Source organism: Gordonia sp. L191 (assembly GCF_030077625.1).
Taxonomy (GTDB): Bacteria; Actinomycetota; Actinomycetes; order Mycobacteriales; family Mycobacteriaceae; genus Gordonia; species Gordonia polyisoprenivorans_A.
Genome location: NZ_CP125996.1, coordinates 2184806 through 2298886 on the forward strand (window position 1 = coordinate 2184806; position 114081 = coordinate 2298886).

Consider the following 114081-nt stretch of genomic DNA (forward strand, 5'->3'; position numbering starts at 1 on the left):
TCTGATGGGTCGGGGTCGGCGCGAAACGGTAGGTTGGATTCGGGCGCCGACAAGGTGCGACGAACCGACTGCCCGCGCGTCGGGTACCCGGTTCCCCGACCCGCTTCGGACGCGGCCGAGCGCCTCGACGGCGCCGCGATCGACAACAGCGCACTTCGGACGACGAAGGAGAGATAGTGAGCGATAACGACAAGGACTTCGAGGCGCCAGTGGAGACCACGTCGGTCTTCCGCGAGGAGTTCATCAACGAACTCGACTCGGCCGGCACCTCGAGTGAGCCCGCCGATACCGGGGTCGAGCGACTCTCACCCGGCACGGCGCTGCTTGTCGTCAAGCGCGGTCCGAACGCCGGGTCCCGGTTCCTGCTCGACCAGGCGACCACCTCCGCGGGCCGCCACCCCGACAGCGACATCTTCCTCGACGACGTCACCGTGAGCCGTCGGCACGCCGAGTTCCGGTTATCCGACGCCGAGTTCCAGGTGGTCGATGTGGGCAGCCTCAACGGCACCTACGTGAACCGTGAACCGGTCGACACCGCGACACTGAGCAACGGCGACGAGGTGCAGATCGGTAAGTTCCGGCTCGTGTTCCTGAGCGGCCCGCGCGACGGTTCCGCTTCCTAGGCACGTGCCGGCCTCCCCAGCAGGGCAGCGCGGCGACGGACCGATGTCCATCGGGTCGGTCCTCGCACTGCTGCGTGAGGACTTTCCCGACGTCACGATCTCCAAGATCCGATTCCTCGAGTCCGAGGGACTGATCAGTCCGGAGCGGGCGCCGTCGGGCTATCGACGATTCAGTCAGGCGGACTGCGATCGCTTGCGCTTCGTGCTGACCGCGCAACGCGATCGGTATCTGCCGCTGAAGGTCATCAAGGAACAACTCGATACGATTGATCACGGCAACGACGGGTCCTCCGGCAACGGCACGCGATTGCTGTCGTCGGCTCGCTCGGCGGTGGCGCCGGCCACCGACTTCGGCTCCCGCGCAGACCGGGTGTCACGGGAGTCGTTGATCGAACGCACGGGCGTGGACTCCGCTTTCGTGACCGAACTCCAACGCAGTGGCCTACTGACGCCCGGTCCCGCCGGGTTCTTCGACGAGGACGCGGTGCGATTGGTGGAAGCCGCTGCGGCACTTGCGAGCTACGGCGTCGAGACACGACACCTGAGGGCGTTCAAGGTCTCCGCCGACCGTGAGGCAGGGCTGGTCGCGCAGATCGCCAGTCCGATCGCCAAGGGCAAGGGCACCGGCGCCCGCGATCGCGCAGAGGAGTTGGTGCGCGAGATCGCGGCGCTCTCGGTCACCCTGCACACCCAGCTGGTCAAGGCAGCCGTCCGGGACGTCCTGGACTGACGTCCCACTCCGACTCCCGTCCCCGTTCATCGGCCGGACCGATGGTCCGGTCGGACCGACTCGACCGTCGTGTGGCGGCGGTGCGGTGTAGCGTCGAGAAGGACCCATCGGGTCAACGAGAATCGGTTCCGTCGTCATCGGGTGGAGGTGCATGACATGAGCGAAATGCGCGTGGTCGGTATCCGCGTCGAGCCGCCACAGAGTCAACCCGTGTTGTTGCTGCGTGAGGTCGACGGGGCACGATATCTGCCGATCTGGATCGGGCAGAGTGAGGCCGCATCGATCGCGCTGCGGCAGAAGGGGATCGAGCCGCCGAGGCCGTTGACCCACGATCTGATCGTCAACCTCATCGAGGAGTTCGGGCAGACCCTCGTCGAGGTACGCATCGTCGACATGCAAGAGGGCACGTTCTACGCCGAGATGGTCTTCGCCAATGACCTGCGGGTGTCGGCGCGGCCCTCGGATTCGATCGCGGTCGCCATGCGCGCCGAGGTCCCGATCATCGCCGACGAGGAGGTCCTCGCCGAGGCGGGTCTGCTCATCCCGGACGAGGACACCGACGAAGCACCGAACGAGAAGGACGACGAGGTCGAGAAGTTCAAGGAGTTTCTCGACAACGTCTCACCCGACGACTTCAAGGCGAGCGGCGGCGCCTGATCCGCGCGAGGTGAGCCGGTCCGCCGTCGGCGGTAGCGACACATCACGGATCGGCAACCGTCTGGTCTCCGTCTGCCTCCATCTCAAGTAGAGGTTGAGCCTCGTGGCGCGTCGCGTTGATTCGGGGTCGCCGGCAGGCATACCGTCAGTCCCGGATCGCCGCAGGACATCCGTGGCGAGCAGGACATCGATCGGCGCGCGGGCGCGTACAGTGGACCACCAAGGGTGGCCGACTAATGTGCATGCCCGTCCGACCGGTTCTCAAGGTGTGGCGAGGAGTCTGCAGTGGGCGATCAGCCGAAGGACAACGGTGCGAGCGGGGATCGTGGCGCGCCGCGAACGGCGACGCAGGGAAGCCTGGAGGACATCGCTCCCGGCCTGTTCCCCAACGACACGGTGCCCGACGAGCTGATCGGTTACCGCGGGCCGAGCGCCTGCCAGATCGCCGGCATCACCTACCGTCAGCTCGACTACTGGGCACGCACCTCGCTGGTCGTCCCGTCGATTCGCGGTGCCGCCGGGTCCGGCAGTCAACGGCTCTACTCGTTCAAGGACGTCCTCGTCCTCAAGATCGTCAAACGTCTGCTCGACACCGGGATCTCCCTGCAGAACATCCGCGTCGCGGTCGACCATCTGCGTCAGCGGGGGGTCGAGGACCTCGCGCGCATCACCCTGTTCTCGGACGGGACGACGGTGTACGAGTGCACCTCTGCCGAAGAAGTCGTCGACCTGCTCCAGGGCGGTCAGGGCGTCTTCGGGATCGCGGTGAGCGGAGCGATGCGCGAACTCACCGGCACCATCTCCGAGTTCCCCGGTGAACGGGCCGACGGTGGCGTCACCGAAACCGCGCCCGAGGACGAGCTCGCCGCACGCCGCAAGAGCCGCACGCGCCGTACCGGATAGCCATCTCGTGGCGCGCTGCACCCGCCGGGTTACCCGACGGTAGACTGGGCGGGCGCCGCTGCATCACGGGAGAGCGTCGCCGCCCACGCCTCGGAGCCGAGGCCACGCGGTGACCGCCGAAGGAGCAATACCTCTCCGTCAAACTCTCAGGCACCCGGACCGTGATGGACGCCGGCGTCTCTGGAAAGTGACGAGCAACTCGTCCGCCCACGGTGAAAGGCCACACGTGTCGGTGACGCCGCGTACGGCCGAATCTCTCAGGCGCCGGCCGGATCTGCGATCCGCGGCATGACAGAGGGGGAGGACCGAACGATCCGGTGCCCGGATCCCGTGAGAGGTCCCGTCATGACCCGTCTGTCCGAATCCCAGTCACCCGTGGAATCCCGGTCGCCCGTCGAATCCCGGTCGCCCGTCCCGTCGGCCTTCGTCGACCGTCATGTGGGCCCCGACGACGCGGAGACCGCGCACATCCTGGGCACCATCGGCGTGTCGGGTCTCGACGAACTCGCCGCGCGCGTGGTGCCCGCGGTGATCGCCGATTCGCCCGACGACAACGGCCTCGACGCGCTTCCGCCGCCGGTCACCGAACACCAGGTGCTTGCCACCCTCGCCGAACTCGCCGCGCGCAACACGGTCTCCCGCTCGATGATCGGGCTGGGCTACCACGACACGCTCACCCCGCCGGTGATCCGTCGCAACGTGCTGGAGAATCCGGCCTGGTACACCGCCTACACCCCCTATCAGCCCGAGATCAGCCAGGGGCGCCTCGAGGCACTGCTCAACTTCCAGACCATGGTCTCCGACCTCACCGGCCTCGAGGTCGCGAATGCGTCGATGCTCGACGAGGCGACCGCGGCCGCGGAGGCGATGACGCTCATGCGTCGGGCGGGCAAGTCGAAGTCGGCGCGGCTGGTCGTCGACGCCGACCTGTACCCGCAGACCAGGGCGGTCATCGAGACCCGTGCCGAGCCGTTGGGTATCGAGATCGTCGAGGCGGCATTGCATCCCGGGCTTCCCGGGTACGGTCTGCCCGCCGACGACTTTTTCGGCGTGGTGCTGCAGGTGCCGGGTGCGTCCGGTCGCATCATCGACGCCGCGCCGATCATCGAGGCCACCCACGAGGCCGGGGCGCTCGTCGCGGTGGGCGCCGACCTGTTGGCACTGACCCTGATCACCCCGCCCGGTGAGCTGGGCGCCGACGTCGCCTTCGGTACCACCCAGCGGTTCGGTGTGCCCATGGGCTTCGGTGGCCCACATGCCGGATACCTCGCGGTGCGTACCGCCCACACCCGACAGATGCCCGGACGACTCGTCGGGGTGTCCAAAGATGCCGATGACAACCTCGCCTATCGGCTGTCGCTGCAGACGCGTGAACAGCACATCCGCCGCGAGAAGGCGACCAGCAACATCTGCACCGCACAGGTCCTGCTGGCCGTCATCGCGGCGATGTACGCCGGATATCACGGACCGGAAGGATTGCGCGCCATCGCGATTCGGGTCCATGAGCGAGCTGCGCGGATCGCCGACGCGCTCACTGCCGCCGGCTTCGCCGTCGAGCACTCGGCCTTCTTCGACACGGTGGCCGTCCGAATCCCCGGCGGTGCCGACCGGATCGTTGCCACCGCCCGGCAAGCCGGGATCGCACTGTGGCGCGCGGACGCCGACACCGTGCGCATCGCCTGCGACGAGACCACCACCGAGGACGACGTGCGCACCGTGCTCGCGGTCTTCGATTCGGCCGGTGTGCGGCCCCGGCAGTTCGCCCAGCCGATCGCGACGCGCACGAGCGACTACCTCACGCACCCGGCGTTCAACCGCCACCGCACCGAGACGTCGATGCTGCGATACCTACGCGCCCTGTCCGACAAGGACATCGCGCTCGACCGCAGCATGATCCCGCTCGGGTCGTGCACGATGAAGCTCAACGCCACCGCCGAGATGGAACCCATCACCTGGCCGGGCTTCGCCGGACTCCACCCGTTCGCCCCGGCCGAGGACAGTGCGGGCATCCGCGAGCTGATCGCGACCCTGGAATCGTGGCTGGTGGCCATCACCGGCTACGACCGGGTGAGCCTGCAACCCAACGCGGGTTCACAGGGTGAGTATGCGGGTCTGCTGGCGATCCGTGGCTATCACCACAGCCGCGGCGACACCGACCGCGACGTGTGTCTGATCCCGTCGAGTGCGCACGGCACCAACGCGGCCTCGGCGGTGATGGCCGGGATGCGGGTGGTCGTGGTGGCCTGCCGCACCAACGGGGACGTCGACGTCGAGGATCTGCGGGCCAAGATCGCCGAGCACGGCCCGCGCCTGGCCGCGATCATGATCACCTATCCGTCCACCCACGGCGTGTTCGAACACGACATCGCCGACATCTGTGCGGCCGTCCACGACGCCGGCGGTCAGGTCTACGTCGACGGAGCCAACCTCAATGCGCTCGTCGGCGTCGCCCGTCCGGGGCGTTTCGGCGGCGACGTGAGTCATCTGAACCTGCACAAGACGTTCTGCATCCCGCACGGCGGCGGCGGGCCGGGGGTGGGTCCGGTCGCGGTGCGCAGTCATCTCGCGGCGTTCCTCCCGGGCCACCCGCTTGCCCCGGAGTTGCCCGACGGCCCGACGATCGCCGCCGCACCCTACGGGTCGGCGTCGATCCTGCCGATCACCTACGCCTACATCGCGATGATGGGCGCGGCCGGTCTGCGTCGGGCGACGCTGACCGCCATCGCGTCGGCCAACTACATCGCGCGTCGTCTCGCCGATCATTATCCGGTGCTCTACACCGGCCACGAGGCCGGCGCCGGGGACACCGGTGAGGTCGGCGGCTGGGTGGCGCACGAGGCGATCCTGGATCTGCGTCCGCTGACCAAGGAGACCGGGGTGACCGTCGACGATGTGGCAAAACGATTGGCCGACTACGGCTTCCACGCGCCGACGATGAGTTTCCCGGTGGCCGGCACGCTGATGGTCGAGCCGACCGAGAGTGAGAACCTCGACGAACTCGACGCGTTCTGCGACGCGATGATCGCGATCCGCGCCGAGATCGACGCCGTGGCCGCGGGCACCTGGCCCGCGGAGGACAACCCGCTGCGGGGAGCACCGCATACCGCGGAGTGCCTGGTCGGCGAGTGGGATCATCCGTACTCCCGGGAGCTGGCCGTGTACCCGCAGGGCCTGCCGTCCGCGGGCGGGCGAGCCAAGGTGTGGCCCGCGGTGCGCCGCATCGACGGCGCCTTCGGCGACCGCAACCTCGTGTGCAGTTGCCCGCCGGTGGCGGCATTCGCCGAGTGACACAGGTGCCCGGGTGACACACGTGGGGTGGTGACGCCCGGGCGGCCGGTCAGCCCTCGCTGGTGCCGTACATGAGCTTGTTGATCGTGACGATGGCCTGATCCTCCGGGTTGGGCATCGGATCGTCGGTCATCGGGAAGGCGACCGTCGCGGTCTTCGGCGGTAGCGGGGCATCGCCGCGGAAACCGAGGCCGGTCAACGCCCGCAGGTGCTCGGGTTTCTCGGCGTAGCCGAGGAATTCGGAGATCGCGGCGCTGGCGAACTGCGGGACCTGATCGCCCTTGAGATGCAGGACGGGGAAGTCGGCGATCGGGGTCGGGCCGTCGGGGATCACCTCGGCGAGCCGGGCCTTGGCGTCGTCCTTGGTCAGCTGGTACAGCCGTTGCTCGGTGATGGGCACGGCATGGATGGGTGCGCTCGCCGGGTCGGCCGCGGTGGCGATCGCGGTCGCCGCTCCCGCCGGTGAACCGTCGGGGGAGCGCGGAGCGGTTCGGGTGAGTGCGTCGATGCTGGAGGACACCCGCGTCGAGGCGGCATCGGCAGCGGTCAGGGTGCCGACACTGTGGGTCACCCGCATCGCCACCGCCTGCGCGGCGAGGACACTCGGATCCGATTGGCCCTCACGCGGCATCGACATACGCAACGACCCCCACCCGCGCAGCCCGAGGTCGTCGAGACTGTCGTCGCGGCTCTGCAGTGTCGGGAGCTGTCCCCAGTCGACTTGGCCGGTGAGCTTCGCGCCGAGTTCCGGAGCGGTCGCGAGCACCACCGGCGAGGTCACCAGCGAATCGGGATCGCCATCCACCAGATCGGGTTTGGCGGTCGTGAGCTGGGCGGCCCACACCGATGACTGGGGCACCCATGCGGCCGGATACGGACCCATCGACGCGGTGTCCCAGCTGCCGGTCAGACCGTCGAGGGTGATCTTGGCGTCGCGCGCGGCGACCGCGATGCGGACACAGTGATCACGCACCACCGGAGTGGTCGCCGAATATGCCTGCGCGATGGCCTCGAGTCCCGGCGCGATGTCGGGGTCGGCGAGGACGGTGACCGTGGCCGGACCGTCGACGCATTGTGCGGCCGCGGCATCGGCCTCACGGTCGACGTGATCACCTATGCGGAACCACACCACCACACACGCGGCGATCAGGACTGCCGACAACAGAACCATGACGAGGCCGCGGCTCACCCCGCGATGCCGCAGCCTGTTCTTGTCATCGTCGACGCGATGGTGTGCCACCCGTTGGTCCTCCGTTGTCCGACCGGCCCGGGCACACCCTATGGCATGTCAGGGCCGGTCGGAAACCTCACGCAGTGCCGAATCAGCGCTGAGTAGCCGCTTTGAACTCGCGTCGGCGACGATGCAGGATCGGCTCGGTGTAACCGCTGGGCTGGGTGGTGCCCTCGAGGATCAGCTCCTTGGCCGCCTGCCAGGCGATGTTGGTGTCGAAGTCCGGGGCCATCGGCCGATAATCGGGGTCGCCCTCGTTCTGCCGGTCGACCACCGGGGCCATCCGCTTGAGCGCGTCGACCACGTCGTCGGCGGTCACGATGCCGTGCCGAATCCAGTTGGCCAGCAGCTGACTCGAGATGCGCAGCGTCGCACGGTCTTCCATCAGTGCGATGTCGTGGATGTCGGGGACCTTGGAGCAGCCGACACCGTGGTCGATCCAACGCACCACGTAGCCGAGGATGGACTGACAGTTGTTGTCGAGCTCCTCGCGCTTCTCCTCGTCGGACCAATCGGTCCTCGGGGCAAGCGGGATGGTGAGGATGTCATCGACCGACGCCGGATCCCGCTTGGCGATCTCGTCCTGGCGCTCGAAGACGTCGACGAGGTGGTAGTGCATGGCGTGCAGGGTCGCCGCCGTCGGTGAGGGCACCCACGCGGTGGTCGCGCCGGCCTTGGGCTGGCCGATCTTCTGCTCGACCATGTCGGCCATCAGATCGGTCATCGCCCACATGCCCTTGCCGATCTGCGCCTTGTGCTGCAGGCCGGCGGCCAAACCGGTGTCGACGTTGAAATCTTCGTAGGCGAGAATCCACTTCTGCTTCTTCATCTCGCCCTTGCGGATCATGGCGCCGGCCTCCATCGAGGTGTGGATCTCGTCGCCGGTGCGGTCGAGGAAGCCGGTGTTGATGAACACCACCCGCTTCTCGGCGGCCTTGATCGCGGCCTTGAGGTTCACCGTGGTGCGGCGCTCCTCGTCCATGATGCCGACCTTGAGGGTGTTCTCCGGCAGACCGAGGACCTTCTCGACGCGGCCGAACAGCTCGACGGTGAAGGCGACCTCGTCGGGGCCGTGCATCTTCGGCTTGACGATGTAGATGGACCCGGTCCGGGAGTTCTGCACACCCGACTGGGTGGACAGTCCGTGGATGCCGGCCAGCGAGGTGACCAGGGCGTCGAGGATTCCCTCGGGGACCTCGTTGCCGTCGGCGTCGAGGACCGCCGGGTTGGTCATCAGGTGACCGACGTTGCGGACGAACAGCAGCGAGCGGCCGTGCAGGTCGAAGCCGGTCCCGTCGGGTGCGGTGTACTCGCGGTTGCCGTTGAGGCGGCGGGTGAAGCTCTTGCCGCCCTTGGTCACCTCTTCGGCCAGGTCGCCCTTGTTCAGGCCGAGCCAGTTGCGGTAGCCGAGCACCTTGTCGTCGGCGTCGACCGCGGCGACGGAATCCTCGAAGTCCATGATCGTGGTGATCGCCGACTCCATGACCACGTCCTTGATGCCCGCCGGATCGGTGGAGCCGATGGGGGAGTCCGGATCGATCTCGATGTCGAGGTGGAGGCCGTTGTGGCGCAACAGGATCGACGACGGTGAGGACGCCTCCCCGCGATAACCGGCAAACGCCGACGGGTCGGCGAGGGTGGCCGTCGATCCGTCGGCCAGCGTCACCGACAGCGCGCCGTCGACGACGGCGAACGCGGTCACGTCGGTGTAGCTGCATTGTTCGAGCGGAACCGCCTTGTCCAGGAAGTCCTTTGCGTAGGCGATGACCTTGTCGCCGCGAACCTTGTTGTAGGACTTGCCCTTCTCCGCACCGTCGGTCTCCGCGATGACGTCGGTGCCGTAGAGGGCGTCGTACAACGATCCCCAGCGCGCGTTGGAGGCATTGAGCGCGAAGCGGGCGTTGAGGACGGGCACCACCAGCTGTGGGCCCGCGGTCTCGCTGATCTCGCGATCGACGCCGGCGGTGCTGATCTGGAAGTCGTCGGGTATCGGCACGAGGTAGCCGATCCCGGTCAGGAAGTCCTTGTATTCATCGAAGGTGGCGGCATCGGAGAAATCGGCACCCTGATGGTCGCGGTGCCAGGTGTCGATCTTGGCCTGTAGATCATCGCGGACGGCGAGCAACGACTTGTTCTTCGGGGCGAGGTCGGCGACGACCTCGGCGGCCCCGGACCAGAAGGTGTCGGCGTCTACACCGGTGCCCGGCAACGCCTCATCGTTGACGAAGTCGTAGAGGACTCGAGAGACCTGCAAGCCGTTGACGGTGATCCGGTCAGACATGTGCGCCTTCCTTCGTGTGGTCCCCACAGCGCTCACCCCCGGTGGCACCTGGGTGCCCGGACGGGGTGTGAACTCGTGGTTCTGCGGTGTGCGGCCCCCTATGTTACTCGTCGGGAAACATCGCCGAGGGCCCCGGTCGGCTGCGCGCTGCGTGGTTCGCCGACGCCGGGCAGGGCGTCGATCGCCGCGAGGATTCGCGTGCGGACCGCAGCGGCGCGGCGGGTGAGCGCGGTTTGCTCGCGGACGTAGTGCGCACGCCCGGCCGCGGTCTCCACCGCGATCGGCTCGTATCCCAGCGACTGCAGATCGTAGGGGCTCGCGCGCATGTCGATCTCCCGCGCGTCGCGGGCGAGTTCGAAGGCGTCGAGGGTCAGCGTCGCATCGAGAAGCGGGGCCAGGGTGAAGCAGGTGCGGTAGAGGTCCATCGACACATGCAGGCACCCCTGTTGATCGGTGGCGAGGCGATCGTCGGGGCTCAGGGGACGTTCGTTGCGGGGGCGGGCGGGTTCGGTGAAGAACCGGAACGCGTCGAAGTGGGTGCAGCGCAACGGCATGGCCTCGACCACCGCGTCGGTGCCCGCGGCACCGAGTCGCAGCGGGTGATCGTGGCGGATGTCGTTGGTGCGGTACACCATTGCCCACTCGTGGAGCCCGAAGCATCCGAGGCGTGCGGGTCGGGCGGCGGTCGCGGTGAGCACTTCGCGTGCCGAGCGTACGGCGTCGAGGCGGCGATGCAGGTAGGCCGGATCGACGGTGACGCCCGTCGGCGTGCGGTGGTAGCCGCGAAGCGTGCAGACCTCTCGCGCCCAGGCCTGGTCGCGGGCGGTGTCGTCGATGCGCAGGACGATCCCGTATCCGGGATGCCACCGCCGCACGTGGGAGGGACGTGACGAGTAGTAGGTGAACAGGAAGTCGAGGACCGGATGGCGGTGACCTCGGCGGCGCTCGCGCAGGTACGGACCGATCAGTTCCTCGACGCGCCAGCCGTGGGCGTCGAGGAGTGCGTGCCACCGTGCGGGAGCGAGGATCTCGCCGATCACGTCAGATCCGGTGGGTCTCGTCGCGGACCGTACCCACGAACTCCTCGACGAGGTCTGCCAACGCAACGATCCCGACCGTGCGGCCGGTGTCGTCGACGACCGCACCCAGATGCGAGCTGGTCCGGCGCAGGACGCCGGTGGCCTCGTCGAGCGGGGTGTCGGCGGCGATCACCGGCAGCGGGCGGACCTTGTCGACACCGATGACGGTGTCCGGGCCGATCCGTTCGTCGAGGATGTCGTCGAGGATGTCCTTCAGGTGCAGATAACCGGTGTAGGTGCCGTCCGGGCCACGGACCGGGAACCGCGAGAACCCGGTGGCGCTGACCGCACGCTCGACCGCGCCGAGCGTGGGGCCGCTGCCGCCGGTCTGCGGGTCGCGCTCGACGTCGACGCTGCGCATCCGGTCCAGGGGGATCATCACCTCGGCGACGGTCCGGCTCACCGAGCGCAGCGCGCGGTCGAGGCGGTCGTGCTCCTCGGCGTCGATGAGACCCTCCTCGCGGGACTCGCCGAGCATCTGGGCGAGCTCGACGGGCGACACCGACGAATCGAGCTCGTCCTTGGGTTCCACGCGCATCGCGCGCAACGTGATGTTCGCCAGCCAGTTGTAGACGCCGATGAACGGCCGCGCGATCTTGATGAACGCCAGATGCACCGGTACCAGCAGCATCGCCGAGGTCTCCGGTCCGGCGAGCGCGATGTTCTTGGGCACCATCTCGCCGAGCAGGATGTGTAGGACCACCACCAGTGCGAGGGCGATCGCGAAGGCGATCGGATGCACCACCTGCTCGGGGATGTGCACCAGGTCCAAGGGCCCCTCGATGAGATGGGCCACCGCGGGTTCGGCGACACGTCCGAGCAGGATCGAGCAGACGGTGATGCCCAACTGTGCTCCGGCCAGCATCAACGACAGGTGCTCGCCCGCCCGGATCACGGTGCGGGCCCGGGCCTTGCCGTCCTCGGCGAGCGCCTCGAGCCGGTCGCGTCGCGCGGAGATGAGCGAGAACTCCGCGCCGACGAAGAAGGCGTTGCCGGCCAGCAACACCACCGCCAGGACGATGGCGCCGATGTCGTTCATCGCTCACCTGCCGTGTCGGAGTTCCAGTGGAAACGCGCGGCCAGTGACTCCGAGGCGGGTTCGTCGGAGATCGGCTGCAGCGACACCACGTCGACCCGCCTGCCGTCCATCTCGGTCACCGTCGCACGCCAACGTTGATCGCTGAGTTCGTCGGCGTCGTCGGACTCGTCGTCGTCATCGGGGTCGATCACCGGTGTCCGCAGCGGCAGTTCGACAGTGTCGCCGGCCTGCGGGATGCGGCCGAGAACGAACATGACCAGACCGCCGAGGGTGTCGTAGGAGCCGTCCGGCGCCCGATAACCCGTGGCCTCGTACAGCTCGTCGACCCGCAAGAGACCCGCGCAGAGATAACCCTCCCCGTCGGCCTGGACGTCGGGGTGTTCGTCGTCGTGCTCGTCGGTGACATCGCCGAGGATCTCCTCGATGAGATCCTCGGTCGTCACGATGCCCGCGGTCCCGCCGTACTCGTCGATGACCACGCACATCTCCATGCCGTCGGCGCGGATGCGTTCCATGAGCGCGTCGCCGTCCAGCGTCACCGGTACCCGGCCGACGGGACGGGCCAGGGCGGCGACGGTGGTCCTCGACTGCTCGTCGGGGGCGACGGTGAAGGCCTGCTTGATGTGCACGACGCCGATGAGCTCGTCGAGGTCGCCGTCGTCGACGACGGGAAACCGGGAATGCCCGGTCGCCGAGCAGGCGATGACGAGGTCACGCACGCTGGCATCGCGGTCGAGGCATTCCACCGTGACGCGCGGGGTCATCAGATCCTCGGCGGTGAGTTCGCCGAAGCGCAGCGAGCGGTTCACCAGGGTCGCGGTGTCCTCGTCGATGGAGCCCTGTCGCGCCGAGTTGCGCACCAGCGACGCCAATTCCTGCGGCGAACGTCCGGAGCGGAGCTCTTCGGCCGGCTCGATACCGAGGCGGCGGACCACCCAGTTGGCCGAGCCGTTGAGGCCGTTGATGACGTAGCGGAACATCGCCGAGAAGATCGTCATCGGTCCGGCCGTCGCGCGGGCCACCGACAACGGATGGGCGATGGCGAGATTCTTCGGCACCAACTCGCCGAGCACCATCGACAACGAGGTCGCGATGAGCAGCGACAGCGCCAGGGAAATACCCCCGGCAGCGCCGGAGCCGAGACCCAATGCCTGCAGTCCTGGTGTGATCAGTTGCGCCAGAACGGGTTCGGCGATGTAGCCGGTGACCAGCGTGGTGATGGTGATGCCGAGTTGAGCTCCGGAGAGCTGGAACGACAATGTGCGATGGGCGCGCTGCACCATCCGCGCGCGGCGGTCGCCACGAGTGGTGACGTCGGAGTCGACGGCCGATCGTTCGAGCGCGGTGAGTGAGAACTCCGCGGCGACGAACAGCGCGGTGCCCAGGGTGAGCGCGACGAAGCCGACCAGGCCGGCGACGTAGAGGACGATCTGCACCAGGCGATCACCACCCGCCCGGCAACGGGCGTCCCTCGGCGAATCCGGCCGCCGACTGGACGCCGAGGATCACCCGGTCGTGCAGCTCGGTGAGGGTCCGGGCGCCGGTGTAGGTGGCGGTACTGCGCACCCCGGAACAGATGTGATCGAGGAGGTCCTCGACGCTGGGCCGGTCGGGGTCGACGGGAATCCGCGACGAGGAGATGCCCTCCTCGAACAGGCTCTTGCGGGCCCGGTCGTAGGCGTTGTCGTCGGCGGAGCGGGCCACCACCGCACGCTTGGAGGCCATACCGAAACTCACCTTGTACGCGCCGCGCGCATCCTGATGCAGATCGCCCGGCGACTCGTAGGTCCCGGCGAACCAGGAGCCGATCATCACATTCGATGCCCCGGCGGCCACCGCGAGGGCGACGTCGCGCGGATGCCGCACCCCGCCGTCGGCCCACACGTGCCCACCGTGCTCCCGGGCGGCGGCCGCGCAGTCGGCGACCGCCGAGAACTGCGGACGCCCGACACCGGTCATCATCCGCGTCGTGCACATCGCACCCGGCCCGACGCCCACCTTGACGATGTCGGCGCCTGCGGAGATCAGATCGATGGTGCCCTCGGCGGAGACCACGTTGCCGGCCACGATCGGTACCTCCAGGCCGACCGCTGCGACCGCCGACACCGCGGCGATCATGCGTTCCTGATGGCCGTGCGCGGTGTCGATGACCAACAGGTCGGCGCCTGCCCTGACCAGATCGGTGGCCTTCGCCGCGACATCACCGTTGATGCCGACCGCGGCCGCGATCCGCAACCGGCCGTCGGCATCGACGTTCGGGTGATACACGCCGTGACGCAGCGCCCCGACCCGGGTCAGCACGCCGGCCAGCGTGCCGTCGGGATGGGTCAGCACCGCGAGTCCCTGCCGGAGATCGGTCAACGCGTCGAACACCTCGCGGGGCGGGGTGTGCACGGGCAGGGTGACGATCACCGGCGCCGCGACGTCGGAGACCCGGGTGAATCGATCGACATCGGCACATGCGGCCTCGGTCACCAGACCCACCGGTACGTCGTTCTCGACGACCACCGCGGCCCCGTGCGCTCGCTTGTGCAACAGCGCCAGCGCGTCGGATACCGAATCCCCGCGGGTCAACGTGACCGGGGTGTCGGCCACCAGGTCGCGCGATTTCACGAAGGCGATCGACCGTGCCGCCGCCGCCAGCGGCAAATCCTGGGGCAACACCGCGAGCCCACCTCGACGCGCCAGCGTCTCGGCCATCCGCTTACCCGAGACCGCGGTCATGTTGGCGGCCACCACCGGGATGGTCGTTCCCGACCCGTCGTGGGTGCCCAGATCCACGTCGAACCGCGAGGTCACATCCGAGCGGTTCGGTACGACGAACACGTCGTCATAGGTCAGGTCATGGGTGAGGTGGTGTCCGGACAGGAATTGCATCGCTGCGCTCGACGTCCCTTTCAGTGCTCGGGGTGTGATGGGTGGTCGGGCTACTGCTCGACTTCGCTGCGGTCGCCGCCCCACAAGGTGTGGAAGGTGCCGGGCTTGTCGGTGCGCTGGTAGGTGTGCGCACCGAAGTAGTCGCGCAAGCCCTGGGTCAGCGCGGCGGGTAGGCGTTCGCTGCGCAACGCGTCGTAGTAGGACAGCGACGAGGCGAAGGCCGGGACCGGGACCCCGACGGTCGCCGAAGTGGCCACCACGCGGCGCCAGGCGTCGACACCGGATTCGACGGCCTCGCGGAAGTACGGGGCGAGCAGCAGGCTCGGCAGGTCCGGATTCTCGGCGTAGGCCTCGCGGATGCGGTTGAGGAACTGGGCGCGGATGATGCATCCGCCGCGCCAGATGGTGGCCAGTGCGCCCGGATCGACGTTCCAACCGTATTCCTTGCTGCCGGCCGCGATCTGGTCGAAGCCCTGCGCGTAGGCGACCACCTTGGACGCGTAGAGCGCGGCACGGATGTCGTCGATGAAGGCCGCGGTGCCGGTGGGGGCCGCACCCGGGGTGCCGCCGGCGAGTCCTTGTGCGGCGGCACGCTGATCGGTGGCGCTGGAGAGCGCGCGGGCGAACACGGCTTCGGCGATACCGGTGGTCGGGATTCCGAGATCGAGTGCCGACTTGACCGTCCAGCGACCGGTGCCCTTCTGTCCGGCGGCGTCGACGATCACGTCGACGAGTGGCGAGCCGGTGGCGGCGTCGACCTGGGCGAGTACCTGCGCGGTGATCTCGACCAGATAGCTCTCGAGGTCGCCGGAGTTCCACCCCTCGAAGACCTTGGCGATGTCGGCGACAGGCATGTCGAGGACGCGACGCATCAGGTCGTAGGCCTCGCCGATGAGCTGCATGTCGGCGTACTCGATGCCGTTGTGCACCATCTTGACGAAATGGCCGCTGCCATCGGGGCCGATGTGGGTGCAGCACGGTTCGCCGTCGACGTGCGCGGAGATCGACTCCAGCAGCGGGCCGAGTGACTTGTAGGACTCGGCCGGGCCTCCGGGCATGATCGACGGACCGTTGAGCGCACCCTCCTCGCCGCCGGAGATGCCGGCGCCGACGAAGTGCAGTCCGCGTTCGGCCATCGCCTTCTCGCGGCGGATGGTGTCGGTGTAGAGCGAGTTACCGCCGTCGATGATGATGTCGCCGGTGTCCATGGCGTCGGCGAGTTCGTCGATGACCGCGTCGGTGGCATCGCCGGCCTTGACCATGATCAGCACGCGTCGCGGCTTCTCGAGTGCGTCGATGAACTCGGCGATGCTCTCGGTGCGGATGAATGCGCCCTCGCTGCCGTGGTCGCGGATCAGCGCGTCGGTCTTGGCGATGCTGCGGTTGTGCAGGGCGACGGTGTACCCGTGGTGGGCGAAGTTGCGGGCGATGTTCGAGCCCATCACGGCCAGGCCGGTGACACCGATCTGAGCCTTGGTGGCAGGAGTAGACGAGGCGGAGTTGGTCATGACCCCAGCCTATGGGTTATCGGGTCCGGTGCGCGTTGTCGGGTGACCCGCACCGGCCGATGCCGGTGTCGTCGGTCAGTGGTGGGCCGTGAGAAGCCGGCTGATCTCGGTCAGCCAGGGGATGGCGACGGCGAGTGTGGGGATCACGAGGATGGCCACGGCGGCGGCATAGGCGGCGAGCGCCAGCAGGGGGGTGGGCCGGTCGTGACAGAGGCGGTTGACCCGGGCGAGGGTGGTCGGCCCGCCGACGGCCATCGCCCCGCGCGGGGCGACCGCGTCGGCGCAGGCGACGAGCGCACGACCGAGGGTGGTCGGCGCGGTGGCGCGGACCGCTTGATCGTCGGCGAGGGCCTCGACGAGCAACTTCACCGCGTCGAGGGCCGAGCTGCTGCGGACGAATCGCGGGAACGCCTCGTGGAGCGCGATGAATGCCTCGAGGACCAGATCGTGCCGGGCCCGCAGGTGAGCGCGTTCGTGGGCGATGACCGCGATCAGTTCGTCGCGGGTCAGTCGTGACACCACACCTTCGGAGAGCACGACGCGTTGACGCAGGCCGGGGAGGCAATATGCGAGTGGTTCACTGACGTCGAGCATGCGGATGTCGCGAGCGAACAGCGGATGGGTGTGGTCGGAGCGATCGCAGGCGTCGAGGATGTCGATCAGTTGACGGTGGTTGGCGCGGCGGGCGCGGGTTCGCATCCCGACCCGGATCACCGTGAACAACAACCGCGCACCGATCAGCAGGGTGAGGGCGAAGACCGAGACGTAGATCGACCACAGCGGGATACCGAGGCGTTCGATCTCGTGCAGCGGGTGGGTGGTGGGGGTGCCGTCGGCACCGGGGGCGAGGAGATTCGCCGCGATCGCGAGTCCGCAACTGAATGCCGAGAGCACCGCGGCCAGGGCGATGGCCTGCCACAGGGTCATCGCCGCGCGCGGCGCGCGGATCGGCCACGCGGCGCGGGAGAGTGCCTCCGGTACGGGACCGACCAACAGCAACGTCAGGATGCCGAAGAGAAGGGCGGTCATCGTTGGCTGTCCTCGCGGTTGGGCTGTGCAGGCTGTGTCAGGTGAATCTAGCCGGTTTCGTGCGTCGCACGGGCGGCTTCGAGCTCATCGAGCGCATGGCGCAGGGCGGCGGCCTCGTCGGCGCCCACCCGACCGACGAACGACACCAGCGCCGCGTGCCGGGAACCGGGGGCGTCGGCTTCGCTCAGGGCGTCGACCATCAGCGATGCGACCAGGTCTTCGCGTGGATGTGTCGGCACGTACTTGTGGGCGCGGTCCTCGCGGATCTGCGTGACCAGATTCTTCTTGGCCAGGCGCTGCAGGACCGTCATCACCGTCGTGTAGGCCAGTGACCTGTTCTCCGAGAGCGACTCGTGGACCTGTCGGACCGTCTGTGGGGTGGGAGTGGCCCACAGCGTGTCCATGACTGCCCGCTCGAGGTCTCCCAATCCGTTCATCTTTCGCATTTTACTGCCGATTCTCCTCGATGCCGCATCCGACTCGTTGAGCGCGACCGTGGTGGTTGCGCCGTATGTGGTTATGGCGTGTGACCTGCACCTGTACCCGTTTCTGCCGGCCGTGCTTGACAGCCGGGTAAGGCTAGCCTACATTAAGTAACCGTTGGACCGCGCGAGAGTCCTGAGGGCTGCAGAGACCCCCGGTCCACGCCACGGTAGGCCCCACATCTCCAACGAGATGTGGGGCCTACCGGTTCCTCGGGGGTGTTTTCGACTCACCCCTATTGCATCCGACATGACACTCTTGTCCTCATGACGAGCAACGAGGAGTACGTGAAGTCGACCGAGTGGCGCGGGCTCGACAGCGAGTTGGGCACGGTGATCGAGTCGGTGACGATCGACGGGTTGGTCGCGACTCTCGAACTCGGCCCCAAACATCATCAGCCGTTCGGGATCGTGCACGGCGGCGTCTATTGCGCCGTGGCCGAGAGCGCGGCCAGTATGAGCGGTTTCTTCTGGCTGCAGGAGACCGGTATCGGTGGTACCGCGGTCGGCGTGAACAACAACACCGATTTCCTCCGTTCGATCAGCACGGGCACCATCACCGCACGCACCAGTCCCATTCACCGGGGGCGGCGTCAGCAGTTGTGGGCGGTCGAGATCTTCGATGACCAGGATCGGATGGTCAGCCGCAGCCAGGTTCGGCTGCAGAACATCGAGGTCCCCGAAGGCTCGTTGCCACGATGACCGACGGCATGGCCCACGAGCGCGGCATCACCGACGCCGCCCGAGCGCGGATCGAGGAGCTGCTGTCACCGGTCGACGCCGATCTCGGTCGGTGGTTCCCCGGGGATCGCGCAGAACCACAGCCCGTGCACACGGTCTACGTCAGTGCCGCCGACGTCGACGCCGACACCCCCCGACGGTGGGGAACCGCCGCGCTCGAGCTGGAGTCGAACGCGTCGGCGGTGGCCGAACTCGCCGGTGAGGAGGTGCGCGAGATCGTGCGTACCCGGTTGGCCGCCAACCCGATCGAGGACCTGCGCATCGACCTCGAGGACGGCTACGGCTGGCGTGGTGACGAGCGCGAGGACGCCGACGCCCGACGCACCGGGCAGACCCTGGCCCGCTGGGTCGCCGATCGTCCGCACGCCCCTCGGTCGGCGGGTGTGCGGGCCAAGGGACTCGGTGCGTACGAGCGGGCCCGCGGCATCCGGACCCTCGAACTCGTCCTCGATGGGGCGGGGGGAGTGCCCTCGGGCTTCGTCGTCACCGTGCCCAAACTGCGCGACGTCCGGCAGGTCGACGCGATCACGGTCCTCTGCGAGGAGTTCGAGCGCGCGCACGGACTGACCGAGGCCACCGTGCGGGTGGAACTGCAGATCGAGATCCCGCAGGCCGTGCTCGGCCCCGACGGGCGCGCCACCTTGGCGCAGGCCATCCATCGTGGCGGCCCGCGCATCTGGGGGCTGCACTACGGCACCTACGACTACAGCGCGGCCTGCGGGATCGTCTCGGCGCAGCAGTCACTCGAGCATCCCGTCGCCGACCACGCCAAGGCCGTCATGCAGGTGGCCGCCGCGCAGACCGGGGTGTGGATCAGTGACGGATCCACCCAGGTGATGCCCACCGGGGATGCCGAGCAGATCGACGCGGCACTGCGTCGCCATCACCGGCTGGTCACGCGGTCGCTGGAACGCGGCTTCTACCAGGGCTGGGACATGCATCCGGGCCATCTCGTCACCCGATGGCTGGCGGTTGTCGGCTTCTACCGGTCGGCGATGCCGACCGCGGCGAGCCGACTGCAGGCCTATTTCGAGCGACGCTCCGGTGATGTGGTCGACGAGCCGGCGACCGCGATGTCACTGGCACTGGTGATCCGCCGTGGTCTGGCCGCCGCGGCCTTCACCGTCGACGAGGTGTGCGCAGTGGCGCCCTTGTGCACACCGGCGCGGCTCGACGAATTGTCCGCCGGCGGCGGTGCCCTGACCTCCGGCTGACGCCTCGGTGCGCTCGCCGCGCCGAGCACACCGAGAAGTGGCAGGATGACGGAGCCGGAGTGCACCGCAGGTGCCCCGGAGATGAATTCGGACCCGAGGGCGTCGAATTCCAACAGGTACCGACACGGGGAAGGACGGAATCGGTGCGACTGTCGCCGCATGAGCAGGAGCGTCTGCTCATCTCCTACGCCGCCGAGCTGGCCCGCCGCAGGCAGGGCCGCGGACTCAGGCTCAATTATCCGGAGGCGGTCGCCGTCATCACCGATCACGTCCTCGAAGGCGCGCGAGACGGTCGCACCGTCGCCGAACTCATGGCGAGCGGCCGTGAGGTGCTCACCCGCGACGACGTGATGGACGGGATCCCGGAGATGCTGCACGACGTGCAGGTCGAGGCGACCTTCCCGGACGGCACCAAGTTGGTCACCGTGCATCACCCGATCGGCTGAGGTAGGGGAGTTATCCAGTGGCGCAACAGAAATCGACGATCGTGCCCGGTGAGGTGATCACTGCCGACGGCGTCATCGAGCTCAACGAGGGGGCCGCGGCGATCACGCTGACCGTCACCAACACGGGCGATCGGCCGGTCCAGGTCGGCAGTCACGTCCACTTCCCGCAGGCCAATCCGGCACTGGACGTCGACCGGGATCAGGCTCGTGGGCGGCGTCTGGACATCCCCGCAGGCACCGCGGTGCGCTTCGAGCCGGGAATCGAGATGACGGTGACACTGGTACCGCTCGGCGGAACCCGTGAGGTGCACGGGATCTCGCTGGATGCGCCCGGAAAGGTGGGTTGAGATGGCGATCCTCGGACGCGACCGCTACGCGCAACTGTTCGGCCCCACCACCGGTGATCTGATCCGTCTGGCCGATACCGACCTGCTCATCGAGGTCACCGAGGACCGTTGCGGCGGACCGGGTCTGGCCGGCGACGAAGCGGTGTTCGGTGGCGGCAAGGTCATTCGGGAATCGATGGGGCAGAGTCGTGCCACCCGTGCCGACGGCGCGCCCGACACCGTCATCACCGGCGTCGTCGTGCTCGACCACTGGGGAATCATCAAGGCCGACATCGGAATCCGCGACGGCCGCATCATCGCCATGGGCAAGGCCGGAAACCCCGACACGATGGACGGGGTACATCCCGACCTGGTGATCGGGGCGTCGACGGAGATCATCGCGGGCAACGGCAAGATCCTGACGGCCGGCGGTATCGACTGCCACGTGCACTTCATCTGCCCGCAGATCATGGACGAGGCGCTCGGCAACGGCATCACCACACTGATCGGCGGCGGCACCGGACCCGCGGAGGGCTCCAAGGCCACCACCGTCACGCCCGGCGCGTGGCATCTGGCATCGATGCTCGCCGCCACCGATCACTGGCCCATGAACATCGCTCTGCTGGGCAAGGGCAACACCGTCAGCGCCGAGGCCATGCGCGAGCAGATCCGCGCCGGCGCATCGGGATTCAAGCTCCACGAGGACTGGGGGAGTACGCCGGCCGCGATCGACGCCTGCCTTCGCGTGGCCGACGAGACCGGGGTGCAGGTGGCGCTGCACTCCGACACCCTCAACGAGGCCGGCTTCGTCGAATCGACCCTGGGCGCCATCGCCGGACGCAGCATCCACGCCTATCACACCGAGGGCGCAGGCGGCGGGCACGCACCCGACATCATCACCGTCGCCGCGGCGGCCAACGTGCTGCCGAGTTCGACGAACCCGACCCGCCCGCACACCGTCAACACCCTCGACGAACACCTCGACATGCTGATGGTCTGCCATCACCTCAATCCCACCGTGCCCGAGGATCTCGCGTTCGCCGAGAGCCGCATCCGGCCGTCGACCATCGCTGCCGAGGATCTGCTGCACGACCTGGGCGCGATCTCGATGATCGGGTCGGACGCGCAAGCGATGGGTCGTATCGGCGAGGTGGTGTTGCGGACGTGGCAGACCGCGCACGTGATGAAGCGCAAGCGTGGCGCGCTCGAGGGTGACAGCCGCGCCGACAACAACCGCGCACAGCGCTACATCGCCAAGTACACGATCTGTCCGGCGGTCGCCCACGGTTTCGACGACGAGATCGGTTCGGTCGAGATCGGCAAGCTCGCCGACCTCGTGCTGTGGGATCCGGCGTTCTTCGGTGTGAAGCCGGACCTGGTGATCAAGGGTGGCGCGATCGCCTGGGCGCAGATGGGAGATGCCAACGCCTCCATCCCGACTCCGCAGCCGGTCCTGCCCCGACCCATGTTCGGTGCCGCGGCGCCGACCGCCGCCGACACCTCGCTGAGTTTCGTCGCGCCGGGCTGCGACAAGGATCTGGCCGATCGCATCGGCATCCGTCGCCGGCTGGTACCGGTGAAGAACACCCGCGCCCTCGGTAAGGCCGACATGCCGCGCAATGCCGCGACGCCGACCATCGAGGTCGACCCCGACACCTTCACCGTGCGCATCGACGGGGCGGTGTGGGATGCCGAGCCGGTGCCCGAACTGCCGATGGCCCAACGGTATTTCCTGTTCTGAGCCGCCGTGACCGATCCCGCTGCACCCGCCACGTCGTCGTTGGCGATGATGCTGACCCTGGCCGATTCGCGCCTGCCGGTGGGCGGCCACGTCCACTCCGGTGGTGTCGAGCAGGCGATCACCGACGGCTTCGTGCGCGGCGTCGCCGACCTCGCCGCCTTCCTGCACCGACGACTCACCACCAGCGGCCTCGTCGCGGCGTCGATCGCCGCCGCGGTGGCCGAGGGCACCCTCGACATTCCGGCCGCCCAGATCGAAACCGATGCCCGCACCCCGTCGTCCGCCGCGCGCAAAGCGTCTCTCGCACAGGGGCGTGGCATGGTTCGACTGGCCCGCCGCATGTTCCCGGCGACCGATTTCTCGGCGCACCTGCCGAGCACGCATCTGCCGGTCATCAGCGGCTCGGTCGGCGCGGCATCGGGCCTGTCGGGCATGCAGACCGCGCTCGTGTGCGTCTACACGACGGTGAGCGGCACGGCGACGGCCGGGCAGCGGCTCCTGGCCCTCGACCCGGCCGATGTCGCGGTGATGATCGCCGACCTCGGTGCCGAGTGCGAAGCGGTGGCCGCGCAGGCCGCGACCGGACTCGCGGATCTTTCCGATCCGATTCTCGACGTCCTCGCCGAGCGTCACGAGACCCGGCCCATGCCCCTGTTCATGAGTTGACGGCACGGCTCACGAGCCGACCCGACCGCGACCAAGCCCGACCACGATCAAGCCCGACCACGATCCGACCCCCGAGAGGAACCCATGCCCCCGCACCTGATCGACGGCGAACCTCACGATCACGGCCACGACCGGCCCCGTCGCCATCGCGAGCCCGGAGAACCGCTGCGCGTCGGCATCGGCGGCCCGGTCGGCTCCGGCAAGACCGCGCTCGTCGCGGCCCTGTGCCGCCAACTGCGCGACGAACTGTCGGTCGCCGTGTTGACCAACGACATCTACACCACCGAGGACGCCGACTTCCTGCGCCGCAACGCCGTCCTGCCCGACGAACGGATCACCGCCGTGCAGACCGGTGGCTGCCCGCACACCGCGATTCGCGACGACATCACCGCCAACCTCGACGCGATCGACGACCTGATCGCGGCCAATCCGCCGCTGGATCTGATCCTCGTCGAGTCCGGCGGTGACAACCTCACCGCCACCTTCTCCACCGGACTGATCGACGTGCAGATCTTCGTCATCGACGTCGCCGGCGGCGACAAGGTTCCCCGCAAGGGCGGGCCCGGGGTGACCTGGTCGGACCTGCTCGTCATCAACAAGACCGACCTCGCGCCGCAGGTCGGTGCCGATCTGGAGGTGATGCGTCGCGACGCCGCCAAGGTCCGGGAAGGCCGCCCGACCGCGATGATCTCACTCACCGACGATCCGGCTGCCACCGATGTGCTGGCCTGGGTGCGTGGTCATCTCGCGGCCGACGCGCCGGTGGGTGGCGGGGCGGCCGGACGGTAGATGCGCACCGAGGTCGAGATCGTCGTCGAGGCCGGTCGCTCGCCGCGTGTGCGTGCCACCGGCGGGCTGGCCGTTCGCCGGACCGGGACGTCGCGGGCACACCTGATCGGGACTGCGGCGACCCCGCTGGGCGGCGACCACATCGAGGTTCTCGTGCATCTCGAGGAGGCGACGTCGCTCGACCTCGGTTCGGTGGCCGCGATGATCGCCCTGCCCGCCGCGGATCGGGTGGAGTCGACCTCGCGATGGCGTATCGAGGTCGGCGCGGGCGCCCGTCTGCGGCTCGACCCGCAGCCCACCGTGGTGGCCGGGGGAGCCCACCACGATTCGGTGATCGAGGTGCACGCCGACGCCGACGCGACGATCGATCTGCACGAGCACATCCAGATCGGCCGGTCGGCCGTCGACCACCCCGGCGACGACGCCGGACGATGGCGCGGACGACTCCACGTCGACGTCGACCGGCGTCCCATCCTGCGTCATGGACTCGAGTTGGGGGCCGGATCGGCTTGTGCTGCAGCGGGTTTCAACGCACTCACCAGCGTGTTCCGGTATCCGGACGCGAGCCCCGCCCACGTCGACGCCGACCATTTCGCGGCCCGGCTCGCCCTCGTCGGCGATGCATCGCTCACCACCGCGCTGGGGCGGGGGGTGGCGCAGGCGCGCAGCCACTGCGACGCCCTCGACGTGGCAGCTCTCGCGCAGATCTAGGGCTCAGCCCTCTAGGGCATGTCTCCCAATTCCCTTTGCGTGTCTTTGCGGCTCGATGGCACCCTGGCGGCGTTGTCGTCGGTCACGATAGCTCCGCTGTCGCTCCCCTTCGAGGCTCGTGCCTCGCACCTCAGGACGGCGCCTCCTCCGCCTTGCCAGGAAACCATCGACCTCGCAAATCCATCGCAGAGGAATTGGGAGACACGCCCTAGCTGGCCCTAGCTGGCCTCGGCCGCGGAGGCCTTGTCGGCCTCGGTCGTGGTGGCGTCGGCGTCGCTGGTGGGCTTGTTCGCGGATTCGGTCGCCGCCGCGCTGTCGTCGGCACCGGCCGCCTCGGCCTCCACCTCGGGCACCGACTTGTTCTCCAGCGCCGACAGCGCGCCGATGGCCGTGCGCGCGTACACCTGCTGTTCGGTCACCGCGAGCTGCGAGCGACCGCGCGTGCTGAACGCGAAGAACCAGTTGATCAGCGTGTTCAATCGGTTGCGGAAACCGACGAGGTACACCAGGTGCAGCGCGAGCCAGCCGAGCCAGGCGAAGTATCCCTCGGTCTCGAACTTCTTCTTGGTACCCGGGATCGGCACCTGCATCACCGCGCTGAAACGCGAGATGGTGGCCATCGACCCCTTGTCGTAGTAGCTGAACGGCTTGCGCTGATCCGGCGTCTGACCCTTCTGCTCGGCCTTGATCGCATCGGCGGCGTAGCGCCCGCCCTGGATCGCGCCCTGCGCCACGCCCGGCACGCCGTCGACGGCCATCATGTCGCCGACGACGAAGACCTCGGGGTGATCGGGGATGGTCAGATCGGGCAGCACCTTCACGCGCCCCGCCCGGTCGAGTTCGACACCCGACTGCTCGGCGAGCTGCTTGCCGAGCGGACTGGCCTGCACACCCGCCGACCACACCTTGCACTGCGATTCGATCCGTCGGGTGCTGCCGTCCTTCTCCTTGACCACGAGGCCGTCGTAGTCGAGGTCGACGACCATCGCACCGAGCTGGATCTCCACACCCATCTTCTCCAGGCGCGCGGCCGCCTTGCGACCGAGCTTCTCGCCGAACGGCGGCAACACCGCGGGAGCCGCGTCGAGCAGGATCACCCGGGCCTCGGTGGGATCGATGTTGCGGAAGGCCCCCTTGAGGGTCTTGTCACTCATCTCCGCGATCTGACCGGCCAACTCGACCCCGGTGGGGCCGGCCCCGACGACGACGAAGGTCAACAGCTTCGCGCGCTCGGCCGGGTCGTCGGACAGCTCAGCCTGCTCGAAGGCGCCGAGGATGCGCCCGCGCAACTCGAGGGCGTGGTCGATGGTCTTCATACCCGGCGCGTACTCGGCGAAATGGTCGTTACCGAAGTACGACTGGTCGGCGCCCGCGGCGATGATGAGCTTGTCGTAGGGCGTCACCGTGATGCGCTCGAGCAACCGGGAGGTCACCGTCTTGGCGGTCAGGTCGATCTGGAACACATCGCCCATCAGCACGGTGACGTTGCGCTGCTTGCGCAGTACCACGCGGGTGGCCGGGGCGATCTCGCCCTCGGCGACGATGCCGGTGGCCACCTGGTAGAGCATCGGCTGGAACAGGTGGTGGGTGGTCTTGCCGATGAGCGTGACGTCCACATCGGCCTTGGCGAGCCGTTGGGCGGCGAAGAGACCACCGAAGCCGGAGCCGATGATGACGACGTGAGGGCGTGCCGAAGTCGGGGTGGGGCTGCTCATCGGAAGAACGTCTCCTCATCGATCGTGGTCGACATACCCGCTGGTGGGCATGCATGCTCGATTGTGTCGGGCCGTGGATACGGTCTGGGTGCGGACGCGGTCACGCCGCACGCCTCTTCACCGTAGTCCTCGCCGCCCGATCGTTCGCGGTGAGGCATCCATGTCAGGACATTATGGTCCTCGTCGCGGTGAACGCCGAATCAGGCGGTCAGATCGGTCGAGGCGCCCCAACCCGCGTGACGTCGTTGCCAGTCCTCACGGAGCAGGTCGTATTCGACCTCGCCGAATCCGCCCGGCGCGTTCTCGTCGCCGACGTGAATGCCGCAGATCCGCATGCCCAGTTTCTCCATGACACGACGCGAGGCCGCGTGCGTGGAGGTGGCGCTGGCGAACACCCGCTGCGCGTCGAGGTCGGTGAACGCGAGGTCGGTGACGATCCGCGCGGCCTCGGTGGCCAAGCCCCGGCCCCAGTACTCGCGCCGCAACCGATAGGTCAGTTCCAGCTCCGGGCGGCTGGAGTGCCTTGGCGTCCGTAACGACACCCAGCCCAGGAATACCCCGTAACGACGATCGATCACCGTCCACAGGCCGCCGCGGCCGGTGCGCAATTCGGTCTGCGCGCGGGGCACGACCCACTCCTCGACGAGACTGCGGGGTGTGGCGACGCCGCCACTGACGAAGTGCATCACGTGCGGGTCGCTGTCGAGGCGCACGAGATCGTCGACGTCGCAGCGCTCGACCGGCCGCAACAACATCCGCGACGTCTGCACGATCACCCGGCCCCCAATGCCCCTCATGTCCGCATGCGCCGGGATACTCCTGCAACGTCCGGCTCGGCCCACTCGGGAGATGAGTGTACGGACAACGCCGGACACATGCCGCCATTTGTGGGCGTGTCCCGGCGCGGGTCGCCGAGCGTGACCGTCGGTGCGTGGCGCTAGGCTCCCCCTCGTGGACTCCGACACCCAGCCGACGACACCGACACCCGACGCCGAGGTGCCGCCGCCGCACGCGCCCGCGGAGGTCGAGCTCCAATTGCGTTGGGGCGACATGGATATCAACGCCCACATCAACAACGTGCAATTCGCGCGGCTGTTCGAGGAAGGCCGGGTGCGCGCGTTCTCCCGATGGTTCCCGGGCGGGTCCGAACGACTACCGATCCTGGTGGTGCGTCAGGACGTGGAGTTCCGGGCGACCCTGGACTACACCCTCGATCCGGTCGTCATGCGGTTGGCGATCACGCGTCTGGGCACGAGTTCCTACACGATCGGCGCCACGCTGTCGGCCGCCGACGGCACCCTGTGTGCCCTCGCCCGTACCACCATGGTCGTCATCGACCCGGCGACCGGTCGGCCGACCCCGATCCCGCCGTCGGCCCGGGAGATCCTCGAGTCCCACCGGGCGCAACTCCCGGAGCTGCGGCCGAGAGACTGACCGGAGCGAGGCGACATGCTGCGATTACACCGCGCCGAGCGCACCGACGTCCTGGCCGACGCGCTCGCCGACGTCCTGGCCACCGGTCTGCCCGACCCGATGGCGAGCGAGGTCGTGGCCGTGCCCGCGCGAGGAATCGAACGGTGGTTGTCGCAGCGGCTGGCGGTCCGGTTGGGATCGTCGACCGAGCTCGGTGACGGAATCGCCGCCAACATCGGCTTCTGCTCACCGGGCGAGCTGACCGACGCCGTGATCGACGCCTTCGACACCGACGCGCAGACCGCGACGGCCTGGCGCGCCGATGCGCTGGTCTGGCCGGTGCTCGCGGTTCTCGACGACCTCGTCGACGACCCGCAGATGGCGATGCTGGCCCGGCACATCGGGTCCGTATCCACTGCAGCGGCCGCCGGCGCCGGCACGAACACCACCGAAGGGGACGGCCCGGACGGTGCCCGACTGGGTCGCCGGTACGCCACTGCGCGCCACATCGCCGACCTCTTCGAGCGCTACGCCCGCCAGCGGCCGGGCATGCTCGCCGACTGGGCCGCCGGTGGGCAGCGCAACGGCGCCGGTGCGGCTCTGCCCGACGACATGGCGTGGCAGCCCCGGTTCTGGCGCGCCGTCCGCGAACGCATCGGGGCCGCACACCCGGTGGAGCGGCTCGATGCACTGTGCGAGGCCGTGCGCGCCGACCCCGGCGCCGTGGACCTCCCGCCGCGGGTGTCGGTGTTCGGGCCGACCCGCATCACCGAGACGTTCCGGCAGGTGGCCTCGGCGCTCGGTGACCACCGCGATGTGCACCTGTTCGTGCCGCACCCCGGTCCCGCGCTGTGGCGTGCGGTGGCCACGACGGCGGCACCCGCCGATGCCCGACGTGCGTCGTGGCGTTCACCGTCCTTGCGAAATCCGTTGCTGGCCGGGCTGTCCCACGATGTGCAGGAATTACAGCTGTCCATCGCCGGGCACCTCGACACCGAGGTGCATCATCGGGCGGGCGACCACCCCCCGGCGACGGTGCTGCAGACCGTGCAGGCCGGTATCCGCGACGATTCCGATCCCCGCGCGGACCGTGGCACATGTACGGCGGACGACTCGATCGAGATCCACGCCTGCCATGGTCCCGATCGGCAGGTCGAGGCCTTGCGGGACCGGCTGCTGCATCTGTTCGACGCCGACCCGACCCTGCAACCGCGCGACGTGATCGTGATGTGCCCGGACGTCGAGACGTTCGCGCCGTTGATCCGCGGAGCCTTTGGCCAGAGCGGACTCGACCACCCGGCCGCCGCGTTGCGGGTCCGCCTCGCCGATCGCGGTCTGCGTCACCTCAATCCGGTCCTCGACGTGGTCGCCACCGTCGTCGAACTGGCAGTCGGCCGGATCACCGCGGGGCAGGTCATCGACCTGTTGACGCGCGAACCGGTGAGCCGTCGCTTCGCGATGTCCGACGACGACCTGGACTGGGTGCGGGAATGGCTCTCGCGCAGCGGAATCCGGTGGGGAATCGATGAGACGCAACGAAAGCGGTTCGGCCTCTCGGGTTTCGGTCAGGGGACCTTCTCCGCCGGGCTCGACCGCGTGGCGCTCGGCGTCGTCGCCGAGGAGGACGACGGTGAATGGCTCGGTGCCGCACTGCCGCTGGAGGGAGTGGAGAGCACCCAGATCGACCTGGTGGGGCGGCTGATCGAATTCGTCGACCGCCTGGGCGCGCTCGTGGTGCGCCTGTCGGGGTCCGCGTCGGCGGCGGACTGGGCCGAGAGTCTGATCGCGGTCGTCGACGAGTTGACCGAGACCGCGCCCGGTGACGAATGGCAGACGGCGCAGGCGCACCGATCCATCACCGAGGCACTCGCATGTGATACCGAGGCACTCGCATGTGATACCGAGGACCCGCCGAAGGGTGAGCGTCTGCTGCGGCTCTCCGATGTGCGCGATCTGGTCGCGATGATGATCGCCGGGCGCCCGACGCGGGCCAACTTCCGCACGGGTGAATTGACGGTGTGCACGCTGGTGCCGATGCGATCGGTACCGCACCGGGTCATCGTGCTGCTCGGCGTCGACGCCGAGGCCTTCCCGAGGGCGTTGCGCGTCGACGGCGACGACATCCTGGGTCGGGTTCCGCTGGTCGGTGAACGCAACCCCCGCGCCGAGGATCGCCAGTTGTTCCTCGACGCGCTGACCGCCGCGCAGGAACACTTCCTGGTCTTCTACACCGGCGCCGACCCCGTCTCGGGCAGTCGGGTGCCGCCTGCGGTGGTCGTCAGCGAACTCGCCGACACGGTTGCCACCCTCTGCGGTATCCGGGCCGCCGAGGTGATCCGCCGGCACACCCTGCACGGCTTCGATGCCCGCAACTTCGAGCCGGGTGGCGTCGGTGGTGTGCAGGGTCCGTTCAGTTTCGATCGGGGACTGCTCGCCGGTGCCCGTGCCCTGCGGGGCACGAAACAGCCGGTGCGGCCCATCGCCGGCGCCCACCTCGGGACCCCTGCCCCCGACACCGATTCCGACGTCGAATTGACCTCGCTCGTCTCATTTTTCGCCAATCCCATCGAGGGTTTCGTGCGACAGCGTCTCGGTGCCCGGATGCCTGATGAGGAGCACGACGATTCCGACCGCCTCGAGGTCAGGGTCGCCGGTCTCGAGGAGTGGGCGATCGGTGACCGGCTGCTGGCCCGTATGCTCGCCGGCGCCGATCTCCGGGACTGCCAGATGGCCGAGGTGCGTCGTGGCACCCTGCCGCCCGCCGAATTCGGGCGACGCGAACTGATCCGCATCTCCCGTCAGGTGGGTGCGGTGTACGACGCGGCCGTCGGTCTGCGCCACGGGGATGCCGCGACCCGCGACTTCGTGCTCGATCTCCCGGACGGTACCCGGGTCCACGGCAGTGTCGGCGACGTGTTCGGCACCGGCATCGTTGCCGCGACCTACTCGAAAGTTCGTGCCAAACACCGGCTTTCGGCCTGGATTCGGCTCGTCGCGCTCGCCGCTGCGCAACGCTGCGGCGTGGTCGGCGGTCCCCTGATCGACTCGACGACGATGATCGGTCGGGCCGATCGCAAGGCACCCGGGATCTCGGTGGTCCGCCTGGCCGGCCCCGACGATCCGCTCGCGCTGCTCGCCGAGCTCGTCGGGATCCGTCGGCTCGGTCTGCGGACCGTGTTGCCGTTGCCGCTGGATCCCGGTGCCGCCTATGGCATCAAACGCGCGAGCGGGAGCTCGGAGATAATCGCGTTGAATGCGGCGGCCACCACGTTCGCCGGCAAGTTCGGTGCACATACCGACCCCTATCTGCGTTTCGTCTACGGAGGCGATGTCACCGCGTCCGTCGACTTCGACACGTTGACCTCGGTGTGCGCCGCCGACACCGCATCGTGGGCGCAGATCGGGCTGACGCCGGGTGAGCCGGTCTTCACCACGCTCTCCCGCCGGCTGTGGGGACCCGTCGTCAAGCACGAGGTGATCAGATGACCTTCCCCGCAGCAGGTGTCGCCCACGGACGACTCGACGCCCCGCGTTCCTTCCGCCTCGACGAGCCCCTGGCCGAGCACACCACCGTGCTCGAGGCCAGCGCGGGAACCGGTAAGACCTATGCGATCGTCGGCATCGCGGCCCGCCACATCGCCGAGGGCCTGCCGATCGACAAGCTGTTGCTCGTCACCTTCAGCCGATCGGCGACCGCCGAACTCCGCGAGCGGATGCGCGACCGCCTCGCCGGTCTGCTCAGCGCGATCGACGCCCGAGACGACGCGCCCGACCCCGATTCCTCGCCGACGCCCGGCGGCGAACCGGACGAACTGCTGACGCTGGTCCTCGCCGGCGACGCCGAGACGATCGCGTTACGACGTGATCGGCTCGCCCGTGCCCTGTCGGACTTCGACGCGTCGACCATCGCCACCACCCACACCTTCTGCAACCGCATGCTCGAGGCGCTCGGGTTCCTCGGTGAGCGCGAATTTGTCTACGAGATCGTGGAGGACGTCGATGATCTCGTCGAGGAGACCGCCCTGGATCTGTATCTGCGCGGTTTCGGTCGCGACCCCGACGATCCCGTGTTCACCTTCGACGACGCGGTGACCATCGCCAAGGAGGCCGTGCGCAATCCGGCCGTCGACCTCGTCCCGGCCGGTGTCGCCGACGCCGAGGGCGCACCGCGGGCCGACCGTGCCGCGACCCGACGCGTCAACTTCTGTCATCGCGTACGCGAGATCGTCGAGCGCCGCAAACGAGAGTCCCGGCTGCGGACCTACGACGATCTGCAGATGATCTTGTACCGCATCGTGATCGACGAGAAGATCGGCGCCGACGCGTGCGCGCGTATCCGCGACACCTTCGAGCTGATCCTCGTCGACGAGTTCCAGGACACCGACCCGCTCCAATGGGAGATCCTGCGCCGGTGCTTTCACGGTCAGCGGCGTCTGGTGCTCGTCGGCGACCCCAAACAGTCGATCTATGCCTTCCGTGGCGCGGAGATCCTCAGTTATCTCGACGCGGTGCGGGTGGCGGGGCAGCGCCTGGCCCTGGACACCAACTGGCGTTCGGACGAGAACCTCGTCGAGGCGCTGTTCCGGATCTATGGCGGCGCCAATCTCGGCAACGACCAGATCACTGTGCACCAGGTGAACGCCCGTCGGCCGGGCAGCCGGCTCATCTCGGCGGCGACCGGCCCAGACGCCCAAACCCCAGACACCCAGACCCCAGACACCCAGACCCCAGACGCCCAGAAGCCGGTGCCGTCGTTGCGCGTGCGCTGGTTTCGCCACGACGATTTCCCGGTTCTCATGCGCAACAGCGCATTCGCCTCGGTCAACGATGTCCGCGCGGCCGTCATCGCCGATGTCGCAGCCGATGTCGCATCGCTGCTCGCGTCGGGCACCCACCTGAGCACCGACTCCGGAATCCGTGCGGTGCACCCGGGTGACATCGCCATACTGGTGTCGGCCAACCGCACCATCGAGCCGCTGCAGAACGCGCTGGGCGCCCACGGTATCGGGTCGGTGGTGGGGACCGGCACGAGCGTGTTCGCCACCATGAGTGCGCGGCACTGGTTGTGGGTGCTCCGGGCTATCGAGTCACCCTCGCGTAACGACCGGGTGGCGCTGGCTGCACTGACCCCGCTCATCGGCTGGGACCCCGACCGGTTGGCCGGCGCCGACGACGCCGCACTGACCGAGCTGGCGGCCGGGTTGGCGGATCTGGCACGGACTTTCGACGACGGGGGGTTCGCTGCGATGGCGCAGCGGATACTCGCCGACCACGGCGTGGCCGGTCGTGTACTCGCCGGCGCCGACGGTGAGCGGATGCTCACCGATCTGTTGCAGGTGTCGACGGTGTGCAATCGCCATGTGGTGGAGGAGGATTGCGGACTGTCGAGTCTCTCGGAGTGGCTGGCCGACCGCATCGCCGACGAATCGCTGTGGCGGCGTTCGGATGAGCAGACCCGGCGACTCGACCGCGATACCCAGGTCGTACAGATCATGACGGTGCATGCCAGCAAGGGCCTGCAATTCCCGATCGTGTACGTCCCCTTCGGCTGGGACGGCGCCCGCAACTCCTCGCCGAAGACGTTCCGGTACCACGACGACAACGGCGAGCGGCACCTCGACGTCGGCGGTCAGGACACCACGGGGCGTCCCGAACGTCTGCGCCGCAGTGTCGCCGAGGACGCGGGGGAGGACCTGCGCAAGCTGTATGTGGCGCTGACCCGTGCCGGCTCGCAGGTGGTCGCCTGGTGGGCACCCTCGCGCGGCACGAGCGATTCGGCGCTGCATCGTCTGATCTTCGGCCACCCACCCGGCTACATGGAGCCGGGTACCACCGTCGCCGAGTCGGTGCGGGTGCCCGATCCCGACGAGTGCGAGGCCCGGCTCGTCCAGCTCGGTGCGGGTACCGACACCATCAGCGTCGAATCCGCCGGCGGCCTCGATCCCGGGCGATGGGTGTCCGACACGTCCGAGCGGTCACCGGAGGAACTCTCCGCGGCGGTGTTCGGCGGCCGGATCGACAGCGGGTGGCGGCGCACGTCGTATTCGGCGATCATCGCCGCCGCCGGACACGCCTCCCTCGGTCCGGGTGACCGGGGCAGTGAACCAGAACCCGAGGCGCAGGCCGTGGACGACGAGCCCGTCGGGGTCGTCGAGGAGGCACTGCCGATCGCCGTCGCCGACGATCGGGCCGGAACACCCTCACCGATGAACGGGATGCCGTTCGGTGCGGCCTTCGGCATCCTCGTGCACGAAACCCTCGAATACGTCGACACCTCGGCACCCGACCGGCGCGCACATGTGCGGGAACTGTGCGAGCGGTCGGCATCTCGCTACGGCTTGCCGGTGGACGCCGACGCGCTGACCTCGGCCCTCGACAAGGTTCTCACCACGCCGCTGGGTTTCGGTGACCTCTGGAGTGTCGGACCACGAGACCGGTTGGCCGAGCTGGATTTCGAGATGCCGCTCGGGCCGCCCGAGGTGGCCGGCGATGACACCCTCGGCGCGGGCGCACCACTGGCCGCCATCGCCGATCTGATGGACGACCTGCTGCCGGAGGACGATCTCCTGCGACCGTATGTGCCGATCCTGGCGTCGCTGCCCACTCAACGTCTGCGTGGGTTCCTCACCGGCAGCATCGATTCGGTGCTGCGAATCCCCGACGGACGCTTCGTCGTGGTGGACTACAAGACCAATCGCCTGCACCCAGGGGCGTTGATGGTCGAGGACTTCTCGGCCGAGGCGATGGCCGCGGAGATGACCCGCTCCCACTATCCGTTGCAGGCGTTGCTGTATTCGGTTGCGCTGCATCGCTATCTGCGGTGGAGGTTGCCCGGGTACGCGGCCGCGTCGCATCTCGGGCCGGTGCAGTACCACTTCGTGCGGGGGATGGCCGGGCCGTCGACGCCTCCGGGTTGCGGGGTGTTCGAGTGGTCGGTACCGCCGGAGCTGATCACGGCGCTCTCGGACCTGCTGGCGGGAGTGCCGCGATGACCCATCCCACGCCACCGGGCACGGCGGTCCCGGCCGACGATCCCGCCGGCCCCGGTGACCGCGTCGATGACGGCAGGCGGGTGCGCGGCGCCCGCGGGCTACTCGGCGATGCCAACGCCGCCGGTATCCTCGACGCCGCCGACGTGCACGTCGCGAACCGACTGGTGCGTATGTGCGGTGAGCCGGTATCGGAGATCGCCGAGTTCGCCGCAGCGCTGGCCGTGCGCGCGGTGCGACTGGGCTCGACCTGTCTGGCCGTGCGCGACCTGTCCGCCATCGCCGCGGGGGTAGGGCACGACTCCGCGCCCGCAGTGGGTGGTGCCGTCGGGTCGGACGGCCCGGCGGCGATGCCGGCGCTGCCGTCGGCCGACGAACTCGTCGGCGGGTTGCGCTCGAGTCCGCTGGTCGTCGGCGCCTCGGGCGGCCCCCTGCGTCCGTTGGTCGTCGCCGACACCGCCGACGGGCCATTGATATACTTGCGCAAGTACTTTCAGCAGGAGCAGGTGATCCGCACCGTCCTCGCCGAACGGGCCGCGTCGGTTCTCGACGTCTCGGCCGAGCGGGTCGCCCGTGCTCTCGACGAGGTCTTCGGCGAGGGCGCAGGCCTCGCACCACGTCAGCGGCTGGCCGCTGCGCTCGCCGCCTCGCGGTGGACCTCGGTGCTCACCGGCGGTCCGGGTACCGGCAAGACCTACACGGTTGCGCGCATCCTCGCCGTCCTCGATCGGCTCGCCCCGTCACGCCTGCACATCGCGGTGTGTGCTCCCACGGGCCGCGCGGTCGCCCAGCTGCAGGCCTCGCTCGACGGGATGAGCCGCGGGCTCGGTTCGGCCGCGGTGGGTGAACCGGCAGGCGGCCCACCGGTACACGCGGTGACCGTCCACGGACTGCTGGGCTGGCGGCCCGGTTCGCGTCCGCGCTATGGGCGTGGCAATCGCTTGCCGCACGACGTGGTGGTCGTGGACGAGACCTCGATGCTGTCGGTGACCGCGATGAGTCACCTCCTCGAGGCGGTACGCCCCGATGCGCGCCTGATCCTGGTGGGCGATCCCCATCAGCTCGCGTCGGTGGAGGCCGGGGCGGTGCTCGCCGACCTCGTCGAGCGGCCACCCAGCGGCGCAATACCTCCCAGCGGCGCAACACCTTCCAGCGACGCAGACCACGACAGCGCACTCGATGCCGAGATCATGGCACTGGCCGATCAGTCGCGGATCACCGCATCCGAACGTCCGCGGTTGGCCGATGGGATCGTCGAACTGACCCGCAATTTCCGCAACCGCGACGGCATCGCCACGGTCGCCGCGGCGGTCAACGACGGTGACGGCGATCGCGTGCTCGAGCTCATCGGCTCCGGCGAGCTGGCCGACATCTCACTCGTCGAGCCCGACGATCCCGCGATCCACCGCGACGTCGTCGCCTGGGTCACCGATCTGTGGTCGGCGGCCCGTGCCGGCGATGCGCCGACCGCGTTGCAGGTGCTCGATTCACACCGCGTGCTGTGTGCACACCGTGTGGGTCGGTGGGGCGTGCAGGGGTGGACGCGTCAGATCGTCGAGTGGTGCGCGGAGATCCCCGGCCATCCGCCCGTGACGACCGATCTCGCGGTGCCACAACCCGGGATGCCGATCCTGGTCACCGCCAACGATCGGCAGAACCGGGTGTTCAACGGCGACTGCGGTGTGGTGATCGCCGAGGCCGGCGATCCGTCGCTGACCGTTGCCTTCCGGCGTAGCGAGTTCAGTGATCCGATGTTCGTCCCGCCGGCGCGGCTGGCCGAGACGATGTGGGCCTACGCGATGACCATCCACCGCAGCCAGGGCAGCCAGTTCGATGCGGTCACCGTCGTTCTGCCACCACCCGATTCGCCGCTGCTCACCCGCGAACTCCTCTACACCGCCATCACCCGCGCCAAGTCGCGGGTGCGGATCGTCGGAACCCCGGAGACGTTACGGGCGGCGGTCGGTCGTCGCGTGCACCGCGCGAGCGGACTGCGCTCCTCCCCGGCGGGTCAGTGACTGCGCGGACGACGGGGTGGCAGAACACTCCTCACAGGTCGACGCCGCCGCGCACGAGGTCTCGGCGGATGTAGCACTCGGTGCCGAACAGGCGGTCACGCCGTTCGCGCGGCAGATTCATCAGGCTCGAGATCATCTGGCTGCGTTCCACCTCCGAGCGATGGGAGGCGACCGCCGCGGCCTTCTGCTTGACCCACGCCGACACGTCGAGTTCGAGGTCGATGCCCGACGGCGGCGTGCCCGGCAGGGCGTACCGCGAGATCGTCGGGAAGAAGTCGTCGACGACGTCCTCGATCATCCAGTCGGCGATGGTGGCCATGTAGACCGAACGGATGCGCCAGGCGGGCCCGGTGCTCCGATGCAGCATGGACGCGCCTGCGGCATCGGCGGCGGCGAGGGCCAGTCGGTGCGCGTGAACGTGATCGCGATGTCCGTAGATGCCGACCGGATCGTAGGTGAGCAGGATCTCCGGGCGCAGCCGGCGGATGTGGCCGACGAGCATCCGCACCTGCTTGTCGAAGCTGACGTCGCAGAATCTCTTTGCGCCGGGTGCCGACACGGGTACCCCGTCGTCGGCGAATCCCAGCATGATCGGCTCGCGTGTCACCCCGAGCTCGGTCAGTGCGTTGCGGAGTTCACCGTGCCGGGAGGTACCGGTGGCCCAGGTCGCGGTCACCACCGAGACGTCGCCGCCCAATTCGACGTGACGGGCGATCGTTCCGCCGGTCCACAGGGATTCGTCGTCGGGGTGGGCGTGCACGAGCATCATCCGGGGAACCGTCATCTACCGTCGTCACCTCCTCGGTGCCGGGCGACCAGGCGCCCCTCGATCGTGCGAGACCCTGTTCAGCGTACTGCGTTCGCGGCTCGCTAAAATCCGACGTTGTCCCCCGACCGGGCGGCTTGCGTCCGTCGCGGCGCGATACCGGGTCGGGGATAGGTGATCCGTCAGCATGTGGAGGTCGTCGATGAGTACCGCATCAGAAGTCAGAGAATTCCAGGCCGAGACCCGGCAGCTGTTGGACCTGATGGTCCACTCGATCTACTCCAACAAGGACAGCTTCCTGCGGGAGTTGATCTCGAACGCCTCGGATGCGCTCGACAAGCTGCGTCTGGAGTCGTTGCTGAACAAGGATCTCGACGTCGACACGTCGGATCTGCACATCACGCTCGAGACCGAGACGCCGGCCGAGGGCGAGTCGGGTCCGCGGACGCTGACCGTGCGCGACAACGGCATCGGCATGTCGCGTGAGGAGGTGGTCGATCTGATCGGCACCCTCGCCAAGTCGGGTACCGCGGAGTTGCGCAAGCAGCTCGCCGAGGCACAGAAGTCCGGATCGGATTCCGCCACGACCGACGAGCTGATCGGCCAGTTCGGTATCGGGTTCTATTCGACGTTCATGGTCGCCGACACGGTCACCCTGCTCACCAGGAAGGCGGGCGAGGCAACCGGTACCCGATGGGAGTCGACCGGGGACGGCACCTACACCCTCGACGAGGTCGCCGACGCGCCGCAGGGCACCGCCGTCACCTTGACGCTCAAGCCCGTCGACACCGAGAACCACCTGCACGACTACACCGACGCGGCCACCTTGCGCTCGTTGGTCAAGAAGTACTCCGACTTCATCGGTTGGCCGATCCGGATGGATGTCGAGAAGACCACCACGACGCCCGCCGAGGAAGAGGGCGGTGAGCCGACCACCGTCACCACCGTCGAGCCCGAGACCATCAACTCGATGAAGGCGCTGTGGGCGCGCTCGCGCGATGAGGTGTCCGACGAGGAGTACGAGGAGTTCTACCGGCACGTCGCGCATGCGTGGGACAAGCCGCTGGAGATCATCACGCTCAAGGCCGAGGGCACCTTCGAGTACCAGGCGTTGCTGTTCATCCCCACCCAGGCGCCGTTCGATCTGTTCATGCGCGAGCGCAACGTCGGTATCTCGCTCTACGTCAAGCGTGTGTTCATCATGGATGACTGCGAAGAGCTGATGCCCGAGTATCTGAGGTTCGTCAAGGGTGTCGTCGACGCCGCGGATCTGTCGCTCAACGTGTCCCGGGAAATCCTGCAGCAGGACCGGCAGATCCGTGCGATCCGGCGCCGCCTCACCAAGAAGGTCATCTCGACGGTCAGCGAGATGCGCGGCTCCCGGCCGGAGGACTACCAGACCTTCTGGTCGAGCTTCGGCAGGGTGTTCAAGGAAGGTCTGGTCAACGACGTCGACAACCGCGACGCCGTCCTCAAGGCGTCGGTGTTCGCCTCCACCCACAGCGACGAGGATCTGACCTCGCTGGCCGATTACGTGGGGCGGATGCCGGAGAAGCAGGACTCGATCTACTACATGACCGGTGAGTCGCGCCAGCAGATCGAGAGCTCCCCGCATCTGGAAGCGTTCCGCGCCAAGGGAATCGAGGTGCTGATCCTCGCCGACCCGGTGGACGAGATGTGGGTCGGTGCCGGCCTGGAGTTCGAGGGTAAGCAGTTCCGGTCGGTGGCGAAGGGCGCCGTCGACCTCGACGGCATCGACGGGGACTCCGACACCGAAAATGCCGACGACGAGAAGGCCAAGGATTTCGAGGGTCTGCTGACGTGGTTGGGCGAGGCGCTCTCCGACGACATCACCGAGGCCCGACTGTCCAAACGACTCACCGAATCGGCGGCGTGCCTCGTCGGCGACGACTTCTCCATGTCGCCACAGCTGGAGAAGCTGTATCGGGCGTCGGGCCAGGAGGTGCCCAAGACCAAGCGGGCTCTCGAACTCAACGCCGGGCACCCGTTGGTTGCCGGCCTGAACAAGGCGTTCGGCGCCACCGCCGATCACGAGTCGCTCGTCGACACCGCCCGACTCGTCTACGGCATGGCGCTGATCGCCGAAGGCGGCGAACTCGACGACCCGGCCGCGTTCGCCCGGCTGTTGGCGGCGACGCTCACCGATTCGCTCGGCGCGCAGGACGGAAACACCGCGGGAGCGGACACCGCGGGGGAGTCGCCGAAGGGTGACGAAGAAGGGGTGGACGCAGAAGGGGTGGATGCAGAAGGGGTGGATGCAGAGGGGTGAGTGAACCCACCGCCACGTGGCGTCGCCGGCCGGGACGAGCATGGCTCGCCGGCGCCGCCACGCTGGTGGTGATCGTCGTTGCCGTGGCGACGACGCTGGTGTTCACCTTTGGGCGTGAGGATTCCTCGCCGTCCACCCCGGCCGAGGCGGTCTCTGCCTTTCTGCGCGCGGTCGCCGACGCCGACGGTGCTGCCGCGCTCGCGCTGATGACCGAGCCCCCGTCGCGCGAATTCCTGACGTCCGACGCGTTGGCGCGGGCGCGCGCTGCCGCCGCGATCACCGACGTCTCCGTACACGAGCTCGGTTCTCGTGAAAGCAGCGGCGACTCAACGACTCCTCTCGCGCCGACCCGGACCCCCGTTTCCCGGACCGTCGGCGAGTCCGCCGATGTCGGTGCCGAGTTCCGCATCGGTGGCCACTCGGTCCGCACGACGTATCGTACGGTGCGCGACGGCCGGCGATGGCTGGTCGACGACGGTCTCGCCGCGGTGGACCTGGCGTCGTCGACGATTCCCGGTCTGTCGCTGCAGGGTCGGCCGGTGGCCGGGATCGGTACCGCGTATGTCTTTCCGGGTCGCCTGGTCTGGACGAGCAGCAATCGCTACCTCGCCGTCACCGACTCGACCGATGTCACCGGTGGTGCTGCGGCGCCGACGAGGGGCGATCCCGGTGTCACCCTCGGCGACGCCGGCAACGCTGCGGTGGACTCGGCGCTGCACACCTACCTGGATCGGTGCGCGAGTTCGACGCAGGCCGACGCCTCGACGGATCGGCCGGGATGCACACAACGCCTGTACCGTTCGGCAGAGGTGTCCTCGGTTCGCTGGCGCGCGCCAACGGGTCTGCACGACCTGGTCCGGGAACTCGATCCGGCAACCCCCACCTCGGTATCGGTGTTCGGTGGGGTCACCTGGCAGGCGCACTACACCGCGACCTACGGCGGTGAGACGACGGTGGAGGTGGATCAACCGATGAACGGTGCGGTCGACCTCGACGCACAACCCGTCCCGACGTATTCACCTGCCGGCTGAGGCGCCGTCCCGCCGACACACGGTGGAGGTCACGACGCCGCGTCGAGCGCACCGGTCTCGGCGTCTCCGGGCAACGCGACGACGGCGATGTCGTTGGCGCGGAACAGCGGCTGCAGTGGGACTCGATGGCGCGCAGCACATTCGGTGATCATCGACGCCCACCCGCGGTCTCGGGCTGTCACCCCGTCCGCCCCCGGACGCGCCAGCAGAGCGGCCAGGGACAATCCGCCGCTGGCGGCGATCACCTGGCCGAGGTGCTCCATCATCGTGTCGAGGAGGTGGCGATTGGGGGTGTGCGGCAGCGGTAGCTGGTTGATCACGGGAATCATCTGCGTGCCGCGTTCGACGAAGACCAGCCACAGGGTCGGCTCGTCGAATCCGAGCGGCCCCAACAGGGCGCGCCACCGTTCGCGGAGTTCGGCGGCGTCGTAGAAGGGCAGCTGGGCGACCTCGGTCGGCGGGATCGGATCGGTGTCGGGAACGGCCCTGTCGGGAACGGTGCTGTCGGGTACGGGGTCGGCCGCCCCGGGGACGGGCTGAGGGGATGTGGGATTGCGGTGATCGGATGTCATGGGCAGATCCTGCGCCGACGTGGACCTGTGGTGCGCAATGGCATCCACACCTGTGAGTCCCGCCCTTGACGTATCGGGGTCCGCTGCGCAACCATGCCGGTCTCGTGCGCCGGGCCCATGTCAGACTGGGCGCATGGGCTTACTTACCCCGCTGGCCGTGCGCATCGGCTCGATTCCCTGGATGCCGCGCTATCTTCCACAGATTGTCAAGTGTGACAACGTGATACGTACGGTGACCGGCGAGCGGTACGGACTGCTCGACATCGCCGGATTGCCGAACACGACCGTGGTGGTGGCGGGCAGGCGTAGTGGTGTGGAGCGACAGACGCGACTGCTCGCGGTCCCGCGTTCCGGCGGGCGCTGGTTGATCGCCGGATCGTATTTCGGCGGCGAGAAGACTCCGCAGTGGGTCTACAACCTGCGCGCCACCGACTCCGCCGAGATCATCGACCGTGGCCGGCGCCGGGCGGTGCGCGTCGCCGAACTCCATGACGAGCACCGAGCCGCCGCATGGCAGGAGTTGCGGTCGGTGTGGCCCAACTTCGACCTCTACGAGAAGCGCACCGACCGGCTGATCCCGGTCTTCGAACTCACACCGACCGACTGACGGCGTCTCCGGCGGTGAGCGATGGTTTTCAGGAGCCGGAGAACCTGGGCTTGCGCTTCTCGAAGACGGCGGTCACCGCCTCGGTGAGGTCGTTGCTCGGCAGGAACGCCGCGTTCCAGGCCGCCACATAGCGCAGACTGTCGGCCTGGGCCGCCGAACGGCTGTGATCGAGCACGGCCTTGACACCCTGAACCACCAGCGGCGGATTGTCGGCGATCTCACGGGCGGTCGCGCGAGCCGCCTCGAGTGCCTCCTCCGGGGTGGCGAACACATTGTTGACGAGCCCGATCTTCTCCGCGCGGGCAGCGTCGATGTCCTTGCCGGTCAACGCGAGCTCGCGCAGGTGCCCCTCGCCGATGATCCCGGGCAGGCGGGCCAGGGTGCCCACGTCGGCGACCATCGCCACACGCACCTCCCGCACACTGAACTTCGCGTCGGAGCTCGCATAGCGCACGTCGGCAGCCGTGATGAGGTCCACGCCGCCGCCGATGCACCAGCCCGAGATCGCCGCGATCACCGGTGTGCGACAGTCCGCGACAGCAGTGATCGATGCCTGCATGCGGCGGATCGTGTCGTGGAACTCGGTGCGTTCCTTGGCTTTCGCCCCGTCGGCGAGAACCGCCCCGAGGTCACCGGCCATCGCCGCGAGATCGAGTCCGTAGGAGAAGTGCGCACCCGAACCGCGGAGCACGATCGCCCGCACCGCATCGTCGGCGTCGAGTTCGGCGACGAGAACCGGTAGCTCCGCCCAGAAATCCGGGCCCATCGCATTGCCCTTGCCGGGGCCGATCAGACTCACCTCGGCGATGTCGTCGGCGACCGCGACGTCGAAGGCCTTCCACTGTGTGTCACTCATGTCTAGGAGGCTACCGAGGAGCCGATTTCGCGACTCACCCGCACGTGTCCACCGGGCACCGTCGCGGCAGTCGCGTGCGGTCGGTACGGCAGTCGAGCGAGCGCTCCGCGGGAGAGGACCGCAAGAACGGTCAAGCGGCGCAGGGCACAGGCGGCCGATACTGGACACCATGACGACGACCGCTGTTCTCCGGTCATGACCGACCCCGGTCGTGACCGCGTGCGCGAGTTGCTCGACGCAGTCCTCGCCGACGACAACGTCTCGCTGTCGGGAATGGCGGCGAGTGCGCACAGCTCCGAATTCCACTTCAGCAGGCAGGTGAGCCGATTCTCGGGTGAATCGCCGGTGGCGATGCGTCGACGGGTGATGCTCGAACGGGCGTGCTGGTATCTGCGCCAGGGGAGTTCGGTCACCGAGGTGGCCTTCGATTCCGGCTACGACTCCGTCGAGGGATTCAGCCGGGCCTACTCCCGTGCCTTCGGCCACCCACCGGGTTCCACCGGCACCGAGTCCTCCCGCGGACACTGGCTCCCCGCGCCCAACGGAATCCACTTCCATTCGCCCACCGGTCTCTATGTCGAGGACTCTGACGGTGCGGGCACCTCCGCAGCACACGGCGAGACCGCGGGCAATCCGGTGGCGTTGATGGTCCGACACGACCTCGACGATGTTGCCGTGCTGCTCGATGCCGCCACCGGACTCGAGGCGGCCGAATACGAGCGCATCAGGCTGCCGGAGCACCGGATCACCGACTGGCAGGGGCCCGACGACTCGATCGCCCACGTGCTGGCACACCTGGTCGCCGACAAGGTGCCGTGGCTCGCCGCGATCGAGGGCGCAGATGCGCCGGCCGACATCCCGACCGGCCTCGACGCCTTGATCGCATTACACCAGGAGGTCTCGGGTCGTTGGCTCGCGCTGGTTCGGGAGATCGATCGCCGCCATGCCTGGGCAGACCGCGTCATCGACGCCATTTGTGAACCGCCGGAATCGTTTCTGCTGTCCGAGATCGTCGCGCATGTGTTGACCTTTGCCGCCCACCGGCGAGTCCTCGCGCGAATGATGATGCGCGACGCCGGCATCGAGCTCCCAGTCGACCGCCGGGACCCCGACCCGATCATCTGGCACCGCAACCGAATCGGAGAATTCTCATGACCGCTCGATTCCGCTACTACACCGCGACGACCCTCGACGGGTTTCTCGCCGACGACCACGACGACCTCGGATGGCTGCTGCGCCAACCCATCGACGAGACCGGTCCGATGAACTACACCGACTTCATCGGCGACATCGGAGTGGTGGTGATGGGGGCCACGACCTACCGGTGGGTGGTCGATCACGAGGTCGGCGACGGCAAACCGTGGCCGTATACGACACCGACATTCGTGTTCACCCACCGTGACCTCGATGCCGTGGCACCGTCGATCCGCTTCGTCTCCGGCGCGCCCGCCGATCTCCGGGAGCCCCTCCTCGACGCCGCCGGCGGAAAAGACATCTGGGTCGTCGGGGGAGGGGATCTGGCGGCGCAGTTCGCCGAAGCCGCCATGCTCGACGAGGTCATCGTCAACATCGCCCCGGTCATGCTCGGTAGTGGGCGTCCACTGTTCACCCGCCCCACCGATCTCCGGTTGATCGAGCACGGTCGCAACGAGGCATTCGTCTGCGCCCGTTACGAAGTCGTCGGGCCGGCTGTGGCCGACGGTATCGGAGCAACCACGTGACCGGCGTCCGGCGGCACGATTCGGACGATTAATTCAACAACTGTTGACTTTTTGACCTGGGCGGACCTACCGTCGCAGGTATGCGAGCCATGATCATCAAGGAATTCCGCGAATTGGTGCGCGACAAGCGCACGCTCGGCCTACTGGTTGCGATGCCATTGCTGTTACTGGTGATCTTCGGATACGCCGCTAACTTCTACGTCTCCTCCGTGGAGACGGCGGTGGTCGGACCGCAGGCGGACACCGTCGCCGCCGGCCTGCCGTCCTACTTCGAGGTGACCGACAAATCGCCCGGCGCCACGGCCGCCGATGCCCGGGACATGTTGCGCGACAACAAGGTCGACGTCGCAATGGTGACCGGAGACTCGCCGACGGCGCCCATCGAGGCACTTGTCGACGGGTCCAATCTGTTTGCCGCGCAATCGGCGGTCGGTGCCCTCAACAAGTTCGGTGCCAAGGTGCACATCGAGGTGCTCTTCAATCCCTCACTCAAGACGTCGTGGGTGATGGTGCCCGCGATCATCGGCCTCATCCTGACCTTCATCGGCACGATCATCACCAGTATCGGATTGGTGCGGGAACGCGAGACGGGGACGCTGGAACAGCTTGCGGTGATGCCGATCTCGCCCGCCCAGGTCATCCTCGGCAAGATCGTGCCCTACTTCTTGGTCGCGGCCGTCGACATGATCATCGTGACGGTGCTCGGCATGCTCCTGTTCGACGTGCCGTTCAACGGCAACGTGCTCACCTTCGCGATCGGCGCGGCGTTGTTCTTGTTCGTGGTGCTGGGTCTGGGGGTGTTCATATCCACGATCTCCCAGACCACCGGGCAGGCCATCCAAACCGCCTTCTTCTTCCTTCTTCCACAGATCCTGTTGTCCGGCATGATCTTTCCGCTCGACGCGATGGCCGCCGGCGTGCGCTGGATCGGCTATCTGCTGCCCTTGACCTACTTCACGATGATCTCGCAGGGGGTGATGCTGCGTGGGGCGCCCATCTCGACGCTGTGGCTGCCGCTGCTGATACTCGCCGTGATGGCGGTCATCGTGTTCACCGCGGCAACCATTCGGTTCCGTCGTGACCTTGCGCCGGGCACCGGTCATCGACGCGCGGCCCAGGAGAAGGCCGCATGATGATCGGGGCCGACGACGTCACCGTGACGTTCGGGAAGACCACGGCTCTGGATTCGGTGAGCGTGCGCGCTCACGAGGGTGAGATCGTGGCCATCGTGGGTGGTGACGGAGCCGGGAAGTCGACACTGCTGCGGCTCTTCGCCGGCGAGGTGCAGCCGAATTCCGGGCAGGTGCACCGTCCACCCAAGAAGCAGGTGGGCTTTCTCGCGGCCGGTCCGGGCAGTTGGGGCGCGCTGACCGTCCGGCAGAATCTCGACTTCGTCGGCGGCATCTACGGCCTCGGCGGAGAGCAACTCCGTTCGCGCCGTGATGAATTGATCGAGCGTTCCGGTCTGTCGGTTGCGGCCGACCGCCTGGCGCGGGATCTGTCCGGCGGCATGCGACGCAAGCTGGGTACCGCGATGGCCATGATCCACCGCCCACCGCTGTTGATCCTCGACGAACCGAGTACGGGTGTCGACCCGGTGAGTCGGATCGACCTGTGGGGCATGATCGCCGAGACGGCAGCGGCGGGGACCGCCGTCCTGATGTCGACGACCTACCTCGACGAGGCCGAGCGCGCGGGTGATCTCGTCGTGCTCGACGACGGTCACGTACTCGTCGACGGATCCTACGATTCGGTGCGAGAAGGCTTTTCCGGCACCATCACCGAGGGTGCCACGCCGGTGCGACGAGACTGGTCGTGGCGGCGTGGCCACCAGCGTCACGAATACTGGACGACCGAAGAAGAGACGACCCCGGATTCCCGGGTCGACCCCGATCTGGAGGACATCGTGATCGCACTCTCCCTGGCACGGCGGAACCGTCAGGGGGGCGCCGGCATGAGCGCGGAGCACCGGGGGACCATGCCCGAGGCCACTGGATCGCTACTCGGCAGCCATTCGGTGACCCGACGATTCGGTGATTTCGTCGCCGTGTCCGAGGTCACGATGTCGGTGGATTCCGGTGAGGTCGTCGGACTCCTCGGTGCCAACGGTGCCGGTAAGACGACCCTCATCCGGATGCTGTTGGGATTGCTCGCCCCTACCGACGGGCAGACCTCGCTGTTCGACGGCCCACCAGACCAGCGCCGGCGGGCGCGGCTCGGCTACGTGCCCCAGAATCTGGGCCTGTACCGCGATCTGACCGTGCGCGAGAACATGACGTTCAGCGCGGATGCCTATCACGGTGATGCGACGGTCCCCGCCGATCTCGCGGGCTACGCCGACACCCTCGTCGGGAATCTGCCGCTCGGCACCCAGCGCAAGGTCGCCTTCGCGGTCGCGCTCGCCCATCATCCCGACGTCCTCGTCCTCGACGAGCCGACCTCGGGGGTGGATGCGTTGTCCCGGGCGGAGCTCTGGGACACGATTCGCGCGCAGGCGGATTCCGGGGTTGGCGTGCTCGTGACCACGCACTACATGGAGGAGGCGCAGGCGTGTGACCGGCTGCTACTGATGTCGGCGGGTCGGCTGGTCGCGCAGGGCAGCGAGGACGACGTCGTCGGTGACACGCGTGCTGCGCTCGTCGACACGCCGGACTGGCGCAGCGCCTTCGCGGCGCTGCAGGGCGCGGGTGTTCCGGTCATCCTCGCCGGCCGGACCATTCGGGTGGCCGACACCGATCCGGCGCGGGTGCGCGGCATTCTCGAGCATGCCGACATCTCCGGCGAGGTCACCACGGTCCCGGCGACCATCGAGGAGCGGATGCTGGTTCTCGCGCGAACCCCGGATTTGCGATGACCGGGCGGACGCGGGGGAGACCGCCGGCGGGACAGTCGCGCGACACTCGCGAGAAGATCCTGGTGGCTACCCGTGAACTATTGGCGGACAACGGTTTCGACCGGACCACGGTGCGTGCCGTGGCCGGTCGTGCCGGTGTCGACCCGGCGTTGGTCCATCACTACTTCGGGCCGAAGAAGAATCTGGTGGCCGAGGCACTACGCCCGCCCGTCGACCTCACGGTCGTGTTCGCCGACATGCCGACCGACGAGCGCGCCGGCCCGGAGTTCGTGCGACGAGCCATCGGAGCGTGGGAAACACCGGAGTTGCAATCGCACATCCCCGGCGTACTGCGGCTCATCGCAGCGACCAACCATGCCACCGGTCCGGCGCAGGACGTTCCCGGAGCAATCGTGGAGGTCGCGCTCGGCGGTGCGGTGCGCGCCGACCGCCGAGAGCGGCGACTGGCGCTGATCGCCACCCAGATGTTCGGACTTCTCATGATGCGCTTCGTGATCCGGCAACCGGAGATCGTGGCAGCCGATCGCGACCAGCTCGTGGCGCAGGTCGGCCCGGTCATCACCCACTATCTCACCGGCGACCTGACCTGAGCGCTACGGCGCAGGTTCGTCGGTCTCGGCGACGCCGGGAGTGTCGCGTTCATCCCAGATGAACAGGGCGAGGGTGATGCCCAGGAATGCCGCAGGTATCCAGGCCGCGTGGACGCCGATGAGGTGTGTGGTCAGTGCGCCGATCAGGGCACCTGCGGCAAAGATCCCCACCACCCCGAGATAGATCGCCAGTGGCCGCCGCGACTCGGGGTCGCGATCCACTGCCACGCCGTGTGCCGCCTCGACCAGACGCATCAGGTTCCCGGTGGTGGCGATGGCGACGTAGTTGTGCCCGGCGACGTTCCGGAACATCTCGATCTGCATCGCGGCGACGAAGGCTATCGGGATCGTCACCGTATAGTGCGGGGCGCTCGAGGGGATGAAGCCGACGATGGTGAGGATCGTCGCTTGCAGGGCGACGGTCAACCGGATCGGGTGAGGCAGTACGCGATCGAGCCTGCCCTTGCGGATGTGCACCGCCGCACCGATCCCGACGAGGAATGCCAGGATCGGCCACACATGCGCCAGCGCCTGCATCGGGTGTCGCTGGGCGATCTCGACGGCGAAGAACACCACGTTCCCGGTTTGGGCCGTGGCGAAGGCGCCACCTCGCGCGAGGTAGGTGTAGCTGTCGAGGAATCCGCCCGCGCAGGTGACGAGGAAGGCGAATCGTAACGAGGAACTGGTCTGTACCGTCGGCATTGATCGGCTCTCTGACTTTCGTTCGGCTCAGGCGGTGCCGTAGATCCGGTCGCCGGCGTCACCGAGACCGGGCAGGATGTAACCGTTGGCATCGAGTTCGCGATCCACCGATGCGGTGAACACCGGCACATCCGGGTGGGCGCCGTGGAGCATGGCCAGACCTTCGGGGCAGGTCAGTAGACAGACGAACCGGATCGAACGGGGCCGATACTCCTTGATCCGGTCCACCGCGGCCACCGCCGAGTGACCGGTGGCCAGAAGCGGGTCGACGATCACGACGTCACGTTCCTCGAGTTCGCGAGGCATCTTGAAGTAATACTCGACGGCAACATGGGTTTTCGGGTCGCGGTAGAGCCCGATGTGACCGATCCGCGCACCGGGCACCACCGTGAGCATGCCGTCGGCGATCGAGGTGCCCCCACGCAGGATCGACGCGAACACCAGCTTCTTGCCGTCGATCACCCGGCCGGTGGTGACCTCCATCGGCGTCTTGACGGTGATCTCCTGCATCGGGATGTCGGCGAGCACGTCGTAGGCCATCAGGGTGGCGATCTCGTTGAGCAGGCGGCGGAAATCGTTGGTGGAGGTGTCGGCCTGTCGCATCAGCGTCAGCTTGTGTTGCACGAGTGGATGATCGATGACGTGCACGGCGTTCATCAGTGGCCCCTTCTTCGATGGTCGGTGGACGTCCGGGTGCCCGCTCAGAACACCGTGCCATCGCTGTCGATGGTCAACGGTGGCAGACCGCCCCGCAGTTGCGCCGCATATCGGCGCCCGGCGGCCCAGGTCCCGCCTTCGAGAACGCACGCCAGGGGCAGCCCCGGGACACCGAGTTCGGTGGCCACCAGTGGTGCGAGTTCGTCGAGCAGGGCGACGGTCAGTGCGCGCCACTCGACGACGAACTCGTCGCCGACCGCCCACACCGCTTGTGCGGCATCAGGATTCACCGTGGCCAGGACGCCGGAGTCGAGCAGCAGGCCACCGTTGCGATACTCGGGCAACGCCGTCAGATCCTCCAGGCCGCCGACCTCGACCCCGGCCGACGCGAACGGTTCGAGCAGCGAATAGGTCAGCCACTGCGACAGCTTGTGGAACGGCATCCACCCGTCGGTCGCGCCGGCGCCCCGGACCCCGCGATGGCGCCAGCAGTCGCCCAGGGCGATACCGTCGATCCGGTTGTCCGCGGGCCAGATCGGGGCGAGGGTGTCGAGCAGTGCGGTGAGGATCTCGTGTGCCCGGATCTCTCGTGTGCCGCCTCCGAGGTGGTCGAACAGATCGCCCGGACGTCCGGTGCCGAACACGTCGGGACGTGCCGCCATGGCGTCGGCGAGCCGGTTCAGTACCTGCAGGCGGCCCTCGAGACCGACGAGAGGTCGGTTCTCGGAGACCCCGAAAGCCGTTGCCAGGCGCGATGAATCCAGCGCACGCAGACCGTCGGCATCGACCCGTAGGGGCTCGTCGAGGCGGCCGGAGAAGACGCCGTCGAAGAAGGCGTGAACACTTGCCACCGCGAGACCTTCGGAGCGGGTGAACCGCACTCCGGCGCCCGGCTCGTCGAAGTACCAGTCGGCGCCGGCCCCGGCGTCGAGCAGGACACTCACCACGGCGAGATCGATGTGGGTGCGGGCGCGCTCGGCGGCACCGACGTCGCCGAGTCGCGCGTCGAGCTCCGCGCGTCGATCGATTCCGCCGGCCTCGACGTGGCGCCACCGGCTGTGGAAGGGGATGTCGAGATCGGGGTAGCGCTCGCGCGTCAGCGCCGACACGAACTCGACCACCGTGCTGATGCGGGAGTCGTCGACCGTGAAATGAGCAGAACGGCCAGCGCGGGCGGAGGTGAGCAGATCACCTGCGCGGCGCCGGATCTCGGCCGTCGACCGAAGAGCTGCCACGGGCCCGTCGAGGGTGCCCACCGGCGATGTCGAGGACCGACCACCCGGTGCGGTCATCGGCGCAGCCCCCGGCCCTTCACCTGACGCAGGTCATCGGTGGTCGGCACCGCGCCGCTGGTGAAATAGCCTGCGGCCGTTTTGGCGTCGATCTCCACGCGCGCATCCTCCGGGATGAGTTCGGGTGGGATGTCGACGCGCTCGCCGACCTCGATGCCCGAGCCGGTGATCGCGTCGTATTTCATGTTGCTCATCGAGACCAGCCTGTCGATGCGGGTGATACCGAGCCAGTGCAGGACGTCGGGCATGAGTTCCTGGAAGCGCATGTCCTGAACGCCGGCAACGCATTCGGTGCGCGCGAAGTACTGATCGGCGGTGTCGCCGCCGACCTGTCGTTTGCGGGCGTTGTAGACAAGGAACTTGGTGACCTCGCCGAGGGCGCGCCCCTCCTTGCGGGAGTAGGCGACCAGACCGACCCCGCCGCGCTGGACTCCCTGAATGCATTCCTCGATCGCGTGGGTGAGATAGGGGCGGCAGGTGCAGATGTCCGAGCCGAACACGTCCGAGCCGTTGCACTCGTCGTGCACCCGCGCGGTCAGTTCGACAGCAGGATCGGACAAGCCCTGCGGATCACCGAAGATGTAGACGGTCTGACCACCGATCGGCGGCAGGAAGACCTCCAGATCCGGCCGCGTCACCAGCTCCGGGTACATGCCACCGGTCTCCTCGAAGAGCACCCGGCGCAATTCGGTGTCGCTGCAGCCGAATCGGTCGGCAATGCCGGGTAACCACCACACGGGCTCGACGGCCGCCTTGGTGACCACTGCGGCGCCGGTGGGCAGCAGCACCTCACCATCGGGCTGCAGGCGGCCCTGCGCGATGGCATCGATGATCTCGGGCAGGATCACATGGGCCTTGGTGATCGCGATCGTCGGACGGATGTCGTATCCCGCGGCGAGCGGCTCGGGGAACGACTCGGCGACGAGTGCGCCCCAGGGATCGATGCTGACGATGGCGTTGCGGTCGGTCCACTGCGGGTGTGGCCCGACGACGTCGGTGGGGGAGGTGTTGGTGAGGTCGGCCCGATGCTCCCGTGACAACGCACCCGAGGCGACGGCCAGCGCGCGGTACACGCTGTAGGAGCCCGAGTGCGTCCCGATCACGTTGCGGTGGGCGCGGTCGGTGGTGGTCGCGATCACCGGCCCTCGTTCCCGGGCGGTCGGCGCACCCCAGGCGATGTCCGGGGCACCGGCTCCGCCGCTGTGCGAGGTGAGGCGGATGTGCCCGGGTGTGCGGACCGCGGACGGCCGGGAACCGGCGGGCACGGAACTGTCGGATGCGGCAGGCATCGGCGACTCCTTTCACCTACCCCGGTGATTCGGTGGTACCGGTGTCCCGGATCCCTCCCTCGGGGAAACCGCCAGCATAGTCACTGACGAGGGCCGCCGCCGGGCGAGTGAGCCGGGCCCCGGCGCCGATCTCAGGCGTCGGCCGGGCGCGAGTGCACCGACACCGCGTACTCCCCGCCGTCGAACGGACAGCGGTCCCAGGTGGCGAATCTCGCGACCGGTTCGAGGCCCGCGGCGTGGGCGTGGATGTCGTAGTCGGACAGTGCAAGACGGTCGGGGCGGAGCTGGAATCCGGCGACCAGCAGCCCGCCGGGCCGCAGCCTCGATGCGCACTGGCGCAGCACCCCGGCCTCGGTGCCGGGCGTGAGGAAGATCATCACGTTCCCGGCGAGGACGACGAGATCGAAGAGCTCGTCGAGGTGGGCGTCGAGTGAACTCAGATCGGCTCGGAGCCAACGGATGTCGCCGGCCTTGCGCTGGGCGGTCGCCAGCATCGAGGGGTCCGCGTCGACGCCGACGACCTCGAAACCGCGGCGGGCCAGCTCGATGGCGACCCGCCCCGTGCCGCACCCGGCGTCGAGTATGCGGCGACCACCGATCCCGCGTGCGAGATCGGCGACCAGATCGGCTTCGCCGTGGACGTTCTCGCCCGCGGCGGCCAGCGACGACCAGCGATCGTCGTAATCCTCGCCACGCGGCGCCGCCGTGCCATCCCATCGGGTCATGAGCCGAGTGTGTCACGTGAAGCGCCCACGTCACGGCGGTGGGACATGAACCAACACGCCCGTCGGTGAGAAACGTGTTGACTCCGGGCGTCCCGGACGATGACACTGGCGCAGGTGAATCGACGGGAGGTCGCCGGCGCCCGCGCCGGCCGCAGATGACCACAGGCCTGCGCCGCGAACGCCCGATGGTGGCGTTCGCGCGATGAGTCATATCCGCGGACACCCGCTCCGCGTCCCCTTCACCACCGTGCGAGGTCACCACCCGTGCGGCCGGCCGTCGACGCCGCGCCTGCACGGCGGATCACCCTCGCGCGGTGCGCAACTCCCAGGAGTCCTCCATGCGACCCATGACCGAATCAGAGATCCGCGCATCGTTCGTCAACACCTCGGTGCGCGAACGCAAGGCGATCCCGATGCCCGACGCATTCGACACGATCCGGTGGGACCGGCTCGATTACCTCGGTTGGCGCGATCCCAAGTCACCCGCCATCGGGTACCTCGTTCTCGCCCCCGCGCCCGACGCAGCTGACGACCCCGGGGCGGGCGGCGGTGCCGAGCCGATCGGGATCATGTTGCGTGCCGGCTCCGTCCCGGCCCGCACCCGACCGCAATGCGCACTGTGCGAGGACATTTCGCTCCCCAATGAGGTGATCCTCTTCGCCGCCCGGCGCGCGGGTGGCGCGGGTCGCAAGGGTGACACCGTCGGAACCCTCATCTGTGCGAACTTCGAATGCTCGGAGAATGTGCGACGCAAGCCGTCGTCGGCGATGGCCGGCGACGATCCCGAGCGGGTCCGGCAGCTGAGAATCGGTGCGCTACGCGAGCGGGTCGCACGGTTCGTCGCCCGAGTCGGAAGCCGGTGATCCGGTGACACACGGCAATCGGTGAGTCACGACGATCGGTGAGTCACGCGATCGGGGGCACCGACGCGACATGCGCGACGATGCCCCCGATCGGGTGCGATGACCGCTGGGGTCAGTGCAGGTCGTACCGGTCGAGTTCCATCACCTTGGTCCACGCGGCGACGAAGTCGGCCACGAACTTCTCCGACGAGGTGTCCTCGGCATAGACCTCGGCCAATGCCCGCAGATCCGAGTTCGACCCGAAGGCCAGATCCACACGCGTGCCGGTCCACTTCTGCGCGCCGGTCGCCCGATCGGTCGCGACGTAGGTGCCGTCGTCTGCCGGCGACGGCGCCCACTCGACGTCCATATCACAGATGTTGACGAAGAAATCGTTGGTCAGCGTGCCGGGCGTCTCGGTGAGCACACCGAGAGACGAACCCTGGTGGTTGGCGCCGAGCACACGCAAACCACCGACGAGCACCGTCATCTCCGGTGCCGAGAGGGTCAGCAGGTTGGCCTTGTCGACCAGGTTGTACTCGGCGGGCAGTTCGTTGCCCTTGCCCTCGTAGTTACGGAAGCCGTCGTAGCGCGGCTCCAGGTACGCGAACGACTCGACATCGGTCTCGTCCTGCGAGGCGTCGGTACGACCGGGAGTGAACGGCACCGACACCGACAACCCGGCAGCCTTGGCGGCCTTCTCGATACCGACGACACCGCCGAGCACCACGAGATCGGCGAAGGACACCTTCGGGCCGGACTCCTTGTTGAAGGCGTCGGCGATCCCCTCCAGGGTGCTGATGACCTGTGCCAGCTCGTCCGGTTCACTGGATTCCCAACCCAATTGGGGCTGCAACCGGATCCGGCCGCCGTTCGCGCCGCCGCGGAAGTCACTGCCGCGGAACGTCGCAGCGGCCTTCCACGCGGTCGAGACCAGTTGTGCCACCGACAGACCGGACTCGAGGATCGACGACTTCAACGAATCGACGTCGGCGTCGGAGATCGTCGGACCCTGCTGTGCGGGAACGTTGTCCTGCCACAGGTAGGTCTCGGCGGGAGCCAGCGGACCGCGGTAGCGGATGGCCGGGCCCATGTCGCGGTGCAGCAGCTTGAACCAGGCCTTGGCGAACTCGTCGGCCAGCTCTTCGGGATGATCGAGCCAGCGGCGGGTGATCTCGCCATAGATCGGATCGAACCGCATCGTGAGGTCGGTGGTCAGCATCGACGGGTGGGTCTTGCCGTCGCCCTGGGCCATCGGCACCGAATTGGCCCAGCCGTTGTCCTTGGGCTTCCACTGGTTGGCGCCGGCCGGGCTCTTGGTCAGTTCCCATTCGTTGCCGTAGAGGATCTCCAGGAACGAGTTGTCCCACTTGGTGGGGGTGTGGGTCCAGGTGACCTCGAGACCGCTGGTGATGGTGTCGTTGCCGACGCCGGTGCCCTGCGGGTTCTTCCAGCCCAACCCCATCTGTTCCAGCGGTGCGGCCTCGGGCTCGGGGCCGAGTTTCTCGGCGTCACCGTTGCCGTGGGTCTTGCCGAAGGTGTGTCCGCCGACGATGAGCGCGGCGGTCTCCACGTCGTTCATCGCCATCCGGCCGAAGGTCTCCCGGATGTCCTGGGCGGCAGCGAGATAGTCGGGATTGCCCTCGGGCCCTTCGGGATTGACGTAGATCAGACCCATCGTGGTGGCACCCAGCGGCTTCTCCAGGCTGCGCTCACCGGAGTAGCGCAGATTGGTGCCCAGCCACGTCGACTCCGCACCCCAGTACACCTCCTCGGCTTCCCACTCGTCGGGGCGGCCGAACGCGAATCCCTTGGTGTGGAAACCCATGTCCTCGAGTGCGACATTGCCGGCGAGGACCAGCAGGTCCGACCACGACAGCGCCTTGCCGTACTTCTTCTTCACCGGCCACAACAGTCGGCGTGCCTTGTCGAGGCTGACGTTGTCCGGCCAGCTGTCCAGCGGCGCGAAACGCTGCATGCCGGTGCCGGCACCTCCGCGGCCGTCCTCGACGCGGTAGGTACCCGCGGCGTGCCACGACATTCGGATGAAGAACGGTCCGTAGTGGCCGAAGTCGGCGGGCCACCACGACTTCGAGTCGGTCATGACCGCCTTGACGTCGGCGACGAGTGCGTCGACGTCGAGATCGGCGAGCGCGGCGTCGTAGTCGAAGTCGCCGCCGCGCGGGCGGATGACATCGGGATTATGGGCCAGGACACGCAGATTCAGCTTCTCCGGCCACCACTGGTTGTTGCCACCGCCCTCCACGGGTGGGCGGATGTGCATGGGGCATCCTGAGCCCGACGGCTCTCCGGCTGGGGTCTGGGCCTCCCCGATGGGGGGTGCGGCTTGCTCGTCAGACACGACATTCCTTTCGGTGATGGGTGATCCGGGCTGTGATCACGGTCGTGACCCGGGGTGTGAGGAGGCTGCGCACTCTGCGCACAGACCCCAGTAGATGACCTCGGCCTCGTCGAGGAGAAAACCGTTGTCGTCGGCGGCGGTCAGACACGGGCGTTCGCCGACCGCGCAGTCCACGTCGGCGATGGCCCCGCAGGCGCGGCACACCGTGTGGTGGTGGTTGTCGCCCACACGCGCCTCGTACCGGGCCAGGTGGCCCGACGGCTGCAGACGGCGGACGAGTCCGACGTCGGTGAGTGCCGCGAGGATGTCGTACACCGCCTGTCGAGAGACGTCCGGCAGGTCCGCGCGGGCGGCCTGGAAGATCGACTCCGTGTCGGCGTGGGGGTGCGCATGGACGGCCTCGAGCACCGCCACCCGCGGACGGGTGACGCGGAGTTCCACGGAGCGCAACATGCCCGCGAAGTCCGACGATGAGGTCACGACGCACAGTATGCACGCTTTTCTGGAATGATTCAGAACTTTCGCAAAATGAGACGCGCGCAAGGCCGTTGGCGCTGGTCACGCGCTCGAAATTGGGTGCGGTGGCGACGCCGGGTCGCACTGTCCCGACCCCAAGGTGCATGACAAAGTGGAGTGGTGAACGTCGAGGAGAGAGGAGTGGGCGTGGTGACCAACGCACCCCTTGACCCGATGGCCTCCGCGATGCTCGCGGAGTCGGTGGCGTGGCGTTCGTCGTGGCATCCCGAAGGTTCGCGCCACCTCGTCGACGGGGACTTCGAGTTCTACCTGCACGGTGCCGACGCCACCCTGTTGCGGTTCCACGGTCCCGACGGCGATCCGCGGCGGATACTCGACGACGCGCTGCGGACGGTGTCCGCCCACGGCGCGTCCGGTTTGCGAATCACGGTGGGATTGGGCACTTTTGCCGATCTCGACGACGACGAGGTAGCGCGCCGCGGCGGAACCCTCGTCGCAGTGGTCGACGTCGTCGCACGCGCGGTGGACGCGTCGGTGGCGAATTCCGTACCGGTGCCGACCGAGATCGCGGTGCGCCGTGTGCAGACCGCCGACGACCTCGCGCTGTTCGCCTCGATCTCCGAACGGGCCTGGGGGTTCGCACCACCGGTGCTCGCCGACCCCGGCTTCGACGTCGGCGATCCCACGACGCGTCTGTTCATTGCCGAAAGAGTCTCCAGTGCAGCGTGTTCTGCATCGGCGGAACCTGCCGGCGATCATGTCGGCGCCGGTGGATTCGAACTGGCGGGCCCGACCGCACGGTTCTGGGGTGCGGCAATCCTGCCGGCATATCGCGGACGTGGCGCCTACCGGGCACTAGTGGCCGCACGCCTGCGTGACGCGCTGGGGTGTGGTGCACGACTGGCACTCGTGCATGCCGAGCAGACATCGTCGCCCATCCTCCAACGAATCGGTTTCGCGCGGTATGCGCAGCGTCGGCTGACCTGGTTTCCGGTGCCCGGCCAGGTGGATCGGGCGCAGGTGGATCGGGCGCAGGGGAGTCGGGCGCAGGGGAGTCGGGCGCAGGGGAGTCGGGCGCAGGGGAGTCGGGCGCAGGGGAGTCGGGCGCAGGGGAGTCGGGCACTGGGGGAGCAGAGATGACACCGTCCGAGTCCGGGTTGGACTTCGACGAGGTCGCCGACGAACTGTACGGACTACCTCCCGGTGACTTCACCGGTCGGCGCAATGCGCTCGCTCGCCAGGCGCGCGGCGCGGGAGACCGCGATCTCGCCACGGCGATCGCGGCGCTGCGTCGTCCCACCCAATCGGCGTGGTTGCTCAACCAGTGGATCCGGCGCCACCCCGACGGTGCCGACGAGATCACCGAACTCGCTGCCGCACTTCGGGATGCCCAGCGTCGTGCCGACGCCGCCCGGATGCGTGATCTGTCGGCCCGCAGGCAGCAGGTGATCGCCGAGGTGGCGGGCCGGGTGACACACCTCGCCGCCGATCTGGGCGTGACCGTGTCCGGCGCCGCCGACCGCGAGATCGTCGCCACGCTGCGAGCGGCCGTCGCCGACGAGTCCACCGCAACCCTCCTGTGTCGTGGCCGCATGGTGGCCGCCGCCGAATACACCGGATTCGGGCCCGCCGGGATCGTGGCGGTTCCGGCGCCCACGACCGCCGAAGAGGCGCAAGGCGATACCGGCGATGGCCGGGCCGGACATGGTGAGGCCGAACGTTCCGCGGCTCGCGAGCACACCCGCGCAGAGCTACGACGAGCGCGCGAAACCGCGACGAGTGCGCAGCAGGGTGCCACCGACGCGCAGGCGACGGCGACGGCCGCTCGCGATGCTGCCGAGGTACTCGCCGCAGACGCCGATCGGTTGCGCGCAGAACTCGCCCGGGTGGAGCAGGAACTGGGTTTCGCGCGCCGACGCGCTACGGCAGCCGAGCATGAATATGCCTCCGTGGCAAAGGAATCGGCTGCGGCATCCGCACGTGTGGCGGCACTCGAGCAGGAATTGGGCGAGCTCGACGATCACTCGTGATGCGAGGTCGGCTCGATGGGAGTCAGACCGCGGGTCCCATGGCCTCATCCAGCACTTCGCACTGACGCTCGAAGAAGCTCTCCGACACCGCGACCCGTGGCGCGAACATGTCGAACGCGTGAAAACCGCCGGGGACGGTGTCCACGGTGACCGGCACTCCCGCGTCCTTCAGGCGTTCGGCGTAGGCCAGGTCTTCCGCGAAGAACAGGTCACGGGTACCCACCCCGATCCACGCCGGTGGCAATCCGGTCAGATCGGTCCGGCGCGCGGGCACGGCGATCGATGGGTCGGCGCCGCCGAGATAGGACGCCCAGCCGAGCCGATTCGACGACGGGCTCCACACGCGATAGTGCTTCGGATCGTCGGCCCCCGCCGTCGTGCGGTCGTCGAGCATCGGATAGACCAGCAACTGGAACACCGGAGTGATGCTGCCTGTGTCTCGACCGGCCATGTCCCGGCATCGCAAGGCCAGTGCGGCGGTCAGTCCACCACCGGCGCTGGCGCCGCCGATGAGGATCTTCTCCGGGTCCACATCATCTTGTGCGGCAAGCCAATCGAGGCCGCGATGGCAGTCTTGGACCGGCACCGGGTAGGGGTGCGCCGGCGCCAGGCGATAGTCGACGGCAGCGACGGGGATTCCGAGCCGGTCGGCGAACTTCCGGCACAGTGCGTCATCCTCGGCCGCGGTACCGATGACATAGCCGCCGCCGTGAATCCACAGCAGCGCGTGACCGGTTCCGCGTGGGTTGCGCGGGCGATGAAGCCGCACGCTCACCCGATCGCCGAGGTCGACCACCTCGACGTCGCCGGGGATGTGACGCGAGAGCGCACCCGAGAGCACCTGCAGCGGGCGCAGTGTCAGTGAGGTGACCACCGTGCGGGGCAGCAGCCGCGCCGCCAGCGTGAGATCGGGATGGAAGCCGTTCGTGTGGCTGTCGCCCGGATGACTGGCGTCGGGGTGGGTGCTGTGGGGAACCGGTGTGGGCATCGTGCCAGTATCACCCGACCCGCCCGCGGACGGCAGGTGTTCCGGTGGCAACGGTCCGCTCAGCGCGGCACGTACCGAGCATCGACGATGCTGTGGCGGACCGCCTCGCGCAGCCACTCGGGAAACTCGGTGAGCAACTGCTCGTACAGGTCGGCGTCACTCATCGCGTCGACGTCGTCGATCGCGAAGAATCCGGCGTTGTCGATCACTCGACCCGCCAGGGTGTCCAGTTCGGTGAGAATCCCGAATCGATTGCGCCCCAATCCGATGAACTGCCAGAACACCGGCCGCGACGACGCGGTGTGGATCAGCGAGCGGATCGCGGGCACCTTGGAGTGGAATCCGCCGTCGGTGAAGAACAGCACCAGCACCGGTTCGCCACCACCAGCATCGTCGAGGATCGCGTTCATGATCGGGAGTTCCTCGTTGACCCCGCCGATCTGCCGGTCGTAGTCGATCTCCGGGCCCAGTGGTGCGCCGTGGCGGCCCGTGAGATGGATGTAGGTGTCCATCCAGATCTCGGAATCGGCGACGGTGACGTCGGGTAACTTCGCGTATCCCGAGCCGTACAGGTATGCCTCGAGGTTGCCGTCGGAATCGAGTTGGGTCGCAACCGGGATCATCCGTTCGACGACGCGGTGCACGGTCTGTTTCTTGTACAGCTTGCGCATCGACATGGTCTTGTCGATGACCAGCACGACCCGCGCGGTGGCACCGGCGGCGCCCTTGGTGAGCAGTACCCGATGGACCTGCTCCTTGCGGAGGTTGAGTTTCTGGCGCTTTTCCAGCGAGAGTTTCTCCTCGCCCTTGACCATCCGGATACCGGGTGTGGAACCCGGAGCAGTCGGTGTCGCAGAGACCGGGGTCTGGGATCTCGGGGCGTCGGGTGTCGGGGTCTGAGATGTCGGGGTGTCGTCGACGGTCACCCCGTGCTCGCGCACCAGAGACGCGAAACCGGCGTCCCACCCGGCAGATTCGCTGCGGACCTTCCACTGGGCGTTGCGCCGGTAGATCTCGATCAGCACCGCTGCACGTTCGGAACGCAGCCCCTGCGCCGGCGCGACGATGGTGTCGGCTCCGGCGGTGAGCGTGGTCTCGATGGTCGACTCGTCCAGGGTGGCGGGCGCGTCGACGGAGACGCCGATCGCGATGCGCTCGATCCCGTCGGCGACTCGTGTCAGGTCGATGTCGAGCGTGGCCGGGCCGGTCAGGGTCACTTCGGCGCCGGGACTGCGAGGATTGTTGTAGAAGACGAAGTCGGCGTCGTTGCGGACGCGGCGGTCGGGGCCGAGGACGAACGCCACCACGTCGAGCGCGGGTCCACCACCGGTGGCTGTACCGATCGCCACCGTGAGCCGGTCGGTCGACAGCGGGGTGTTCTCGCCGCGTCCGAGGATGCGTGGGGTCATGCCAGGTCCTCCCGTGGTGTCGGCCCGAGGTGGGCCGTCCGGTCACGACCCTACGTGGACCGCTCGCCGCGGTCCCCGGATGTCGATCGGTCGATGGAATACCGTCGCGACGGTCCATGGTTGGCACGTACATGACCACCGAGACCGCTCCCGAAGCCTTCGATCCGCGCACTCTCATCGCAGAGAGTTCGATCGGGATCCTCGCGACCATCAAGGCCAACGGCGTTCCCCAGCTCTCGCCCGTCACCGTCGTCTATGACGATGCCGCCGACCGCATCTACGTGTCGATGACCGAGGGGCGTGCCAAGACCGCCAATCTGCGACGGGATCCCCGCGCCGCCATCGAAGTCACCAGTGCCGACGGGTACACGTGGGCCACCGCCGAGGGCACCGTCACGCTCACGGGGCCGGGGACCGATCCGGACGGACCGGACGTCGACGCCCTCGTCGAGTATTACCGGCGTGGGGCGGGGGAACATCCGAATTGGGCGGAGTACCGCGAGGTGATGGTGACCGATCGGCGGGTGCTGATGGAGTTGGCCATCACCCGGGTGTACGGGGCGAAGTTACGCTGACCCCGCCGCCGGTGTCGGCCGGCCATGCGCGACGCGAGAGCAGGCGTAGACCGTTGAGCACCACCAGAATCGTCGAACCCTCGTGGCCGGCAACCCCTAGCGGCAGGGGCAACGTGCCGACGATGTCCCACGTGACCAGGACCGCGATGACCGTCGCCGCGATCACCAGATTGGCGACCACGATCCGGCGGGCGCGTGCGGCCAGGCGCAGGATCGCGGGCACGGCGGTCAGGTCGTCGCCGACAATGACGATGTCGGCGGTATCGAGGGTGACTTCCGAGCCGATGCCGCCCATGGCGATCCCGACGTCCGCGGTGGCCAGTGCCGGTGCATCGTTGACGCCGTCGCCCACCACGGCCACCCGGTGCCCACTCGTCCGAAGATCGACGACCGCAACCACCTTGTCCTCGGGAAGCAGACCCGCCCGGACGTCCTCGATTCCCACCCGATGTGCGAGATCGTGTGCTGCAGAAGAATTGTCGCCCGTGAGGAGGATCGGGGACATGCCCGTCAGCGCGCGCAGGGACATCACCGACGCCCTCGCCTCACCACGTGGTTGATCGCGCAATTCGATCAAGCCCACCGCTGCATCATCGACCTTCACCACGACCGTCGTTGCCGTGGTGGTCGCAGCACGAGCCCGGATGCCGGCATCGGCGGTCGGTGCGGAGGCGTTGACGATCTCCACGTCGTGGTCGCCGACGCGCGTTCGAACACCGTGACCGGGAATCGCGGCGAATCGACTGACCGGTTGCGGGGTCCATCCGGCGTCGGCAGCGGCGGCGACGATGGCGCGTCCGACCGGGTGTTCACTGTGTTGCTCGGCTGCGGCCGCGATCGCCAGTATCTCGTCGCGGCGGCGTCGACGGGGGTTGTCGAGTTCGATGACGGCGGTGACCGCGGGCGCGCCGGTGGTCAAGGTGCCGGTCTTGTCCAGTGCGACACAGCTGATCCGGGCTGACTTCTCCAGGGCTACAGCAGATTTCACCAGTACGCCGTGCCGGCTCGCGGTGGCCATCGCCGCCAGCAACGGTGGCATCGTCGCCAGGACCACCGCGCATGGCGATGCCACGATCATGAACGTCATGGCGCGCAGGAGGCTGGTCCGCAGGTCCTCGCCGAAGGCCAGCGGTACCGCGAACACGGCGAGTGTGGCGCAGACGACCACGACCGAATACACGCGCTCGACCTTCTCGATGAACAGCTGGGTGGACGCCTTGGTCGACGAGGCCTCGTCGACCATTGCCACGATGCGGGCGACCACCGTGTCCCCGGCTGCGGTGTCGACCCGGATGCGCAGGGCCCCGGTACCGTTCAACGTGCCGGCGAACACCTTGTCGCCCAGGGACTTCGGAGCAGGTAGTGGTTCGCCGGTGATCGAGGCCTGGTCGACATCGCTGGCGCCCTCGATGACGATGCCGTCGGCCGGCAGTCGTTCGCCGGGCCGGATCGCGACGACGTCGCCGAGTACGAGCACCGACGCCGCAACGGTCTCGAGCGTGCCGTCGTCGGCAACCAGGGTGGCCTGATCGGGCGCGAGGTCGAGAAGTCCGCGGATCGACTCCTCGGTGCGCCGGGTGGCGAGATCCTCGAGTGCGCCCGAGGTCGCGAAGATGACGATCAGCAACGCTCCGTCGAAGACCTGGCCGATGGCGGCCGCGCCGAGCGCTGCCACGATCATCAGCAAGTCGACGTCGAGAGTGCGGGCACGTAGGGCCCGCAGGCCGTCGAGGGTCGGCTGCCACCCGCCGCTGAGATAACAGCCCAGGTAGGCGAGGGCAGTCACCCATCCGGGCCCGCCGCACACGTCCAGGATCGCGCCCGCGGCGCCCAGCACGACCGCAACCAGTGCCCAACGGACCGACGACACCGACATCGCGATCGTGTGCCAGGAGCGGCCCGGTCGTACAGTGCTCAGCTCACGCGATGTCACCATCTGCATATGCAGAAGAATACACATGTAGATATGTACATGTAATTCTCCCATGGTTGAATGTCGCCCATGGGACACGGAGTCCAGGGTCGATCGACCCCCGCGGCCGAACTCGACGCCGCCGCAGCCGCAACGGTCGCCGAGACGTTGCAGGCCCTGGCATCCCCGAACCGGCTGATGATCCTGACCCGGCTGCGCAAGGGGCCGTGCGCGGTGACCGAACTCGCCGAAGCGGTCAACATGGAACAGCCCGCCGTGTCGCACCAGCTGCGCCTGCTCCGCGCGCTGGGACTCGTGGTGGGTGAGCGGCAGGGCCGCAGCGTGGTCTACAGCCTCTACGACTCCCATGTCGCCGCACTCCTCGACGAGGCCGTCTATCACATCGAGCATCTGCATCTCGGTGACCGCGGATCGCGCGATTTCGCGTAACACCGCGGCGCTTGTGATGGAACCCTGGTTGTGATGGAAGACCGTCAGGTTCCGCTGTATCTCCTCGCGTTGATCGTCGGAGGGGTGATCGGCGTAGGTGCGCCAGGCCTTGCTCCCGTGCTCACGCATCTGATCACCCCGGCACTTGCCGCCCTGCTCTACGTCACCTTTCTGCAGGTGCCCGCGAGCGGGGTGATCGCAGCGCTGCGTGATCTCCGGTTCCTCGGTGCGGTGCTCGTCGCCAACTTCGTCGCCGTTCCGCTCGTCGTGGGAGCGATGTATCCCTTTCTGCCGGGCAACGAGGCGATCCGCATCGGAATGCTGCTCGTGCTCCTGTGTCCGTGTATCGACTACGTCATCGTCTTCACCGGCCTGGCGGGCGGCGACCGACGCAGACTCCTGGTGTCGACGCCCTTGCTGCTCCTCGTGCAGATGGTGTCGTTGCCACTGTTCTTGATGACATTCCTGGGTGCCGACCTCGCGGCGGTGGTCGACGTGGAGCCGTTCCTCGTGGCGTTTGGCACGTTGATCGTCGTCCCGCTCGGACTCGCCTGGGCCACACAATGGTGGTCGTCGGGATATTCTCGGTCGGGATATCCTCGGGGGCAACGTTTTTCGGAGGCGGTGTCGACGACGATGGTCCCGCTGATGATGCTCGTGCTCGCCGTGGTCGTCGCCTCGCAGATCCCCACGGTCGGCGACGCCGCGGGTGCGGTGCTCGCCAGTGTTCCGTTCTACGTGGCCTTTGTCGTGGTGATGCTGTGCATCGGGCTCGTCATCGCCCGATGGGCGCGTCTCGACGTTCCGGCCGGCCGGGCGGTGATGTTCAGCGGCGTGACGCGCAATTCGCTGGTGGTTCTTCCGCTGGCGTTGGCCCTGCCCGCGGGGTTCGAGGCGGCCGCGGTCGTGGTGGTGACCCAGACGCTCGTCGAGGTCCTCGGGATGGTGGCCTGTGTGCGGGTGGTGCCACGGCTCCTGCCGATGCCGGTGTGAGTCCGCGCCGTGCCCGGGCATCTTCCTCAGGTCGCCGTCGATGGCAGCTCGGCCGACTAGAGTCGCGGTCATGGTTTCGACGACGTGGGAGCTGTCGGCCGCCGATGGGACGGTGACGGTGCGCACCGACGTGACGGGTCCGGCCGCGCGCACCGGCCACCGACTGACGATCGAGATGACCGAATGGACCGCGCAGGTGCGGTGGGCCGGCGCCGAGCCGGACTCGCTGACAGCGCGGGTCGTCGTCGATTCGTTGCAGGTCCGCTCCGGCGAGGGTGGGGTCACGTCGATGTCGGGTCCGGAACGTGCGGTGGCGAGGGCCAATGCCCTGAAATCGCTCAAGGCGGGCAGGTTTCGTGAAATCGAATACGAGTCCAGCTCGATCATCAAGTCCGACAACGGTTATCGCGTGGAGGGTGCGGTGTGCATCCTCGGTCGGAGTCGTCCTCACCCATTGGAGCTGACGGTCAGCGACGCCTCGGGCCGGTGGCACATCACCACCGAGACAACGCTCGTGCAGACCGACTTCGGGATCAAGCCGTACGCGCTGATGATGGGTGCACTCAAGGTTGCCGACGAGGTGACCGTGACGATCGAGGTGGACCATCTCCGGTGACGAGTGACGGCGAGAACGCAGTGCTCCGCAGGCGTGCTTACCGGCGGGTAAATCAACATCCGTTGTCGCAGTTACGCGCTCGCGAACGCATGGATCCGGGGCCCGCGAATCGGTGTGATCTTCTCGGTGTGTCGGGAACGTACTCGCGCGTAGCGAAATCATTCGTAAGAATCGTCCCCGATCGGTTGTCGGCGCGTTCACAGCGCCCGCCGGATCCACCCCGCGCCATTCGGGTGGGGACGATCGTGGCCGCATCCGCGCCCCGCGCGCGGACAATCGTTGGGTATGACAAAAGATGAGGAGTCGGTGATGTTCACTCGCATTGCCATCGTGAACCGTGGTGAGTCGGCCGTCCGTCTCATTCACGCCGTTCGGGGCCTGTGCGCAGAAACAGGACAGTCGATAGAGGTCGTCGCACTGCACACCGATGTGGATCGCAACGCGACCTTCGTCCGTGAGGCCGACATCGCCTACGACCTCGGCCCGGCGGCCGAGCGCCCGTACCTGAACCTCAAGGTGCTCGAGCGCGCACTGCTCGAGACCGGCGCCGACGCGGCGTGGGTCGGCTGGGGATTCGTGGCCGAGGACCCGCTGTTCGCCGAACTGTGCGACCGGATCGGCGTCACCTTCATCGGCCCGTCGGCCGAGGCCATGCGCAAGCTCGGTGACAAGATCGGCGCCAAGCTCATCGCCGAAGAGGTCGGTGTGCCCGTCGCCCCGTGGAGCCGCGGTGCGGTCGACAGCGTCGAGGAGGCGGTCACCGCGGCGGCCGGCATCGGCTATCCACTCATGCTCAAGGCGACCGCAGGCGGCGGTGGTCGCGGCATCCGCGTCATCACCAACGACGAGGACCTGCGCGACGCGTACGCCCGCACCCGCGACGAGGCCGCCCGCGCCTTCGGCAGCGGTGTGGTCTTCCTCGAACGTCTGGTGACCGGCGCTCGTCACGTCGAGGTCCAGGTGATCGCCGACGGCCAGGGCACCGCGTGGGCGCTCGGCGTGCGCGACTGCTCGGTGCAGCGTCGCAACCAGAAGATCATCGAGGAGTCGGCGTCGCCTGTGCTGTCGCCCGAGCAGGTCGCCGAGCTCAAGGCCTCGGCCGAGCGACTCGCCGTCGCCGTCGGGTACTGCGGTGCGGCGACGGTGGAATTCCTCTATCACCCCGGTGAGAAGCTGTTCGCCTTCCTCGAGGTCAATACCCGACTGCAGGTCGAGCACCCGATCACCGAGACCACCACCGGCTTCGATCTCGTCCGGGCGCAATTGCACGTCGCTTCCGGCAACAAGCTGGAGGGGGAGCCGCCCGCCGAGCGTGGTCACGCGATCGAGGCGCGGCTCAACGCCGAGGATCCCGACCGCGACTTCGCGCCGTCACCCGGCCGGATCGCGCGTCTCGAACTGCCGGCGGGCCCGGGCATCCGCGTCGACACCGGCGTCAGCGCCGGAGACACCATCCCCGCCGATTTCGACTCCATGATCGCCAAGATCATCGCGTACGGCCGCGACCGCGACGAGGCCCTCGGCCGACTGCGCCGGGCGATGACCGAGACCCGCGTCATCATCGAGGGCGGCGCCACCAACAAGAGCTTCGTCCTCGAACTGCTGAATCAGCCCGAGGTGATCGACGGCAGCGCCGACACCGGCTGGATCGACCGCGTCCGCGCCGAGGGCGGCCTCGTCGCCCATCGGCACTCGGCGATCGCGCTGGCCGCTGCCGCGATCGACGCCTATGAGGAAGAGGAACTCGTCGAGCGGCAGCGCCTGTTGTCGACGGCCTCGGGCGGTCGCCCGCAGGTGCAGCACGACAGTGGCCGACCGCTGGATCTGAAACTGCGCGGGGCGACCTACCGCGTGCGCGTGGCGCGGATCGGTGCGCACCGATTCCGCGTCGGCATCGAATCCGGCGACCAGACCTACAGCGCCGACGTCGACCTCGAACGGTTCGACGAGCACGCCGCGCAACTGGTCATCAACCACGTTCGCTATCGCCTGATCACCGACACCCACGGCCCGGTGCACCTCGTCGACGTCGACGGCGTGACCCACCGCGTCAGCCGCGACGAGGGCGGCGTGGTGCGTTCGCCCGCTCCCGCGCTGGTCGTCGCGACGCCGCTGGAGGTCGGTGACGAGGTCGAGGCCGGCGCCCCGGTGCTGGTGCTCGAGAGCATGAAGATGGAGACGGTGCTGCGGGCGCCGGTCCGTTCGCGACTCAAGGAGTGTGTCGTCTCCGTCGGCACCCAGGTCGAGACCGGCGCGGCGTTGATGCGCCTGGAACCCCTCGCCGACGACGATGACGCGGATGCGGCCGAGGAGGCCACCGAGGGCGTCGAACTCGAGTTGCCGTCGATGCCCACCGACATCGAGCCACACGAACGCTCGACCCGCACCCTCGAAGACCTGCGCAGCCAACTGCTCGGTTATGACGTCGATCCGCATGACCGGACGCGGCTGCTCGACGACTATCTGGCGGTCCGGCACGCGGTCATCGAGTCCGGTCGCCGGCCGCTGTCCGACGAGCTCGAACTGATCACCGTGTTCGCCGATCTCGCCGAGCTGAGCCAGAACCGTCCGTCCGAGGACCAGATGGGCGTCGAGCATGTCCACAGCGCGCGGGAGAACTTCCACACCTACCTGCAGAGCCTCGACGTCGAACGCGACGGGCTCCCGCAGTCGTTCCACGATCAGCTGAGCCGGGCTCTCGCGCACTACGGGGTCACCGATCTCGACCGGACCCCCGAACTCGAGGCCGCGGTGTTCCGCGTGTTCCTGGCCCTGCAGAATCCGTCGGACTCGGTCACCTCGGTCTCGACCCTGCTGCGCGAGTGGCTCGGCGAGCCCACCCCGCGCGAGGAACTGCAGGACCGCGTCGGGGTTGCCCTCGACAAGCTCGTCTCCGCGACGCAGCTGCGTTTCCCGGCGATCGCCGACCTCGCCCGCGGCGTCGTCTACTCCTGGTACGGCCAGCCGCTGCTGCGTCGCAACCGGGCCCGGGTGTACGGGGAGCTGCGCGAACACCTGCGTTACCTCGACGCCAATCCCGAGGCCGCCGACCGTGACGAGCACATCGCCGACATGGTCCGCTCCACCGAGCCGCTCGTCCGTCTGCTCGGCCAGCGGATGGTGCGCGGGATCGCCGACAACACGGTCATGCTCGAGGTGCTGACCCGCCGCTACTACGGCAACAAGGGACTGCGCGACGTCCGTGTGCAGGAGTTCGGCGGTGCGAGCTTCGTCATCGCCGAGCGCAATGGCCTGAGCCTGGTCTCGGCCGCGGTCCGGTTCGACGAACTCGACACGGTCCTCGGTGGTCTCGCCGAGATGGCGCGCGGGGTGGCCTCGGTCGACGCCGACGTCTACCTCTCGTGGGAGGAGCAGCCCGGCGATTTCGATGCCATGGCCGATGCATTGCACGAGCGCATCGCCGCGGCCTCCCTGCCGCAGCAGGTGCACCGGCTCACCATCGCGGTGGCCGGCAGCAACGAGGCGCTGATGCATCATCACTTCACGTTCCGGCCGTCGTCGACGGGCATGGTCGAGGAGCGTCTCATCCGTGGGCTGCACCCCTACATCGCCCAGCGGATGCAGATGGAGCGGCTGCGCAAGTTCGACCTCACCCGTCTGCCGTCGGCGGACGACGAAGAGGTCTACCTGTTCCACTGTGTGGCCAAGGAGAATCCGTCCGACGAGCGGCTCATCGCCTTCGCCCAGGTGCGCGATCTCACCGCGTTGCGCGAGACCGACGGCAAACTGCTGACGCTGCCCCGTGCCGAGAGCATCCTGTCCTCGTGTGTCGACTCGATCCGGCGCGCACAACGCCGGTCCAACCTGACCTCGACGACCAACCGCATCGTCATGTACGTGTGGCCGCCGATCGACGGTGCCCGCGACAACCTGCAGACCATCGCCGACCACATCCGCGGCACCGCCGCCGGGGTGGGACTCGAAGAGGTCCTGCTGATCGCGCGCCAGCGTGACCGCGAGACCGGAGAGCTGACGAAGGTCGCCGTCCGGTTCGCAGTGAACGCCGCAGGCGGCTTCGACGTGATCGTCGGCGAGCCGTCCGACGAGCCGATCGAACCGGTCGACGCGTTCCGGCAGAAGGTGCTGCGCGCCGCGCGTCGCAACACCGTCTACCCCTACGAGCTGGTGGGATTGCTCGGGTCCTTCGACGAGTACGACCTCGACGACGAGCAACGACTGGTGCCGGTGGACCGGCCCAAGGGCCGCAACTCCGCGGCGATCGTCGCCGGTGTGATCACCACGCCCACCGACAAGTACCCGCAGGGCGTGACCCGGGTGGTGCTGCTCGGTGATCCGACGAAGTCGCTCGGCGCCCTCTCCGAACCGGAGTGCGCCCGGGTCATCGCGGCCCTCGACCTCGCCGAGTCGATGCAGGTGCCGCTCGAGTGGTACGCGTTGTCCTCGGGTGCCCGGATCTCGATGGACTCCGGTACCGAGAACATGGACTGGGTCGCTCGGGCGCTCAAGCGGGTCGTCGAGTTCACCCAGGCGGGCGGTGAGATCAACATCGTGGTCGCCGGCATCAACGTCGGTGCGCAGCCGTACTGGAATGCCGAGTCGACGATGCTGATGCACACCAAGGGCATCCTGGTGATGACCCCGGATTCGGCAATGGTGTTGACCGGCAAGCAGTCCCTGGACTTCTCCGGTGGCGTGTCGGCGGAGGACAACTTCGGTATCGGCGGTTACGACCGGGTGATGGGCCCCAACGGCCAGGCCCAGTACTGGGCGCCCAACCTCGTCTCGGCGCGCGATGTGCTGATGTCGCACTACGACCACACCTACATCGTTCCCGGCGAGCAGACGCCGCGGCGCGCCGAATCCTCCGATCCGGTCGCCCGCGACATCTCCGATTACCCACATGTGTTGTCCGGCAGCGACTTCACCACGGTCGGACAGATCTTCTCGCCGGCACACAACCCGGATCGCAAGAAGCCCTTCGACATTCGGACCGTCATGCGGGCCGTCGCCGACCAGGATCAGGCCGTCCTCGAGCGGTGGGCCGGGATGGCCGACGCCGAGACCGCCGTGGTGTGCGACGTCCACCTCGGCGGAATCCCGGTGTGCCTGTTGGGTATCGAGTCCCGCGAGGTGCAGCGCCGCGGCTACAAGCCGACCGACGGGCCCGACACCTACACCGCGGGCACGTTGTTCCCGCAGTCGTCGAAGAAGGCGGCGCGGGCGATCAACGTGGCCAGCGGCAACCGTCCGCTGGTGGTGTTGGCCAACCTCTCCGGCTTCGACGGATCGCCGGAATCGATGCGCAAACTGCAGTTGGAATACGGTGCCGAGATCGGTCGGGCGATCGTCAACTTCCGTGGGCCGATCGTCTTCTGCGTCATCTCGCGCTACCACGGCGGCGCGTTCGTGGTGTTCTCGAAGGCGTTGAACCCCAACATGACCGTGCTCGCGATCGACGGTTCGTTCGCGTCGGTGCTCGGTGGTGCGCCCGCGGCCGCGGTCGTGTTCGCCGGTGAGGTCGGCAAGCGTACGGCCGCCGATGCGCGGGTTCGTGAGGTGGAGGCCCGCCTCGCGCATGCTTCCGGTGCCGACCGTCCGGCGATCAACGCCGAACTCGCCGACATCCGTCAGTCGGTGCGTGCGGAGAAGATCAGCGAGCTCGCGGCCGAGTTCGACTCGGTGCACAGCATCCGTCGTGCCGTCGAGGTCGGTTCGGTCGACGCGGTGATCGACGCCGCGGAACTGCGTCCGCGCATCATCGCCGCCATCGAGAGCAACCCCGTCTGGGCCGGTGCAGGAGCTCGCATGGCGACCTCCTGAGCGCCCACCCCCTTCGAGGCCGCGGCCCCGCCCTCACCGGTCACGGTGACGGCGGGGCCGTGTCGTCCGTTTCACTCGCCTTGGGTGATCTACGGGTGAGCTGTGGGTGTCTTGTCAGCACCCTGAAATCGACAATTGTTGTGGCAGCGTCGATGTGGATTGATCGTCCACATCGAGGAAGTCATGAAACGTTTACTGATCACCGTCGGATCCGTCGCTGCACTCACCTGTCTGGCGGCGGGTACCGCCGCCGCCGTCACGCCGGCCGGGGTGGTGTCCCAGGCCGTCGACGTCGGCAACGGCGGCATCGCGATCGCGCGGGGGTCGACGATGCTGCACACCGATGATTTCGGCGAATACGGGTGCGAGGACTTCGTCGACGCCGCCTACGGACGAACCACCGCCAACGCCATCCCGCACAATGGGGCGATCGCCTTCTACGATCAGCTGGCCGCCCGCGGGCAGGGCCACAGCACGCTGCCCGCCCCACCCGGGGCTCTGGTCTTCTCCGAGGGTTCCGACGGCGGCCACGTCGACATCTCCATGGGCGACGGGCACTACCTCAGTGGCGGCGTGCAGGGATTCGCCCCCGGCTGGGGCGACGGCACCGATATCCAGATCCTGCCGAGCGCCAATCTCGGATCCTGGCAGCTGGTGGGTTGGGCGTACGCCCCGTGGAGTGCGATCGGGGGCTGACGCACGTGCGTCTCGGGTGGAGCGTCCGTCCGGGTCGGTCGGTCGGGCGTTCAGTCGGTCAGGCGCAGGACGGCGACGTCGGACAGCGTCCCGTCGCCATCGGGTTGGGAGAAGGTGACGGTCGCTGTCCGGCCGCCGGTGGTCAGGGTCGCGATCGTGTTGCCGAACAACGGACCGCATTCGTCGCTCCAGCGCAGCGGCGGCTCGGGTACCCCGAGTCGTCGTGCCCAGGCGCGGGTGACGCGTGCGAACCCGCGCGACCACCCGAACCGGAACACCGGACGGACATAGGCCGGAACATGATTGTGGACCGGTGAGCACACGAGCTGATACACCGGCGTCGCCTCGGTGGTGGCCACATCGGTGACCGGCACCTCGGCGCGTGCCGCGTAGCTGTGGTGTACATCGCCGGAGAGCACCGTGATCGATGCGAGTCGTCCGTCGCGAGCAAGTCCGGTGATCAGGGCGCTGAGGGTGACGAAGGACTCGAAGAACGCCGGCCAATGCTCGAAATCGGCTGCCTGCCGGATCTTTTCGCCCAGCCGACCCCGAAGTCCCGGCCGGGCGGCGAGCGCCTCGTCGATGGATTGCAGATCGGCGACCGCCGGTGGCAGCAACCACGGCAGCGACGATCCCAGAATGAGATGGTCGATCTCGCCGGACGCGTCGGTGGCCTGATCGGAGAGCCACTCGAATTCGTTGTCACTGAGCATCTTTCGGGTGTCGCCGGTCAGGACACGGCCGTTGCGGGAATCGATCATGATCAGGCGGTTGCGACCGAGATCCCAGCGATAGCTGAAGCGCAGGCCCTCGTCCTCGGCGGTGTCGGCGTCGGCACGGTCGGCGATATCGACGAGCAGCGGCCAGATATCGGTGTCGGCGTGGAGGATTCGCCGGCAGTCCGGGTCGGCGTCGAGTTCGGTGGGGGAGAGGTTACCCAGATGCTGGTACACCCAGTACGCGGCGAGGCCCGAACGGATGCGATCGCGCCACCACGGGAGGTCGTTCATTTGTGCGCGCCACGTGGCCGAGGTGTTCCAGTCGTCGCGGATGTCGTGATCGTCGAAAATCATGGCGGTGGGCACGGTCGAGAGAATCCAGCGGATCTCCGGGTCGCCCCAGGTGTGCCGGTACAGGCCCTCGTATTCGGAGTAGCTGACCACCTCGTCCGCCGGGCGTTTGCTGCGCACCGATCCCTGACGCCGACCCGCGAGATGCGCGCGTGCCTGCGGGGTCAGTTCGTCGGCGTAGACCTGGTCACCGAGGAGGATCAGCACGTCCGGCCACTCCGGGGTGGGCCGGGTGGCCATCGCGGTGGCATACGCGTCGAGCGCGTCGACACCAAGTTTGTCGTCGAGGTCGGCGACGCCGGTCCGTGGATAGCGGCACGACCCGAAGATCACCCGGAGCCGACCGGTGGTGTTGGGCCCGCGGGTCCGAATGACGCTGGGCGGAAACGCCGATCCGGGCTCGGGCCAGACGGTGGCGCCGTCCTGGATGACCTCGTAGGCGACGGTGGAGTCGGGGGTCAGGCCGGTCACGCGGACCAGCGCGTAATGAAAGCCCGCGACCTCGAAGGTCGATGCACGGCAACCCAGGACCTCGACCTCGGCGGGACCATCGGTCTGCACCCACACCGATGCCGTCGTTGCGTCGACATGCCGCAGGATCGGGCCGAGGAGCAATGCCATCGCACCAGGCTACGTGTCCGGCTTGTCCGGTGTCGGGGTGTCCTCGATGAGCCGCGTCGATGTTTGCCTGCCTGCCCCGGTGGGTATGGTCGCCTCACAAATGACGTGACGACGAAGGGTGTTCATGGCAGACGTCGACGTGGAGATCGACTCGGATCTGGCCCCGCAGGCCGCATGGGACCTGGCCTCGGACCTCTCCCGATTTCCCGAGTGGATGACGATCTTCGGGGGCTGGCGCAGCGACGTACCCGCCGACATCGGTGAGGGTACCCAGGTGTCCTCGGTGATCCGGGTCAAGGGATTTCGCAACATCATCCACTGGCAGGTGACCGACTACGACGCGCCGCGTGTCATCGCGCTGCGGGGTCACGGCCGTGGCGGGGTGCGGATCACCTTGACGATGACCGTGTCCGGCGGCGCCGACGGTTCACGGTTCGCGCTGAATGCAGAGTTGGCCGGGGGTGTGCTCGGCGGACCGATCGGCCGGTTCGTCGCCAAGATCGTCGAGTCCGATGTGAAGAAGTCGATCGAGAATCTCGCCACCCTCGTGTGAGGGAGGTTAAGTCGATCCTGCCCGAAATGGGCGCTATATCTGTCTACCGATAGGCTCGGCGCGAGACGTCCGGTGTCCCCGGATCGTGGTGGTTCGACGCGTCGGCGGAAGGTGGCAGCGATGGCAAGGCTCGAGGAGAAGGTGCAGGACCTCTACGACGAGGTCGTCGCGCGAAATCCCGGCGAAGCCGAGTTCCATCAAGCGGTCCGCGAGGTGTTCGACAGCCTCGGACCAGTACTGGCCGCGCATCCCCACTACGCCGACGCCGGGATCATCGAGCGACTGTGCGAGCCCGAACGCCAGATAATCTTTCGCGTGCCGTGGGTCGACGACGCCGGGCGCGTGCGGATCAATCGCGGTTTCCGCGTCGAGTTCAACTCCGCTCTCGGACCGTTCAAGGGCGGGTTGCGATTCCACCCGAGCGTGTATCTCGGGGTGGTGAAGTTCCTCGGGTTCGAGCAGATCTTCAAGAACGCGCTGACAGGGCTGCCCATCGGCGGCGGCAAGGGTGGCGCCGACTTCGATCCGAAAGGACGGTCGGACGGAGAGGTGATGCGCTTCTGCCAGTCCTTCATGACCGAGCTGTATCGCCACATTGGTGAGTACACCGATGTCCCGGCCGGCGACATCGGGGTCGGCGGCCGCGAGATCGGTTATCTCTTCGGGCAATACAAGCGCATCACCAACCGATACGAATCCGGGGTGCTCACCGGCAAGGGACTGACGTGGGGCGGCTCGCAGGTTCGTCCCGAGGCCACCGGTTACGGAGTGGTGTTCTTCGTTAGGGAAATGCTCGCCGCGCGCGGAGAGGATCTCGAGGGCCGTCGGATCGTGGTGTCGGGATCGGGCAACGTCGCCCAATACGCGATCGAGAAGGTGCACCAACTCGGCGGACGTGTGGTGGCGTGCTCGGATTCCGGTGGTTACGTGGTGGACGAGACCGGCATCGATCTCGAACTCCTCCGCGAGGTCAAGAACGTGCGCCGGGCGCGGATTGCCGACTACGCTCGGACACGGGGCTTAACAGCACATTTCGTCCCCGGGCGTTCCATCTGGGAGGTGCCCACCGACATCGCGATTCCCTGCGCGACACAGAACGAACTCGACGCCACCGACGCGGAGTCCTTGATCGGCAACGGATGCCGGGTGGTCGCCGAAGGCGCCAACATGCCGGCCACCCCGGAGGCGATCAAAGCCCTCTCCAAGGCCGGTGTGATGTTTGCCCCCGGAAAGGCCGCCAACGCCGGTGGCGTGGCGACCAGTGCTCTGGAGATGCAGCAGAACGCGTCTCGGGACTCCTGGAGTTTCGAATACACCGAAAGCAGGTTGTCGGAGATCATGAGCGGCATCCACCAGACGTGTGTGCGGACAGCCGACGAATACGGGGTTCCGGGGGATTACGTCCTCGGCGCCAACATCGCCGGCTTCACCCACGTCGCCGATGCGATGCTGGCCCTCGGAGTGATCTGATGAGGATTCGGCGCTCGTGGGTCCGAGAACCTGTGCAGGTCCGGGGGCGTATCGGATGTGGTTTTCAGGGTGTTGGCGACCCGGCATCGCGGCGTAGGTCGTCGACGAGCAGCATCGCCGTTGCGCGAGCTCGGTTCTCGATGGCGGTGACGTCGAAGTGCGCGGCGGCGGATAGTGATTTCAGGCGTGTCGCGATGCTGCTGTGGTGCATGTGCATCTGCTCGGCGGTGTCTCTGAGCGTGCCGACCTGGAGGTAGACACGCAGTGTGTCCAACAGGTCCGCGCCGTTCTTGCTCTGGCGCACGTAGTCGCACCGCGCGACGTCCGGAATGGCCGACAGCGATTCCGGAGCGACGGTCAGCAACAGGTTCAGGGCGCCGAACTCGTCGGCGCAGAACACCATATTCGTTGTGCCGCCATGCTTTTGCGCCAGCCGGGCAGTGCCGACCCAGCGATGGAGCGTGGCGGCGTCGGATTCCAGCGATACCCCGCATGCGACGGTCCGCGCTGCGGGGTCGGCCGACAGAGCCGCCACGGTCTCGTCGAGGTCGGTGACGACCACGAGATGATCGCGGTCGGTGGCGACAGCGGTCAGCCGTCCGGGTGAGAGTTGCCGGGCGAGCCGTTGGGCCACGTGCGCGACACGGTCGGACGGACCGGTCGGATCGGCGAGGCTCACGACGCGGACACGAAGGGTCGGGTCGACGTCGAGGGCGCTGCACGCGTCGAGCGCGGCGGCCGCCCCGTCGGCGTTCAGCAGGGCGGCGGACTGCTCGAGGTCGGAGTGCGCGCGGTGTGGCCTGATGATCGCCGCCGCCGTCAGTGCCAGACGGTCGACGAGCATCTCGTCGAGCGCCACGGCGGTACCCGGACGTTCGATCCAGACCGTCCCGACGCAATGGTCGTCGAGGATGATGTCGCGGGAGGTGGTTGCCGCCGACGCCTCCAGCGGACGCCGCCATTCACCCCGCGGTGTGCATCGCCGGGTGACGAGTCCATTGGCCCTGATACCGACGACGCAATCGGCGAGCACCGCACTGGCGCGCAGGAGTTCGGTGATGTCGGCGCCGTGACGCAGGAGTGCGTCGAAGTAGTCGATGATCCGTACCATCCCCGCCGAGTCGGCGTCGAGCTCGGCGAGGCGGTACATCAGACCTTGCACACAACCACGCTACGAGACCGGTGAACTCACCCGCAAGGCTCGTGCCAGTGCGCCCATCAGTTCCGCGGTCTGACGGCGGCTGACCTCGGCGGCGTCGATGAGCGACGAGCCGTGGAATGTCCCGGGGAACGAATGCAATTCGACGCTGATTCCGGCGTGCAGTATCGCGACGGCGTAGGAGATGCCCTCGTCGCGCAGAGGATCGAGTTCCATCGTGGAAACGTAGGTGCGCGGCAGGCCCGACAGGTCGGTGGCGCGTGACGGCGCGGCGTAACTCGACACCGACGCATCGGACGGGCCCGTGTAGTCGGGACCGAGGTAGTACTGCCACGACAGAATCGCGTTCGGGCGATGCCACATCGGGGTGTCGGTGAACTCGGTCATCGAGGTCGTGGCCAGCCGATCGTCGAGTTCGGGGATGTCGAGCAGCTGAAACACCACCGGCACCTCGCCCCGATCGCGGGCCATCAGAACGGTGCCTGCCGCGAGTCCACCGCCGGCGCTCTGGCCTCCGACTGCGATCAGCGACGGGTCGACGCCCAGTTCCGCGGCGTGGGCGTGCACATGGGCGAGGGCCGCATAGCAGTCGTTGACGGGCCCGGGGAAGGGCGTCTCGGGGGCGAGGCGGTACTCGACATTGGCCACAGCGATGCCCAACTCGCGAGCGATCGCCACGCACAGTGGATCGCTGGACTCGGCCGTCCCCACGGCGAAACCGCCACCATGAATCCACACCAGTGTCGGCAGGGCTCCGGCGGCGCCGGCCGGAGTGAAGAACCGGATCGGCACCTCCGGGTCGCCGTCGAGGCCGGGTGCGGACAGCAGCTTCAACTCGACGCCGGTTCGGTCGAGACCGTCCAGCATGGTCTGCACCAGGGCGTTGAAGCCCGTTCGGGCGCCCTCGAGATCGTCGAAGCCCAGCTGGGGGAGCATGGTCACCGCTGCTGCGAGTTCCGGGTCCAGATTCTTGAGGTCGGCCATGACGTTACCTTTCCTTGCGGTCGATCGGTGACGCCAGTCTCGTCCGCGTTGTGGTGTGCGTCACCCGACAGGTGTCGGGAATTCGGACTCGCTCATCCGACGCGAGCGGTTTCGACTGACTCCTCGTCGAGAAAGCGTCGGATCAGGTCGACACACGCGCGCGTGAGCACGGCGTCCGGTTCTCCGGCCTCCACCGATCCGAGAAAGTCGCCGTGCGCTGCAGGCAGGATCAGCGCACGGCCGTGGGCCACTGCCGACGCCATCCACACGGTGTGCTCGGGGAGGACGACGTCGTGGTCGCCACTGACGAACAGAATCGGTGCGTCGAGTGCCGCGAGTTCGGTGTCGGCCCAGTCCCGGAACCCGCGCATCACCGCGACATCGAGATCGAACATTCGTTGGAGATCGGCGGGATCGGGATTGATCGCCTGATAGGCGTCGGCGAGTGAATCAGGCATCGAATCGGCAGTCGGGGCGTCGAAGTTGTCCCAGAATCCGGGGATCATTCCGTCGCGCCGCGCGAAACCCGACGCGATGACGCATCGCCGCGTCAGTGCCGGGTGTCGCTGGGCGAAGCGCAACACGGTCGGCCCACCGTTGCTGAATCCCAGGATGTCGACGCGCGGGATGTCGAGGTCACCGACGAGTGCCGCGATGTCGTCGGCGGAATTCTCGAAGGTGTAGGGGCGATCGGCATGCGGGGTGTGGCCATGACCCTGGAGCTCGACGCCGATGACGAGGCGGTCGGCGGCCAGTGCGGGCATCATGTACTCCCAGTTGGTCGCTATCGAGCCCGCGCCACCGTGGACCAGGACGAGCGGTGGCCGTGGCCCACCGGAGTCGCCGTGCTTCTCGAAATACAGTGCCAACGGCATCGCGGTCCTCCGGACGTTGTTGTGGATGTGATGCCGGTACTGACTCGGCCGAGCCGCGCAATTCATCGCCGCCCAGCTGACGATTGCTACGGTCGAAAGGTGTCCAGCACCCATCCGGGCCGCAGAAGGTGGAACCACAACATCCACTATCACCAGGTGATCCTCGACGCGATTCCCGCGGATGCCCGATCAGCACTCGACGTGGGGACCGGTGACGGGCTCCTGGCCGTCGACCTGTCCGCACGTCTCGATGACGTGTCGGCGATCGACGCCGATGCCTCAGTGCTGAATCGAGCACGAGGCGAAGCCGAGGGAGTCGAGTGGATGTGCGGCGACGTGATGAGTTACCCGTTCGAGCGGACCTTCGATGTGGTCGCGTCGGTCGCCACGCTGCACCATCTACCCGATCTCCGAGCGGGTCTGCATCGATTGGCGGAGCTCACTGCGCCCGGCGGCGTCGTTGCGGTCGTCGGTCTGGCTCACTCCTCGCGGCCCACCGACTACGCACTCCACCTGGTCGGCATACTCCAACATCGGTGGCTGTCGTGGCGTCGCGGCTATTGGGAGCACACCGCACCCATCGTGTTGCCCCCGCCGCACTCCTATTCCGAGGTACGTCGATGTGCGCGAGAACAGTTGCCGGGAGGGCGTTTTCGGAGACTGGCGATGTTCCGGTATGCACTGATCTGGGAGAAGCCGAGCGCCGGGTAGTGGGGTGGGCTGTCGACGTCGTAGCTCAGCGTGCCTCGGCGGGCCATCGCGGCGCTTCGATGGGGGCGGTCGTGGTTGCGGCGCCCAGTGCGTCGAGAGTGGTAACGGATTCTGGATTCAAGGTGATGTCGCGGACGGCAAGGTTGGCGTCGAGGTGTCTTATGTCGGATGTTCCGGGGATCAGCAGGGTGTTCGGCGAGTGGGCCAGTAGCCACGCCAGGCCGACCTGGGCGGGGGAGACATCGAGATCTCGGGCGATGTCGATGACGACGGAATTCTCGCCCACCTTCGGGATACCGGGGAGTGCAGAACCGAGTGGAAAGTGGGGAACCCATGCCATCTCGTGTTCGAGACACAGGTCGCTGCTGCGTCGGCCTTGACCTGTGGGCCGCCGATAGTCTCGGTGTCACGGCATCCGAACTGCACGTAGTGACCGGCGGTGGCACCGGAATGGGCCGCGACATCGCGCTACGACTCGCCGCACAAGGCCAGACTGTCGTCATTGTCGGGCGACGCGAGGAGCCGCTGCGCCAGACCGCCGCGGCAGCCCGCGGTCGGTGCATCGAGGTTGTGGTGGCAGACGTCTCCACGGTCGAGGGCGCCCGATCTCTCGTTGCCGCGATCGGCGACCGTGCCGTCACCGGGATGGTCGCTGCGGCGGGGGGGACAAGGGGATTCGGGTGACGACGCGAGTCCCGAGGCGGTGCGGGCGCGGTGGGTCGCTGCCCTGGACAAGAACCTCCTCTCCACTGTGTTGCCCGTCGAGTATCTGCTTCCGCGCGTCGTCGACGATCGGGGGCGCATCGTGTTGATCGCATCGACCTCGGCGCTTGACGGCCGCGGCGGGCCCTATGCCACGGCGAAGGCCGCTGTTGCCGGATACGGACGCGATCTTGCATTGCGAGCCGGAGCCCGGGGGATCACCGCCAACGTTGTTGTGCCGGGATTTGTCTCCGGCACTGGCTTTTTCGAGGTCGGTGGCTACGGGACTCCCAATAGTGCGATGCTCGAACAGGCAGCGGCCGGCACCCTCGTCGGTCGCGTTGGAACACCTCGGGACGTCACTCACATCGTCACCAAACTTCTCTCCGTCGACGCCGGATGGATCACCGGGCAGCTGATCTCACCCAATGGTGGGATGGTCTTGCATTGACCTCTGTCCATCGTTGCGTCGTTGAGGATGAGATTGGGCTTGTCGGCGAGAGGTGATCGAGCCCAGCGCAGGTAGGCTGCTCAGTAATGTCTGAACTCGGAGTGATCACGACTGTCGTCATCGATGTGCTTGGCACTCTTGTCGACGAGCCCGGGGGATTGACCACCGCGATCGCCGAGGCTGTGGGCGACAAACAGGATGCTACCGAGTTGCTGGCCGTGTGGCAGGAGCACATCGAGGAGCAGCAGCAACGAATTCTCCGCGGGCTCCGCGACTACGCCAACAGTGACCAACTCGATGCCGAGGCGGCCGGTCTGGTGATGGATCGCGCCGACATCACTGATCCAGCACGACGTAACCGTCTCGCCGCCGCGACGCGACGTCTTCGTCCGTGGGCAGATGCTCCTGCCGGAGTCGACCGACTGGCGCAGCACGTCACTGTGTTCGCGCTGTCGAATTCGAGCGTCGCGACGCTGGAAGAACTAGGTAGCCATGCCGAACTCCGTTGGCATCGAGCACTTTCGGCTGAAGAGGTACGTACGTACAAACTGTCGCCCGAGGTGTATCGCCTTGCGATCGAGAGCGCGGGCACACCCCCGGACCACATGTTGATGGTCGCCGCCCACGCATGGGATCTCCGCGCGGCCCAGGCGGCCGGCATGCGAGCCGCGTACGTTCACCGTCCCGTCGGGGATGCGCCGTCGGGCGCCGACAGGTTCGATGGATACTTCGATGGGCTGGACGAGCTCGCGACGGCGCTACGGGGTTAGCTGCTGCGGAGTTTGATGCTACAGAGATTGCCGTATCGGTGGCGATCGGCTCTTCATCTGGAGTTCACCGCTGCGACAAGGGCTCGTTCGCCCTGTAGACGATTCTGTCGATCTGTGATCCTGACGATCTCGAGGAGCCGTTATGACTTCGGAGAACCCGCATTTCGAGGATTCGGGTCCCCGGCTGCGCCGGCGTCTCGGTCTGTTCGACGCGGTGATCATCGGCTTGGGGTCGATGATCGGCGCGGGAGTGTTCGTCGTGATGGGGCCCGCCGCGGAGGCTGCGGGCTCGGGGCTGCTGATCGGTCTGGCGATCGCGGCAATCGTGGCGTACTGCAACGCGACGTCGTCGGCCCGCCTCGCCGCCCGGTATCCGTCGGCGGGCGGCACCTACGTCTATGGCCGACAACGTCTCGGACCCTTCTGGGGTTACCTGGCCGGCTGGTCCTTCGTCGTTGGGAAGAGCGCATCGTGCGTGGCGATCGCGTTGACCGTCGGCAGCTATCTCTGGCCGAGCCATATGCACGGCGTGGCCGTCGCAGCCGTGGTCGCGATCGCCGCGGTCAATTACCGCGGTATACAGAAATCAGCTCTTCTCACCAGGGTCGTCGTCGCGGTGGTACTCGCCGTGCTGGCCGCGGTGGTGGTCAGCGTGGCAACGTCGTCGTCGGCAGACCCGGCCCGCCTTGCCCTTGGTGGAGATGTCTCTGTCGGCGGGGTACTGCAAGCTGCCGGGCTGTTGTTCTTCGCGTTCGCCGGGTATGCCCGTATCGCCACCTTGGGGGAGGAGGTTCGAGACCCGGCACGCGTTATCCCGCTGGCCATTCCGATCGCACTCGGTATCAGTTTGATCGTTTATGCGGCGGTGGCAGTGGCCGCACTCGCGGCTCTCGGCCCAGCGTGGCTGGCGTTGGCGACGGCTCCGCTTGTCGACACCGTTCGGTCGGTCGGCGCGGACTGGCTGGTTTCGGTGGTGCGGTTCGGAGCAGCGATCGCAGCGCTCGGTTCGCTTGCTGCGCTTCTCCTGGGCGTCTCGCGCACCGTGCTGGCCATGGCACGTGACCGTCACCTGCCGAGTGCTTTGGCCGCAATTCATGACCGATTCGGTGTCCCGCATCGTGCCGAGGTGGCCGTGGCCGTCGTGGTTGCCGTCGTTGCGGGATTGGCGGATGTACGTGACGCGATAGGCTTTTCGTCGTTCGGTGTTCTGATCTACTACCTGATCGCGAATGCCGCGGCATGGACGCTCTCGCCGCAAGAGGGGCGTCCGCCGCGGGTGATCCCCATGGTGGGCGCAATTGGTGCGCTTGTGCTGGCGGTGTGTTTGCCTGTCGCGTCGGTGGTGTCCGGTGCGGCCGTCCTGATGAGCGGCACGATCGTCTACCTCGTCACCGCCCGGCGTCGAGCTTGAGTCTGAGTCGATCCGGCTGTGCCCCCCCCGTGCCCACCGGAGCCCGCCGATGCGGCAGGGCAATGATGAAGGTGTGAACGATATCGGCAATGCGGTGGTGCGGATCGGACCGGCGCTCGGGGTCGTGGTGGTTGTACTGGTGGTTGCCGCAGCACTGGTGAACCACCTCGGCGCTACCGGACACACGCGGCAGGTGGTGATCGCGGCCATTCGGGCCGCCGGACAGCTGGCTGCGCTCGCCGCTGTCCTCGCCGTTGTGATCGGCACGCTGTGGGCCTCGACGCTGTTCGTGGCAGTCATGGCGACGGTGGCCGCGGCGACGTCGGCCGGCCGGATCGTCGGTCGCCGTACGTCGATCCGGGCCGGCATCGGCAGCACGCTGTGGTGTTTGCTGCCGGTTGCGGTGCCGACGATCGTCGTGGTGGCTGGCATTGTCGCGCTCGAGGTGCTTCCGGCGACTGGTCTGGCGATCATCCCCACCGCCGGAATCATGTTCGGTGGTGCCATGAACACCACGTCGTTGGCCGGCCGTCGCGCTCACGACGAACTCACCACCCGGCGAGGCGAAGTCGATGCCGCCCTGTCATTGGGTTTCGTGCCGCGTGAGGCACGGATGGAGATCAGCCGCAGCGCCGCGGCGACCGCGCTGATCCCCGGCATCGACCAGACGCGCTCGGTCGGGTTGGTCACCATTCCGGGCGCGTTCGTCGGCATGGTCCTGGGCGGCGCGTCGGTCACCACCGCGGCGATCATGCAGTTGTTCGTGCTGATCTCGTTACTGGCCGTAAGCGCCGTCGCGGTTGTCGTCACCACCGAACTCGTCGCTCGCGGCATTCTCTGATCGGACTCACCCCGCAGGGCGTGATGTCTCCGAGGGCGACGATCTGGAGCCGGAGCGGATGATCCGTGCAGGTGTGGATCACGGCCGATTCGGGTACAGAAGCAAACATGACCGAGAAGAAGACCGATCCACATACCGAAGATGTCGGCACCGGACCAGAGGGCGCGAAATCCGACGTACAGTCCGATCCAGCAGAAGGCGAATCGGCTGGCGACTGGTCGGGCGAAGGCGGGGCAACCGAGGATGGTCCCGCAACGGACAACGATCCCGCCACCGACAACGACTGACTCGGGCCGCGATCGCAGACGGGATTCAGGTGTCTGAGTGCGATTTTGTCGGTTGGTAGTGAAAGCGGTAGTGCCGACATCAATCTGGGAGTCGGTCATTTGATTTGCTGGCTGATCTGGATGCAGCCTGACCGATGTCCCGGTAGTTGGGGTGGTGACAAGTAGTTGGGGCTTATGGGGTCTCACGGAGCCGGGTGTCGAGAGCGTTCATGAGTAGGGCGGCACGGTTTTGCCGTGTGGTGTGACCGACCGGGTACCGATTGAGGACTTCGATCAGAGTGGCGCTGCCTGGTGGCAGGCGTACTCGATCAGCTTTCGGCGGTTACAGGATCATCGCCGGCCTCGATCTCGGCGATGCGTGCAGCGTTGGCCACCGCCCGCAGGATGTGGGCCACTTGATGGCCCTTCGCAATGGGGAGCAGGTAGGCGGCAGCGGCTGCGTCGCCGGCGGCTTGCGCTGCCAGGCGGGCAGTCTCGGTGGGCGCATCTTTCGCGGCGCGGTGTGCGTCCACTGAGGTGACTCGTTGGAGTGTGGTTCGGCGTGCGCCGTAGACGAACTCCCAGGCAGCATCTATCGCTGGGCGAGGTCGAAGGTCATCAGGACATGTGCTTTCGAACAGCGGGAGAACGTCCTGGGCCGACTCGGCGGCGTAACGCGCGGCGAACCCATGTCTGTTGCAGACCTCTATGCCAACGTAGTCGGGAGTCGCCCGGATCACGGGTCTGCTGGCTGCCCTGCGTATTCGATCTGTGCGTATTCGGTTAGCTGTTCAACGCGGTCCATCGCTTCGAGGTCGACGACGTGATCGACGCGTGGAACAGGCAGCGTCGTCCACTTTGTTGCCGCCATTTCACGTCTGAGTTGTTTCCAACCGACGTGCGAAGACAGTACGAAGGGCGCCTTCGTCGCCGTCGACCTCGATAGCGTCGCGAACGTCGTCGATGCCGATGACGCCAGCGGCCAGGCCGAGAATGATCGTTGGGTCGGCGCGCAAGGTCGCGTCGAGAGTGTGTCCGTCGTGTCTGGCGATTGTCGGTCCATCGTTGGTGATACGAAGATCGAAAATCTGACCGTTGATGTCCAGACCGACGACCGGCGTCGCACTCTCTGCGATCGGCGCAGGGTTCAGTAGTGCGGGCACGGCGACCGCGAGCCAATCGGGAAGGAACGGATCGTCCCCCGGTCCGGATGTCATGAGCGGTGTAGACCAGCGTATGAGCTCGTCGATCGGACCACGCAGCTGGGCGCCCCATGGAGTCAGTGCGTAAACGATGAAGTTGCCCACCGGGGCGGGTCGGCGCTCGATCACGCCCGCGGCTTCGAGGTTACGTAAACGATCCGCGAGAAGATTTGGCGCGACCCCGGGAAGCCCATCCATGAGTTCTCGATTACGAGCCGGTCCCAGGAGTAATTGACGGACGATCAGTAGATTCCACCGGTCACCAACGACGTCCAGCGCCCGCGCCAACCCACAGTACTGCCGGTAACTCCGAGTCATGATTCTTCCTTGACTTTATGAGTCGTACTTGAGAATCTCAAGTGTACGCTAGTGATGGGGGAGACCGACCATGACCGCTGGAGAACGGCCCGTGTGGGTCGACGACAGGCTGTTTCCTTTTGACAGCCAGTTCGTCGAAGTCGATGGCAATGTAGTCCACTACGTGGACGAGGGGAGCGGGCCGACCCTGCTGATGCTCCACGGAAATCCAACCTGGTCGTTCTTGTGGCGCGATGTGATCCGAATTCTCCGAGACAACTTCCGATGTGTCGCCTTGGACTACCCGGGCTTTGGTCTATCCACGGCGAAACCTGGATACCGCTTTCGGCCCGAGGAGCATGCCGATGTCGTTGCCGCGTTCGCCGAAGCGCTGGGCATCGATACTGCCACGCTCGTCGCCCAGGACTGGGGTGGACCGATTGGACTGGGGGTCGAGCGGCGTCGTCCGGGAACGTTCGATCGGCTGGTTCTTGCCGACACCTGGGCGTGGCCGACGAATGGCGACCTCTACTTCGAAGCGTTCTCCCGCATTGCGGGCTCCCGTCCGCTGCGTGCCCTGGCACACCGCTTCGGCCTCGTTGTCGATCTCTTTGTTCCGGCCGGCCACCGGCGCCGCGCGCCCACCGAGGCCGAGATGGCGCACTATCGTCGGGCTCAAGACACTCCGGGGCGGCGGCGGGCGTCCGCAATTCTTCCTCACTGCATCACGGCGAGCCGCGAGTTTTTCACCGCGGTCGAGTCGACTCTCGGCGACGTCTCCGACCTGCCGACTCTCATTCTGTGGGGCGGTGCAGACCGGGTGTTCCGGGATGTCGAGAGAGTGCGACTGGAGGCGGCGCTTCCGCATCACCGGACGGTCATCGTCGACGGTGCTGGCCTCTACGTCGAGTCCGATGCCCCCGACGAGTTCGCTGCGGCGATCGTCGAGTGGTCGGCCGAACTTGGTCGAGTCGATCCATGTTGAGCGTCCGGCATTTCGCTCAGGCCGAGCGCCGCAGCTTTGCGGTCTTCTTGCGCGAGTTGAGCGATGACGACTGGCAGGCACCGTCGTTGTGCGCGGGGTGGACGGTGCACGACGTCGTCGCGCATTCGCTCAGTTTCGATGACCTAACTTGGCAAGAGTTGCTCGGTCGATTCGGTCGTGCCCGGCTCTGTCTGGCGGAGGTCAATGCCGCGGGTGTGGCGGACTACTCGAGCTGGGAGCCGGACCGGTTGATCGCGAGGATGGAGCGGTGTGTCGATCCGCGCGGCCTCACGACGGCATTCGGCTGTCGCATCGCGTTACTCGATGCGATGGTGCACCAGCAGGACATTCGACGGCCGCTCGGTCGGCCGCGCGTTATTCCTGAAGGACGGCTCATCCAGGCGGTGAGTTTCGCTCGATTCGCCCCGCCGATCGGCGCGCATCATCGTGTCGTCGGATTGCGGTTCACAGCTACCGATGTCCCATGGCGTCGTGGCGTGGGCGCGGAGGTCCGCGGCCACGCCGAGGCGATCATGATGGCGATTGCCGGTCGGGAATGTGTACTCGACGAACTCAATGGACCGGGAGTGTCAGTGCTGCGGCGTCGTGGTCTTGTGTACTGACCCCAGATATATAGCTCAAGAAGGCCAGGCCTCGTTCAGCTCCGAGCGTCGCGTGTCGGCGTCCGGCTCTGAATAGTGTTGCAGGGCAGCGCAGTATCTAGTCGTGTACTGGATACCGTCAATTTCGAACTGATCATATTCCCCAGCAGAGGGTTTCGAGGTCTGCAGTCGTGCGGTGGCGATTGATGGTGGGGGTTTGATCGGCCGCTGATTCGATGTGTGTCAATATTGATGTATGTCGAATCAGGAAGTGCTGGCTGTGGGTGTTGTTGCGGGCAGGTTGACCGCGAAGCAGGCTGCGCGGTTCGCTCCGGCGTTGAAGGCGCTGGCGGATCCGGTGCGCTTGCGGTTGTTGTCGGAGGTGGCGTCGCGGCCGGGTGGTGAGGCGTGCGTGTGCGATATCTCGGGGCCGATCCGATTGTCACAGCCGACTATCTCCCATCATTTGAAGGTGTTGCGGGAAGCCGGTCTGGTGACCAGTGAACGTCGGGGCACGTGGGTCTATTACCGGGTGAACAGCGTTGTGCTCGAACAATTGTCGGAACTGCTTGTGGGGCTGGCGGCGGTGGTCGGCGAGCCGAGTTCGTGTGAGGACCCCGAATGAGTAGGCAGGGTCCGGCGGTCGCAGGGAAATTGTCGCTGCTGGACCGGTTTCTGCCGGTGTGGATCGGCGCCGCAATGGTGGCCGGGCTGCTACTCGGGCGTGGCGTGTCGGGTTTGGGGGAGGCGCTGGCGAAGGTGGAAGTCGACGGTATCTCGCTACCGATCGCGGTCGGCTTGTTGGTGATGATGTATCCGGTGCTGGCGAAGGTGCGCTACGACAAACTCGACTCGGTCACAGGTGACCGGCGGCTGCTGATCGGGTCTCTGGTGTTGAACTGGGTTGTGGGACCGGCATTAATGTTCGCGCTGGCGTGGTTGCTGCTACCGGATCTGCCGGAGTATCGGACGGGCCTGATCATCGTCGGTCTGGCCCGGTGCATCGCGATGGTCATCATTTGGAACGAACTTGCGTGCGGGGATCGGGAAGCGGCCGCGGTTCTGGTGGCGTTGAACTCGGTGTTTCAGGTGCTCATGTTCGCCGTGCTCGGGTGGTTCTACCTGTCGGTGCTGCCCGGCTGGCTCGGTCTGGAGCAAACCGCCATCACCACGTCGGCGTGGCAGATCGCGAAATCGGTGCTGATCTTCCTGGGTCTTCCCCTCGTTGCGGGCTACCTGACCCGTCGGGTGAGTGAACGGGTCCGGGGGCGTGACTGGTACGAAACGGCGTTCTTGCCGCGACTGGGTCCGTGGGCGCTGTATGGTCTGCTGTTCACCATTGTCATCCTCTTCGCCCTGCAGGGTGGGCAGATCACCTCGCGGCCATGGGATGTCGTGCGGATCGCGGTGCCGCTGTTGGTCTACTTCGCGGTGATGTGGGGCGGTGGATTTGTCCTCGGCGCCGGCCTCGGGCTTGGCTACGAGCGGACGACGACGTTGGCGTTCACCGCGGCCGGAAACAACTTCGAACTCGCCATCGCCGTCGCGATCGCCACCTACGGTGCAACTTCGGGCCAGGCGCTGGCCGGGGTGATCGGCCCGTTGATCGAGGTGCCTGTCCTCGTCGCCCTGGTCTATGTGTCCTTGGCATTGCGCCGCCGATTTCCCTCCACCACAACCGCGTCGAGAGGGCCGATGCTCGATGCCTGATCCCACCACCGTGTTGTTCGTGTGCATGAGCAACCGCGGCAAATCAGTGATGGCCGAGTACCTCGCACCCACCCTCGCCGACCGGATCGTTGCCTCCGCGACGACATCTCCGACCGGATCCGCGACCTCGTGGACCGTCTGGACCGGTAGCGAACCGAGCAGTGCCGGTCAGCAGCAGGCGGCGCTCGATTCGGGGCTGCCGGTCGCGCTGCCGGCACAGCACACGGCACCAGCATCAGGATCGATAGTGTTGCGTTCCAACAGTTTCGGACTCGATCCGAAGGTCTCGGAGTCGGCGAGCACGGTGTAGACCTCCCACTGTTCGTTCGCCGGGCCGCTGACCCACACCTTGTCCTGGGTGGCGAAGCAACAGGTGGTGTTGATCTCCTCATGAGTGAACAGGCCCGCCTCGGAGAGTCGGACGATCTCGGCATGGACCTTGTCGCTGGATTCGACCTCGACGCCGAGATGATTGATGGTGCCTCCCTGGCCCGGATTCTCGATCAGCACCAGCTTCACGGGCGGCTCGACGACCGCGAAGTTCGCATATCCCGGCTTGCGTTTGGCCGGGGCGGTGTTGAACAGCTTCGAGTAGAACACGATTGCGGCATCGAGATCATCGACGTTGAGCGCGAGTTGAATGCGGGACATGACCAACCACCTTCACCTGTGAGACATATATCGAAATACTTGACGTGGGGCTAGGATGCCACCTTTTCGACATATGTCAAGGTCTCTGGGTAGGCTGGGGGTATGCCGAAGACGTTGCCGATGGTGGATATCAGTGCACCGATTTGTTGTGCCCCGGTGTCGTCGGGTCCGCTCGATGATGGTGACGCACTGGAGATTGCGTTGCGACTCAAGGCACTTGCTGATCCGGTGCGCATCAAGTTGGTGTCGATGTTGTTGACCGATGAGGCGGGTGAGGGTGTGTGTACCTGTGATCTCGCGACGGCGGTCGGGCTGACGGAGGCGACGACCAGTCATCATCTGGGGCAGCTACGCAAGGCGGGGATGGTGGTGGGGCAACGGCGGGGGATGAACGTGTATTACCGGGCTCGGCCGGAATCGTTGCAGGCGTTGTGCGCTGTTCTGGGGGCGAGCGCCGGCTGTTGTTGAGAACGAGGTCAGTTCACGGTCGCGGTCGTCGTGGTCAGTGACTGCTGCATGGGCTGTAATATCCCAGCCTTTACAGGTAACCCTGCATATTCAATTGCTGCATATTCATTATCGAGTTCCGCACCCTGGCCGTTTAATGGGTGTTACATGTAACTTGCGGGCATGGCAGTGAGGGACAGGGTGAGTAAGTACCGACGTTGGATGCGTGAGCGCGGATTGCGCCCGTAGCAGGTCTGGATTCCTGACATACGAACGCCAGAGTTTGCCGCGCAAGCCCACGAGCAATCGGTTCTCGTGGCAGAGGCCGATGCCGATGCCGATGAGCAGGATCTCGTCGAGGCTGTCGCCGCGCCGTGGGACGACGAGGTGTGATTCGCGGCGAAATCTGGACCGTTGCGGGTGGTGTGTATGCATCCAAGCCGTGGCCTGCCGTCATCGTCCAGGATGACCTTTTCGACTCGACTTTGTCGGTGGTGGTTGCGCCGATGACCAGCCGGCTCGTCGATGCGCCGGACAAACTGACCGCAGTGCGCCGACCGAATGTTCTGACGCGTGTCGGCCGTCTGACATCCGACCAACTCGTCGAAGTCGAGCGCTCGTTGATGGCGTTTCTGGGACTGGCGCGATGATTCGAGCGGTGGGAGTCGACGCCGACGACAGACGCCGCTGGCCGGCAATCGGCGGTGGGCTTTGAATAGTGTTGCGGAGTGGCGCAGTGTCTAGTGTTTTAGTTGACATAATGTATCTTATCGGCGAAAAACTAGGACGAGTTCAAATAGATGAGAGGACTCGTCCTAGCGAATCTTGAGTGAAACTGCTGGCCACGACCCGTGGCGAATTGCCGGGTCGCACCGGTCCAGTAGCTCAATCTGCAGATCAGCATCGTTAGATGCAAACAGATGAGAGATTCTCGCGCTACACTTGCGATCATGCAGAGTGTTCCAGGTCGGCTACCAGACTTCCTGTCGAAAGGTGTCGTCGGCCTGCTGCGGCCCGAGGACCGCGTGTTCGAGGCGATGCTGGATGGCTGGCGAGCGCAGATGCTGGCCCGTGGCCTCGGTGTGCCATTCATCCAGTCGTCGTGCAGCCTGGTATCTCGCTTCCAGGAACACTCCAACGAGTACCCGTGGACGTGGCAGCCCGTCCACGTCGATGAGTTCCTGGCAGACCGGCGAACCGGCCCCAAAGCCGTCTCCGTGTCGACGCTGCGCGCGAACGCGGGCACGATCAGGGCCTTCTGCTATTACGTCACTGACGAAAGGTACGGGTGGGCTGCCCTCTGTAGCAAAGCATTTGAGGATGTTCCCGCCCAAGTCGTGTTCGAGTGGAACACCCCGCGCCACAAGACCGATGACGCCATTCCGGCCGGCCGGCGTAGCTTCACTCAGACCGAGTTGCAAACATTCTTCGATGCCTGCGACGACCTTGTCGACCGGGAGTTCGGCAAGGGTTCGAAGCGCTGGCTTCCGCTGATGCGAGACTCCACTGCGTTCAAGGTGTGCTACGCCTACGGACTGCGGCGTCGGGAGCTCGCGATGCTCGACTACCACGACTTCGGCCCGAACCCACACGTCGACAAGTACGGCAACTATGGCGCTGTCCAGGTCCGCTATGCCAAAGGCATGTCGGGATCAGGGCCTCGCCGACGCACAGTCCTCACTGTGCCTCAATTCGACTGGGTGGTCTACCTTCTCGAGCACTGGCTCTCGGCACAAGGACGCGAACAATTCGCCACAGCCGACCGCTCGGCATCGATGTGGCCGTCCGAACGCGCCGGCGCCACGGGCATTCGCAACTTCAATCGCACGTTTACTACGGTCCGCGAGCTGGCTGGGCTGCCGGCAGAGTTGAAGATGCATTGCCTCCGCCACTCGTACGTTACCCATCTCCTTGAAGCCGGATACGATCCGATGTTCGTCCAGCAGCAAGTCGGTCATGCGTACTCATCTACCACTGCTCTCTACACCTCGGTCTCGGCAGACTTCAAACAAAAAACCATCCAGCGGATGATCCAGCAACGAATCGTCACACGTGACGAAAGACATGTAGGGAAGGACACGTGAGCGAGCAACGCCGGGTCGGCTACCACTGGAATCTGCGCCAACGGATGGCCGATCACAACCTTTGGAAGACAACGGAACTCATCCCGTTGCTGAAGTCCCGCGGTATCAACCTGTCGAATGCTCAGGTCCACCGACTGGTGACCGGCACTCCCGAACGGATCCCTGCCCGTACGTTCGCTGCGTTGTGCGACATCCTTGAATGCACACCCAACGATCTGTTCGAGCCGTACGTCGAGATGCGCGCTGCAGCCACGGCCGACGCACCAGCCAACCCGGCCGATCTCGGCATCGGCGAGAAGCGCTCCGTTGCCCGCCGAATCCGAGTTGTCCGCGGTGATGATGGCGATGGCAAGACCACGTAAACCCGAGGACCCACAACGATGGGAAGTCCCGTGCGACCGATGCGGTGAGCACCGGGAATGTGTCGTCACCTGGCAGGGCCTCGGGGTGTGCGGTTACTGCTACCAAGCAGCGAAACGTACCCGGGGCGTGTGCGCGTGCGGTCACGATGGAGTGTTGCCAGGAATCATCGACGGAAAGCCGGCGTGCCGCAGTTGCACAGGGATCAAACTCAACGTCGACTGCGTTGAGTGCGGCGCCGAAGATGAACTATACGCCCACGGCCGCTGCTGGCGATGCGTCCTGGGATCGACCGTCGACCGACTGTTGACGAATCCAGAGACTGGCATCATCAATGATGAACTGAAACCCTTTGCAACTGCACTGAAGTCGATGAAACGAGCCAACAGCGGCCTGACCTGGATTAATCAAGAACACGTCATGGCGTTCCTCACTGAATTGGCCCGCATGCCGCTCGTTTCCCACGATGTCGTCGACCAACTCCCCCGATCGCGCACCCGAGAATACGTCCGGGAACTCCTGGTCACCCACCAGATCCTGCCGGCTAGAGATGGACTGCTGCACCGTTACATCGACTGGTCAAACGACGCCCTCAACCGACTGAATTCAGCGGAGCATCGCGATATCGCCAACCGCTACATCCGCTGGCACCACCTACGGCAGATGCATTCCATGGAGTCGGTGTCGCACGGGACATTCTTGCGATCTAAGCAAACCGTCACCGTCACAATCGAATTCCTCAACTGGCTCACCGACCGGGACGTCTCGATCGGCGACCTATCCCAAGCAGATCTGGACGCGTGGCAGGCCGAAGGTCCGAGCACACGAGAGTTCGCCATTCGATTTCTTGCGTGGGCGATCAAGACCAAGCTGGTCGCAGCGGACCTCGCAATGACACCTCATCGACGTGGCACCAGCGCGAAAATGAGTGTTGAGGACCAGCGAGACGTCGTCGACGGCCTCACGTCAAATCAACCGTCGCTCAATCCTCGAGATCGAGCCGCGGCGATCCTCGTGCTCGTCTTCGGCCAGCAGATCGATCGCGTCGTCAAACTCACTTGGAACGACGTGATTGTCTCCGACGAACTCGTCACCGTCACACTCGGTGGCATCGCCATCGCGCTGCCGGCGCCCCTCGATGAACCATTCCGGTACCTTGCTGGGGAACGTGACCTCGCGAACACCGCCGCCCACCCTGCCACGAACTGGGTATTCCGCGGCTATCTTCCCGGCCAGCATATCGACCCGAGCCACCTACGGAACCGGTTGAGGTCGACGTTCAGTACCCGGGCGGCCCGGTTGGGCACCTTGCATGAACTCACCAAGCTCGCACCCGTAGCGATACTCGCGGACACGCTCGGCTACTCCCCTGCCACCATCGAGCGACACGCAGTCGCGTCGGCCGCCACATACGCCCAATACGTGGCTAACCTATGAAGCTGGGACAAAGCGCGCGGGGTCGTGCCCCATGCTTGGCTGGTTTCTGGAGTATTAAACTGCCGAAATGAAGGAAGTTGACATGGCGGACAATGTGGAAAGTGCAGCGCAGCCGTCGAGCCTGCCGCAGCTTCATCGCTTGATTGTCAGTTCGAGCGGCGCGTTGTTCGCGAACGGGCACTACGACGAAGCTGTGTTTAAGGCGTACAGAGCTGTCGAGGATCGCGTAAAGCGGCTGAGCGGAAAGTCGGAAATCGGCAAGCGGCTGATGACCTACGTCTTTAATGAGAACGCGCCGACACTCGATGTCATATCGCCGAATGCCGATGAGGACCAAGGGGCCGATGAGCGCGAAGGCTTCAAGTTTCTATTCATGGGGAGCGCGCAAGGCTTGCGGAATCCGCGAGGTCATGGCGGTGACCTCGATACTCCCGAAGATGAAGCAGTAGAGATGCTTGCTCTCGCAAGCCTATTGATGCGAGCGCTGGATCGAGCAGAGGAGCAGCAGCTTCGGCAGCCACCCGAACCTGACACAGCTGGTGAGTGGGATGGCGACACGGATGTTGAAGACGACGAAACAGGAATCCTAGATCTGATTGCGATCGCAGAAGATGCCATGCCGAAGCTGAGCGCGACAATCGAAGAGATGGCGGTGTGTCTGACGAAGATTGGAACGATTGCAACCGAATACACGCCAACGATGAATGAGGCATCGCAGTCAACAAGCATGGCTGCGAGATTAGCGGTTGTGAACTCGCTTGCGACCGAGCTCAGCTCACCGACTGGGAGGTTTCGGGAATTGGCGGCTGACTACGTTGGCCAAATGGTCGATCTCAATGGCGGAATTGACGCACTCATTCACATGAAGCCTTTCGCGGAAATGTCTATGGAAGATCAGGCCGAGTACCTTGTACTCGCAGAGTCGGTTCGAAACTTGCGCGACGGCAGCATCGCGGGCGTGGGCGGCGCGGCGACGCTGAGCCAGCAGCTTCGGGACGTGGCCAAACTGAGCAGGTCCTTGAAGAAGCCATCTGCTGACCTTAGGGACGGGGTTCAGCAGATGAAGAGTGTCCAGCACTACTACGACGAGTGGGTCGAGGGATTCAGAGCAGCAGGCATCTGAAGAGTCTGGGTCGAGCTGGATCACCCACATGGAAGGAAACACCTACCCGTTTCACCCGGTGCGGGCGTCAGATCAGACATAGCAGTGCCCATCGGAGAGGCCCGTGATTGCGTTCGTCTTGGCGAAGCTATGTTCTGCCCTCTCCCGTTACCAGTTTATGCGTTACCGTCGCGATGAGGGGACAGAGCGAAGCGGTCTCCTCACCAAGTGAATGACGGTGGGTGGGTCACGGGAGCTCGCGCGTCTGAACTCGCCCAGGTTGCTCGTCACCATCGAACCGCAGCATCTGCGCGCGGTCCTCGCCCGTGGGAACAGCGACGAGCTGCGTCGCTGTTAGTTCGGTGACTCGACCTTGAAGGATAGCCATGCGCTTGCCGACCTCTAGGCGCCCCGAGTCCAGCGATATCTCAAGCGCCTGCACGACACGGAACATGGCTTCGTCACCGACCTGGAAAGGGAAGTCTTGGTCTGGTTCCAGGTCCACCCTGATCTCTGGCCAGGTGAAGGAAATCGCCTCTCCCGAAAGAAGCTTCGCTACATCTATCATCTCAAGTGCCTGGTCCCCGGTGTAGCTCGATGGGAAGAGGATACGTTTTGTGGTGTGCTGCTGGATGGTCACCAATGCGCGCGCAACCTTCGCCAGGCGAACCACACTGATGTCGCGTTCTCTTCCGGATGCCGATGTAGACATGGCTGAGAACTGACGCGGGCCGTATGCGGTAGATACCCCCAAAGTGTTTGGGTCGTGCAGATTTGCGATGAACTCGAGACTGTCAACGATGTCGGCAGGCCGGCGCCCGGCAGGGTCTGTGGTCATTCGCATATTGACCGTCAAGTTGGGGTACTCGCTAGCGAGAATTTCGAGACGCACGAATTCAGACGGGTCCTCCCAGACTGTTCGCGTTCCCCCAGCGGGTCCTCGTGTGTGCTCAACCAGTCGCACTTCTAGTTCCGCAAGCGTGCTCTCATCAGGTGAAAGCACGGCGACGACCAATTCGGTTTCCGTGTGTTCCTCACGTGCAGTTTCCGAGGGCGATATGGACAGCTCCACGTTGTCGTCGCTATCGATGACTCCCAATCCACCCGGGAGTGAGAGGCGGACGTTCACTGTGCCTCTCGGGAGCGAAACCGGTGTGCCGAACTCGTGGTAGCGGCGGTACTCCGTATCGAGGTCGCTGCCTTCGTCAATCTTTACGCTGTACTCACCCGTGATCGGGCGTTCCTCGAGGGCCGCCAAACTCCGAGCAAAGATGCTAATCAATAACCAGCCGTCCGGTGACCCGTACGACGCTAGAGCAACGATGCCCGCCCGGTTGGCTTCGTATCTATCGGGCGGTGACTCGGTCATGGACAGCTCGTATCGGTAGTGCGGATCGTAGGCATTGATTGCCTTATAGATCGTCATCAGGTCCGAACGAACGTCCATCGGTTGCAAAGCCTCACCGGGAGTACGGTCCGCTCGTCGAGCGATCACGCCTGCGAGCAAATCTGTCTGATGCTGCAACCTGTCTTTGCCGTCACGGAGATAGTAGTCGATGACCATAGGATTCTGGGCCGCGAACAGATCAAGGCGGTTCAGGCCAACCCAACGGCACGGGAAATCGACATCGGCCGTCATCTCGTCAAACCATGCCTCATTCGCCGGGGTGGGATCGAGTGGCAGCACAAGGGACCACGACGAGATCTCCCACTGCTCGGCCTCAGCAGTCTTCAGCAATTCCTCGAACGACGCCCTGATCTTCCGCTTCTGCGAGTTGGTCAAGTTCGAGGCGAATTTTTTGACTTGGTACACGTCGCGTAGCACGCGATCGTCCGACAGTGGAACGAAGACATCCACGCCGCCGTCGCCTCGGCCCGGCCGAAGCCGCCACGCATTCGGGTACTCAGTGCATAACAGCATGGCGACGACTGCTTCAACGTCTTCGCCACTCTGTCGGGTCCACTCGACTCGCGCCATCACTACATCTTCCCAGGCCGCCCGAGCCTGGCACTGCTGCGACGCGTACGGACGCGTGAGTTTCAAGGACAACTGCCCCGTAGTCGCGTGCCAGTCGGATCGCCCCGGCTGCCTAACCGTTCTACGACTGGCGGACAACTCGTCCTACCTCAACACGACTCGTTACCAGTTTAGGTTGGCGTGCAATGTGTTTCGTCACCAGTGACGAAACGTCGCGGGTGCCACAGGCGGCGATGTGAGCCAGTCCAGGCCGGTGATGAGGTGGGCGACTCGACTCTTGTCTGTATGTCAGTGGTCCTGTGGGCGGTTGCGGAATCGGTGGCGGGCGTTGGCGACTGCTGATCCGGTGCGTCCGAGTAGTGTGGCGGCTTCCCAGACGGTGAGGTCGGTGCGTAGCGCGACGGCGATGTCCTCGGCGGTCCAGGGGCGTTGGTGTTCGCGTGCGTTGGCGCGGGTGTCGATTTGGCGGCGGTCGATGTAGTCCTTGGTGCGGGCTTTGCTGGCGGCGCTGGGCGTGCGTGGTGTGCGGCGGGCGTCGATCGCTCGCCGTTGCTCGATCGTCATGGCCCGGCGGCGCCGGGTTTCGGCAGCGGCTTTGGCTGCCCGGCAGCGCTCACAGTGGCATTTGTGGCTGTTGTAGCCGCTGAGCGTGCCGTGTCGCGGATCAGTGGGGCCATCGAGCATGGATGGGTCCTCCGAGGGTCGTCAGTCCTGACACGGGATGATGGCTATGGCCACGGCAGGACGGAAAGTGCATTGATGATCCGCTTGATCCACGGCCCGCGCTCCAGGCGTTCCATCGGTCTTTTCCCGCCATCCCGGCGATGTTTGCCGACTCCCGTGTCACCATCGAATGTTGCCTGGTGCTCGCCATGTTTCCCACTCAGCTTGGGCATGGCGGGTTCAGATGCTGATTCCGTAGCTCTGGAGTAGCTGGTAGTCGTCGTCGCTGCGTGCTTGGATGTAGGCGGCGAGGTTCGGGTAGGTGACGAGTGGGTCGTCGGAGGTGTCGAATACGACGCCCGGGGTTGTGGGTGCGGGTTCGGTGGCGGGTACGGCCGCGATGACCAGCAGTCCACCGATCCCTGGGTCTTTCACCCCGATGGGCAGCAGGCGCTGGTAGCCGGGATACCCGTCGGGGTCATTCGCCGGATCGCCGCCGGAAGTCCAGAATGCTCTGTGTTCCTCTTCGACGAAGTGCCAGGGCAGGATTTCGTCGTCGTTGTGGATGTCGGCGCCGAGGTCGCCGGCGGGGAGTAGGTTCTGCCACCGGTAGAGGTGTCGCCATCCGTTGGTGATGTGTAGCAGTTCCCGGTAGTGGGGATCGAGGTGCACACCGAGGCGTTCCTCGGCCGCGGTGATCTCAGATTCGGGTGCAGGCGGGTAGGTGGTGGTGGCGATGTCGTCGTCGAACAACCCGGACGCGACGAGTGCGTCGTTGAGTTGTCGCTGACGGGCGATGAGTGCTTCCCAGTTCACCACTGACGGCTCACTTTCGGTGTCGTTTCACTGGCCATACACGGCCATTGACCACACCGTGACTGAGGCTCCGTCAAACCCCGGGGCGATCGGCCCACGGGTAAGAACAGGTGATCAATGGCGGAGTTGATCGCCTGTCGGCAAAAATAGTGTCGCTTTTATGACCACTTCAGTTGAACCCTCATTTGGCCGGGTGAATATCCGACTTTTGCGGGGTCGGTGGGTGGGGCTTCGCCAGACGGTGTGTACCCCTTGAGGGTGAAGGTTCCGACCGGTGAGACGGTGTAACTGTCACCGGGATAGCACTCGATACTGGCGGACAATCCGAGATCTGGTCCTGAAACCCTGTTCGCCACCGCATTGAATCCCACGAACACTGAATAGTCACCGTTCGAATCGTCTCCCAAATCGCCGCCCACATTCAATGTTCCGGCCCAGAAGTTCCTGCTCAGCGGTATGGTCCACTCCTGAGTCCCGGTAGGTCTCGTCTGAACATACTTCTCGCGTTGAGGACTATTCGGGTCCAAGACTCCAGTGGAAGACGAGTTGTGAATACCAAGGGTGACGGTCCCCTCGGTGCCAGAGCCGCGTGTGCCGTCGAGGAGTATCGACGTTCTTCCGCCGAGGTCGGAGGGCATTGTGTCGGCATCCACTCTCTGGTAGGAGCGGAAACTGAATACGTCCCCGTTTGCGAAAGTGACAGTGAGATCAACCCAATGTCGACCGTGAGCCTCGCCAATAGCTTTGGGGGTGACTATATAGTCTTTCTCGCCTTCATACCCCGGAAGAATATACGGTTGTCCGACATGCAGCTCGTAGCGAGGATAGCTGAGGTTGCTTATACGAATGGGGTCGCCGTGAGGAGTGGCCACAATGGGATTGCCCGTCAATGTGAAGGATGTCGACGATGCCGCGTCGCCCGGCTCGCTGGTCGCTGAACACCCCGTCATTCCCACGCCTACCAGGGCAGCGGCGGCGGAGATACCGGCAATCATGCGTAGTCGGTACTTCGCTCTCATTGAAATCATTCAGAAACACCCCGAATCTGATATGGGCGCCGATATCGACACGTCAGTGAAGTCGTCATCTATTTGGTCTTTCGGTATAAAGAACTCATTGCCATGATCCAATTTGTTGAACGGGCCCCAAGGGTTTTTCACCCAGATCCCGTCAGATGAGGCTCTCGTGACGACGTAGGCGTGCCCACCTTTAAGGGAGTAGGTTAGCCCATCTTTGACTTTCCCGTTTTCGATGATGCTGGTACCAATTTTCTTGTCTTCCTTGCCGCCGGTTCCGACGACGACGGAGCTGCCGTTGGCGATTTTGGAGTTGATGTCGCTGGAGTCGTTGGTGAGGCGGTCGGCCATCTTGTTGGTCCACCAGTGTTCACTGTGGTGTTCACTGCCGCTGCCGGACATCAGGCTTTGCGCATTCTGCGGGTATCCCCCTGCGCACTCGACCGCGTTTTCGTCTACCTGCGATACCGCTGACTCGATGATGCTGTCGATGCCCTGTGTTCCGTTATCCGTGGCGCCAGAGCCATACACCCGATCAACATGCTTGGTCTCGCACTTACCGTTGACCGTCAAGTGCACGTCGTATCCACCACGCGGTGACGGTACGACCATCCTGGCTAGTCCTTCACGGCCTTTGCTGCTCAACTGATACCCCATCACCGTGGCCAGTACCCAGCAGTCGTTCAGACTCCCCTGAGCTACACCCTCTGGACCAGGCACTCCGCCCTGCACGATACCCGCATTGACCGGGGTATCCGGTGCCTGCGCTCCCGTCGAGCACGTGCTATCGCCCACCGGTTCGGCTGAATCCCCCACCGGCGGGCCACTCGTTGGACCGCTGGTACCCGACGGCGACGTCGGGATGGTCGGCGATGCTTCCGCGGTGGTAGGCGCCCGTCCCGGGACGGGGACGATCGGCGTTGTTCCGGGTGTGGGGATGTCGGTGGCGCCGTGGGCGTTGATGTTGGGTGCGCCACCAGGACCGGGTGTGGTGGTTGTCGGCATTGATGGTGCGGTGACCGACGGCTGGGTGGTGGTGGGTGTTTGGGTGGCGGGGTCTTGGCACACGTAGGGCGGGGTGGGTGCCGGTGCGTCGGAGATGGACTTTCCGGGGTGGGTGGCGACCCAGCCTTGTTTCCACGTTTGGTTGTAGGCGGCGGTTTCGCGGGCGCAGCGTTCGGCAGGGGTTTCGGCACCGGCGGGTGGCGTCGAGGTGGTCAACGCAACCATGACTGCGAGGAGCGCGAGGACGAGCACACCGGTCACCAGGTGTAGTGGCCGCCGAGTTCGCGGCGGCTGAATGTGGGTAGGGGGCATCACAACTCTGTCCTTCATGTGGAAAGCCAAATGGTGTGGGAGTCGATGAGCGGCGTCGGTTAGAGCCAGGTGCGGGCGCTGTACACGTTGAGTGTGTCGTCGGCGGTGGGGGTGGATACCGAGAAGCGGGCGATCACCCGGACGGTGGTGGGTCCGAGGCAGCCGTCGACGGAGACGTGGGCGCGTTTGATGCGGATGGACGCGTGGTCGGTGGTGAGTGTCTTTTTCCCCAACGAGATTTCGGTGATTTTGCCGGGCGCGATCTTCGCCGAGATCGACGGCGACACCGATGCTGAGGCACCAATATTCGCGCTGGGAACTCCGCTGATGGTGACGCCGACGTTGGGGCCGGCGGAGAACCCGAGTCCCAGGGTGGCGCCGTCGGAGACGTCGACTTGGCAGCCGACGACCAGGAATTGTTCGAGGACACCGGAAGTGACGGGTTGGTTCCCGGTGCCGGAGATCTTCGCTCCGACGCGGGCGGAGATCCAGCCTTCCCGGCTGGTGGGCGCGTTGGCGATGTTGCTCATCGGGTTGACCACCAACTGGTTGGCCCGTAACTCGAGGTTCCAGCCGTCATCGGTGGTGGTGTGATCGTAGGTCGAGGCCAACGGTGTTGGTGTCGCGTGCGCTCCCCCACTACCGGCCCACAACGCTGATACCGCCGCACATACCGCGACACCGTGAAACAGGCTGCGTGACAAGCGGTGACGCGACCGATGGCGAACCAACAAACCTTGACCACCCATGATGACCCCCAAGTCATTGTGTGTCGACGAGCCCGAGGCCACTCCATGGATTGGTGAACGTGATCCCCGACTTCACTACCGCAAGGATTAGAACAGAGAATCGGACACTTGACAACCTGAACACTGGTGGTTGGTGACACTTCGCGTCACCATTCCCCAGAAACGGGGACACCCAGCCGGGCGGGCACCACCCGGCAAACATCAAGGGGAGTCGCCGTCATCGGTCCCACGTCGAGACCGGGCCGCAGGCTTGTGCCCTGTCTCGGCACGACCGCGCCGAGCCGACGAGGAACCACGGCACGCAGTCGCGATCTAGCCTTGCGTAATATTAGTTATCGGCGCAATGTGTTGGGGGGCAATAGGTGTCGGCAACAGTGACGAAAAGTAGCCGGTCTGACGCGAATGTCGCGTGGTGTTACATCTGTGTGCAAGGAAATCGGCGTAGGAACTGGCTACGGTACGGACCATGAACCCACAAACGCTCGCGGCGCAGGCGCAATTGCTTTCGGCTGCTCACTGGTACACGCAGATGCATCGCAATCGACCTGCCTGGACAGGGGCATAGTGCACCGATAGCCGATCCGACCGTCTGGACGTGGGCCGATGCCGTGATCTCCGTCATCGATGAACTCGGTCTCGACCAGGTCCACATTGTCGGCAACGACACCGGCGGTGCTGTCGTCCAAGTGGTTATGGCCCAGCATCCACACCGCATCGTGCGCGTTGAGCAACTGCGACACCGAGGGCAACTATCCCCCATCCCGATTCAGGCTCGCGGTACCCGCGAGTCGGCTGCACCTGCTCCGCGTGACACGGCCACTATTCCGCATCACCGCACTGCGCAGGCTGGTCCTGCGTGCCGGCTACCAACACGCCGAAGCCATCCCCCGATGATGTCGTTGCCGACTACTTCGAGCCAGTCTTCGGGACGCCGGCAGCCACCGCCACGTGCCTGCGGAATCTTGACGTTGCCGTGAACCGTCCTGGGTCTGGTGGAGGCCTTGGTTAGTCTTCGAGCATTTGCGGGGTGGGGTTGAGCATGAGGCTCCAGCCTGGTTCGCGGCCGTCGAGGGACATGCGTTCGACGCGGGCGTCGTTGGCGGCGCGGGCTTCTGGTGAGTCGGCGGCTTCGCGGAGTTCGCGTTGCAGGGTGGTCAGTTCGTCGATCATCGAGTTGAGCTCGCGGATACGGGGGAACTCGGTGGCGGGGGTGGCTTCGAGGTGATCGAGGCGGGCTTGGGCTTGGGCGAATTCCCAGCGGCCGTTGTCCAGGGCCCGGTCGGCGTCGGTGACCATTTGGTGCTCAGCCCGCCGCGGGGCCATCCGATGCCATGACTTGCAGGTTCAAAGTTCACGGTCGAGGGGACCGGCCGTAAATCCCGGCGCTACCGGTTCGGGGTGATTCGACCGCCCGCGTCGCCCGCTCCGCGTTCGTTACATGCTGATGACTACGAGTGACCTCCGGGCCCCAGCATCACATCAGTATAGATGACAAGAACTCCAAGAAGCCCACTCGACCAAGCTCAATGTGTGGCTCCTCGAAGGGATGCAAAATAGTTACCTGTTCCTGGAGATTACGCGAATCTGCACTACCCGAAACGAAGCCGTAATAGCCGCCAAAGCCATCATCTGAAAACGCGAGGAACCTCTGATCACCGAGCGCTTCTTGCCTCCATTCAGCACGCACAACGGATTCGTACTCCTCAATTAGAGACCGCCCACGTACACCCACTGGACTGAATAGCTCGAATCCAGGACAAACTACTCCTGTTGGGTAGTTAGCCAGATACCACGCATATTCGGGCGGAAAATTGACGCCTAATCTGTCTTGCAGTGCGAGTATTTCGGCGTCAGAGCATGGGTCATCCTGCAGGTCGGATGAAACCAGCCCAACAATCTCACTAAATCGTTGATCAAAACTTGAATGGTTAACCAACGTTCTTTCCGTTCACCCAACCCATTTCTTTCGCACGCATCATCCAATGAAGATTGCGGTCTGCCTGCCTCATTTGGTCAGTTACTCCCTGATTGAACTCCCCCGAGATCACGAGCACGATCACCACGTCGCGAAACCACCACGGGGGATCGCCGAACCACAACCTCAGCGGAGTCGGCGGCGGTGAGGGAGGGGGCGGTGTGGGCGGGACCGGCGGAGGCGTGTTAGTCACAGCCTGACCTGACCTGACCGGCGTGTCCCGGACGGTGGTCCCTACCACTACGGTGGGGATGACTGAAGGAGTTGGCTGTGGCACGGGATCGTGGGCGTTTCACGGATGAGTTTCGTGATTCGGTAGCGCGTGAAGTTGTGGAGATGTCACACACGATTGTGGATGTGGCGAAAAAGAATGGGGTATCTGAGAATTCGGTGTCTCGTTGGGTGAAGGCATATCGGAGACGGTACCCGGAGATTACCGGGGAGCCGGTAGAGATATCGGAACGCCAGCGTCTTCGTGAATTAGAAAAAGAAGTTCGCGAATTGCGGGAAGAAAACGAGATTCTGGGAAAAGCGACGGCCTTCTTCGCGAAGAAGCATCGGTGAAGTTCCAGTTCATCGCGCGCGAAGAAGGCAATCACAGTGTGGCGGCATTGTGCCGTTGTTTGCGGGTATCGACCTCGGGATATTACGAATGGAAGAAGCGGGGTGTCAGTGCGCGGGCGGCGGCGCGGATCGTAGTGACAGACCGGATCCGCACGGTGTTCGATGACTCGGACTCCACCTACGGGTACCGCCGTATCCATGCCCAGTTGATGCGTGAGGGCGTGATGGTCGATGACGATACGGTGCGCCAGATCATGGTCGATGAGGGCCTGGTGACCTGTCAACCACGCAGGAAGGGCCCACGCACGACGATCCCGGTCGAGTGTGCCGGCCTGCCGGATCTACTGCGGCGTGACTTCACCGCCGATCGCCCAGGTCACAAGCTCGTCGGCGACATCACCTACATCGCGACGTGGCAGGGCTGGGTGTATTTGGCGACGGTGCTCGACTGTTTCTCGAAGAAGGTTGTTGGTTATTCGATGTCGTCTCGAATGACAGCAGATTTGGTGTGTGACGCATTGAAAAATGCATCGAAAAATGTTGACTTTATTCCCGACGTGACCATATTTCATTCCGACCGCGGAAGTCAATATATGTCTGGTCACTTCATGGATACGTGTCGGGGCCTGAGAGTGCTGCGGTCGGTTGGACGCACGGGTGTGTGTTGGGACAATGCGTGGGCCGAGTCGTTCAACGGGTCGCTGAAGAATGAACTCGTCAATCGTAACGCCTATCCCACCAGAAGACACGCCATCAATGATGTGACATCATGGATTGAATTGCGATACAATCGGATTCGGCTTCATTCCGCGTTGGGTTATCAAACTCCTGACGAAGTTGAAGCTGCGTGGCTCGAACATAACCGGGCTGCGTGATCACATAGTGGAGATCCCACCGTCCACGACTCGCCGGGCACGTCACCGTATCCTGCGGTTGGCGTTGCGATCGGGATGAAGGTCTCACGATCGGTGGGAAGAGGATGGCGTGGGTGTTGTGCCTCATCGAGGCTGTCCCAGAATGCCCAGTTCGCATTGCGCAGCTCGTCCCAGCTGATCCCGGTGAGGGTGAAACTGGGGCTATCGAGGAGGATGTCGCTGGTACTAAGGAAACACTGCCACCCGTTGTAGTAGTGCCACCCGTTGGTGATGGTGAGCAGCTCGCGGTGGAGCGGGTCCAGGTGAGCACCCAGGCGGAGTTCCACAGAGTCGATCTCGTCTGGCGTCGCCGGCGGGAAGAGCGTCGGTTCGTTCGTCCAGAGTTCGGGCTGGTCGGGATTAGCGGCGATGTCTCGGTCACGCAGCGCCCTCGACGCGGTGGTCAGACTGTCGACGAGTTCCTTCAACGTGGTCACGACTCTGGGGCTCCTTCGAGGATGGTGGCTCTCACTACGCGTCGGTTGGCATGCATTTTCCGTCGATCCATGTTCCGCTTCACCCGAACGCTCCAGTGTTCGAGCAGGTTGTCCGTGAATGCGGGCTGCTGGTGTCGGCGGAGGAGGCCTCGAGGAATCTTGCGTGGAATACCTGGCAGCGGTGGGATCACGACGGCCGCCCGACGCTTGAGGACGAGGACCTGTATGGGGCGTACTGGAATCTGGCGGACGCGGTTGCGGTGCAAGGTAACCCCGCGCCGGTGGACGCTATTGAGCGGCGTCGGGCGATGGCACGGCCGCCGACCGAGGCTGAGGCGCTCGACGCGGTCGCCGCGCTTGCTCAGGCAGGCCGCTACTACAGCAAGGGCCGCCATCACGACAACCTGGCGTTCGCGCTGGCCACCAGTGAGCGATTGACCGCGCAAAGCGACGAAATGCTCCTGAACGCGGTGATTGCCGCCCGGAAGGACGGCCGCACTTGGGATTACATTGGTGAGGCTTTGGGCTTGGCCCGCCAGAACGCGTATCGCCGGTTCGCTCACCGTATCCCCCCGACGCCGCAGGAGATCGCCGATCAGCTCAACGCCTACCAGGTCAGCCATTCCGCCGACGGCTCTGACGGGCCGATCGACAACATGTGGCAGGACCTCATCTACGGGCTCGACGCCTACGATCCCGAGGCCACCGAGGCCGCCGACCCGGATGGTCGCAACGACGTCGTCGTGTTGACCGACGGGTCCACTATCCGGTGGGATCAGCAAGACAGGCAATGGTATGTCGACTGAGATGCAGTCGGGCGCGGGGTTTCTCGCTGACGACGGTGAGCGCGTCCAATGCCATGAGTGTGGCCGGTGGTTTCGTGCACTCGTGTCACATCTGGCCCGTGCTCACGAGTTGTCGACCCAGGAGTACCGACAGCGCCACGGCCTGCCCCGCACCCAACCTCTAACCTCCGCTGCGTCTCAACGACTGCGCCGCGAAATCGGGGTGTGGCGCCGCGACAACGATCCGACGGTGATGGCCGCGCTCGACGGGGACGCTGCGCGAGCGCAACGGGCGGCAGGATTCCCCGACACACCGCGCCAGCAGGTCAGTGCTGATCGGGTGTCTGTCAGCAAGCGCCGCTCGGCGCGGGAGCGCCTCGACGCGGCGATCGCCGACGCGGGGTTCGCTAACCTCGCCGAGGCCGCCAGGTGGGCGGAGGACCTGGGGCTGGGGTGGTCGGGCCTGGCCGCCGCACTCGGCGGCTTTGGCCACACGTGGCTGGCCGAGGTCGCAGCGGAGCGTGGCGTCACACTCGCCGCGCCCGGCACCACTGGCGTGCTGCACACCCGCCGCTACCTCGCTGCGGCCCGCGACTACCGCCGCCAGTGGGGCAGCCTCGATGTGCCGACAGCCTGGACCACCGACGACGGTGTGCGACTCGGGCGATGGCTGTTAGTCCGCCGCAACATCGCCCGCGCCGGCCGACAGTCCTGGGTGATGGACTCCCTCGACGACATCGACCCGCAGTGGCGCACCTACGGCCGCATCAACCACTGACCACTGCCGCTTCTCCCCTGGCGCCTCGCCCCCCTGGAAAAGGAACCCGATCATGGACCATCTGCTGACCCGCGAGGAAGCCGTGGCACGGCTGGTAGATCGGCACGGCCTGGATGCTCGCCGCCCCCTGCGCCTGCCGACACCTGATCCCGACGGCCGCTACCCCGCCGACGTCATCGACGGCTGGCACAACCCGATGCTTGATCACCGCCACCATGTGCAGTGTCCCGGCCTGGTCGCCGGCAACCCGCAATCGCATCTGGCCGCGATCGGCTTGCTCGCACTGCTGGCTGAGCAGCGACCGGAACTCGAGCCGCGGCTGGCGTGGGTGCACTCCGATACCGGAAGGCTCTGTGCCACCGTCGACATCGACGGTGCCCGCCTGTGGGCGACCAGCTCGGCGCGGTGGGCCGGCACCGCCCGGCAAGGACTCACCGCCGCTGACGCGGTCGCCGACGAGATCGTGGCGTGGCTGCTCCACGACTACCGGCCCACCCCGGCACTCAACGCCTGGAACGGCGGGTCCGGACTCGGCCTGGGCTAAACACCCGCCGGCAAGCAAAAGACCTCCACCCGCACCGTCCCGGCCCTCGACGCGGTCGCCGGACTCGGTGCCCGCACCACCAGCTGGGCCGACACCCTCACCGTCGCCCGCGACCTCGTCGAGGCCGCCCGCGCGCAGGGATGGTCGAAGACCGAGTTGATTACCGCCTGCCACAACCGATTTCCCGATCCGCGGTGGGTCGCGGCGTGCTGGGCACTGCGCAGCGTCGCCACCCGGCCACTCAACGTCACCAGCACCGCCGATGTGGTCGTCGCTGATCGGCTCATGGGGACCGGAGGCAACATCGGCTCCGCCGACCTCGGCGCGATCACCGCCCGCCGTGTACTCGACATCGCCACCGACCCGCGCTCGGAAGACTGGCTGATCGACACCCTCACCGGGGCGACCGCTACTCCCCTGATCGAGGACACCGCCGGACATCTCGCCTTCCCCGGACTGGTCAACCCCTGGCGGTGGCTCCTGGCCGTCGAAGGCATGATCGCCGTGGCATCGATCAACGCGTGGCTACCCGGCACCGGCACCCGGCTCTCCCGATGCCTCACCACAGGCTCGCTGCCTGATCGTCACCACCAGGACGCCGACGTCGACTACACGATGTGGCTGCCCGTCTGGGACGGCTGGCGGTCCTGGACCGCCATCGGCCACAGCCTCGCAGGCTGGCTGCGCTGGCGCGGACACGACGCCCACACCACCACCGACGCCGTGCTGGGCCACACCGTCGACGACCTCACCGGATGGGCGTACCCGATCGCCGCCCGCAACGGCCAAAACCACGTCATCCTCGCCGGCACCCCAGGACTCTCCCCCAATGACCACTGGTAGCCGAGTCGGCCAGCATCGCCCCGGCGAGGTGTGATGATGGCCTCCCGAGTGACGGCCGACGACGTCACCGAGTGGCGACGTCTCCTCACCGGCGGATGGACACTGCGCGAGGTCGCCGAACACTACGGCGTCGACGCGAGAACCGTGCACCGCCACGTCGGCGCCCGCGGAATACGCACCGGACCCCGCGAATACGACATCACCGTCGAACAAGCACTCGCCGCCTATACCGCCGCCGGCTCACAACGAGCCGCCGCCGCCGACCTCGGCGTCTCCCGCTCGGTCATCCGCCGCCGACTACAGCTCGCCGGCCTCAACGGATGGCGCACGCGTCGATAGCGACCGACGGTGGGCCGGACAATCCGGTGCAGCCCACCAACCGGGCATATCACTAGATACGTGTGTCGAGATACTGTACGGTCGGTTGCATGATCGAATTCAATGTCACACCAGCGCGTGCGGACGGGCACCACCCGAACGAGGATCTACGGACCCGGACTTCGCGGTGGTGGACGTGCGCTGACGATAAGCTCCGGCAGTACGGCGACTACGCCTTCGCTGTTGAGTCCAACCTGGTCAGCGGCGTTTTTGCGATCCCCGGATGGACGCGCGATCCTAACGCCGGACACAAGGTTGTCCTGGACCTCGCTGACCTCCCTGCCGGTGATCCACTGCTCCAGTGGATCGGACAGCCGCCCCCGATTCCATGGACGCCAGGCCAGCGCCAGCCCTTCAAATACGTCACCCGAGTCGACGTGATGCCCCCGGTATGGACGCCGCCAGATGCGACCCCGCGCCTGGAGAACGATCCTCGCGGCGGACTGGTAAGCGCCTTCCTGGACAGCGGGCGCGCGGCCGATGTCACAGCGGTGAAGGCGGCGATCAACGAGTCCTCCACTGCGACACCGGATGAACAAGCCGAACATGTCATTGACGCTCTCGACAACGCCCGGAAGGCTCGGCAATGGCGCTACAGCTATGAGACCCAGAACAATCTTTCGCAGATGGTCGGAATGCTTCGCAGCGGCCAGGAATGTCAGTGACATCAGGCAGTCCAGGAATCAGGGATTCGTCGCGCGATTGCCCCCGCACCGCGCGAGCATTTGCGAAAGACATTTGAGAATGCTCTACCCTGCATTCTATGGCGCGTAAAGAAGTTGTCTCGTTCGTTGATGATCTCGATGGCACTGAGCTGGATGTCGAGGACACCCACACCGTGGATTGGTCGTGGCTCGGTGTCGACTACCGGCTCGATGTGTCGAGTGAGAACCTCGACAAGATTGAAAACGGCAAGGTTCCACTCGCTCGGCTGCTCACAGCGTCGACGAGGGTGGGTGGTCGCCGCCAGTCGACCGCACCGAAGGCGACCACGGGTGGCTCCCAACGTCCCTCACGGTCTCGCGACCGCAGCACTGACGGTGCCGCGGTCCGCGAATGGGCGGCCGGCAACGGCTACGACATCGCGCCCCGCGGCCGTATCCCCGGCGCCGTGCTTGAGGCGTACCACGAGGCTCACTGAGCCTCGTTCGACGGAGCTCTGAACACATCGTGCCCCTATGGGTAGGGATTACCCATAGGGGCACGATGGCGTTCGCAGCACCCGATATGACTACAGGATGTTGCTGGGTGCCTGCAGATGCCACACGGTCGCCGGGAGGGTGTCGCCGACGCAGACTGCTTGTCCGGCACGCCATTCGGCGCGCAGGGTGGCGTTAGCGTTGATGAACGAGACGCAGTCGGTACTGCTGGCGAATGGCCCGTATTCGTAGTACACCGAGTTGTCCGACCAGGTGCGGTGTTTCTGCACGACCTGGATGTCGGCGTGGGCCGGTGCGGCAGCGGTGGCGGCGATCGCCGCGGCGATCACCGCCCCGGCACCGAGGGTACTCAGCCGACGGGCGGTCCGGCGGCGGGTAGAGATTGTCATGGTCATGTCGGGGTGTCCTTCGTTGTGGGTGCTGCCCGCCGGGTGCGGGGAGCGGGGAACCACGGATCACGAAGCGACCCACTGACAACAGGGGTGTGTGCACGCAGCACCAACCGCCCGGTCCGCCTACTGGCGGCCGGGTGTGGTGGTGGAGCTGGTGGGTGTCCCTGTCATCGCGTGCTCACCTCGAGGTCCGAGGAATGAGCCGTCGGTCAGATCAGGGAACGACGGGGGTGGTGGTGGCGGGTGGGGTTGCTGTCACCGTTTCGGTGACGGTGCTCGCCGCCGGTGTCGAGGTCACGGTTTCCGTGGTGGTCTCGGTGGTGGTTTCGGTGACCGTCGCCGGCGCCGCGCTGGGGGTGTCGGTGGATTCCGCGGCCGGCGACATGCCGGGCATCGTGGTGGTTTGTACCGACGCGGCTGCGACCGGCGGCGACCTCCTGGCCACAGTGGTCGAGTAGCTCAATCTGCAGATCAGCATCGGTTTATGCGAACAGATGAGAGATTCTCGCGCGGCTTCCCCCACGGTGAGGTCGTGTAGTGTTAGCTGTCGCTCGAAGAGATGACGACAACACCAGCCGGCAGCAAGAACGCGGGATGCAGACCGGGCGATCGCGAAGGGCGCTCTTTCCTCGCGGTCGGTCAGCACTCGGAACAGCAGTTCGGCGCCGCGGGATCGTACCTGAATCGTCGTAATAGTTGTGGCACAGCTGGGGCCGATTGGGGCTTGGGATAGACCTTGTCGATCAGGACTGCCTCCTGCAACTCGTCCTAGTTCAACACGTCTCGGTACCAGTTTATATTGGCGCGCAATATGTTTCGTCACCAGTGACGAAACGCCGCGGGTGTCACGCACGGCGATGTGAGCCAGTCCAGGCCGGCGATGAGGAGGGCGACTCGACTCTTGTCTGTATGTCAGTGGTTCTGTGGGCGGTTGCGGAATCGGTGGCGGGCGTTGGCGACTGCTGATCCGGTGCGGGTCTCCGCTTAGTCCGCGGCCTGCGCTCCAGGCGTTCCATCGGTCGGGCCTCGACCCCGGATGGTGGACACGACCTAACGATCGCTACTGTTGGGCGCGTAAGGAATGGCCGCCAGGGTTTCTCGATACGCGCTTTCGTAGGTAAGCGCACAATACGCTCAGAGCGAGAGCAACCAGGAAGATCGCCAAGTCTGGCCAGATCACGCCACCGAAACGGATGAGCTGGAATGCAAGACGAAAAGCACTGATGATGACTGTTAGTCCAGCAAGGCACTGGATGATCAGCAAGACAACGTTAGTGATCGGGCGTTGTTTCATGCGTGTACCGTCTCACAGGCCCAGGGGGTCCACTCTCCGCCGGTAGCAGAATTCCTCGCCCGTGTGCACAAGCTCGAGCCGTCCTTCAAGTTGAGAGGAGTGTCAGGCAGCATCGCGTAGTCGCCGGTTATCGATCCAGCAGCGGGGTTTACGCAGTTGGACGGAGTGACCGTCTTGGTGACCACACGCCCGGAGGCTTCGGTGTAGAGAAACTGGTGCTGCCGGTTGCAGATGGCATAACCGATCGTAGGGTGCGGACCGCAACAAGGAAAAGCAAGAACACGAGTCCGAAAAGAAGCCCGGCAATGGGCTTTCCTATGACGGGGCCCCGTAGACACTGACTAGTTGTGCAGTGCATACTTTCCACACGTCGTGATCTTTGATCAGGGCGAAGAAGGACACCTCGTCGTCCGAATTTCCGCGAGGGTCTCCGTTCACGCCCAGCGTTGTCCTTGAGAACGTGTATCCTGTATTGCCATCGTCGGTGGTGAAGTGAAAGTCAGATAATCTCTCAACTTTAACCTCGTTTCCCGCCGAGTTTGTCAGTAGTCCACCATGACTTCCGGTCAGTAGTCTAGCCGCCGCATCTCCGCAAGTGAGGGCTTTCAGTCCTGTCCAATCCCCCGAATTGTATTTGGCGACTACATTCTGTACGGAACCTTCGATGGTAGAACTGCTGGGCGCGGCCGGGGTGCCATGTCGAGTAACGAGTACCGCGACGACTATTGCCACCAGCACGAGAGCTGATATCGAAATGACTGCCACTCGTCCAGGCAGATTCAGACCTATACGTCTCTTCCTGACTTGGTCACCGGCCTTGTTTCCTGTCGATTCTTTCGTGGTCATCGCTTGCCGACCTTCCTGATCACAATGATGGCGATACCCACGGGAGCCAATATGAACACCAAGATATTGAAAATCCCCACATGGTTGGTGATGGCGTCACCGATCGCGGAGATAAGAAGAACAATGAACAACACCAGATAGGCGATCTCTGAAAACGTCAGTCGCGGATTGCCACTTTGGTCCTTCGGCCGCTCAGTCACAGTTGCCGAACCTCCATTCGTTGGCTTCAAACACCCATAGCCGATTGCCTGAGGATACAAATTCAGGAACGCCCAGATCTTGGGGGAATGAGACCCGAACCATCGCTTTTCCCGGTGATCGCATTGTCACAGTGTATTCGACAACGGGGTCCGACGTTTGGTAGCCATTCATCAACGACCGCATCTCCGCCGAGTATGCGTTGACATCTGATCCTGCTCTGCACCTTTCTGAACGGATCTTCCACGCCTGGGCATATCGACCTTCGAGAATATTCGTGTACATGCTCTGCACTGCGCTCCCCAGTAACTGATCGGAGCCGTCGGAAGACGCGGACGGACTATCGGATGCGCCACACGCAGTCACCGACGCTAGGCACACCGCTCCGACAGCAAGGGAGCAACCTAATTGTTGCCACCTCATAGTGCGCAATTCGGGTACGGCTTGACGTGCCCGGCGAGTCGTGGACGGTGGGATCTCCACTATGTGATCACGCAGCCCGGTTATGTTCGAGCCACGCAGCTTCAACTTCGTCAGGAGTTTGATAACCCAACGCGGAATGAAGCCGAATCCGATTGTATCGCAATTCAATCCATGATGTCACATCATTGATGGCGTGTCTTCTGGTGGGATAGGCGTTACGATTGACGAGTTCATTCTTCAGCGACCCGTTGAACGACTCGGCCCACGCATTGTCCCAACACACACCCGTGCGTCCAACCGACCGCAGCACTCTCAGGCCCCGACACGTATCCATGAAGTGACCAGACATATATTGACTTCCGCGGTCGGAATGAAATATGGTCACGTCGGGAATAAAGTCAACATTTTTCGATGCATTTTTCAATGCGTCACACACCAAATCTGCTGTCATTCGAGACGACATCGAATAACCAACAACCTTCTTCGAGAAACAGTCGAGCACCGTCGCCAAATACACCCAGCCCTGCCACGTCGCGATGTAGGTGATGTCGCCGACGAGCTTGTGACCTGGGCGATCGGCGGTGAAGTCACGCCGCAGTAGATCCGGCAGGCCGGCACACTCGACCGGGATCGTCGTGCGTGGGCCCTTCCTGCGTGGTTGACAGGTCACCAGGCCCTCATCGACCATGATCTGGCGCACCGTATCGTCATCGACCATCACGCCCTCACGCATCAACTGGGCATGGATACGGCGGTACCCGTAGGTGGAGTCCGAGTCATCGAACACCGTGCGGATCCGGTCTGTCACTACGATCCGCGCCGCCGCCCGCGCACTGACACCCCGCTTCTTCCATTCGTAATATCCCGAGGTCGATACCCGCAAACAACGGCACAATGCCGCCACACTGTGATTGCCTTCTTCGCGCGCGATGAACTGGAACTTCACCGATGCTTCTTCGCGAAGAAGGCCGTCGCTTTTCCCAGAATCTCGTTTTCTTCCCGCAATTCGCGAACTTCTTTTTCTAATTCACGAAGACGCTGGCGTTCCGATATCTCTACCGGCTCCCCGGTAATCTCCGGGTACCGTCTCCGATATGCCTTCACCCAACGAGACACCGAATTCTCAGATACCCCATTCTTTTTCGCCACATCCACAATCGTGTGTGACATCTCCACAACTTCACGCGCTACCGAATCACGAAACTCATCCGTGAAACGCCCACGATCCCGTGCCACAGCCAACTCCTTCAGTCATCCCCACCGTAGTGGTAGGGACCACCGTCCGGGACACGCCGGTCAGGTCAGCTCGCACGAGTGGTTCGGTTTTGGCGTTGGTGTGGGTGTGGGTGTGGGTGTGTATTCCGGGGTTGGCTGCTGTGTTGGTTCCTGGGTTGGCTGCGGTGCGGGCGCCTGGGTCGATGTGGCACCGTTGTCGCCGTTGTTGAGTCCACGAGGTGCGGTGCCCGAGCCGCCGTTGCCACCGCTGTCTCCGCTGCTACCGCCGTCGCCGCCTCCACCATTATCGCCGCCGCCGCCGAGGATTCCGTCGACGAAGTTAGAGCAAGCGGTCACGACTCCGCTGATTCCGAGTATCCCGGCAACGATACTGAGAATATCCGGCTCTGATTTCAAGATATTCCAGATACTCCG

General features: G+C 66.1%; 112 protein-coding genes, 2 pseudogenes and 2 riboswitches (1 of these 116 running past the window's edge). Of the genes and pseudogenes, 67 read left to right on the forward strand and 47 right to left on the reverse strand.

The window, feature by feature from the left end:
• Window positions 1-173 precede the first annotated feature (173 nt).
• The 5 genes from garA (at window position 174) to gcvP (ending at window position 6201) form a co-directional block, all read left to right on the forward strand.
• Window positions 174-623 (forward strand): glycogen accumulation regulator GarA, encoded by a 450-nt coding sequence (gene garA, locus QNM97_RS09855; protein ID WP_035727025.1) that lies wholly within the window; start codon window positions 174-176, stop codon window positions 621-623.
• 43 nt (window positions 624-666) lie between these two features.
• A complete protein-coding gene (gene ftsR, locus QNM97_RS09860; protein WP_283822566.1) occupies window positions 667-1353 on the forward strand; it encodes a transcriptional regulator FtsR in 687 nt (228 codons plus the stop codon).
• Between the two features lie 156 nt (window positions 1354-1509).
• Window positions 1510-2010, forward strand: coding sequence for a bifunctional nuclease family protein (locus QNM97_RS09865; RefSeq protein WP_006368074.1), 501 nt, complete (start codon window positions 1510-1512; stop codon window positions 2008-2010).
• A gap of 285 nt (window positions 2011-2295) precedes the next feature.
• On the forward strand, window positions 2296-2913 hold the full coding sequence (locus QNM97_RS09870; protein ID WP_208791407.1) for a MerR family transcriptional regulator: 618 nt from the start codon (window positions 2296-2298) through the stop codon (window positions 2911-2913).
• Window positions 2914-2969: 56 nt separating this feature from the next.
• Window positions 2970-3085: riboswitch (glycine riboswitch) on the forward strand.
• Window positions 3086-3218, forward strand: a riboswitch (glycine riboswitch). It begins immediately after the preceding riboswitch.
• Window positions 3219-3258: 40 nt separating this feature from the next.
• Window positions 3259-6201: an aminomethyl-transferring glycine dehydrogenase gene (gcvP, locus tag QNM97_RS09875; protein ID WP_283822567.1), complete on the forward strand. Its 2943-nt coding sequence runs from the start codon at window positions 3259-3261 to the stop codon at window positions 6199-6201.
• A gap of 49 nt (window positions 6202-6250) precedes the next feature.
• Here the strand turns inward: gcvP and QNM97_RS09880 are convergent, their stop codons facing one another.
• The 9 genes from QNM97_RS09880 to QNM97_RS09920 all read right to left on the reverse strand — a co-directional run bounded on the left by QNM97_RS09880 (window position 6251) and on the right by QNM97_RS09920 (window position 17691).
• On the reverse strand, window positions 6251-7441 hold the full coding sequence (locus tag QNM97_RS09880; protein WP_283822568.1) for a hypothetical protein: 1191 nt from the start codon (window positions 7439-7441) through the stop codon (window positions 6251-6253).
• Window positions 7442-7523: 82 nt separating this feature from the next.
• Window positions 7524-9713 (reverse strand): malate synthase G, encoded by a 2190-nt coding sequence (locus tag QNM97_RS09885; RefSeq protein ID WP_283822569.1) that lies wholly within the window; start codon window positions 9711-9713, stop codon window positions 7524-7526.
• 98 nt (window positions 9714-9811) lie between these two features.
• Complete coding sequence (locus QNM97_RS09890; protein ID WP_283822570.1) at window positions 9812-10753, reverse strand: 3-methyladenine DNA glycosylase; 942 nt, start codon at window positions 10751-10753, stop codon at window positions 9812-9814.
• 1 nt (window position 10754) lies between these two features.
• Complete coding sequence (locus QNM97_RS09895; RefSeq protein ID WP_283822571.1) at window positions 10755-11831, reverse strand: hemolysin family protein; 1077 nt, start codon at window positions 11829-11831, stop codon at window positions 10755-10757.
• A complete protein-coding gene (locus tag QNM97_RS09900; protein ID WP_208791401.1) occupies window positions 11828-13267 on the reverse strand; it encodes a hemolysin family protein in 1440 nt (479 codons plus the stop codon). Before QNM97_RS09900 ends, QNM97_RS09895 begins: the two co-directional genes overlap by 4 nt.
• Before the next feature lie 7 nt (window positions 13268-13274).
• Window positions 13275-14708: a GMP reductase gene (gene guaB1 / locus QNM97_RS09905; protein WP_283822572.1), complete on the reverse strand. Its 1434-nt coding sequence runs from the start codon at window positions 14706-14708 to the stop codon at window positions 13275-13277.
• Between the two features lie 50 nt (window positions 14709-14758).
• The gene (gene gnd / locus QNM97_RS09910; RefSeq protein WP_283822573.1) at window positions 14759-16216 is read right to left on the reverse strand and encodes an NADP-dependent phosphogluconate dehydrogenase; all 1458 of its coding nucleotides are present in this window, start codon (window positions 16214-16216) and stop codon (window positions 14759-14761) included.
• A gap of 75 nt (window positions 16217-16291) precedes the next feature.
• Window positions 16292-17245 carry a M56 family metallopeptidase gene (locus QNM97_RS09915; protein ID WP_283822574.1) on the reverse strand — a complete coding sequence of 318 codons (954 nt, stop codon included), beginning with the start codon at window positions 17243-17245 and terminating at the stop codon, window positions 16292-16294.
• A 47-nt stretch (window positions 17246-17292) separates the two neighbouring features.
• Complete coding sequence (locus QNM97_RS09920) at window positions 17293-17691, reverse strand: BlaI/MecI/CopY family transcriptional regulator (protein ID WP_283822575.1); 399 nt, start codon at window positions 17689-17691, stop codon at window positions 17293-17295.
• Between the two features lie 303 nt (window positions 17692-17994).
• On the opposite strand from QNM97_RS09920, the gene QNM97_RS09925 reads away from it, so the two are divergent.
• The 8 genes from QNM97_RS09925 (at window position 17995) to QNM97_RS09960 (ending at window position 24361) form a co-directional block, all read left to right on the forward strand.
• Window positions 17995-18429 (forward strand): PaaI family thioesterase, encoded by a 435-nt coding sequence (locus QNM97_RS09925; protein WP_208791396.1) that lies wholly within the window; start codon window positions 17995-17997, stop codon window positions 18427-18429.
• A complete protein-coding gene (locus tag QNM97_RS09930; RefSeq protein WP_283822576.1) occupies window positions 18426-19682 on the forward strand; it encodes a DUF6986 family protein in 1257 nt (418 codons plus the stop codon). The genes QNM97_RS09925 and QNM97_RS09930 overlap by 4 nt, the downstream gene beginning before the upstream one ends.
• A 143-nt stretch (window positions 19683-19825) precedes the next feature.
• Window positions 19826-20128 (forward strand): urease subunit gamma, encoded by a 303-nt coding sequence (locus QNM97_RS09935; RefSeq protein ID WP_123932178.1) that lies wholly within the window; start codon window positions 19826-19828, stop codon window positions 20126-20128.
• A 17-nt stretch (window positions 20129-20145) separates the two neighbouring features.
• On the forward strand, window positions 20146-20475 hold the full coding sequence (locus tag QNM97_RS09940) for an urease subunit beta (protein ID WP_283822577.1): 330 nt from the start codon (window positions 20146-20148) through the stop codon (window positions 20473-20475).
• A 1-nt stretch (window position 20476) separates the two neighbouring features.
• Window positions 20477-22195 (forward strand): urease subunit alpha, encoded by a 1719-nt coding sequence (locus QNM97_RS09945; protein WP_283822578.1) that lies wholly within the window; start codon window positions 20477-20479, stop codon window positions 22193-22195.
• Window positions 22196-22240: 45 nt separating this feature from the next.
• A complete protein-coding gene (locus QNM97_RS09950) occupies window positions 22241-22861 on the forward strand; it encodes an urease accessory protein UreF (RefSeq protein ID WP_283823156.1) in 621 nt (206 codons plus the stop codon).
• 84 nt (window positions 22862-22945) lie between these two features.
• On the forward strand, window positions 22946-23650 hold the full coding sequence (gene ureG, locus QNM97_RS09955) for an urease accessory protein UreG (RefSeq protein ID WP_283822579.1): 705 nt from the start codon (window positions 22946-22948) through the stop codon (window positions 23648-23650).
• On the forward strand, window positions 23651-24361 hold the full coding sequence (locus tag QNM97_RS09960; protein WP_283822580.1) for an urease accessory protein UreD: 711 nt from the start codon (window positions 23651-23653) through the stop codon (window positions 24359-24361). It begins immediately after the preceding gene.
• A 218-nt stretch (window positions 24362-24579) separates the two neighbouring features.
• On the opposite strand, the gene QNM97_RS09965 is transcribed toward QNM97_RS09960, so the two are convergent.
• Window positions 24580-26076, reverse strand: coding sequence for an NAD(P)/FAD-dependent oxidoreductase (locus QNM97_RS09965; protein WP_283822581.1), 1497 nt, complete (start codon window positions 26074-26076; stop codon window positions 24580-24582).
• A 200-nt stretch (window positions 26077-26276) separates the two neighbouring features.
• Window positions 26277-26852, reverse strand: a complete 576-nt coding sequence (locus QNM97_RS09970) for a GNAT family N-acetyltransferase (protein ID WP_283823157.1) — start codon at window positions 26850-26852, stop codon at window positions 26277-26279.
• 175 nt (window positions 26853-27027) lie between these two features.
• On the opposite strand from QNM97_RS09970, the gene QNM97_RS09975 reads away from it, so the two are divergent.
• The 4 genes from QNM97_RS09975 to recD are packed head-to-tail and all read left to right on the forward strand — an operon-like array spanning window position 27028 to window position 36496.
• Window positions 27028-27510, forward strand: a complete 483-nt coding sequence (locus QNM97_RS09975; protein WP_208791388.1) for an acyl-CoA thioesterase — start codon at window positions 27028-27030, stop codon at window positions 27508-27510.
• A gap of 15 nt (window positions 27511-27525) precedes the next feature.
• Entirely contained in the window at window positions 27526-30975 is a 3450-nt protein-coding gene (gene recC / locus QNM97_RS09980) for an exodeoxyribonuclease V subunit gamma (RefSeq protein WP_283822582.1), read from the forward strand.
• Window positions 30972-34481, forward strand: coding sequence for a UvrD-helicase domain-containing protein (locus QNM97_RS09985; RefSeq protein WP_283822583.1), 3510 nt, complete (start codon window positions 30972-30974; stop codon window positions 34479-34481). Before recC ends, QNM97_RS09985 begins: the two co-directional genes overlap by 4 nt.
• On the forward strand, window positions 34478-36496 hold the full coding sequence (gene recD, locus QNM97_RS09990) for an exodeoxyribonuclease V subunit alpha (RefSeq protein WP_283822584.1): 2019 nt from the start codon (window positions 34478-34480) through the stop codon (window positions 36494-36496). The genes QNM97_RS09985 and recD overlap by 4 nt, the downstream gene beginning before the upstream one ends.
• A 31-nt stretch (window positions 36497-36527) precedes the next feature.
• On the opposite strand, the gene QNM97_RS09995 is transcribed toward recD, so the two are convergent.
• On the reverse strand, window positions 36528-37280 hold the full coding sequence (locus QNM97_RS09995; protein WP_283822585.1) for a PIG-L family deacetylase: 753 nt from the start codon (window positions 37278-37280) through the stop codon (window positions 36528-36530).
• 184 nt (window positions 37281-37464) lie between these two features.
• Between QNM97_RS09995 and htpG the strand changes: the two genes are divergently transcribed.
• On the forward strand, window positions 37465-39552 hold the full coding sequence (gene htpG / locus QNM97_RS10000; RefSeq protein WP_283822586.1) for a molecular chaperone HtpG: 2088 nt from the start codon (window positions 37465-37467) through the stop codon (window positions 39550-39552).
• Window positions 39549-40583 (forward strand): hypothetical protein, encoded by a 1035-nt coding sequence (locus QNM97_RS10005; protein WP_283822587.1) that lies wholly within the window; start codon window positions 39549-39551, stop codon window positions 40581-40583. The genes htpG and QNM97_RS10005 overlap by 4 nt, the downstream gene beginning before the upstream one ends.
• Before the next feature lie 29 nt (window positions 40584-40612).
• Here the strand turns inward: QNM97_RS10005 and QNM97_RS10010 are convergent, their stop codons facing one another.
• Window positions 40613-41155: a hypothetical protein gene (locus tag QNM97_RS10010; protein ID WP_283822588.1), complete on the reverse strand. Its 543-nt coding sequence runs from the start codon at window positions 41153-41155 to the stop codon at window positions 40613-40615.
• 133 nt (window positions 41156-41288) lie between these two features.
• Between QNM97_RS10010 and QNM97_RS10015 the strand changes: the two genes are divergently transcribed.
• Window positions 41289-41762, forward strand: coding sequence for a nitroreductase family deazaflavin-dependent oxidoreductase (locus tag QNM97_RS10015; RefSeq protein WP_283822589.1), 474 nt, complete (start codon window positions 41289-41291; stop codon window positions 41760-41762).
• Window positions 41763-41790: 28 nt separating this feature from the next.
• Here the strand turns inward: QNM97_RS10015 and QNM97_RS10020 are convergent, their stop codons facing one another.
• Window positions 41791-42618, reverse strand: coding sequence for a crotonase/enoyl-CoA hydratase family protein (locus QNM97_RS10020; RefSeq protein WP_283822590.1), 828 nt, complete (start codon window positions 42616-42618; stop codon window positions 41791-41793).
• A 195-nt stretch (window positions 42619-42813) separates the two neighbouring features.
• Between QNM97_RS10020 and QNM97_RS10025 the strand changes: the two genes are divergently transcribed.
• The 6 genes and pseudogenes from QNM97_RS10025 to QNM97_RS10050 all read left to right on the forward strand — a co-directional run bounded on the left by QNM97_RS10025 (window position 42814) and on the right by QNM97_RS10050 (window position 47783).
• Window positions 42814-43773 carry a helix-turn-helix domain-containing protein gene (locus QNM97_RS10025; protein WP_283822591.1) on the forward strand — a complete coding sequence of 320 codons (960 nt, stop codon included), beginning with the start codon at window positions 42814-42816 and terminating at the stop codon, window positions 43771-43773.
• Entirely contained in the window at window positions 43770-44339 is a 570-nt protein-coding gene (locus QNM97_RS10030) for a dihydrofolate reductase family protein (RefSeq protein WP_283822592.1), read from the forward strand. Before QNM97_RS10025 ends, QNM97_RS10030 begins: the two co-directional genes overlap by 4 nt.
• An 80-nt stretch (window positions 44340-44419) precedes the next feature.
• Window positions 44420-45472, forward strand: coding sequence for an ABC transporter permease (locus QNM97_RS10035; protein WP_283822593.1), 1053 nt, complete (start codon window positions 44420-44422; stop codon window positions 45470-45472).
• Window positions 45469-46284: pseudogene (locus QNM97_RS10040) on the forward strand (ABC transporter ATP-binding protein); the annotation flags it as partial. The gene QNM97_RS10035 and the pseudogene QNM97_RS10040, both read left to right, overlap by 4 nt.
• Before the next feature lie 9 nt (window positions 46285-46293).
• Window positions 46294-47193 carry an ABC transporter ATP-binding protein gene (locus tag QNM97_RS10045; RefSeq protein ID WP_283823158.1) on the forward strand — a complete coding sequence of 300 codons (900 nt, stop codon included), beginning with the start codon at window positions 46294-46296 and terminating at the stop codon, window positions 47191-47193.
• Between the two features lie 62 nt (window positions 47194-47255).
• Window positions 47256-47783 carry a TetR/AcrR family transcriptional regulator gene (locus tag QNM97_RS10050; RefSeq protein WP_283822594.1) on the forward strand — a complete coding sequence of 176 codons (528 nt, stop codon included), beginning with the start codon at window positions 47256-47258 and terminating at the stop codon, window positions 47781-47783.
• Between the two features lie 3 nt (window positions 47784-47786).
• Here the strand turns inward: QNM97_RS10050 and QNM97_RS10055 are convergent, their stop codons facing one another.
• The 5 genes from QNM97_RS10055 to QNM97_RS10075 form a co-directional block, all read right to left on the reverse strand.
• Window positions 47787-48485: a YoaK family protein gene (locus QNM97_RS10055; protein ID WP_283822595.1), complete on the reverse strand. Its 699-nt coding sequence runs from the start codon at window positions 48483-48485 to the stop codon at window positions 47787-47789.
• Window positions 48486-48512: 27 nt separating this feature from the next.
• A complete protein-coding gene (upp, locus tag QNM97_RS10060) occupies window positions 48513-49142 on the reverse strand; it encodes a uracil phosphoribosyltransferase (RefSeq protein ID WP_283822596.1) in 630 nt (209 codons plus the stop codon).
• 44 nt (window positions 49143-49186) lie between these two features.
• Window positions 49187-50434: a URC4/urg3 family protein gene (locus tag QNM97_RS10065; protein WP_283822597.1), complete on the reverse strand. Its 1248-nt coding sequence runs from the start codon at window positions 50432-50434 to the stop codon at window positions 49187-49189.
• Complete coding sequence (locus tag QNM97_RS10070; protein WP_283822598.1) at window positions 50431-51723, reverse strand: GTP cyclohydrolase II; 1293 nt, start codon at window positions 51721-51723, stop codon at window positions 50431-50433. The genes QNM97_RS10065 and QNM97_RS10070 overlap by 4 nt, the downstream gene beginning before the upstream one ends.
• A 131-nt stretch (window positions 51724-51854) precedes the next feature.
• Entirely contained in the window at window positions 51855-52448 is a 594-nt protein-coding gene (locus QNM97_RS10075; protein ID WP_283822599.1) for a class I SAM-dependent methyltransferase, read from the reverse strand.
• A gap of 338 nt (window positions 52449-52786) precedes the next feature.
• Between QNM97_RS10075 and QNM97_RS10080 the strand changes: the two genes are divergently transcribed.
• A complete protein-coding gene (locus QNM97_RS10080) occupies window positions 52787-53311 on the forward strand; it encodes an FBP domain-containing protein (protein ID WP_208791367.1) in 525 nt (174 codons plus the stop codon).
• A gap of 112 nt (window positions 53312-53423) precedes the next feature.
• On the opposite strand, the gene katG is transcribed toward QNM97_RS10080, so the two are convergent.
• Window positions 53424-55574, reverse strand: a complete 2151-nt coding sequence (gene katG, locus QNM97_RS10085) for a catalase/peroxidase HPI (RefSeq protein WP_432276974.1) — start codon at window positions 55572-55574, stop codon at window positions 53424-53426.
• A gap of 114 nt (window positions 55575-55688) precedes the next feature.
• Window positions 55689-56132: a Fur family transcriptional regulator gene (locus QNM97_RS10090; protein ID WP_208791365.1), complete on the reverse strand. Its 444-nt coding sequence runs from the start codon at window positions 56130-56132 to the stop codon at window positions 55689-55691.
• A gap of 186 nt (window positions 56133-56318) precedes the next feature.
• On the opposite strand from QNM97_RS10090, the gene QNM97_RS10095 reads away from it, so the two are divergent.
• Window positions 56319-57269, forward strand: coding sequence for a GNAT family N-acetyltransferase (locus QNM97_RS10095; protein ID WP_283822600.1), 951 nt, complete (start codon window positions 56319-56321; stop codon window positions 57267-57269).
• Window positions 57266-58159, forward strand: coding sequence for a coiled-coil domain-containing protein (locus tag QNM97_RS10100; protein ID WP_283822601.1), 894 nt, complete (start codon window positions 57266-57268; stop codon window positions 58157-58159). Before QNM97_RS10095 ends, QNM97_RS10100 begins: the two co-directional genes overlap by 4 nt.
• Window positions 58160-58181: 22 nt before the next feature.
• Here the strand turns inward: QNM97_RS10100 and QNM97_RS10105 are convergent, their stop codons facing one another.
• Window positions 58182-59147 (reverse strand): alpha/beta hydrolase, encoded by a 966-nt coding sequence (locus tag QNM97_RS10105; protein ID WP_283822602.1) that lies wholly within the window; start codon window positions 59145-59147, stop codon window positions 58182-58184.
• 59 nt (window positions 59148-59206) lie between these two features.
• Window positions 59207-60556 carry a VWA domain-containing protein gene (locus QNM97_RS10110; RefSeq protein ID WP_283822603.1) on the reverse strand — a complete coding sequence of 450 codons (1350 nt, stop codon included), beginning with the start codon at window positions 60554-60556 and terminating at the stop codon, window positions 59207-59209.
• Window positions 60557-60687: 131 nt separating this feature from the next.
• On the opposite strand from QNM97_RS10110, the gene QNM97_RS10115 reads away from it, so the two are divergent.
• The gene (locus QNM97_RS10115) at window positions 60688-61131 is read left to right on the forward strand and encodes a PPOX class F420-dependent oxidoreductase (protein WP_283822604.1); all 444 of its coding nucleotides are present in this window, start codon (window positions 60688-60690) and stop codon (window positions 61129-61131) included.
• On the opposite strand, the gene QNM97_RS10120 is transcribed toward QNM97_RS10115, so the two are convergent.
• The gene (locus QNM97_RS10120; RefSeq protein ID WP_283822605.1) at window positions 61100-63073 is read right to left on the reverse strand and encodes a heavy metal translocating P-type ATPase; all 1974 of its coding nucleotides are present in this window, start codon (window positions 63071-63073) and stop codon (window positions 61100-61102) included. The two genes, QNM97_RS10115 and QNM97_RS10120, sit on opposite strands and share 32 nt — an antisense overlap.
• Window positions 63074-63133: 60 nt before the next feature.
• Here QNM97_RS10120 and QNM97_RS10125 point away from each other — a divergent pair, with 60 nt between their 5' ends.
• The 5 genes from QNM97_RS10125 to QNM97_RS10145 all read left to right on the forward strand — a co-directional run bounded on the left by QNM97_RS10125 (window position 63134) and on the right by QNM97_RS10145 (window position 71600).
• Complete coding sequence (locus tag QNM97_RS10125; RefSeq protein WP_283822606.1) at window positions 63134-63493, forward strand: ArsR/SmtB family transcription factor; 360 nt, start codon at window positions 63134-63136, stop codon at window positions 63491-63493.
• Window positions 63494-63526: 33 nt separating this feature from the next.
• On the forward strand, window positions 63527-64486 hold the full coding sequence (locus QNM97_RS10130; protein ID WP_283822607.1) for an arsenic resistance protein: 960 nt from the start codon (window positions 63527-63529) through the stop codon (window positions 64484-64486).
• A gap of 70 nt (window positions 64487-64556) precedes the next feature.
• The gene (locus QNM97_RS10135; RefSeq protein WP_283822608.1) at window positions 64557-65102 is read left to right on the forward strand and encodes a YceI family protein; all 546 of its coding nucleotides are present in this window, start codon (window positions 64557-64559) and stop codon (window positions 65100-65102) included.
• A 309-nt stretch (window positions 65103-65411) separates the two neighbouring features.
• Window positions 65412-70904 (forward strand): ATP-binding protein, encoded by a 5493-nt coding sequence (locus tag QNM97_RS10140; RefSeq protein WP_283822609.1) that lies wholly within the window; start codon window positions 65412-65414, stop codon window positions 70902-70904.
• Window positions 70905-71087: 183 nt separating this feature from the next.
• Window positions 71088-71600 (forward strand): hypothetical protein, encoded by a 513-nt coding sequence (locus QNM97_RS10145; protein WP_094602027.1) that lies wholly within the window; start codon window positions 71088-71090, stop codon window positions 71598-71600.
• A 50-nt stretch (window positions 71601-71650) separates the two neighbouring features.
• Here the strand turns inward: QNM97_RS10145 and QNM97_RS10150 are convergent, their stop codons facing one another.
• Window positions 71651-73291 carry an alkaline phosphatase D family protein gene (locus QNM97_RS10150; protein ID WP_283822610.1) on the reverse strand — a complete coding sequence of 547 codons (1641 nt, stop codon included), beginning with the start codon at window positions 73289-73291 and terminating at the stop codon, window positions 71651-71653.
• A gap of 124 nt (window positions 73292-73415) precedes the next feature.
• Here QNM97_RS10150 and QNM97_RS10155 point away from each other — a divergent pair, with 124 nt between their 5' ends.
• Together QNM97_RS10155 and gdhA are read left to right on the forward strand one after the other, a co-directional pair.
• Window positions 73416-73844, forward strand: coding sequence for a type II toxin-antitoxin system Rv0910 family toxin (locus QNM97_RS10155; RefSeq protein ID WP_283822611.1), 429 nt, complete (start codon window positions 73416-73418; stop codon window positions 73842-73844).
• 120 nt (window positions 73845-73964) lie between these two features.
• Entirely contained in the window at window positions 73965-75314 is a 1350-nt protein-coding gene (gdhA, locus tag QNM97_RS10160) for an NADP-specific glutamate dehydrogenase (protein WP_283822612.1), read from the forward strand.
• Window positions 75315-75378: 64 nt separating this feature from the next.
• Here the strand turns inward: gdhA and QNM97_RS10165 are convergent, their stop codons facing one another.
• From QNM97_RS10165 to QNM97_RS10175, 3 genes are all read right to left on the reverse strand, one after another.
• Complete coding sequence (locus tag QNM97_RS10165) at window positions 75379-76476, reverse strand: helix-turn-helix domain-containing protein (protein WP_283822613.1); 1098 nt, start codon at window positions 76474-76476, stop codon at window positions 75379-75381.
• Between the two features lie 9 nt (window positions 76477-76485).
• A complete protein-coding gene (locus tag QNM97_RS10170; protein ID WP_283822614.1) occupies window positions 76486-77457 on the reverse strand; it encodes an alpha/beta hydrolase in 972 nt (323 codons plus the stop codon).
• Between the two features lie 92 nt (window positions 77458-77549).
• Window positions 77550-78332, reverse strand: coding sequence for an alpha/beta fold hydrolase (locus QNM97_RS10175; protein ID WP_283822615.1), 783 nt, complete (start codon window positions 78330-78332; stop codon window positions 77550-77552).
• 99 nt (window positions 78333-78431) lie between these two features.
• Between QNM97_RS10175 and QNM97_RS10180 the strand changes: the two genes are divergently transcribed.
• Window positions 78432-79043: a class I SAM-dependent methyltransferase gene (locus QNM97_RS10180; protein ID WP_283822616.1), complete on the forward strand. Its 612-nt coding sequence runs from the start codon at window positions 78432-78434 to the stop codon at window positions 79041-79043.
• A 25-nt stretch (window positions 79044-79068) separates the two neighbouring features.
• On the opposite strand, the gene QNM97_RS10185 is transcribed toward QNM97_RS10180, so the two are convergent.
• Entirely contained in the window at window positions 79069-79329 is a 261-nt protein-coding gene (locus QNM97_RS10185) for an aldo/keto reductase (RefSeq protein WP_283822617.1), read from the reverse strand.
• Window positions 79330-79493: 164 nt separating this feature from the next.
• Here QNM97_RS10185 and QNM97_RS10190 point away from each other — a divergent pair, with 164 nt between their 5' ends.
• The 6 genes from QNM97_RS10190 (at window position 79494) to QNM97_RS10215 (ending at window position 83505) form a co-directional block, all read left to right on the forward strand.
• Window positions 79494-79727, forward strand: a complete 234-nt coding sequence (locus QNM97_RS10190; RefSeq protein WP_283822618.1) for an SDR family NAD(P)-dependent oxidoreductase — start codon at window positions 79494-79496, stop codon at window positions 79725-79727.
• Between the two features lie 19 nt (window positions 79728-79746).
• A complete protein-coding gene (locus QNM97_RS10195; RefSeq protein WP_283822619.1) occupies window positions 79747-80196 on the forward strand; it encodes an SDR family NAD(P)-dependent oxidoreductase in 450 nt (149 codons plus the stop codon).
• An 86-nt stretch (window positions 80197-80282) separates the two neighbouring features.
• Window positions 80283-80966 (forward strand): haloacid dehalogenase type II, encoded by a 684-nt coding sequence (locus QNM97_RS10200; RefSeq protein WP_283822620.1) that lies wholly within the window; start codon window positions 80283-80285, stop codon window positions 80964-80966.
• Window positions 80967-81108: 142 nt separating this feature from the next.
• Window positions 81109-82377, forward strand: a complete 1269-nt coding sequence (locus QNM97_RS10205; protein WP_283822621.1) for an APC family permease — start codon at window positions 81109-81111, stop codon at window positions 82375-82377.
• A gap of 49 nt (window positions 82378-82426) precedes the next feature.
• Window positions 82427-83218 carry an ABC transporter permease gene (locus QNM97_RS10210; protein WP_283822622.1) on the forward strand — a complete coding sequence of 264 codons (792 nt, stop codon included), beginning with the start codon at window positions 82427-82429 and terminating at the stop codon, window positions 83216-83218.
• 107 nt (window positions 83219-83325) lie between these two features.
• Window positions 83326-83505 (forward strand): hypothetical protein, encoded by a 180-nt coding sequence (locus QNM97_RS10215; RefSeq protein ID WP_283822623.1) that lies wholly within the window; start codon window positions 83326-83328, stop codon window positions 83503-83505.
• Between the two features lie 308 nt (window positions 83506-83813).
• On the opposite strand, the gene QNM97_RS10220 is transcribed toward QNM97_RS10215, so the two are convergent.
• Window positions 83814-84224 (reverse strand): putative immunity protein, encoded by a 411-nt coding sequence (locus tag QNM97_RS10220; RefSeq protein ID WP_502875017.1) that lies wholly within the window; start codon window positions 84222-84224, stop codon window positions 83814-83816.
• 132 nt (window positions 84225-84356) lie between these two features.
• Window positions 84357-85004 (reverse strand): winged helix-turn-helix transcriptional regulator, encoded by a 648-nt coding sequence (locus QNM97_RS10225; RefSeq protein WP_283822624.1) that lies wholly within the window; start codon window positions 85002-85004, stop codon window positions 84357-84359.
• Window positions 85005-85074: 70 nt separating this feature from the next.
• Between QNM97_RS10225 and QNM97_RS10230 the strand changes: the two genes are divergently transcribed.
• From QNM97_RS10230 to QNM97_RS10250, 5 genes and pseudogenes are all read left to right on the forward strand, one after another.
• Window positions 85075-85968: an alpha/beta fold hydrolase gene (locus tag QNM97_RS10230; RefSeq protein WP_283822625.1), complete on the forward strand. Its 894-nt coding sequence runs from the start codon at window positions 85075-85077 to the stop codon at window positions 85966-85968.
• On the forward strand, window positions 85962-86591 hold the full coding sequence (locus tag QNM97_RS10235) for a maleylpyruvate isomerase family mycothiol-dependent enzyme (protein ID WP_283822626.1): 630 nt from the start codon (window positions 85962-85964) through the stop codon (window positions 86589-86591). The genes QNM97_RS10230 and QNM97_RS10235 overlap by 7 nt, the downstream gene beginning before the upstream one ends.
• A gap of 235 nt (window positions 86592-86826) precedes the next feature.
• Window positions 86827-87195, forward strand: a complete 369-nt coding sequence (locus QNM97_RS10240; RefSeq protein WP_283822627.1) for an ArsR/SmtB family transcription factor — start codon at window positions 86827-86829, stop codon at window positions 87193-87195.
• Window positions 87192-88280 (forward strand): ACR3 family arsenite efflux transporter, encoded by a 1089-nt coding sequence (gene arsB / locus QNM97_RS10245; RefSeq protein ID WP_283822628.1) that lies wholly within the window; start codon window positions 87192-87194, stop codon window positions 88278-88280. The genes QNM97_RS10240 and arsB overlap by 4 nt, the downstream gene beginning before the upstream one ends.
• A pseudogene (locus tag QNM97_RS10250) lies at window positions 88273-88380 on the forward strand (arsenate-mycothiol transferase ArsC); the annotation flags it as partial. The gene arsB and the pseudogene QNM97_RS10250, both read left to right, overlap by 8 nt.
• A gap of 68 nt (window positions 88381-88448) precedes the next feature.
• Here the strand turns inward: QNM97_RS10250 and QNM97_RS10255 are convergent.
• A complete protein-coding gene (locus QNM97_RS10255; RefSeq protein ID WP_283822629.1) occupies window positions 88449-88931 on the reverse strand; it encodes an ArsI/CadI family heavy metal resistance metalloenzyme in 483 nt (160 codons plus the stop codon).
• A gap of 102 nt (window positions 88932-89033) precedes the next feature.
• On the opposite strand from QNM97_RS10255, the gene QNM97_RS10260 reads away from it, so the two are divergent.
• The 7 genes from QNM97_RS10260 (at window position 89034) to QNM97_RS10290 (ending at window position 94382) form a co-directional block, all read left to right on the forward strand.
• Window positions 89034-89399: an Rv2640c family ArsR-like transcriptional regulator gene (locus QNM97_RS10260; RefSeq protein ID WP_283822630.1), complete on the forward strand. Its 366-nt coding sequence runs from the start codon at window positions 89034-89036 to the stop codon at window positions 89397-89399.
• A 246-nt stretch (window positions 89400-89645) separates the two neighbouring features.
• Window positions 89646-89771, forward strand: coding sequence for an antitoxin MazE-like protein (locus QNM97_RS10265; protein WP_283823159.1), 126 nt, complete (start codon window positions 89646-89648; stop codon window positions 89769-89771).
• A complete protein-coding gene (locus QNM97_RS10270; protein WP_283822631.1) occupies window positions 89768-90028 on the forward strand; it encodes a type II toxin-antitoxin system PemK/MazF family toxin in 261 nt (86 codons plus the stop codon). The genes QNM97_RS10265 and QNM97_RS10270 overlap by 4 nt, the downstream gene beginning before the upstream one ends.
• Window positions 90029-90328: 300 nt before the next feature.
• On the forward strand, window positions 90329-91462 hold the full coding sequence (locus tag QNM97_RS10275; protein WP_283822632.1) for a tyrosine-type recombinase/integrase: 1134 nt from the start codon (window positions 90329-90331) through the stop codon (window positions 91460-91462).
• Window positions 91459-91824, forward strand: coding sequence for a helix-turn-helix domain-containing protein (locus QNM97_RS10280; RefSeq protein ID WP_276114668.1), 366 nt, complete (start codon window positions 91459-91461; stop codon window positions 91822-91824). Before QNM97_RS10275 ends, QNM97_RS10280 begins: the two co-directional genes overlap by 4 nt.
• Window positions 91825-91975: 151 nt before the next feature.
• Window positions 91976-93259, forward strand: coding sequence for a site-specific integrase (locus tag QNM97_RS10285; protein WP_349632353.1), 1284 nt, complete (start codon window positions 91976-91978; stop codon window positions 93257-93259).
• Window positions 93260-93326: 67 nt separating this feature from the next.
• Entirely contained in the window at window positions 93327-94382 is a 1056-nt protein-coding gene (locus QNM97_RS10290; RefSeq protein ID WP_283822634.1) for a TIGR02391 family protein, read from the forward strand.
• 226 nt (window positions 94383-94608) lie between these two features.
• Here the strand turns inward: QNM97_RS10290 and QNM97_RS10295 are convergent, their stop codons facing one another.
• From QNM97_RS10295 to QNM97_RS10320, 6 genes are all read right to left on the reverse strand, one after another.
• A complete protein-coding gene (locus QNM97_RS10295; RefSeq protein WP_276114665.1) occupies window positions 94609-96339 on the reverse strand; it encodes a hypothetical protein in 1731 nt (576 codons plus the stop codon).
• A gap of 288 nt (window positions 96340-96627) precedes the next feature.
• A complete protein-coding gene (locus QNM97_RS10300; protein ID WP_283822635.1) occupies window positions 96628-97023 on the reverse strand; it encodes a hypothetical protein in 396 nt (131 codons plus the stop codon).
• 219 nt (window positions 97024-97242) lie between these two features.
• Complete coding sequence (locus QNM97_RS10305; protein WP_283822636.1) at window positions 97243-97821, reverse strand: SMI1/KNR4 family protein; 579 nt, start codon at window positions 97819-97821, stop codon at window positions 97243-97245.
• A 155-nt stretch (window positions 97822-97976) separates the two neighbouring features.
• Window positions 97977-98813: a hypothetical protein gene (locus QNM97_RS10310; protein ID WP_283822637.1), complete on the reverse strand. Its 837-nt coding sequence runs from the start codon at window positions 98811-98813 to the stop codon at window positions 97977-97979.
• Window positions 98814-98846: 33 nt separating this feature from the next.
• The gene (locus QNM97_RS10315) at window positions 98847-100100 is read right to left on the reverse strand and encodes a calpain family cysteine peptidase (RefSeq protein ID WP_283822638.1); all 1254 of its coding nucleotides are present in this window, start codon (window positions 100098-100100) and stop codon (window positions 98847-98849) included.
• A gap of 110 nt (window positions 100101-100210) precedes the next feature.
• Window positions 100211-100762, reverse strand: coding sequence for an MspA family porin (locus QNM97_RS10320; RefSeq protein WP_502875020.1), 552 nt, complete (start codon window positions 100760-100762; stop codon window positions 100211-100213).
• 710 nt (window positions 100763-101472) lie between these two features.
• On the opposite strand from QNM97_RS10320, the gene QNM97_RS26635 reads away from it, so the two are divergent.
• Window positions 101473-101877 carry an alpha/beta fold hydrolase gene (locus tag QNM97_RS26635; RefSeq protein ID WP_502875052.1) on the forward strand — a complete coding sequence of 135 codons (405 nt, stop codon included), beginning with the start codon at window positions 101473-101475 and terminating at the stop codon, window positions 101875-101877.
• Between the two features lie 28 nt (window positions 101878-101905).
• Here the strand turns inward: QNM97_RS26635 and QNM97_RS10330 are convergent, their stop codons facing one another.
• Both QNM97_RS10330 and QNM97_RS26640 read right to left on the reverse strand, forming a co-directional pair.
• Entirely contained in the window at window positions 101906-102196 is a 291-nt protein-coding gene (locus QNM97_RS10330) for a hypothetical protein (protein WP_283822641.1), read from the reverse strand.
• Window positions 102197-102374: 178 nt separating this feature from the next.
• Window positions 102375-102836 carry an SMI1/KNR4 family protein gene (locus QNM97_RS26640; RefSeq protein WP_502875021.1) on the reverse strand — a complete coding sequence of 154 codons (462 nt, stop codon included), beginning with the start codon at window positions 102834-102836 and terminating at the stop codon, window positions 102375-102377.
• A 309-nt stretch (window positions 102837-103145) separates the two neighbouring features.
• Here QNM97_RS26640 and QNM97_RS10335 point away from each other — a divergent pair, with 309 nt between their 5' ends.
• A complete protein-coding gene (locus QNM97_RS10335; RefSeq protein ID WP_283822036.1) occupies window positions 103146-103439 on the forward strand; it encodes a transposase in 294 nt (97 codons plus the stop codon).
• Entirely contained in the window at window positions 103436-104314 is an 879-nt protein-coding gene (locus tag QNM97_RS10340) for an IS3 family transposase (RefSeq protein WP_283822035.1), read from the forward strand. Before QNM97_RS10335 ends, QNM97_RS10340 begins: the two co-directional genes overlap by 4 nt.
• On the opposite strand, the gene QNM97_RS10345 is transcribed toward QNM97_RS10340, so the two are convergent.
• Window positions 104260-104790, reverse strand: a complete 531-nt coding sequence (locus tag QNM97_RS10345; RefSeq protein ID WP_283822642.1) for an SMI1/KNR4 family protein — start codon at window positions 104788-104790, stop codon at window positions 104260-104262. The two genes, QNM97_RS10340 and QNM97_RS10345, sit on opposite strands and share 55 nt — an antisense overlap.
• A gap of 50 nt (window positions 104791-104840) precedes the next feature.
• Here QNM97_RS10345 and QNM97_RS10350 point away from each other — a divergent pair, with 50 nt between their 5' ends.
• The 7 genes from QNM97_RS10350 to QNM97_RS10380 all read left to right on the forward strand — a co-directional run bounded on the left by QNM97_RS10350 (window position 104841) and on the right by QNM97_RS10380 (window position 109259).
• On the forward strand, window positions 104841-105596 hold the full coding sequence (locus QNM97_RS10350) for a hypothetical protein (protein ID WP_283822643.1): 756 nt from the start codon (window positions 104841-104843) through the stop codon (window positions 105594-105596).
• Window positions 105597-105678: 82 nt separating this feature from the next.
• The gene (locus tag QNM97_RS10355) at window positions 105679-106353 is read left to right on the forward strand and encodes a Helicase associated domain protein (RefSeq protein ID WP_283822644.1); all 675 of its coding nucleotides are present in this window, start codon (window positions 105679-105681) and stop codon (window positions 106351-106353) included.
• Window positions 106354-106405: 52 nt separating this feature from the next.
• Window positions 106406-106897, forward strand: coding sequence for a hypothetical protein (locus QNM97_RS10360; RefSeq protein ID WP_283822645.1), 492 nt, complete (start codon window positions 106406-106408; stop codon window positions 106895-106897).
• A gap of 156 nt (window positions 106898-107053) precedes the next feature.
• A complete protein-coding gene (locus QNM97_RS10365) occupies window positions 107054-107740 on the forward strand; it encodes a hypothetical protein (RefSeq protein ID WP_283822646.1) in 687 nt (228 codons plus the stop codon).
• 36 nt (window positions 107741-107776) lie between these two features.
• Entirely contained in the window at window positions 107777-108079 is a 303-nt protein-coding gene (locus tag QNM97_RS10370) for a helix-turn-helix domain-containing protein (RefSeq protein WP_283822647.1), read from the forward strand.
• Window positions 108080-108168: 89 nt separating this feature from the next.
• Window positions 108169-108783 (forward strand): hypothetical protein, encoded by a 615-nt coding sequence (locus QNM97_RS10375; protein WP_283822648.1) that lies wholly within the window; start codon window positions 108169-108171, stop codon window positions 108781-108783.
• Between the two features lie 98 nt (window positions 108784-108881).
• On the forward strand, window positions 108882-109259 hold the full coding sequence (locus tag QNM97_RS10380; protein WP_283822649.1) for a histone-like nucleoid-structuring protein Lsr2: 378 nt from the start codon (window positions 108882-108884) through the stop codon (window positions 109257-109259).
• Between the two features lie 90 nt (window positions 109260-109349).
• Here QNM97_RS10380 and QNM97_RS10385 read toward each other — a convergent pair whose 3' ends face one another.
• A complete protein-coding gene (locus tag QNM97_RS10385) occupies window positions 109350-109673 on the reverse strand; it encodes a hypothetical protein (protein WP_283822650.1) in 324 nt (107 codons plus the stop codon).
• Between the two features lie 194 nt (window positions 109674-109867).
• On the opposite strand from QNM97_RS10385, the gene QNM97_RS10390 reads away from it, so the two are divergent.
• Entirely contained in the window at window positions 109868-110128 is a 261-nt protein-coding gene (locus QNM97_RS10390) for a hypothetical protein (RefSeq protein WP_283822651.1), read from the forward strand.
• A 1151-nt stretch (window positions 110129-111279) separates the two neighbouring features.
• Here QNM97_RS10390 and QNM97_RS26645 read toward each other — a convergent pair.
• The 5 genes from QNM97_RS26645 to QNM97_RS10410 form a co-directional block, all read right to left on the reverse strand.
• A complete protein-coding gene (locus QNM97_RS26645) occupies window positions 111280-111810 on the reverse strand; it encodes an Rv0361 family membrane protein (protein ID WP_502875023.1) in 531 nt (176 codons plus the stop codon).
• Window positions 111807-112010, reverse strand: a complete 204-nt coding sequence (locus QNM97_RS10395; RefSeq protein WP_283822652.1) for a hypothetical protein — start codon at window positions 112008-112010, stop codon at window positions 111807-111809. Before QNM97_RS10395 ends, QNM97_RS26645 begins: the two co-directional genes overlap by 4 nt.
• Before the next feature lie 488 nt (window positions 112011-112498).
• A complete protein-coding gene (locus QNM97_RS10400; protein ID WP_283822035.1) occupies window positions 112499-113377 on the reverse strand; it encodes an IS3 family transposase in 879 nt (292 codons plus the stop codon).
• A complete protein-coding gene (locus tag QNM97_RS10405) occupies window positions 113374-113667 on the reverse strand; it encodes a transposase (protein WP_283822036.1) in 294 nt (97 codons plus the stop codon). The genes QNM97_RS10400 and QNM97_RS10405 overlap by 4 nt, the downstream gene beginning before the upstream one ends.
• Window positions 113668-113727: 60 nt before the next feature.
• Window positions 113728-114081, reverse strand: the 3' portion of a protein-coding gene (locus tag QNM97_RS10410; protein ID WP_283822653.1) for a hypothetical protein. It continues 33 nt past the right edge of the window; only the last 354 of its 387 coding nucleotides appear in the window; the start codon falls outside the window, past its right edge — the gene reads right to left on this strand; it ends in the stop codon at window positions 113728-113730.

What these genes read in the sequence shown, in the direction of transcription:
- QNM97_RS10275 (WP_283822632.1), top strand. Translation starts at nt 90,329, where the DNA reads ATGCAGAGTGTTCCAGGTCGGCTACCAGACTTCCTGTCGAAAGGTGTC.
- ftsR (WP_283822566.1), top strand. Translation starts at nt 667, where the DNA reads ATGTCCATCGGGTCGGTCCTCGCACTGCTGCGTGAGGACTTTCCCGAC.
- QNM97_RS10380 (WP_283822649.1), top strand. Translation starts at nt 108,882, where the DNA reads ATGGCGCGTAAAGAAGTTGTCTCGTTCGTTGATGATCTCGATGGCACT.
- QNM97_RS09950 (WP_283823156.1), top strand. Translation starts at nt 22,241, where the DNA reads ATGATGCTGACCCTGGCCGATTCGCGCCTGCCGGTGGGCGGCCACGTC.
- QNM97_RS09920 (WP_283822575.1), bottom strand. Translation starts at nt 17,691, where the DNA reads ATGCGAAAGATGAACGGATTGGGAGACCTCGAGCGGGCAGTCATGGAC.
- QNM97_RS10190 (WP_283822618.1), top strand. Translation starts at nt 79,494, where the DNA reads ATGGGCCGCGACATCGCGCTACGACTCGCCGCACAAGGCCAGACTGTC.
- QNM97_RS10025 (WP_283822591.1), top strand. Translation starts at nt 42,814, where the DNA reads ATGACCGACCCCGGTCGTGACCGCGTGCGCGAGTTGCTCGACGCAGTC.
- QNM97_RS09930 (WP_283822576.1), top strand. Translation starts at nt 18,426, where the DNA reads ATGACCGACGGCATGGCCCACGAGCGCGGCATCACCGACGCCGCCCGA.
- QNM97_RS10235 (WP_283822626.1), top strand. Translation starts at nt 85,962, where the DNA reads ATGTTGAGCGTCCGGCATTTCGCTCAGGCCGAGCGCCGCAGCTTTGCG.
- QNM97_RS10135 (WP_283822608.1), top strand. Translation starts at nt 64,557, where the DNA reads ATGGTTTCGACGACGTGGGAGCTGTCGGCCGCCGATGGGACGGTGACG.
- guaB1 (WP_283822572.1), bottom strand. Translation starts at nt 14,708, where the DNA reads ATGCAATTCCTGTCCGGACACCACCTCACCCATGACCTGACCTATGAC.
- QNM97_RS10225 (WP_283822624.1), bottom strand. Translation starts at nt 85,004, where the DNA reads ATGACTCGGAGTTACCGGCAGTACTGTGGGTTGGCGCGGGCGCTGGAC.
- QNM97_RS10290 (WP_283822634.1), top strand. Translation starts at nt 93,327, where the DNA reads ATGAAGGAAGTTGACATGGCGGACAATGTGGAAAGTGCAGCGCAGCCG.
- QNM97_RS10030 (WP_283822592.1), top strand. Translation starts at nt 43,770, where the DNA reads ATGACCGCTCGATTCCGCTACTACACCGCGACGACCCTCGACGGGTTT.
- QNM97_RS09885 (WP_283822569.1), bottom strand. Translation starts at nt 9,713, where the DNA reads ATGTCTGACCGGATCACCGTCAACGGCTTGCAGGTCTCTCGAGTCCTC.
- gnd (WP_283822573.1), bottom strand. Translation starts at nt 16,216, where the DNA reads ATGACCAACTCCGCCTCGTCTACTCCTGCCACCAAGGCTCAGATCGGT.
- QNM97_RS10200 (WP_283822620.1), top strand. Translation starts at nt 80,283, where the DNA reads ATGTCTGAACTCGGAGTGATCACGACTGTCGTCATCGATGTGCTTGGC.
- QNM97_RS10390 (WP_283822651.1), top strand. Translation starts at nt 109,868, where the DNA reads ATGAGCCGTCGGTCAGATCAGGGAACGACGGGGGTGGTGGTGGCGGGT.
- QNM97_RS10210 (WP_283822622.1), top strand. Translation starts at nt 82,427, where the DNA reads ATGCGGCAGGGCAATGATGAAGGTGTGAACGATATCGGCAATGCGGTG.
- QNM97_RS10330 (WP_283822641.1), bottom strand. Translation starts at nt 102,196, where the DNA reads ATGGTCACCGACGCCGACCGGGCCCTGGACAACGGCCGCTGGGAATTC.
- upp (WP_283822596.1), bottom strand. Translation starts at nt 49,142, where the DNA reads ATGAACGCCGTGCACGTCATCGATCATCCACTCGTGCAACACAAGCTG.
- QNM97_RS10360 (WP_283822645.1), top strand. Translation starts at nt 106,406, where the DNA reads ATGGACCATCTGCTGACCCGCGAGGAAGCCGTGGCACGGCTGGTAGAT.
- ureG (WP_283822579.1), top strand. Translation starts at nt 22,946, where the DNA reads ATGCCCCCGCACCTGATCGACGGCGAACCTCACGATCACGGCCACGAC.
- QNM97_RS10065 (WP_283822597.1), bottom strand. Translation starts at nt 50,434, where the DNA reads ATGACCGCACCGGGTGGTCGGTCCTCGACATCGCCGGTGGGCACCCTC.
- QNM97_RS10010 (WP_283822588.1), bottom strand. Translation starts at nt 41,155, where the DNA reads ATGACATCCGATCACCGCAATCCCACATCCCCTCAGCCCGTCCCCGGG.
- QNM97_RS10350 (WP_283822643.1), top strand. Translation starts at nt 104,841, where the DNA reads ATGCATTTTCCGTCGATCCATGTTCCGCTTCACCCGAACGCTCCAGTG.
- arsB (WP_283822628.1), top strand. Translation starts at nt 87,192, where the DNA reads ATGAGTAGGCAGGGTCCGGCGGTCGCAGGGAAATTGTCGCTGCTGGAC.
- QNM97_RS09985 (WP_283822583.1), top strand. Translation starts at nt 30,972, where the DNA reads ATGACCTTCCCCGCAGCAGGTGTCGCCCACGGACGACTCGACGCCCCG.
- QNM97_RS09945 (WP_283822578.1), top strand. Translation starts at nt 20,477, where the DNA reads ATGGCGATCCTCGGACGCGACCGCTACGCGCAACTGTTCGGCCCCACC.
- QNM97_RS10080 (WP_208791367.1), top strand. Translation starts at nt 52,787, where the DNA reads ATGCGACCCATGACCGAATCAGAGATCCGCGCATCGTTCGTCAACACC.
- QNM97_RS09865 (WP_006368074.1), top strand. Translation starts at nt 1,510, where the DNA reads ATGAGCGAAATGCGCGTGGTCGGTATCCGCGTCGAGCCGCCACAGAGT.
- QNM97_RS10205 (WP_283822621.1), top strand. Translation starts at nt 81,109, where the DNA reads ATGACTTCGGAGAACCCGCATTTCGAGGATTCGGGTCCCCGGCTGCGC.
- QNM97_RS10295 (WP_276114665.1), bottom strand. Translation starts at nt 96,339, where the DNA reads ATGGCGCGAGTCGAGTGGACCCGACAGAGTGGCGAAGACGTTGAAGCA.
- QNM97_RS10310 (WP_283822637.1), bottom strand. Translation starts at nt 98,813, where the DNA reads ATGATTGCCGGTATCTCCGCCGCCGCTGCCCTGGTAGGCGTGGGAATG.
- QNM97_RS10170 (WP_283822614.1), bottom strand. Translation starts at nt 77,457, where the DNA reads ATGGCCGACCTCAAGAATCTGGACCCGGAACTCGCAGCAGCGGTGACC.
- QNM97_RS10240 (WP_283822627.1), top strand. Translation starts at nt 86,827, where the DNA reads ATGTCGAATCAGGAAGTGCTGGCTGTGGGTGTTGTTGCGGGCAGGTTG.
- QNM97_RS10105 (WP_283822602.1), bottom strand. Translation starts at nt 59,147, where the DNA reads ATGCCCACACCGGTTCCCCACAGCACCCACCCCGACGCCAGTCATCCG.
- QNM97_RS10385 (WP_283822650.1), bottom strand. Translation starts at nt 109,673, where the DNA reads ATGACCATGACAATCTCTACCCGCCGCCGGACCGCCCGTCGGCTGAGT.
- QNM97_RS10075 (WP_283822599.1), bottom strand. Translation starts at nt 52,448, where the DNA reads ATGACCCGATGGGATGGCACGGCGGCGCCGCGTGGCGAGGATTACGAC.
- QNM97_RS10020 (WP_283822590.1), bottom strand. Translation starts at nt 42,618, where the DNA reads ATGAGTGACACACAGTGGAAGGCCTTCGACGTCGCGGTCGCCGACGAC.
- QNM97_RS10015 (WP_283822589.1), top strand. Translation starts at nt 41,289, where the DNA reads ATGGGCTTACTTACCCCGCTGGCCGTGCGCATCGGCTCGATTCCCTGG.
- QNM97_RS10230 (WP_283822625.1), top strand. Translation starts at nt 85,075, where the DNA reads ATGACCGCTGGAGAACGGCCCGTGTGGGTCGACGACAGGCTGTTTCCT.
- QNM97_RS10045 (WP_283823158.1), top strand. Translation starts at nt 46,294, where the DNA reads ATGAGCGCGGAGCACCGGGGGACCATGCCCGAGGCCACTGGATCGCTA.
- QNM97_RS10130 (WP_283822607.1), top strand. Translation starts at nt 63,527, where the DNA reads ATGGAAGACCGTCAGGTTCCGCTGTATCTCCTCGCGTTGATCGTCGGA.
- QNM97_RS10255 (WP_283822629.1), bottom strand. Translation starts at nt 88,931, where the DNA reads ATGTCCCGCATTCAACTCGCGCTCAACGTCGATGATCTCGATGCCGCA.
- QNM97_RS10110 (WP_283822603.1), bottom strand. Translation starts at nt 60,556, where the DNA reads ATGACCCCACGCATCCTCGGACGCGGCGAGAACACCCCGCTGTCGACC.
- QNM97_RS09965 (WP_283822581.1), bottom strand. Translation starts at nt 26,076, where the DNA reads ATGAGCAGCCCCACCCCGACTTCGGCACGCCCTCACGTCGTCATCATC.
- gcvP (WP_283822567.1), top strand. Translation starts at nt 3,259, where the DNA reads ATGACCCGTCTGTCCGAATCCCAGTCACCCGTGGAATCCCGGTCGCCC.
- QNM97_RS10055 (WP_283822595.1), bottom strand. Translation starts at nt 48,485, where the DNA reads ATGCCGACGGTACAGACCAGTTCCTCGTTACGATTCGCCTTCCTCGTC.
- QNM97_RS10035 (WP_283822593.1), top strand. Translation starts at nt 44,420, where the DNA reads ATGCGAGCCATGATCATCAAGGAATTCCGCGAATTGGTGCGCGACAAG.
- recC (WP_283822582.1), top strand. Translation starts at nt 27,526, where the DNA reads ATGCTGCGATTACACCGCGCCGAGCGCACCGACGTCCTGGCCGACGCG.
- QNM97_RS26645 (WP_502875023.1), bottom strand. Translation starts at nt 111,810, where the DNA reads ATGACCACGAAAGAATCGACAGGAAACAAGGCCGGTGACCAAGTCAGG.
- katG (WP_432276974.1), bottom strand. Translation starts at nt 55,574, where the DNA reads ATGCACATCCGCCCACCCGTGGAGGGCGGTGGCAACAACCAGTGGTGG.
- htpG (WP_283822586.1), top strand. Translation starts at nt 37,465, where the DNA reads ATGAGTACCGCATCAGAAGTCAGAGAATTCCAGGCCGAGACCCGGCAG.
- QNM97_RS10120 (WP_283822605.1), bottom strand. Translation starts at nt 63,073, where the DNA reads ATGCAGATGGTGACATCGCGTGAGCTGAGCACTGTACGACCGGGCCGC.
- QNM97_RS10125 (WP_283822606.1), top strand. Translation starts at nt 63,134, where the DNA reads ATGGGACACGGAGTCCAGGGTCGATCGACCCCCGCGGCCGAACTCGAC.
- recD (WP_283822584.1), top strand. Translation starts at nt 34,478, where the DNA reads ATGACCCATCCCACGCCACCGGGCACGGCGGTCCCGGCCGACGATCCC.
- QNM97_RS10175 (WP_283822615.1), bottom strand. Translation starts at nt 78,332, where the DNA reads ATGCCGTTGGCACTGTATTTCGAGAAGCACGGCGACTCCGGTGGGCCA.
- QNM97_RS10375 (WP_283822648.1), top strand. Translation starts at nt 108,169, where the DNA reads ATGATCGAATTCAATGTCACACCAGCGCGTGCGGACGGGCACCACCCG.
- QNM97_RS09895 (WP_283822571.1), bottom strand. Translation starts at nt 11,831, where the DNA reads ATGAACGACATCGGCGCCATCGTCCTGGCGGTGGTGTTGCTGGCCGGC.
- QNM97_RS10155 (WP_283822611.1), top strand. Translation starts at nt 73,416, where the DNA reads ATGGCAGACGTCGACGTGGAGATCGACTCGGATCTGGCCCCGCAGGCC.
- QNM97_RS10370 (WP_283822647.1), top strand. Translation starts at nt 107,777, where the DNA reads ATGGCCTCCCGAGTGACGGCCGACGACGTCACCGAGTGGCGACGTCTC.
- QNM97_RS10100 (WP_283822601.1), top strand. Translation starts at nt 57,266, where the DNA reads ATGACACCGTCCGAGTCCGGGTTGGACTTCGACGAGGTCGCCGACGAA.
- QNM97_RS09995 (WP_283822585.1), bottom strand. Translation starts at nt 37,280, where the DNA reads ATGACGGTTCCCCGGATGATGCTCGTGCACGCCCACCCCGACGACGAA.
- QNM97_RS10260 (WP_283822630.1), top strand. Translation starts at nt 89,034, where the DNA reads ATGCCGAAGACGTTGCCGATGGTGGATATCAGTGCACCGATTTGTTGT.
- QNM97_RS10145 (WP_094602027.1), top strand. Translation starts at nt 71,088, where the DNA reads ATGAAACGTTTACTGATCACCGTCGGATCCGTCGCTGCACTCACCTGT.
- gdhA (WP_283822612.1), top strand. Translation starts at nt 73,965, where the DNA reads ATGGCAAGGCTCGAGGAGAAGGTGCAGGACCTCTACGACGAGGTCGTC.
- QNM97_RS10070 (WP_283822598.1), bottom strand. Translation starts at nt 51,723, where the DNA reads ATGCCTGCCGCATCCGACAGTTCCGTGCCCGCCGGTTCCCGGCCGTCC.
- QNM97_RS09925 (WP_208791396.1), top strand. Translation starts at nt 17,995, where the DNA reads ATGACGAGCAACGAGGAGTACGTGAAGTCGACCGAGTGGCGCGGGCTC.
- QNM97_RS10215 (WP_283822623.1), top strand. Translation starts at nt 83,326, where the DNA reads ATGACCGAGAAGAAGACCGATCCACATACCGAAGATGTCGGCACCGGA.
- QNM97_RS09960 (WP_283822580.1), top strand. Translation starts at nt 23,651, where the DNA reads ATGCGCACCGAGGTCGAGATCGTCGTCGAGGCCGGTCGCTCGCCGCGT.
- QNM97_RS10140 (WP_283822609.1), top strand. Translation starts at nt 65,412, where the DNA reads ATGTTCACTCGCATTGCCATCGTGAACCGTGGTGAGTCGGCCGTCCGT.
- QNM97_RS10115 (WP_283822604.1), top strand. Translation starts at nt 60,688, where the DNA reads ATGACCACCGAGACCGCTCCCGAAGCCTTCGATCCGCGCACTCTCATC.
- QNM97_RS10300 (WP_283822635.1), bottom strand. Translation starts at nt 97,023, where the DNA reads ATGCTCGATGGCCCCACTGATCCGCGACACGGCACGCTCAGCGGCTAC.
- QNM97_RS10150 (WP_283822610.1), bottom strand. Translation starts at nt 73,291, where the DNA reads ATGGCATTGCTCCTCGGCCCGATCCTGCGGCATGTCGACGCAACGACG.
- QNM97_RS09915 (WP_283822574.1), bottom strand. Translation starts at nt 17,245, where the DNA reads ATGACCGCCCTTCTCTTCGGCATCCTGACGTTGCTGTTGGTCGGTCCC.